The following is a 111,532-nucleotide window of genomic DNA, read 5'->3' on the forward strand; positions in this document are numbered from 1 at the left end:
CGAACTCCTGCTGCAGCAGGCAGTTCTCGGCATAGAACTTGTTCAGCTTGCCCATGACGATCTTCTCACGGACCTGCTCGGGCTTGGAGGCCATCTTGGGATCATTGGACATCTGGACCATCATGATCTTCTTTTCCTCGTCCAGGACGTCCTGGGTCACCTGGCTCTTGTCCCAGAAGCGGGGGTTCAGAGCGGCGATCTGCATGGCCACGTTCTTACCCACGGTCTCCACCTGCTCAGCGGAGAGGCTGGTCTCCAGGTTCACCAGCACGCCGATCTTGCCGCCCGCGTGGATGTAGGGCACGGACACGCCGTCGGTGAAGAAGGAGAAGCGGCGGACCTTGATGTTCTCGCCGATGACCAGGACCATCTCCTGCTGCTGCTGGGTGACGGTCAGGTCGGTGCCAACATACTTGCACTCCATCAGAGCGTCCATGTCGGCGGGCTTGTTGGCGGCCACAGTGGCGGCCACACCCTTGACGAAGTCCACGAACTTCTCGTTCTTGGCCACGAAGTCGGTCTCGGCGTTGACCTCGACCACAACGCCCATGCCGTCGATGACGGCGGCGTAAGCCATACCCTCGGCGGCGATGCGGCCAGCCTTCTTCTGGGAAGCGGCCAGGCCCTTCTCGCGCAGGATCTCAATGGCCTTGTCCATATTGCCCTCGGCCTCGGTCAGAGCCTTCTTGCAGTCCATCATGCCCACGCCGGTCATTTCGCGCAGCTTCTGTACGTCCTTAGCAGTGATTGCCATGATCACATACCTCCATTTTTTGTATAAAAGGAGCGCCCGCCCGCGCGGGCGGGCGCTCCCAATGTGTTTGTATCTCTGTAAAATTACTCGGCAGCCTCGGCGGTCTCCTCAGCGGGAGCGTCCTGGCCCTGCTTGCCCTCCTGGATGGCGTTGGCCATCACACCGGAGATCAGCTTGATGGCGCGGATGGCGTCATCGTTGCCGGGGATCACGTAGTCGATCTCGTCGGGATCGCAGTTGGTGTCGACGATGGCCACGATGGGGATGTGCAGCTTGCGGGCCTCGTTGATGGCGTTGCGCTCCTTGCGGGGATCCACGACGAACAGAGCGCCGGGGAGCTTCTTCATCTCAACGACGCCGCCCAGGTACTTCTCCAGCTTGGCGATCTCGCCCAGGTGCTTCATGACTTCCTTCTTGGGCAGCATGTCGAAGGTGCCGTCCTCCTGCATCTTCTTCAGCTGGTTCAGGCGCTCCACGCGGCCGCGCATGGTCTTGAAGTTGGTGAGCATGCCGCCCAGCCAGCGGGCGTTCACATAGTAACCGCCGCAACGGGTGGCCTCTTCCTTGATGGCCTCCTGGGCCTGCTTCTTGGTGCCGACGAAGAGCAGGGTCTGGCCGGACTCGCCCAGAGAACGGACGAAGTTGTAGGCCTCCTCCAGCTTCTTCACGGTCTTCTGCAGGTCGATGATGTAGATACCGTTGCGCTCAGTGTAGATGTAGGTGGCCATCTTGGGGTTCCACCGACGGGTCTGGTGACCGAAGTGGACACCGGCCTCCAGAAGCTGCTTCATAGAAACGACTGCCATGATTATTTCCTCCTTTTTGTTGTTACCGCCATCCGCCTCATCTTCCCTGCCCACCCTTGCGGGCACCGGACACAGAATCAGCAGATGTGTGTAATCATGCTCTGGTATTATATAATAGCTTTTCCCAAGATGCAAGTATTATTTTCCGAAAATCTGTTTTTATCCTTAACCTTGCCTTTTGTCCCCCTCTTTTTTATAATGTGGGTGTGCCGCCCTTTGGGAGAAAGGCACAAGTTTCAAATGAAACGGAGGAGAACTCCATGACATACGCCGAGCGGATGGCAGCCTATGCCGCCCGGGCGGCCGAGCTGGCGGCCCAGGACCCCACGCCCGCCCTGGAGCGGGCGGTCTCCCTGCTGGAAGGGGCCGGACACATCATCATCGGCGGTGCGGCCGGTCTCTCGGCCGCCGGCGGACTGGACTACCAGTCCGAGGAGGTCCTGCGCCGGGACTTTCCCGCTCTGCACGCCCTGGGCTACCACACCCTCTGGGAGGCCCTGTGGGACCCGTCGCGCACCTATCTGCAAAAGCAGGGCATGATCGCCGCCGAGGCTCTCTGGGCGCGGTACGATTTTCCGGTCATCCAGGCCTATCGGGACCTGCTGGCTCTGGTGGAGGGGCGCAATTATTTCGTCCTGAGCAGCAACATCGACGATCAGTTCCAGAAGGCCGGATTTGATCCGGACCGGATCTTCTGTCCTCAGAACAGCATCGCGGATTTTCAGTGTTCCGTCCCCTGCTGTGACGCCCTGTGGGACGGCGAGGCCATCTACCGCACCATCGTGGCCCATATGGACCCGGTCACCTATGCCTGCCGGGAGGAGGATCTCCCCCGCTGTCCCCACTGCGGCGCGCCCGCCGTGCGGAACATGCGCGGAAGGGACGTCTTTGTCCCCTGGAAGGTCATGGCCAACCGTGCCCCCTTTGAGCGCTTCTGGGCGGAGGCCGCCCAGGACGATACTGTCTTTCTGGAGTTGGGGGTGGGCTTCAACTCCCCCGGGCTCATCCGCCACCCGTTTCAGCGCATGACCGCCCTGTGGCCCCGCGCCTCCCTCATTCGGATGAACCGGGACTATCCCTCGGTGCCCGAGAAGATCCGCTCCCGCTCGGTGGAGCTGGGCGGCGACATGGCCCTGCACCTGCACCGCATGCGCCTCCTCGCCTCCCGCTAATCTGTCCTCCCTTTCGACCGCTCCGGCTCTTTCCCGGGGCGGTCTTTTGGCGCAATCGGCCATCCCCTTTTGTCCAGCCGGACACTGGCATACCTGGCTCCACCCCACTCCCACACCCACATCAGACAGAACAGCGGCGTTAAGTGAAATTGGCCTCCCGCCGTGAAGGGCACGGCGATTTCCACGCCTTCTCCCACCGGGCGGATGAGCGCCCCTGCCACCCCCTCCGCCGCCCGGCGGAGAAGGGGGTCTCCCAGACGGGCGGGCAAATCAGAGAGGCGTGTCCACCCGGTCGGGACGGGCTCTCCCCCGCCCGGTTTGCCCCGGGAAAAGGCCAGTACCGCCTCCGCACCCGTCACCGGCCAGACCCCCAGCTCGTTCAGCGTCTCCCGGGACACCACGCGCCGGAGACACAGCTTTTTCCCCTCCGGGAGAAAAGTGCCTGCCAGGTAGCTTCCTCCCCCGGCGCCCTGTATCCTTCCTTTATAGATTCCCTGTCCATCCTCCGGCAGTTCCCCGTACAGGTGGATCTTGCCCCCCTCTTCCTGTACCCTTAAAAAACCCCGCCCACCGGCCAGTGCGAACTGCATCTCCACGCGCTTCCACCTCATTTCTCCTGCAATCTCATCCCTCCTATTATTCCTATGTGACGGCCGGTCAGACCATGCGCTGTCACACCCAGACCGCCTTTCCGCCCCTGTTAAGAAGGTTTTGGGAAAAAGGAAAAAATTTCTCTTTTTTCTGTCTAAAATATACGGTTACATACTTGCACCTTTTCGTCGGATTCTGTATAATAGCAACAGTTGTTGTAACTTTTTTGTCCCACCAAAAGGAGGACCTCAGACGATGGTTTTGGATACCGAGGCCTGGAAGGCGCTCGTCAATCAGCTCCCAGGTGTGCTGGGCGCCGCATTTCATGTGGAGGAAGAGACCGTGCGCGAGGTCCATATTCTCTCCGATCAGTCCCGCAGTCCCAAACAGGTGGTCCGGGACGTTCAGTCCGCCCTGCTGGCCAAGTTTCAGCTGGAGCTGGACCACCGGATCATCAGCGTGGCTCAGATCCCTGCCCCGCTGAAGGAGGGTCCCCGCCGTCTGGTCTTTGAGCGTCTGGATATGGCCAGCAGCCGGGAGGGTGTCTCGGTCAAAGTCCATCTCCGTCTGGGCGACCGGCTCTATGAGGGAGAGTCCCGCTGCGCCCCTTCCTCGGGCACACGGACCCGCGCCATTGCTGCCGCCACGGTAGAAGCCATCAACTGTCTTTTGGCTTCCAACTGCCGGTTCTCGGTGGAGGCCGTGCGCACCACTGCGCTGGCGGAGCATCCGGTGGTGATGGTCGGTCTCTTCCTGAAGCTGGACGGAAAGACCGAATCCCTGCTGGGTGCCTGCTATGTGGGAGATGACGTCAATTTCTCCGTGATCCTGGCCACGCTGGATGCGGTCAACCGCCGTCTTTTGACCCTCCCCCCCTCTTCGGACTCTCTCCTGTAATTTTTCCCTTTTTCATATAGAGCGAAGCGAATACAGCCTGCCTATAGCGACACGGCAGAGTATCCGGTAAAGGAGCTGTATTCGATGAATAAGGCGAAAATCATGGTTGCTCTGACTTCCCTGGTTTCCCTGCTGGTCGCTGGCGGCGCTTACTTTAACTGGCGCTGAGCGATTCTTCGTGAGGCAGAAGCGGCTGGAATTTCTGGCCGCTTTTGCCTGTTCCCGCATATTCTGACGGTCCATACGGGTCTATTCGGAGGTTTTGACACTCATGCAGAAACACCAACCCTCTACCTGGTATATTGGCCTGGTCATCCTGCTGGGAATGGGCAGCGGAATCTATTCTGTCTGCCGCAGTCTCCAGGACGCCCCCTGGCAGGATCCCTATGTGCTGGGGGCACTGGTGATCCTGTGTGTGCTCTGCCGGTGTCTTCCGCTGTATATCCGTCCGGACTGCACCATTGATATGTCCTTTATCAGCATTCTGGCCACCGTTTTGCTCCTGGGGCCTGAGACCGCCACTGCCATCGTCTTTCTGACCAAACCGCTGGAGATCTATCCCCGGGAAAGCGGCGGCGGATACTGCCACATCTTCAATACCGCCCCTGTCAAAACCCTCTTCAATACCAGCAATCTCAACTTGTCCTTTACTCTGTCGGGGTTCCTCTATCACGCCGCGAATGGCGTGCCGGGAGATCTGTCTCTCCCCGGCGTGCTGCTCCCCTCCCTGCTCTTCGTGTTCTGTTCCATTGTGCTCAACAGCTTTATTCTGCTCTTCCTCTTCCTGCTGGAGGGCAAGGTCTCCTTTTATCCTACTATCCTTCAGATGTTTCTGGGGCTGCTGCCCAGTATCCTGTGTTCGGCTCCTATGGCCTATTTCCTGGCGATGCTGCTCCAGATGCCCGCAGGAGCCTGGCTGGCCTTCCTCTTCATGCTGCCGCTGCTGCTGGCCCGCTATTCCTTTAAGCTCTATCTGAGCAGTGTGCAGCAGCAGTACAGCATCCTGAAGGCGCTGACCGCCGCTCTGGACGCCAAGGACACCTATACAGAGGGTCACTCCTCCCGAGTCTCCCGCTTTGCCGTGCAGATCGCCGGGCGCATGGGGCTCTCCTCCAAGGCGATCCGGCAGCTTCAGACAGGGGCGGTGTTCCACGATATTGGAAAGATCGGCATCCCCGATTCCATTCTGCAAAAGCCGGGAAAACTGACCCCGGAGGAGCGGGCCGTCATTCAGCGGCATCCGGTCATCGGAGTGGACATTTTGAAGAACATCGACTCTTACCGGGAGATTCTGGACATGGTGCGCCATCATCACGAGCGCTATGACGGCGGCGGCTATCCGGACGGCACCCGGGGTGAGGAACTCTCTCTGGAGGTCTATATCCTGGCTGCGGCCGACGCCTATGACGCCATCACCAGCGACCGGCCCTATTGCAGCGGCCGCTCTCCCAAAGTAGCCGCCGAAATTCTGCGTGCCGAGGCAGGGCGGCAGTTTCACCCGGAGGTGGCCCGTGTGGCCGCCGACATGGCCGAGTCCGGTCTGCTCGATCCCCACTCGGAGGAAGAGGAGGGCCCGCCATGCTGACCGCCGCGGTGATCCTCAGCCTGCTGATCGGCTGGATGGGCGGCGGACGGCTCTCCCGCTGGGAGGAGGCCCGAATTCACTGGCTTCTTCTACCAATAGCAGCCCTTTTCATACAGCACATTGCCGTCTCCTGGGTCCCCTGGCCCAAGACTGGTTCCGGCTTCTGGGGTCCGGCCCTGCTGCTCCTCTCCTATCTGATGCTGGGCCTGTTCCTGCTGCGCAACCGCCGGCGGACACGCACGGCCCTGTGTGCCGGGGCTGGATTGCTGTGTAATCTGGTGGTTATTGCCGCCAACGGCTGGCGTATGCCGGTCAGTACCCAAGCCGCTCTCCGGCTCTCCTCCCAGGGACTGGAGGCCCTCTCCTCGGGTGCCATCCCTATGTACGCCCTGGCCGGTCCGGAGACCAAGCTTCTCTTTTTGGGCGATATTTTTTATCTTCCTATTCCCCTTCTGCGGGGCTTTGCCAGCGTAGGGGATTTTTGCCTGGCCGCGGGGGTCTTCTTCTGCTTTATGGCCATGATGAAGCCCACCCGTCTGCCCATATGGCTGCGAAATGGATAACGATAGAAAGAGGGACAGCCCCCCAGGGGCTGTCCCTCTTTTTCATCTTATCGGATGCTGTGATTTCCTCTCACCATCAGGGTAACTGCTCCGGAGGCCTTCACGCCCCGCCCCTCAATGGTGGCCAGGTAGAGGTGATTGGCAATCAATGCTCCTCCCGGCGCCAGGGTGCTCCCGGCCGTCATATCCACCAGGCCGGGCGAGGAGTCGGATACACAGACCGCCGTGCCGCTGCGCAGCAGGATCTCGCAGGAAGTGCCCGCGACCAGCTGCTGCCCCTGCTTCAGGGTCACCACCTGATAGACCGAGGCGTTCCCCCCGCTTCCGCCGGAACCCTGTACCTCCTGGGCGTAACCGTCCGCCACCTGCTGCAGCTGGGTCTTGAGGGCGCTCTCCCGCTGGGTGAGTTTGCTGTCCACCTGGGACAGAATGGAGGGAGTCGCCTTCTCATTGAGATAGCTCAGTGTCACCAGGGGATCGCTCTGGCTGCCCTGTGCGGCAGCCAGAGCCACTCCCATCAGGGACAGCGTCACCAATCCTCCGGCCAACAGGCGCGGCATCCACTTTGTTGCTTTCATGGGTGTCCTCCTATGTACGATTCCAAAACGGACGCCAGGCCGGCAAATGCTGCATATTGCTATGTAGCCTTTCGCCGGCCCGCGTCCCGTGTGTTCTGTCTCTGCCGCCTCAGCGGTCAGACCAGCTGCTGGGGATGGAGACCAAAGCTGACTGCAATGGCGGAATCCACCTGTTTCATCAGTGTACTGTCCAGCCTTCCCATATGCTCACGCAGCCGTTTCTTATCCAGAGTCCGGATCTGCTCCAGCAGGACCACCGAATCTTTTGGGAGCCCGTAGCTCCCGGCCGCAAACTCGATGTGGGTCGGCAGGCGCGCTTTGCCCGTCTGAGAGGTGATGGCCGCCGCGATGACAGTGGGACTGTGCTTGTTGCCCGTATCGTTCTGTACGATCAGAACCGGACGCACGCCCCCCTGCTCGCTGCCCACCACAGGACTCAGGTCGGCATAAAAAATGTCTCCACGTTTCACGCTGTTGTCCACAAAAGCTCACACTCCGCCGGAAGATAGTGGCCGGCGTCACCGGGGGTTTTCCCCCCTTCGCCAAGCTACTATGATTCTCCCACGGCACGGCGGGATTTATACACGGCGCCGGGAAATCCCCCGGAAGCTGTGTGCCCTCCGTCGGCCCGGCGATACTCTCCCCGGGTCATTTTATGCTCCGGCACAGGCAGCGGTTCCTTGCTCACTCCAGGTAGATCCGGGGCACCCGGCGGGAGACGGCGCAGAGCAATTCATAGGAGATGGTGCCCAGCAGGTCTGCATGCTCCTCCACCGGGAGTTCCTTTCCAAAGACCTCGGCCACATCGCCGGGGTGGACATTCTCCCCCGCGGGGACCATGCACAGGTCCATGCATACCCGGCCCAAAATGGGACGCCGCTCGCCTCCCAAAGAGACCACGCCCCGGTTGGACAGGCCCCGGAACAGGCCGTCGGCATATCCGATGGGGAGCACCGCCAGGCGGGTATCCTCCTCCAGCCGAGCCGTCCGGCCATAGCTCACGCAGGCACCGGCGGGCCGCTCTTCCACGGCGGCCACCCGTGTCTTGAGGGTCATCACCGGCTCCAGCGCACCGCCGTCCAGTCCCTCACACTCCGGCGCGGGATAGTGGCCATAGAGCGCGATCCCCGGCCGCACCATATCCAGATGGGTGCACGGAAAGCGCAGGGTGGCCGCGCTGGCGGCACAGTGCCGGATCGCAAAGGTGATCCCCATGTCCTTCAGCTTGTCGATCAGGTCCAGGAATCGGGTAAACTGGAGCATGGTAAACTCCTCGCTCCCATCGGCGTCCGAAAAATGGGTAAAGATGCCCTCATGGTTCAGCCCCGGGAGGGCGCAGATAGCCGCCATGGTCTCTGCCGTCTGCTCCAAATGGGATGCATCGCAGCACAGACCCAGCCGGGACATTCCGGTATCCGCCTTGAGGTGGATCTTCACCTCTCTGCCCTCGGCCTGGGCCGCCGCAGAGAGGGCCTTGGCGCTCTCCAGATCCCAGACGGTCTGAGTCAGACGCAGACGCACCACATCAGCCGCGAACTCCGTCGGAGTCTGCCCCAGGACCAGGATGGGGGCCGTGATCCCCGCTACCCGGAGCTCTGCGCCCTCATCCAGAGAGGCGACCGCCAGGTAGTCCGCGCCCAGCTGTTCCAGACGCCGGGCCACCGGGATGGCACCGTGGCCGTATGCGTTGGCCTTGACTACCCCCAAAAAGCGGCAGCCAGGGGACAGCATCCCCCGCAGCGCCCGGTAATTATGCTCCAGAGCGCCCAGGTCGATCTCGGCCCAGGTGCGCTTCTGCCTGCTCTCCATGTAACCTGCCTTCTTTCCCGTTCACCATAGACACCATTGATTTTCATGCGTGCAGACATTATCATAGCACAAACCGTACCTTCTCACAAGGGAAGCCGGGCAACTTCCGGGAATTTCCCCACGAACTGGCGTTTCCTGCGGGTTCTGGACTCTTTGCCGGTTCTTTCATCCGTTTTTAATCTTCCCTTTAAAGAAACTCAAAGACATTTTGCCCGGGTTCGGGTATAATATAGAGCATCGGAGGGAGAACATCTCCCGTCGTGACATCCAAACCAATCGCACATCCCAGGATCAATCTAATTCAGGAGGTGTCTCTCTATGTGGGATAAACTGACCGATACGCTGACCAATGTGGCCTATGCCGGTGTGGGCGCCGCCGCCATCGCAGCGGAAAAAGCCGGTGAACTGGGCAAAGTTCTGGTCGAAAAGGGCGAGATCGCCGCGGAACAGGGGCGGCAGATCAGTGAAGAGCTCCAGGAAAAGGGCAGACAGGCTGCCAAAGAGCGCCGGGAGCAGCAGTTCCAGGAGATGCTTGAGGCCATGACCGCCCAGGAGCGGGACGCGCTGCGCCGCCGTCTGGACGAGCTGGATGAGCTGGAGCGTCAGGCCGAGGAGGCCGCCCGGGAAGCGGCGGAAGCCGCTCCGGCCGACAATGTGACCGAGATTCCCTGTCCTCACTGCGACTGCTGCGAAGACGAACAGGACCAGTAATACCAAAAAGGAGCTGCCATCCGGCAGCTCCTTTCAGCGTGTCGAAAAACTTCGACACGCTTCTCAAAAATGCAAGCATTTTTTCGAGGGGATACAGGCCGCCGCATGCACTCGCTGACGCTCGCACACTTGCGGCCTGAGAGGAGCGTTTTCCGACGTACACGCCGCCGGAAAACACCATTTAATTTGATTCTGCCGTCTGCGGCCGGCAGAACTCTGCGAGGCTCTTGCCGCAAAAATTGCAGAAATACCCTTCCGCGACCGTCTGCAAAAAGGAGCTGCCATCCGGCAGCTCCTTTTCTTATTCTGAATTTATGTCATGGAGAATCCCGAAAGGACACATTGGACCACGGTAAAGCCGTCCTGGCTGATCTCTCCCCGCAGCATGGCATGGGTCGCAAGGTCAAACCAGATCTGAAGCTCGGTTCCGCTGCCCGCCTCTGCCTCCGGGTCCCGGATGGTGATGTGGAGGGTCTCCGGCTCTTCTCCGCCTCCCTCCAGCACACTCTCGGCCAAAAAGCCCTCCTGTATGCCGGTCAGCAAAACCGGAAGGGCGTTCATAGGACTCAGCCCCGCCTCGTTCAGGGGCCCGGTCTCCACCCGCACTCCCTCATATTCCAGCGTGGTCTCCCCCTCCCGGATATGGGCCATAATCCCCGCGATATGCTCCGGTTCGGTGATGGTGAGGGTCATTTCCTCCTCCCGCGCATAGGAGAGGTCCAGCCCGTAGGTATACACCCGCTGGCCATAATCTGCGGTCAGTTCCACGTGGGCGGCACAGCTCTGCATGGCCAGATATTCCGTCCGGATATCAAGCGCCAGCTGTTCGGCCTCATTACCTGTCTCCCCGCCGCAGGACGGCAGCAGCAGACACAGGGCTATCATCGGTGCACACATCCAGCGATGGCGCACACCCGTCCCTCCTTCTTTATTGGGGTCCCAGTTCCCGGATCTTTCCCTCGCACTCCCGCAGGACACGGGGGAGCCGTTCGATCAGATCTCCGGGGGTCATGCCGTATTCGCCGATCTCTTCGGCGCACAGGTCCCCCGCCCGGCCGTGGAGCCACACGGCCATGGGCACTGCCTCCCGGCAGGACATTCCCTGCCCCAGCAGGGCCAGAATGATGCCGCCCAGGACATCTCCGCTGCCGCCCTTGGCCATACCCGGATTTCCGGTGGTATTGACATAGGCCGAGCCGTCGGGGAACGCCGTGATCGTGCGGTGTCCCTTGAGTACCAGACAGCAGCCGTGCTCCTGTGCAAAGGAGCGGGCGGCGGCCAGCCGGTCCCCGCTGCTCAGATCTCCGCCCAGGCGGAGGAATTCCCCGTCATGGGGGGTCAGGATGGTGACCACGCCCCGCCGGGCCTCCAACACATCTATATGCCCTTCCAGCGCATTTATGCCGTCCGCATCCAGGATCACAGCAGTATGGGCCGAGCGCAGCAGATGCCGCACCACCGACGCCACGCCGTTCCCCCGGCCCAGCCCGGGTCCGATCAGGCAGACGTCACTGGAATTCATCCGGGCCAGGATCTGCTCCGTGGCCTCCAGCGAGAGCATTCCCGTTTTACCTGCAGGCAGCGGGCTGGGCATGGCCTCATCCAGCTTCATGGCCACCACAGGCCAGATGGGCTCCGGCACACCCACCGACACCAGGCCCGCGCCCGCGCGGACGGCGGCCCGGGCCGCCAGGACAGGGGCTCCGGTATAACCCACCGATCCGCCCAGGATATAGTCCCGCCCGAAATTCCCCTTGTAGGCGTCCCGCTCCCGGCGGGGCAGGTAGACGTCATTTTCACACACGGAGTAAAAATTGCTCTCCGTCCACAGCACCAGATCCAGCGGGATGCCGATCTCGGCCACCGTCAGCCGTCCGGTGCGCAGCCCGCCCTCTCCCAGGAAATGTCCGGCCTTGGGCAGAGAGAAGGTCACCGTCACATCGGCCTGGACGGCATCCCCCAGGACCCGTCCGGTATCGGCCTCCACACCGCTGGCGATGTCTGCGGACACCACCGGGATGTCGCAGGTGTTCATCATCTGCACCGCCATCAGGGGATCACCCCGCAGGGGGGTATTCAGCCCAATCCCAAACAGGGCATCCACCATCACGTCGGCCTCCAGGCACCAGCAGGCAAAGTCCGGGTCATCGGGGGTGAAATCCTCCAGAGAGCCACCCTTGGCCTCCAGACGGCGTTCCATCTCCCGGCAGTCAGAGGTCATCTTCTCCCGCCGGCCCACCAGGACCGCCCGGACCTCCATCCCCGCCTCCATCAGAAAGCGAGCCGCGGCCACGCCGTCCCCGCCATTGTTGCCCGCGCCGCAGAAGCAAACCGCCCGGCGGGGTCTTCCCGGACGCTCCGGCCGCGCCTCCGCCACGCTGACAGCGGCACGCGCCACTGCCCGGGCCGCATTTTCCATGAGCAAGGTGGACGCGATCCCCCGCTCCTGAATGGCCGCGCGGTCCATCTCCCGCATCTGTTGGGCTGTTGCGATCTTCATATACTCTCTTCCTCCGCTGAAACGGCTGCACGGTCGGCCTTCTCCGCTGTCCGCCCCCTCTCTCGACAGACGAGACAGCCCGGTCCGATCCATGCGCTGTGTGATTCAGCCCCTATTCTAGCACGTCCCCAGTCCTTTGTCTAAGCCTATTTTTTCGCTCCGGGACAGAAAGAACGGGAGCGCCCCGCCGCTCCATATGGAGTGCGCGCGCTCCCGCTTTCCCAGGCGGCTTTTCCGCCCTTAAATACAGGTAAATCCTCCGTCCACCAGCACGGTGCTCCCCGCCATAAAGCTGGCCGCGTCGCTGGCCAGGAATACGATCATGGCGGCGATCTCCTCCGGCTGGGCCAAGCGCTTGATGGGGAAGAGACTGGCGAAGTCGTCCAGGCTGCCGTTGCCTCGATCCCACACATCAGGGGCGTAAGGGTCCCTCCGGGGCAAACCGCGTTGACCAAAATCCCCTCCGCGGCATAATCCGCCGCCATGCTGCGGGTGAGCTGGATGACCGCCCCCTTGGTGGAGGCATAGGCGTCCAACCCAGGGGCTCCCACCGTGCCCGCGGTGGAGGCGATGTTGATGATGCGTCCCCCGCCTCGCTTGCGGATGGCCGGAATCAGATACTTGCTCATCAGGTAAACGCTGGTCACATTGACGGCAAAGATCTGGTTCCACTCCTCCAGAGACAGTGTCTCTACCGTTCCGTCAATGGACATGCCCGCGTTGTTGACCAGAATGTCGATCTCCGGATAGTCCCGCAGGATGGCATCACAGGTCTCTGCGATCTCCTCCGGGCAGGCCATATCACAGGGGTAGAAATGGCAATTCCCAAGCTGCTCCATCTCCGCGCCCCGCTCCCGGCTGCGGCCCAGGACTAGGACAGTGGCCCCCCGCTCCAGCAGCTTTTCTGCGGTGCTCCTTCCGATTCCGGAGGTTCCGCCGGTGATTACCGCGACCTTTCCGCTCATTTCCATGGCGTCCTTCTCCTTTCTGCTCTTGTATCAGCCCAGCTCATACTCATTGGGAACGTGGATGGTGCCGTCCACAATGGCCTGAATGGTCTCGTCCACCTTGTCCAGCACTTCCTGGGGGACCTCCTTTTTGAGCTCCTCGTTCCACTCGAAAGAAACCGACTCGTTGGACATATCGAGATACATGATCTCCGGTTCGCCCACCTGATCGTTCAGGATGGCCTCGGTGGCGTTGATAAAGGCCTTGGACCAGTCGCCCATGGTATTTGCAAGCACAGTCTCCGGGGCCTGGGGAATAAAATCTCCTAATGTTCCAAAAGCATAGACCCCTTCGCTTTCTGCCGCCGCCTTTATTGATCCTGACTGCGCTTCGTTGCTGTTGCTGTAAATAAAATCTGCACCCATCTTAATTTGATTCATGGTGACTTCGTATCCCTCTGTCGGATCTGTTGAACTGAGCACATTAAATAAAATTTTTACATCTGGATTAACACTCTTAGCCCCCAGCTCGAAGGCATTTGTCGTCTTTGTATATGCCGGATAATCTCCTCCCACTGAACAGCCAAGCATGTTGCTTTCTGTCATCATTCCCGCTACAACACCGGCCACATAAGTGCTCTGCTCCAGGCAGAGAGAAACTGGAAATTGGTTCTCTCTTACCTCGGTTCCTCCTGTTGTGACGAACCTGGCGTCCGGGTAATCCTTGCTGATCTCGGCCAGGGGTGTGGAGCACTGTCCCCCATGACCGAATACGATCTTGTAGCCCTCGGCGGCCATGGACTCGCCCTCGCTCTTGATGGCGTCTGCTGTGGCCGCCTCTACAACGGCTACTTCACAGCTAAACTGCTCCTCCAGCAGCGAGCCGGCCTCGGCCGCCTGCTGGGAGAAGCCGCCATCCGTGGGGGAACCGGGAATGAGGATGCCGATCTTGATCTCACTTTCTCCCTCCGGTGTTCCGGAAGAATCGGCGGGGGCGCCCTCTCCTCCCCCGCCGCACGCGGCCAGGCCGCCCATCAAAAGGGCGGAAGCGGTCCATAGGGAAATCTGCTTTCTGAGACATTCCTTCATATCTGTTTCCTCCTATCTCAAAATGGAGCCCCCGGCTCCAGGGATAACGGAAAACATATGGGTGTTTCGTATGGATGCAGTCTATGGCGCTGTGAAATCGTTGTATCTTATCTTCTGCGGACCAGGCGCAGCGGCAGGATGTCCTTGCAGAAGCAGGCGGTGCCGCGCAGGAGCTCCAGGCTGCCCACACCGTATCGGACATCGTCCATCCGGAGCAGCGGGGTCCCCTCTGCCACCTCTAGTTTGGAGGCCAGGGCGGCATCCGCCGTCTCTACCGTCTGCTCTGCCAGTGTGACCACCGGCTGCCGGATGCAGAAGAGCTCCAGAAATTCGTTCAGGGTAAGCTCGGCAAAATTCTTCCAGCTCTGATAGTCAAACTCCAAGTTGCTGCCCCGGAAATAGACCTTGCTGTGGATCATGGGAACGCCGTCCCCCAGGAACACGCGCTCCAGCATCAAAAGCCGCTCCTCCCCCTGGCCGATCTCCGCTCCAAGGGGCAGCTCCGCCTCTTCAGGCGAGATCCAGCGGTCCTCCAGAAGGCGCACTGCGGGTGTCATTCCCCGGGCGGCAAAGAGCTCCTGAAAGCTGAATTCCTCGTCGATGCGGGGCTGTGCGGTGCAGATCGGCGCATTGATGAGGGTGCCCCGGCCCCGCCAGCGGGTGAGATACCCCCTGGACTCCAGTTCGCTCAGCACATCCCGGATCACCACCCGGCTCACTCCGGCCAGCTTTGCCAGCTCTTCCTCGGACGGCAGCTTCTCCGTCCCCTCTTTGACCGACTGGGAGATGAGACGCAGAAGCGTCACCTTCCCCTGGGCATAGGGCTCATCCGGCGTCCGCATCGGTCGTGTCATCTTATCTCCCTCTCTTTCCGTACCACTATTTGTGATACATACCGTCTATTAGTATTACTATTCAAAGTATAGTATGACAAATCGGTTCTGTCAATCCCTTTTCGACACTGCACTGCCGGGTATGGCAAAATGCGCCGTTCTTCCCCCCGCTCCCCTTGTATAAGCATACAAAAATCCACCTCTGCACTTGCAAAGCGACAGAAGAGCCGATATAGTATAAGTATTCTTTCTTTGATAAGGGGGAACGGACGTGGATCGGATGCTGAACTGGAAGATTACCGCACATAAGCGCCTGTCTCAGGGTCCCAATGCGTCCAAAATAGCGGTTTGATTAGGAAGGGTATCCGTATAACGGATACCCTGATTTATTTTGTACCGACCTAACTTTTTGTTTGGTTCCATCTCCCTTCCCAAGATGAACGAGGAGGTCATTCCTGTGAAGAAAGTTGCCATCATCATGGGCTCCGACAGCGACTGGCCGGTGGTCAAGGCCGCCTGCACCCAGCTGGACGAGTTCCACATCCCCTACGAGGCCCATATCCTCAGCGCTCACCGTACCCCCGTCCAGGCGGCCGAGTTTGCCCGGGATGCCCGGAAGAACGGCTTCGGCGTGCTCATCTGTGCCGCCGGTATGGCCGCACATCTGGCGGGCGCCTTTGCCGGCAACTCCACCCTGCCCGTCATCGGCATCCCCATGAAGGGGGGCGCCATGGACGGTCTGGACGCCCTGCTGGCTACCGTCCAGATGCCCAGCGGCATCCCCGTCGCCACGGTGGCCATCAACGGCGCCAAAAATGCCGCCGTCCTGGCCGCTCAGATCCTGGCCGTCAGCGATGACGATCTGGCTGCCCGGCTGGATGAGGCCCGGGTCAAGATGGCCCGGCAGATCGCCGAGAAGGAAGCCAAGCTTCAGGCCGAGCTGGCCCAGTAAGCGTACCCGCTGCCCGATAAACTGATCTACTAATCTTTGTTCTGGAGGATGATCCACATGGAAAAGAAACTGGTTTACACCGGAAAGACCAAAGACGTGTTTGCCCTGGACAACGGCAACTACCTGCTGAAGTTCAAAGACGACTGCACCGGCAAGGACGGTGTGTTCGATCCCGGTGAAAACTCCGTGGGCCTGACCATCGACGGTGTGGGCGACGTGAACCTGCGCATGTCCATCTATTTCTTTGAGAAGATCAACGCCGCCGGGATCAAGACTCACTATGTCAGCGCCGACCTGGAGAACACCACCATGGAGGTCCTTCCCGCCAAGGTGTTCGGCCATGGTCTGGAGGTCATCTGCCGCCACAAGGCCGTGGGCAGCTTCCTGCGCCGGTACGGCGAGTACATCGAGGAGGGCGCTGATCTGCCCGCCTATGTGGAAACCACTTTCAAGAACGACGAGAAGGGCGACCCTCTGGTCACCAAGGACGGCCTGGTGGTGCTGGGCGTCATGACCGAGAAGCAGTACGACGACATGAAGGCCCAGACCCAGCAGATCACCCAGATCGTGGCGGACGAGCTCAAGGCCCGCGGCCTGGTCCTGTACGACATCAAGTTTGAGTTTGGTTACGATGCCGACGGCAACGTCATGCTCATCGACGAGGTGGCCTCCGGCAACATGCGGGTGTACAAGGACGGCAAGTATGTGGATCCCATGACCCTCTCCAAGCTTTTCTTCGCCCAGTAATCATCTCTGCTATCAATTGCTATCAATATCCTAATGTGTGCAAGGGGAATGTGAACTATGGAAAAAACAACGCAGCTCTATGAGGGCAAGGCCAAGAAGGTCTATGCCACCGAGGACCCCAATCTGGTCATCGTGTCCTATAAGGATGACGCCACCGCCTTCAACGGCCTCAAGAAGGGCACCATCACCGGCAAGGGCGCCATCAACAACCGCATGACCAACAACCTCATGCGCCGCCTGGAGGCCAAGGGGGTCCCCACCCACTTTGTGGAGGAGCTCAGCGACCGGGAGACCGTGGTCAAGAAGGTCTCCATCGTGCCCCTGGAGGTCATTGTCCGCAACATCTCCGCCGGCTCTTTCGCCAAGCGCTACGGCGTGGAGGAGGGCATCGTCTTTGACGAGCCCACCATCGAGTTCTCTTACAAGAACGACGACCTGGGTGATCCCCTGCTCAACTCCTACCACGCTCTGGCCCTGAAGCTGGCCACCCGGGAGGAGATCGAGCTCATCAAGAAGTACGCCTTCATGGTCAACGACCTGCTCAAGGGCTTCATGAAGGAGATCGGCATCGATCTGGTGGACTTCAAGCTGGAGTTCGGCAAGACCGCCGACGGCCAGATCGTTCTGGCCGACGAGATCTCCCCCGACACCTGCCGTCTGTGGGACGAGAAGACCCATGAGAAGCTAGACAAGGACCGCTTCCGCCGGGATCTGGGCGGCGCGGAGGAGGCCTATGAGGAGGTCATGCGCCGCCTCATGGGAGAGTAAACCTCTCCCGGTTTCCGTTATCATCTGACTTGGCGGACCGGCCCTGCGCCGGCCCGCCCCCACATTTCTATTGGAGGAAAGACTTTGGGCGGTTTCTTTGGTGCGGTCTCCAAGCGGGACTGCGTACTTGACATCTTTTTCGGCGTGGACTATCACTCCCACCTGGGCACCAGCCGGGGCGGCATGGTCATCTATGACCGGGACAAGGGGTTCCAGCGCCAGATCCACAACATCAAAAATACTCCCTTCCGGACCAAGTTCGAGAAGGACCTGTCCGATTTTGCCGGACACAGCGGCATCGGCTGCATCAGCGACACAGACCCCCAGCCCCTGCTGGTGCGCTCCCATCTGGGCCTCTTTGCCATCACCACCGTGGGCATCATCAACAACGCCGAGGAGCTGGTGAAGCAGTACTTTGACGCCGGCGTGGGCACCCAGTTCATGGCCATGAGCTCCGGCAAGGTCAACTCCACCGAACTCATCGCCGCCCTCATCAACCAGAAGGACAACCTGGTGGACGGCATCCGCCACGCTCAGGATGTGGTGGACGGCTCGGCTACCATCCTCATCCTCACCCCCGACAACGAGATCATCGCTGCCCGGGACAAGGTGGGCCGCCTCCCCGTTCTGGTGGGCCGGGACGAGGACGGCTGCTGCATCTCCTTCGAGTCCTTCGCCTACCACAAGCTGGGCTATCACGACTATTACGAACTGGGCCCCCGGGAGATCGTCCGGGTCACCACCGATGGGGTGGAGCAGCTCTCTGCCCCCGGCACCGAGATGAAGATCTGCGCCTTCCTGTGGACCTATTACGGCTACCCCAACTCCAACTATGAGGGCGTCAACGTGGAGGTCATGCGCTACCACAACGGCGAGATCATGGCCGACGCCGACCGGGAGCGGGGCATCGCCCAGGACGTGGATTATGTGGCGGGCGTTCCCGACTCGGGCATCCCCCATGCCATCGGTTACGCCAACCGCAGCGGCAAGCCCTTTGCCCGTCCCTTCGTCAAGTACACCCCCACCTGGCCCCGCTCCTTCATGCCTGACAACCAGAAGGTCCGCAACCAGGTGGCCAAGATGAAGCAGATCCCCGTGCCCGAGCTCATCCAGGGCAAGAAGCTGCTGATGATCGACGACTCCATCGTCCGCGGCACCCAGATGCGGGAGACCGTGGATTTCCTCTATGAGTCGGGCGCCAAAGAGGTCCACATCCGCTCGGCCTGTCCCCCCATCATGTACGGCTGCAAGTACCTGAACTTCTCCTCCAGCAAATCCGAGATGGAGCTCATCACCCGCCGCACTGTTCAGGAGCTGGAGGGCGAGGAGGGCGAGGCCCATCTGGATGAGTACGCCGATCCCACCACCGAGCGCGGCCAGTGCATGCTGGAGGCCATCTGCAAAAAGCTCCACTTCACTTCTCTGGGCTATCAGTCCCTGGAGGGCCTCATGAAGGCCATCGGACTGGAGCCCTGCAAGGTATGTACCTACTGCTGGACCGGCAAAGAGTAAGGCCGTTCCCCCACTATTTTTTTGGAGGTTCGTATGGAAAACTCTCATTCCGCTTCCTACGCCGCTGCCGGCGTGGACGTGACCGCCGGCTATGAGGCGGTCAAGCGTATCAAGCCCATGGTGGAATCCACCTACATCCCCGGCGTGCTGGGCACCCTGGGCGGCTTCGGCGGCATGTTCGCCCCCGACCTGGCTGGGATGAAGCGCCCTGTGCTGGTCTCCGGCACCGACGGCGTGGGCACCAAGCTCCGCCTGGCCCTGCTGCTGAACAAGCACGACACCATCGGTATCGACTGCGTGGCCATGTGCGTCAACGATATCATCTGCGGCGGCGCGTCCCCCCTCTTCTTCCTGGACTATATCGCCTGCGGCAAGAATGATCCCGTGCGCATCGCCGAGATCGTCGCCGGCATCACCGAGGGCTGCCGCCAGTCCGAGTGCGCCCTGGTGGGCGGCGAGACCGCTGAGCACCCCGGCGTCATGCCCGACGAGGACTATGACGTGGCCGGTTTCTCGGTGGGTATCGTGGACGAGGAGAAGATCATCGACGGCAAGCGCCTGAGCGAGGGCGACGCCCTCATCGGCCTCAGCTCCACCGGCGTTCACTCCAACGGCTTCTCCCTGGTGCGCAAGGTCTTTGATGTGGAGCACGCCGATCTGAACGCCCCCGTGGACGAGCTGGGCGGCAAGAGCCTGGGTGAGACCCTCCTCACCCCCACACGCATCTATGTCAAGGCGGTCAAGGCTCTCCTGAAGGCCGGTGTGGACATCCACGCCATCAGCCACATCACCGGCGGCGGCTTCTATGAGAACGTCCCCCGCATGATGACCGAGGGTCTCACCGCCCGCATCGAGCTCTCCTCCTTCCCCCGCCTGCCCATCTTCGACCTGATCCAGAAGAAGGGCAACATCCCCGAGCGGGATATGTACAACACCTTCAACATGGGCCTGGGCATGCTCCTGGCCGTCCCCGCCGGGGAGGCCGAGAAGGCTCTGGAGATCCTCCGCGCCGCCGGAGAGAGCGCCTACGCCGTGGGCTCCGTGGTCCGGGGCGACGCCGGCGTGGAGCTGGTGTAAGGCCATGGCGGAAAAGCGCATCGCCGTTCTGGTCTCGGGCGGCGGAACCAATCTTCAGGCCCTCATCGACGCCCAGGGCCGGGGAGAGCTGGGGGGCGGCGTGCTGGCCGCCGTCCTCTCCTCCCGGGCGGACGCCTACGCCCTGGAGCGGGCCGAAAAAGCCGGTATCCCCGGCTATGTGGTGGCCCGGAAGGATTACCCCTCCCCTCAGGCCATGACCATCGCTCTGGTGGAGAAGCTCAAGGCCCTCTCCATCGACCTGGTGGTGTTGGCCGGCTTCATGCACATCCTTACCGAAGAGATGGTGGAGGCCTTCCCCAACGCCATTTTGAACGTCCATCCGGCCCTCATCCCCTCTTTCTGTGGCAAGGGGGCCTACGGGCTCCACGTCCATGAGATGGCCCTCTCCTACGGCGTGAAGGTCACGGGCGCTACCGTCCACTTCGTCAATGAGGAGGCCGACGGCGGCCCCATCGTGCTCCAGAAGGCGGTGGAGATCCGGGAGGGCGACACCCCGGAGATCCTCCAGCGCCGGGTCATGGAGGAGGCCGAGTGGAAGCTCCTCCCCCAGGCCGTTTCGCTCTTCTGCCAGGACAAGCTGGCGGTGGAGGGCCGGCACGTGCACATTCTCCCCTAAATTCCCCGCCCTTCCGACAGGCGTCTTGACAAGGCCGCTGGGGATATGCTATCCTAAAAAAGCTGTATGACTGACGGAACCGTGGGCTTACCACATGGAGTACAGCTTTTGTTATGCCGACCGTCTGGGCGCACCTGTTTTTGGTGCGCCCATTTTCTTTTTTCATCCACTTCATCGTCAGGAGGAATCTTTCATGAACACCTTGAATCTCTGTGAGCTGCTCCAGTCCCATCCCTACCCCGGTCGGGGCATCCTGCTGGGCAAGTCTGCCGACGGCAGACACAGCGTCATCGCCTATTTCATCATGGGCCGCAGCGAGAACAGCCGCAACCGCATCTTCGAGGTCACCGAGGACGGCATCCGCACCAAGGCCTTTGACGAGAGCAAGATGACCGATCCCTCCCTCATCATCTACCATCCCGTCCGGGTGGTGGGCGACGACACCGTGGTCACCAACGGCGATCAGACCGACACCGTCCGGGGCGGCCTGCTGGAGGGCAAGGTCTTTGCCCAGTCCCTGCGCACCCGGGAGTTTGAGCCCGACGGCCCCAACTACACCCCCCGGATCTCCGGCCTGCTCCACAAGGACGGCAGCTATGCCCTCTCCATCCTGAAGAGCGCCGACGGCGATCCCTCCTCCTGCCGCCGCTACTTCTTCGGCTATGAGCACCCCCTGGCCGGACAGGGCCACTTCATCCACACCTATCAGGAGAACCGGGACCCCCTGCCCTCCTTTGAGGGAGAGCCCCGTCAGGTCGCCATCACCGCCCCCGACGCCCAGACCCTGGCCCGGGAGCTGTGGGAGAGCCTCAACGAGGACAACAAGGTCTCCCTCTTCGTCCGCTACACCGATCTGGAGAGCGGAAAGAGCGACACCGTCATTCTGAACAAGCATCAGTAATTTCACCACTACATACCAACAAACGGAGGCTCTCACATGACTGAACTGGAACTGAAATACGGCTGCAACCCCAACCAGAAGCCCGCCCGCATCTATATGGAGGAGGGAGAGCTCCCCCTCCAGGTCCTCAACGGCCGCCCCGGCTACATCAATTTCATGGACGCCCTCAACTCCTGGCAGCTGGTCAAGGCCCTGAAGAAGGCCACCGGCCTGCCCGCCGCCGCCTCCTTCAAGCACGTCTCCCCCGCCGGAGCTGCTCTGGGTCTCCCCCTCACCGAGGTGGAGCGGAAGATCTACTTCGCCCCCGAGGGAGAGCTCTCCCCCATCGCCTGCGCCTACATCCGGGCCCGGGGCGCGGACCGTCTGTGCTCCTTCGGCGACTGGGCCGCCCTCTCCGACGTGTGTGACGCTGACACCGCCCGCTTCCTGGCCGGTGAGGTCTCCGATGGCGTCATCGCCCCCGGCTATACCGACGAGGCTCTGGAGATCCTCAAGACCAAGCGCAAGGGCGGCTACAACGTGGTGGCCATCGATCCCGACTACACCCCTGCCCCCATCGAGCGGCGCAACATCTTCGGCATCACCTTTGAGCAGGGCTATAACGATCTGGACATCTCGGAGGAGATGCTCCAGAACATCGTTACCGCCAACAAAGAGCTCCCCCAGCAGGCCAAGCACGATATGCTCCTCTCCCTCATCACCCTCAAGTACACCCAGTCCAACTCGGTCTGCTATGTGAAAAATGGCATGACCATCGGCGTGGGCGCCGGACAGCAGAGCCGCATCCACTGCACCCGTCTGGCCGGCAACAAGGCGGACATCTGGTGGCTGCGCCAGCATCCCAAGGTCCTGGGTCTCCAGTTCGTGGAGGGCATCCGCCGTCCCGACCGGGACAATGCCATTGACCTGTACATCTCCGAGGAGCACGACGACGTGCTGGCCGAGGGCGTGTGGCAGACCATCTTCCAGGTCAAGCCTGAGGTTCTCACCGCCCAGGAGAAGCAGGAGTGGATCGCCCAGCTCTCCGACGTGACCGTGGGCTCCGACGCCTTCTTCCCCTTCGGGGACAACGTGGAGCGCGCCCATAAGTCCGGTGTGCATTACATCGTCCAGCCCGGCGGCTCCATCCGGGACGACCAGGTCATCGCCACTGCCGACAAGCACGGCATGGTCATGGCCTTCACCGGTGTGCGCCTGTTCCACCACTAAGCGGTGTCCGCCCTGGACCGGAGCGGCGGTCTCAGCGGGACTCAGCTCAAATATCTGGCCGCCCTCTTCATGGTCATCGACCATGTGGGGATGTTCTTTGAGCCCATGGCCCCCTTCTTCCCGCCCGACTCCCTGTGGTTTTATCTCTTTCGGTATGTGGGGCGGCTGGCCTTTCCCATCTTCGCCTTCTTCGTGGCGGAGGGCTGCCGGAAAACCAGGCACTATGCCGCTTATCTGCGGCGGCTCTTCTGCTTCGCCGCCCTCACCCAGATCCCCCTCTATTTTGTCATGCCGGAGGATGGGCGCAGCGTCATCACCACCTTTTTCCTCGCCTCTCTGGCCATCGGTCTCTACCGGCACTTTCAGGAAAAGGGCTATCCTGTTCTGGGAATCCTGCTGGGCGGTGTGTGCGTCTTTCTGGCCCAGCCCCTTCACGGGGATTACGGCTGGATCGGCTGCCTCACCGTGGTCATCCTCTATTTCTGCGGAGAGGACCGCGCCCGCCAGCTCCGGATGCTTGCCCTGTGCCTGCTGTGCTACTATCTGGCCGGCAGTCTCTGGGCCTACTGGGGCGTGCCCACTCTCTCCATCCTCCCCACCGAGGGGTGGGCACGGTTCCTGGTAGACATGGGAGGACGGCTCCCCTATTTCCAGCGCTTCTATCTGCCCTACTCCCTGCTGATGTCGGCCTTTGCCTGTCTCTCTCTGGTGCCCCTCTCCCGCTACAATGGGAAGCGGGGCAACGGGAGCCGCTGGTTCTTCTACTGGTTCTATCCGGGGCACCTGGTCCTGCTGGCCGGACTGAGCGCCCTGCTCTCCTGACTTTATTGTGATTTGGAGGTCATCTCTATGCATGTTTTAGTGGTTGGCGGCGGCGGCCGCGAGCACGCCATTGTCTGGGCCCTGTCCAAGAGCCCCAAGGTAACGAAACTCTCCTGCGCCCCCGGCAACGCCGGGATCGCTGCCCTGGCCCAGTGTGTCCCGGTGAAAGCCACCGACGTGGAGGGCATGGTGGCCTGGGCCTGGGAGAACGCTGTGGACTTCGTCATGGTCGCCCCCGATGATCCCCTGGCCCTGGGCATGGTGGATGCCCTGGAGGCCGCTGGCATCCCCGCCTTCGGTCCCCGGGCCAACGCCGCCGTCATCGAGGCCAGCAAGGCCTTCTCCAAGGATCTGATGGCCAAGTATCACATCCCCACCGCCCGCTATCAGACCTTCACCGAGCTGGAGGCCGCCCTCGCCTATGTCCGGGAGCAGGGCGCCCCCATCGTGGTCAAGGCCGACGGCCTGGCCCTGGGCAAGGGCGTCATCGTGGCCCAGAGCGTGGAGGAGGCCGAGGAGGCCGTCCGCGCCATGATGGCCGACAAAAAGTTCGGCGAGGCGGGCGCCAAGGTGGTCATCGAGGAGTGCATGACCGGTCCCGAGGTCACCGTACTGGCCTTCTGCGACGGGAAGCACCTGGTTCCCATGCCTGCCTCCCAGGACCACAAGCGGGCCTTTGACGGCAACCAGGGCCCCAACACCGGCGGCATGGGCTCCATCGCCCCGGTGGCCTGCTACACCCCCGATCTGGCCCAGGTGTGCATGGAGACCATCTTCCAGCCCACGGTGGATGCCATGGCCGCCGAGGGCCGTCCCTTCCAGGGCGTGCTCTACTTCGGCCTCATGCTCACCCCCCAGGGCCCCAAGGTGGTGGAGTACAACTCCCGCTTCGGCGACCCCGAGTGTCAGTCCGTCCTCTCCCTGCTGGAGAGCGACCTGATGGACATTCTCCTGGCCTGCCGCAATGGCACCCTGGATCAGACCGAGATCCGCTGGAAAGCGGGTGCGGCCTGCTGTCTGGTGCTGGCCTCCGGGGGTTATCCCAGCTCCTACCGGAAGGGACTGCCCATCACCGGTTTGGAGGAGGCCGGCAAGACCGCCGTGGTCTTCCACGCGGGCACGGCCCGGAACGACTCCGGCGAGCTGGTCACCGGCGGCGGCCGCGTACTGGGTGTCACCGCCGTGGGCGGGGATCTGGACGAGGCCATCCGGGGCGCATATGCCTCGGCCGAACACATCCATTTTGAGGGGATGCAGTTCCGCACCGACATCGGCCGGGCCTTCTAACTGAAATCTGTCACGGACGCAGAAAGGCCGTCCGGAGCAAATATGCTCCGGACGGCCTTTTTTCATACCTCTTTGACCAGCACCAGCTCGGTGATGCCCTTCTTGGCCGCGTCGGGCAGGCTTCCCAGCGTCCAATAGCCCCGCCCGGCGTAGAATTTCTGGGCGCCGGTGTTGAAGTCGCTGACCATCAGCGTCACGCGGGAGGCCCCGGATGCCCGGGCCATCTCCTCCAGCTGCTCCATGAGCCAGCTTCCCACCTGCTGCCCCCGGAAGGAGGCCTTGACACCCAGCAGGCTCAGATAGGGATACAGCCCGCAGAAGCCACGCAGGACCACCCGCATGGCTCCGGCGATCTCTCCCTGCTCGGTGACCGCCAGATAGAGCTCTCCCCGTCCGGCCGCCCCCCGCAGGGAGCGCTCCAGCCGGTCGTCTCCCCGGAAATAACGCTCATAGATGGCGCTGTCCAGAAAGACCGGAAGACAGGCCTCCACGTCCTGCTCCGTCCCTTTGCGCAATTCCAGCTTCATCGATGCTCCCCCTTTCCCGATCCACGGGGCGGAAGGGAGATTTTTCCCATGACCGCGGCCCGCTCCGCCCCGGTGACGCCGGGCAGGCTGTTGGCCTCTCCCATGGCGCACCGGTCGGCCAGTACCGCAAAGGCCACCGCCTCCTTGGCATCGCTGCTCCATCCCAGATCCTCCTGGGTCTGCACCGCGACACCATACTCGCCCAGACGACGGGAGAGGAAGGCCAACAGCGTGGGGTTATAGCTCCCACCGCCGCCCACCACCAGGCGGGAGGCCTGATAACGGGGCTGGACATACCGCCCGTAGGCGTCGGCAATGCTCCAGGCGGTCAGGTCAGTCACCGTGGCCACGATGTCCTGGGGTGAGAGGCCCAGCTCCCTGCCCCGCTCCAGCACACGCTCGGTGTACTGGGTGCCGAACTCCTCCCGCCCGGTGGTCTTGGGCAGGGGACGGCTGTAATAGGGCTCCTGCTGGAGCCAGGCCAGCAGGTCTGCATTGACCCGGCCCGCCGCCGCCATGGCCCCGTCCACGTCATAGGTCTGCTCCCTCCCGGTCAGGGCGGAGACCGCCGCGTCAATGATCATATTGCCCGGCCCGGTATCAAAGGCATAGACTTCCTCCGGTCCCGCTCCGGCGGGCAGGACGGTCATATTTCCGATCCCGCCGATGTTCTGGAGAAGAATGGTCTCCTCTTCCCTCCGGTAGAGGAGGTACTCGGTGAAGGGCACCAGGGGCGCGCCCTGTCCGCCCACCGCCATATCCGCCACCCGGAAGTCCGACACCGTGGGCACACCGGTGCGGGCAGCGATCACGGCTCCCTCCCCGATCTGCACGGTGTAATGGATGGGGAAGCCCTCCTCCCACACGGTCTGGGGGCTGTGCCAAATGGTCTGTCCGTGGGAACCGATGAGATCCACATCCTCCAGACGCAGTCCAGCCCCCTCCACCACCGAGCGGGCGCTGCGGGCATAGAGCTCTCCCAGCAAAACGTTCATTCGTCCCACCCGGTCCACCGTGGCCTGCTCCGGCTGAAAGAGGGTAAAGATCTCCTCCCGCACCGTCTCCGGATAGGGCCGGTTCTCAAAGGCCAGCAGCTTCACCTGACAGCGGTCGCCCGTGCCCCGGACCTCCACCAAAGCGGCGTCCACCCCGTCCACCGAGGTGCCCGACATCATGCCCACGATCCGGCGCACCGGCTTGTCCGTTCCGCTCCAGAGCATTACGCCCCGCCTCCTTCTTCCCTGGCCTGGCAAATGGCCCGGCCCAGATGGTCCTCACAGCGCGTCAGCAGCGCCTTGGCTTCCTCCCGGTCCAGACCGCTCTCCAGCATCAGGATGGCCAGCTTGGCGTGGCCGTCCGCCCGGGTCAGATATTCCGCCGCCGTATCCGGGTCGGTCCCGGTGGCGTGGACGATCAGGCGCTTGGCCCGGTCCTCCAGCTTGCGGTTGCTCACCTTCAGATCCACCATCAGATTGCCGTAGACCTTGCCCAGCTTGATCATGGAACAGGTGGTGAGCATATTGAGCACCATTTTCTGGGCCGTTCCCGACTTCATACGGGTGGACCCGGAGATCACCTCAGGCCCCACCTGAGGGGCGATGCACACCTGACAGACCCGCTCCAGCTTGGAGTTTGCATTGGTGCAAAGCCCGATCACCGCGGCGCCCAGCTCTCCCGCCCGGCGGACGGCCGCCAGTACGTAGGGGGCGCTGCCGCTGGCGGTGATGCCCACCACCGCGTCTTTGGGGCCTACCTTCAGCTCCTCCACCAGGCGGATGCCGTCCTCTTCCCGGTCCTCACAGCCCTCCACCGGGTGACGCAGCGCAGTGTCGCCTCCCGCGATGTAGCCCTGCACCATGTCCGGGTCCACGCCGAAGGTGGGCACGCACTCCGACGCGTCCAGCACTCCCAAACGCCCCGATGTCCCCGCGCCCAGATAGATGAGTCTCCCTCCTGCACGGAACCGCTCATAGATCAGATCCACCGCCGCGGCGATCTTGTCCGTCTCCTTGGCCACCGCCGCCGCCACCAGTGCGTCCTGTTGGTTGATGAGCCGCACCATCTCCTCTGTGGAACAGGTGTCGATCCGCCGGGTCTCCTCGTTGATCCCCTCTGTGCTCAGGCCTGCCAGATAGTCGTCCATGCGCACACCTCCTGTCTGTTTGCTTCTAGCCTACCGCATCCCTCTCACTCTGTCAACACAATATTATTTCATCTTTTTTGCAAGATTCATGAAATTATATTTCAAACCCTCTGGACTTGCCTCTCACGCTTTGCTATAATATCTACAAAAAGAGAGGAGGTTGTCGCCGTGGGATGCACACTTTTGATCAAAGAAGGCCTCGCCTCGCTGACAGAGACCGAACGGCGTCTTGCCGACTACCTTCTGTCCCACAGCGGGGAGGTCACCCGCATGAACGCCAAGGAGTTTGCCGCCGCCTGCGGCTCCTCCCCGGCGGCGGTGGTGCGCTTCTCCCAGAAGCTCGGTTTCAAAGGCTTTACCGAATTAAAGCTGGACCTGGCCAAAGAATCTGGTGCCGAGGCACTGGACGAGTTTCAGACTGTCATCCAGGAGCACGACGACCTGGACACCATTCTCCAGAAGGCGGAGCTCATCCATCTCAAGAACACCTCCCTGACCTATCGCATGGTCAATGTGTCGGTCCTCAACCAGGCGGTGGAGGAGATCTGTGCCGGACGGCGCATCCATCTCTTTGGTATCGGGGCCTCCGGCCTGCTGGCGATGGATTTCCTCTACAAATCCTCCCGCATCGGCATCCCCGCCTTCTATCACGCTGACGCCCACACCAATCTGGCCACCGCCGCTCTGCTGGATGAGAGCGACATTGTCATTGCCATCAGCTACAGCGGTGAGACCCGGGAGACTGTCCTGGCCGCCCGGGCCGCCAAGGAGCGGGGATGCAGAGTCATCGCCATCACTCAGGCCAACCACAACTCGCTCTCCCGCCTGGCCGACTATCCCCTCTACATCCCCAGCGAGGAGGGGGAGTTCCGCATGGGGGCCATGACCTCCCGGATCTCCGGCCTGCTCCTGCTGGACCTGCTCTATCTTGGGATCGCCAAGCACGACTTCGACCATACCCGGAAGAGCCTCTCCCAGACCAGGGAGCTCATACGCTCCCTTCAGCAGGACTGAGCGCTCTTCCTGCGTGAACCATATCATTTTCCAATGGAGGTGCGGCAGATGGAACTGTCACAGCTTGACACCATATTGGAGACCTACCGGCAGGAAGGGTATTACCCTTCCGCGGTCTGCCAGGTATTCAATGAGAAAGAGATCCTGTACCGCCGGGCCGTGGGCGGAGTGGAGCTCAGCGCCTGGTTTGACCTGGCCTCGGTCAGCAAACTGGTGTGTACCACGATGCTCCTCTCGCTTATGGAGGAGGGACGCTTCACCCCGGAGACACCCGTGCTCTCCCTCCTGCCCGCCCATGCCCCCGGCCCGGTCACCCGGCGGCGGTTGGAGAAGGTGACCGTGGGACAGCTCATGACCCACACCTCCGGTATCGTACCGTGGTATCCCTTCTACGCCGATGGGCGGGACTTCTACACGGTGCTGGAACACGTTCTGGCCACCACGGAGCCCGAGACCGGCATGGCATACAGCGATCTGAACTTCATGCTCCTGGGCCTGGTGGTGGAGGCGGTCTCCGGCCTTCCCCTCCGGCAGGCGCTGGAGCGCTATGTCAAAGCTCCCCTTGGTATCTCGGATATGGCCTATGGTCCCATCGATCCCGCTCTGGCTGTGCCCACCTGCTATGGAAATCAGATCGAGCAACGCATGTGCGCCCAGCGGGGCCTCTCCTTTGACGGCTGGCGGCCCAACGGCGTGGAGGTACGGGGCACCTGCAACGACGGGAACGCCTTCTATTACTGGAACGGCGCCAGCGGACATGCCGGGATCTTCGCTACGGCGGACGCCCTCTCTGCTCTGGGGCAGTTCTATCTCTCCACCGACCGCCCCTGGTTCCTCCGGGCCATGGAGACCTGTGTGGAGGAGCGGGGCCTGGGCTTTGACCGGTGTGACGTCTTCCCGGATGGTTGCGGACACAACGGTTTTACCGGCACCAGTCTGTGGATCAGCCGTGCCCATCACATAGGCGCGGTCATCCTCACCAACAAATTCTACCGTATGGAGGGGGAGCCGCCCGGATCCTCCAACGATTTCCGCCGGGCGGTCCACTATGCTCTGCTGGGACGAACACCCCCCGTTCCCGTCTGACCGGTATCCGCAGGCGCTGGCCTGTGACATACGAAATCTGAATGGAAAAGAGGTACTTACTGTGAAGAACGCAAAAAAGTGGCTATCCCTCTCCCTGGCCGGCGTCCTGCTTACGGGTCTGCTGGCCGGATGCGGCGGCGGGAATACGCCCCCCGCATCCTCCGCCCCCAGCGCTCCGGTCTCCACCACCCCGGTGGAGGGCGGCATCCTCAAGTACGGTACGGACTCCGAGCCCACCGGCTTTGATCCCCACACCGTCTCCGAGGAGGCCTCCCTCCGGATCATCAACCAGCTCTATGAGACTCTGGTTGCTACCAACGCCGACATGACCTACTATGGTCAGCTGGCCGAGAGCTGGGAGATCCCCGACGACGTGACCTACATCTTCTATCTCCGCAAGGGCGTGAAGTTCCACTCCGGCCGGGAGATGACTGCGGACGACGTGGTCTACTCCTTTGACCGTGTCCTGGGCAAGACCGAGGCCGGCGACATCGGCGCCCTGGGCAGCAAGGACAGCTACTATGGCGGCATCGAGAGCGTGGAGGCGGTGGACGATTACACCGTCAAGTTCACCCTCAAGGAGCCCAACGCCGCCTTCCTGGGCAACCTCACCAGCAACTATGGCGCCATCGTGGACAAGGATGTCATCGCGGAGAACGGCGACCTGATGCGTGCCGACGGCGGCACCGGTCCCTTCATGCTGGGCGAGTGGCTCCCCGACAACTACGTGGAGCTGCCCAAGTTTGAGGAGTACTGGGAGGCCGACCGGGTCAAGCTGGGCGGCATCACCTACTACCTCATCGGCGACGAGGCCGCCCGTCTGGCCGCCCTGCGCACCGGTGAGATCAACATCGCCAACCTCTCCTCCACCAACGTGACCGCCGCCGAGAAGGAGAGCAACCTGAGCGTTCTGGGTTACCAGACCAACGACTACATCGCCATGGGCTGCAACCTCTCCACCCCCGCGCTCCAGGATCAGAACGTCCGTCAGGCCATGAGCTACGCCCTGGACCGCCAGACCCTCATCAACGTGGTCTTTAACGGCCAGGCCCAGGTCAGCACCATGATGCCCCCCGCCATGGGTCACTGGTCTCTGGGCGCCGATTCCTTTGACCTCTACCAGTTCAACCTGGACAAGGCCAAGGAGCTGATGGAGGCCGCCGGGTACAGCGACAGCAACCGTCTGAGCCTGAAGCTGGCCGCCGGTCTGATGGACTCCCTCCGCCAGGCCGCCGTGGTCATCCAGCAGCAGCTCTCCGAGATCTACATCGACGTGGAGATCACCAACCTGGAGTCCGGCGAGTACGTGGACATCTGGGGCAAGATGAGCACCCCCGAGGCCGGCTTTGACCTGATGGTGGTCAGCGACGGCGCCGGCACCGATCCCAACCGTGCCATCTCCTTCTTCTTCGGCACCGGTTCCAGCGCCAACGTCTTTGGCTTCTCCAATGAGCGTGTGGACGAGCTGTGCGCCCTGGGCATCGCCACCACCGACGAGGCCAAGCGGGAGGAGTACTACAACGAGGCCCAGGAGATCTGCGTGGAGGACTCCACCAAGATCTGCATCGCAAGCCCCATGAAGTACTTCGTCTCCAGCACCAGCGTGCAGGGCTTCGCCCCCTCCGCCGCTGACGCCAGCGACTTCCGGGACACCTATCTGACCCAGTAAAATCGATCTTCCGCGGGGAGACGGGGGCAAAATTGCCCCCGCTCCCCCCGCGCTTCTCCTGATTGAGGACTGACCGCTCTCCGCCCCACTTCCCGGGCGGGTGGCGGTCAATCCTCAATCCAAGGCACCGTTCGAAAGGGAGTGTGACACGATGAAACAATACACCATTCGCCGCATCCTTCAGCTCATTCCGGTCTTGCTGGGCATCAGTATTCTGATCTTCGCCGTCATGAAGATGATCCCCGGCGACGTGATCTCGGGTATCCTGGGCGTGGAGGCCACGCCTGAGCTGCGGGCTCAGCTGGCCGCCAAATACGGCCTGGACCGCCCCTATATCGTACAGTACCTGGACTGGATCGGCGGCGTGCTCCGGGGCGATTTTGGGGAATCCATCCGCACAGCGGAGCCCATCCTGCCCCAGATCCTCACCCGCTTTCAGGTGACCGCTGAGCTCACCATCCTGGCCGCCGTTATCTCCTGGTTCGTGGCCATCCCTCTGGGCATCCTCGCCGCGGTCAAGCGCAACTCCATGGCCGACCGGCTGATCCGGGTCTTTGCCCTGCTGGGCGTCTCGGTCCCCGGCTTTGCCCTGTCCATCCTGCTGATCCTCTTCCTCTCCTTGGCCTTCGGTTACTTCTCCCCTCTGGGCTATGTAGGATTTTTTGAGGACCCCCTGCGCAACCTTCAGATCATGATCCTCCCGGCCTCGATCCTGGGCATCTCCATCTCGGGCTCGGTTATGCGTATGACCCGCTCGTCGGTGCTGGAGGTCCTGCGGCAGGACTTTGTCCGCACCGTCCGGGCCAAGGGCGCCAGTGAGCGGGTGGCCATCTTCAAGCACGTCCTGCGCAGCGCCCTCATCCCCATCGTCACACTGGTGGGCATGCAGATCGGCTCCCTGCTGGGAGGCGCGGTCATCGTGGAGCAGATCTTCTCCCTCCCCGGCCTGGGCCAGATGACTCTGACCGGCATCAACCAGCGGGATTACCCCGTGGTGCAGGGCTGCGTGCTCTTCATCGCCTTTGTGTACGTACTGGTCAATGTGGTGACCGACCTGCTGTACGCCTACATTGACCCCCGTATCTCTTACGACTGACGGCAGGAGGATTACCATGAAACGACTTGGACAGACGATCCGGGATCTGTGGAAGGATCCCATGGGGCGCATCGGCATGATCGGCATCCTGCTGGTCATCCTGGTGGCCATCTTTGCCCCCCTGGCGGCTCCCTTTGAGCCGGACAAGATGGTGGCCATGCCCAAATCCGCCCCCAGCGCCGACTATTGGTTCGGCACCGACAACTACGGCCGGGACATCTTCAGCCGCATCCTCTACGGCGCCCGGGTCTCTCTGGAGGTGGGCATCATCGCCGTGGGTATCGGCGCGGTGGCCGGCTACATCCTGGGCCTGCTGGCGGGCTATTTTGAGGGCTGGGTGGACCGGGTCATCATGTGTGTGATGGACATCCTCTTTGCCTTCCCCTCCATCCTGCTGGCCATCTTCATCTCGGCGGTGCTGGGACGGGGCCTGGTCAACACCATGATCGCCATCGGCATCGTCAACATTCCCGTCTTTGCCCGGACCGTACGGGCGGCGGTCATCTCGGCCAAGGGCCTGGAGTATGTCTCCAACGCCCGGAGCGTGGGCGTCCGGACGGGCGCCATCCTGGTGCGGCACATCTCCCCCAACGTGGTGGCGCCCTTTACGGTGCAGGCTACCCTGGCCCTCTCCAGCGCCATTCTCACCGAGGCCTCCATGAGCTTCCTGGGCCTGGGCATCCAGCCCCCCGATCCCTCCTGGGGCTCCATGCTCTCCGAGGCCCGCACCTTTATGGAGCAGGCCCCCTGGATGGCCATCTTCCCCGCACTCTTCATCATTGTGACCATCCTGCTCTTCAACATCCTGGGCGACAGCCTCCGCGACGTGCTGGACCCCAAGCTCAAAACCTGATGGGAGGACTGCCGACATGGATCATCTCTTGGAAATGCGCAATCTCTCCATCGACCTGTACCGGGGATGGCGGACGCCTCCGGTCAAGCTGGTGGAGGGAATTGACCTCAACATCGATAAAAAACAGAATTTCGGCATCGTGGGCGAGTCCGGCTGCGGGAAGAGCATCACCTGTTCCTCCATCATGGGACTGCTCTCCTTCCCTCTTTCCGTAGGTGCAGGGAGCAGCATCCGCTTCCAGCGGGAGAATGGGACCGATACCGAGTTGCTCTCCCTTCCGAAAAAGCAGATGCAGCAGCTGCGGGGCAAGGAGATCTCCATGATCTTTCAGGAGCCCATGACCGCCCTGGACCCCATGTATACCATCGAAGACCAGATTGTGGAGTCCCTCCGCTTCCACACCGATCTCAGCCGCTCCGCCATGCGGGAGGCCGCCCTGGAGATGCTCCGCAAGGTCAAGATCCCCCGGGCAGAGGAGATCCTGAAGGAGTATCCCCACCACCTCTCCGGCGGCATGCTCCAGCGGGTCATGATCGCCATTGCCCTCATCAACAATCCCCGGCTCCTCATCGCCGATGAGCCCACCACCGCCCTGGACGTGACCATTCAGGCCCAGATTCTGGATCTGATGAACGAACTGCGGGAGAGCTATGACACCTCGGTCATCATGATCACCCATGACCTGGGTGTCATCGCCGAGACCTGTGAACAGGTGGCGGTCTTTTATGCCGGCCAAGTGGTGGAGCAGGCCAGCGTGGACGACATCTTCCACCACACAGCCCACCCCTATACCAGCGGACTGCTGCGCTCGGTGACCTCTCTGGGCGGAGAGCAGAAGGAGCTCTATACCATCCGGGGCACCGTGCCCACCGCCGGGCAGTTCTCTTCCGGCTGTCGCTTTGCCGACCGGTGCGAACACTGCACGGCCCGCTGCCGGGAGGCGGTTCCGCCGCTGACCGAGGTGGCCCCCGGGCACCAGTGCCGCTGCTGGCTCCACGCCGGCGGCGCAGAGAAGGAGGCGGCACGATGAGTCAGGAAAACATTCTGCTGGACGTCCAGCATCTGAAAACCTACTTTCCCATCCGGGGCGGCGTGATGCGCAAGGCCGTAGGCCATGTCCACGCGGTGGAGGATGTCTCCTTCCAGATCCGGGAGCAGGAGACCTTCGGCCTGGTGGGCGAGTCTGGCTGCGGCAAGTCCACCACCGGCCGGAGTATCCTCCGCCTCATCGAGCCCACCGGCGGACAGGTTCTCTTTGACGGCACCGACCTGTGTACCCTGAGCCGGGAGCAGCTGCGGCTGAAGCGGCGGGACATGCAGCTCATCTTCCAGGACCCCTATGCCTCCCTCAACCCCCGCATGACGGTACATAAGCTGTTGGAGGAGCCGCTGCTCACCCATTTCCATCTCTCCCCCAAGGAGCGGGAGGAGCAGATCCAGTGGATCGCTCAGGCTGTGGGCATCACGGCGGAGCATCTGGAGCGCTATCCCCATCAGTTCTCCGGCGGACAGCGCCAGCGCATCGCCATCGCCCGGGCCCTCATCTGCAAGCCCCGCTTCGTGGTGGCTGACGAGCCGGTCTCCGCGCTGGACGTGTCCATCCAGTCCCAGATCCTCAACCTGCTCATGGGACTTCAGCAGGATCTGAAGCTCTCCTATCTTTTCATCTCCCACGATCTGAACGTGGTGCGCCACATCAGCAACCGGGTGGGTGTGATGTATCTGGGTCGTCTGGTGGAGACGGGCAGCACCGAAGATGTCTACCGCAATCCTCTCCACCCCTACACCAAGGCCCTTCTCTCCGCCATTCCCAAGCGGGACCCGTCGGAGGAAAAGGAGCGCATCCATCTGGAGGGCGATGTGCCCAGCCCGGCCGATCCCCCCAGCGGCTGTGCCTTCCACGACCGCTGCCCCCACTGCATGGGAATCTGCAAGGAGCAGCCGCCCCAGACCCGGGAGCTGGAGCCCGGCCACCGGGTGGCCTGCCATCTCTACAATCCATAGCACACCCAAACACTTACGTACATATGAAAAGAGCGGACCGGAAGATTTCCGGTCCGCTTTTCGTATTCAGATGATCTTATTTCGCGGCGTATTCGGCCCGGCCGCTGCGGAAGAGATTTCCGCCCGTGCTGTCGATGGCGACCGTCAGGGGGAAGTCCTCCACGGTCATCTTCTTCACCGACTCACAGCCCAGCTCGTCAAAGGCGATGACCTCGGCGGCCTTGATGCAGCGGGCGATCAGCGCCCCCGCGCCTCCCACCGCCGCGAAATAGCACGCCCCGTTGCGGACGATGGCGTCCACCACCTCCTGACTGCGCTCTCCCTTGCCGATCATGGCACCCAGGCCCAGGTCCAGCAGCCGGGGGGCAAAGGCGTCCATCCGGCTGGCCGTGGTGGGGCCGCAGGCTCCCACCGCCATGCCCTGCTGTCCCGGGGTGGGACCGGCATAATAGATCACCGCGTCCCGCAGCGGGAAGGGCAGGTCCTCTCCCCGGTCCAGGAGCTCAAAAAAGCGTTTGTGAGCCGCGTCCCGGGCGGTGTAGATGGTCCCGCTCAGGATCACCCGGTCTCCCGCCTTCAGCGCAGGAATGTGGCTGCGCAGGTCCTGTGTATGCAGACGGTATTCCATCTCTCCTCACTCCTCATCCAGCGGCAGAGGCTCGGGCATCCGGGGCCCGATGGCCTCCTCATAGGTCTCCAGCAGCAGCTTGAGCTCGGCGTCATGGTCACCGAACTCGGCGGTGAGTCCCTCCATGCTCTTGCGCACCCGGTCCAGCTCCCCGGCTGTGTGGGCGATGGTGGCCTCAATATCCGTGCGCATCCGGTCATAGCCGGCCTGCACTTTGTAGATCCACTGTTCCAGCTCCTGACGGGCCTTCTCCACCTGCTCCCGGGCGGCCGCCTCGATCCCCTGGGCACGGCAGTGGGCCTCCAGCTCGATGCCGGCCGTGCGGTCCTTGATGGCCTCGTAAGCTCTGGCCCCCTGCTCGCTTTTCTCCAGGCGCTCCTTCAGGTCGGAGAGCTGGTTCTGGAGGGCGCTTTGCTCCTCTGCCTGGAGCTCCCGCTCGCCCCGGCTCTGCTCCAGCGCGGCACCCCGCTCGGCCAGCTCGCCGGTGAGCTTCTGTACCTGGGCCGACAGCTCCACCAGACGCCCCTCGGCCTCTTCCACCCGCGCTTTGAGTTTGTCCCGCTCCTCCGTCATGGCGGAGAGCTCTTTCTGAAGTCCCTCCACCTTGGCGGCGTGGTCCTGATTGGCCTTCTCGATATAGTCCAGTACGTCCTGCTTACTGAACCCGCCCAATGCGGCGGTACGGAACTGAATGTCCGCTGCCTCCATCTACGTACACGCTCCTTCTCTCAGGGTATTGCTCGAATCAGGGGTATTTTATCACAATTTTGCGGGCAATACAATCCTATTCTATTTGACGCTGGCCGGGGCCAGGTGATATAATAACCTGATTGTACCATTTCCATCGCCCTGCGATGGATGAGATTGATAGATGGAGCGAATGCACTATGTGGATTTCCGACGCCTGGAAAGACTATGAACTGATTGACTGCGGCCGTGGGGAAAAACTGGAACGCTGGGGGAAGCATCTCCTGGTCCGCCCCGACCCCCAGGCCATCTGGAATACGCCCCGGAGACATCCCGGCTGGAAGAAGCACGAGGCCCGCTATGCCCGCTCCTCCACCGGCGGGGGCGCCTGGGAGAAGAAGGATCTGCCCGAACGCTGGACGGTGGACTACCGGGACCTCACCTTTAATATTAAACCCATGAATTTCAAGCACACCGGCCTCTTCCCTGAGCAGGCCGCCAACTGGGACTGGGCCCGGGAGCAGATCCGCCGAGCCAACCGTCCCATCCAGGTGCTCAACCTCTTTGCCTATACCGGCGGAGCTACCGTGGCCTGTGCCGCGGCGGGGGCTTCGGTCTGCCACGTGGACGCGGCCAAGGGCATGGTGAGCTGGGCCAGAGAGAATGCCCGCTCCTCCGGGCTGGAGGATGCCCCCATCCGCTGGATCATTGACGACTGCGGCAAGTTCGTGGAGCGGGAGATCCGCCGTGGCCGGCGGTATGACGCCATCATCATGGACCCTCCCTCCTATGGCCGGGGCCCCTCCGGTGAGATCTGGAAGCTGGAGGAGAACCTCTATCCCTTTGTGGAGCTGGTCTCGGGCGTCCTCTCGGACAACCCCCTCTTTGTCATCATCAACTCCTACACCACCGGCCTTGCCCCCTCGGTGCTCACTTACATCCTGGAGACCATCGTCTCCTCCAAACACGGAGGCCACACCGACAGCCAGGAGCTGGGCCTGCGGGTCCGTGAGACCGGGCTGGCCCTCCCCTGCGGCGCCACCGGACGCTGGCTGGCCGACCGCTGAGGGACCCACCCTTCTGAGATTTGAGGATATCGACTATGAGCAACGCCATCATTGAAATCAGAGATCTGCACTTTTCCTACACCGGGGCGGAGGGTGCCTCCCCCTCGGTGCTCAACGGAGTGAACCTCTCCATTGAGGAGGGCTCCTTCGTGGCGGTCCTGGGGCACAACGGTTCGGGCAAATCCACCCTGGCCAAGCACCTCAACGCCATCCTCCTCCCCAGCGGCGGGGCGGTCTATGTGGCGGGTATGGACACCGCTGACGAGTCCCTCCTGCTGGACATCCGCCGCACTGTGGGCATGGTCTTCCAGAATCCGGACAACCAGATTGTCGCCAATGTGGTGGAGGAAGACGTGGCCTTCGCCCCGGAAAACCTGGGGGTCCCCCCTGCTGAGATCCGCCGCCGGGTGGACGAGGCCCTCAAGGCCGTGGGTATGTATGAGTTCCGGGAGCACGCCCCCCACCTTCTCTCGGGCGGACAGAAGCAGCGAGTGGCCATCGCCGGCGTCATCGCCATGGCTCCCCGCTGCATCGTGCTGGACGAGCCCACCGCCATGCTGGACCCGGTGGGCCGCCGGGAGGTCCTGGAGACCATACAGAAGCTCAACCGCCTCTCCGGGGTCACTGTAGTCCTCATCACCCACCACATGGACGAGGCCGCCCTGGCCGACCGTCTGGTGGTCATGTCCAAGGGCCAGGTGGTGGCTGACGGCGCTCCCCGGGAGGTCTTTCAGCGGGTGGAGAAGCTCAAGGCCCTGGGCCTCACCGTCCCCGAGACCACCGAGCTGCTCTGGCAGCTCCGGCAGGACGGGCTGGACGTGCCCCTGGACGCCCTGAGCGACGAGGAGTGCGCTCAGGCCCTCTACCAACTCTTCCGCTGAGGCGCGAGAGCCTCCGCCACTTCTTCGGGCGTCATCCCTTCGGGGAGATGCACCACTTTCGCAAAGGAATGAAGTTATTTGGAACCCATTCTTCAGACACATCAGCTCTCTCACGTCTACTCCCAGGGCACGCCCTTTGAGCGGGCTGCCCTGCTGGACGTGGAGTTTGCCGCCTACCCCGGGGAGTACCTGGGAATCATCGGCCACACCGGGTCGGGAAAATCCACCCTCATCCAGCACCTCAACGGTCTGCTCAAGCCCACCGGCGGGCAGGTCCTCTTTGAGGGAAAGGACATCTGGGAGACCAAGGAGCGCACCCGTCAGACCCGCTTCCAGGTGGGTCTGGTGTTCCAGTATCCCGAGTACCAGCTCTTTGAGGAGACCATCTACAAGGACATCTCCTTCGGTCCCCGGAACATGGGACTGCCCGAGGAGGAGATCGACCGCCGGGTCCGGGAGGCCGCCCATTTCGTGGGTCTGCGGGATGAACTGCTGGAGCGCTCCCCCTTTGAACTCTCCGGCGGTCAGAAGCGCCGGGTGGCCATCGCCGGCGTCATCGCCATGGAGCCCAAGGTCCTCATTCTGGACGAGCCCACCGCCGGGCTGGACCCGGTGGGTGTGGAGCAGATCCTCCAGAACATCCGAGATTACCACGAGGCCAATAACGCCACCATCATTCTGGTCTCCCACTCTATGGAGGAGGTAGCCCGGACAGTGGACCGCCTGGTGGTGGTCAACGACGGGACCATTCCCTTTGAGGGTCCCCCCCGGGAGGTCTTCCGCCATGGGGAGGAGCTGGAGGCCATGGGTCTGGGCGTGCCCCAGATGACCCGGGTCTTCCACCGCCTGCGCTCCATGGGCGTGGACATCGACCCCTCGGTCTACACCATCGCCCAGGCACGCCAGGTCCTGCTGGATGCGCTCAAGAGAAAGGGGGCGGTCTGATATGGCTCTGAAAGACATCACCCTGGGACAGTACTTTCCCGGTCACACCATCCTCCACCGGATGGACCCCCGCACCAAGATCCTGCTGACCACCCTCTACATCGTGGCCCTCTTCCTGTGCAAGCAGGTGGTCTCCTATGCCCTGGTCATCGCCGTGCTGGCAGGGGCCGTGGCCATCTCCCACGTGGGTCTCAAATCCATCGTCCGCGGGATGCGTCCGGTGCTCATCATCGTCATCCTGACGGCGGTTCTCAACCTCTTCTATACCCCCGGGCAGGAGCTGTGGCGCTGGGGCTTCCTTCGAATCACCGTCGAGGGCATCTGGGCGGCCGTCTTTATGGTGCTGCGCATCACCCTGCTCATCACCTGCACCTTCCTGCTCACCTATACCACTTCCCCCATCCTGCTCACCGACGGACTGGAAAAGCTGCTCTCCCCCCTCAAGCACCTGCGCTTCCCCGTCCATGAGCTGGCCATGATGATGTCCATTGCCCTGCGCTTCATCCCCACCCTCATCGAGGAGACCGACAAAATCATGTCGGCCCAGCGGGCCAGAGGCGCCGACTTTGACTCGGGCAATCTGATCCAGAAGGCCCAGGCCCTGGTGCCTCTGCTGGTGCCCCTGTTCATCTCCGCCTTCCGGCGGGCCGATGAGCTGGCGGTGGCCATGGAGTGCCGCTGCTACCATGGCGGAGAGGGCCGCACCCGGATGCGTCAGCTCCATTTCCAGCGCGCCGACTGCGCCGCTCTGGTCCTGGGCGTCGCCCTGGTGGCCGCCGTGTCCGTCCTGCGGCACTTCGGCCTGTAATATTCCCAGGCCGGAGAATCCCATTCTCCGGCCTTATCAACTTTCAAGGTGAATGAGATCTGCTATGAGAAATATCGCGCTGCAACTGATGTATGTGGGCACCGCCTATCACGGCTGGCAGGTGCAGAAGACGGTCACCACCGTGGCTGAAACCCTGGAAAAGGCCCTGTCCACCGTGGTCTGCCACCCAGTCAAGTGTACCGGTGCCGGACGCACCGATGCCGGGGTCCACGCCGAGACCTATGTGGCCAATTTCCACACCACCTCTTCCATCCCCTGTGAACGGCTCCCCCTGGCGGTGAACACCCGCCTGCCCGACGACATCGTGGTGGTCCGGGCCGCCGAGGTGCCCGACTCCTTCAACGCCATCGGCTCCTGTCTGAAAAAGGAGTACACCTACCGCATCTATAACTCCCGCATCCGCAACGCCTTCTTCGTGGACCGGGCCTGGTTCTATCCCAAGCCCCTGGACGAGAAGGTGATGCAGGCGGCGGCCAGCCAGTTTGTGGGTACCCACGACTTTGCCGCCGTCCAGTCGGTGGGCACCGAGGTCCAGTCCACGGTGCGCACCATCCACTACTTCGACATCACCCGGGCGGGGGACCTCATCACCTGCCGGGTCTGCGCCAATGGCTTTCTCTACAATATGGTGCGGGCCCTGGTGGGCACCTGCGTCTACGCCGCCGAGGGGAAGCTCTCCCCCGACGACATCCCCCGTCTGTTGGAGTCCCGCAACCGCACGGCGGCGGGTCCCACTGTCCCGCCGGGCGGGCTCTACATGACCCGTCTCTGGTATCCGGAGGACACCCTGGGACAGGTCGTTCCCTTCCGCTGAGCCTAACAGGAGGCAATCTATGGAACTGCTGCAACCAAAGCCAACCCCACCCAAAAAACGCCCCAGCCGCCTGCTGCGTCTGCTGGCCTTTTTGGTGACTCTGGCCCTGATGGCCGGGGCGGTGGCCCTGGTGGCCAACCGGGACAAGCTGAATCTGGACGGGGTACGCCGCTGGTTCAACTACCGCTCTCTGGAGCGCAGTGACAGCGGCCAGGCCGAGTCCTTTTCCTACGACGGCGGAAGCGCCAGCAGCTTTGCCACCCTGGACGACGGGCTGCTGGTATGCTCTACCGCCTCCATCCGTCTCTATTCCGGCAGCGGAACCCTCTATGTGGACCAGACGATCTCCATGGAGCACCCGGTCATCCACAGCACCGAGCATAGCGCCGTGGTCTACGACGCGGGCGGACAGGATCTCTTTGTCTTTTCCGGAAAGGAGCAGGTCTTTTCCCTCTCCCTCAAGGAGGACGAGTCTCTTCTCTCGGCCCGCCTCAACCAGGAGGGCTCCCTGGTGGTAGTCGCCCAGGAGAGCGGATACAAGGGCACCGTGACGGTCTATGGGCAGGATTTTCAGCCCATCATGCGCATCAAGCTCTCCAGCCGCTTCGTGAGTGACGCGACCCTCTCTCCGGACGGCAAGTCGGTGGCTCTGGTCACCCTGGGCGTGAACGGGAGCACCTTTGAGAGCACGCTGGAGCTCTATCAGCTCTCCCGGACCGAAGAGGACGTCTCTCCCGATTACACCTGCTCTCTGGGCAATGACGTTCCCCTGGATCTGGCCTGGAAATCGGACGGAATCTGGGTCCTGGGACAGTCCTCCTTCACCCTGGTCTCTCCCAGTGGAGAGAATAAGGGGAGCTACGACTATTCCGGCCAGTACCTCAAGGGCTTTTCCCTGAACGGGGAAGGCTATGCCGTTCTCCTGCTGGGCAAGTACCGGGCCGGAAGCGCCGCCGACCTCATCGTGCTGGACCATACCGGCCTGGTCAAGGCATCCTCTTCCCTCCATGACCAGGTCTTTTCTCTCTCGGCCGCCGGCAATTACATTGCGGTGCTCTCGGCGGGACGGCTGGATCTGTACACCCCGGATCTCACCCTCTACCGGTCTCTGGAGACCACCCAGGGCGCCCGGCGGGTCATCCAGCGCTCCGACGGCTCTACCATGCTCATGAACGCCGACACGGCCCATCTCTATGTTCCCAACTGAGGAGGTTTTTTCCATGCCCTATCTGCTTGATCTGATCGTGGCAGCCGTCGCTGCCCTGTTTATCTGGAAGGGATGGCGCAAGGGTCTGGTCCTCTCCCTGTGCGGGCTGCTGGCGGTGCTGGTGGCCTTCGCCGGAGCGGGGATCGCTGCCCGCACCCTCTCTCCCGCCGTAGGCCAGGCGCTGGAGCCTAAGATCTCACAGCTCATCGAAGAGCGGCTGGAGGAAGGACTCTCCGCTCCCCCGCCGGCAGAGGAGGTATCCGCCGGCGAGGACCCCCTCTCCGACGTGCTCTCCGTCCTCAAGGATCTGGGGCTCTATGAGAATCTGGTGGACTCCCTCCAGCACACCGTGGAGGAGGGTATGAACGGGGCGGTCTCGGCCGCCGCCAGCGCAGGGGCCGCCATGGCCCAGTCCATCGCCTACCGCATCATCTTCCTGGTGTCCTTCACTCTGATCCTGGCCCTCTGGGGCTGGCTGAGCCGGGCACTCAATCTGGTGGCCCGCCTGCCGGGACTGCACTTTCTCAACAAGACCGGCGGCGCCGCCATCGGGCTGGTCAAGGCCCTGCTGGTGCTCTTTCTGGTCACCTGGCTGCTCCAGTCTCTTGGCCATTTTGTTCCGGAGGAGACGGTGGCCCAGACCACCCTCCTGCGCGCTCTGGTGGAGCACAATCCCCTTACTGCCCTGACGGATCTGGCGGTATGAGGCGCTTCACACCCATTGGGAGGTAAATCCGTATGAATGTACCAAATCTGCTCTCACTGCTCCGCCTAGCCATGGTGCCGGTCTTTGCGGCGGTCTTTTTCCTGCCCGACCCATCCGCCCGCAGCTGGGCTGCCGGAGTGTACGCCCTGGCCTTTGTTACCGATATCGCCGACGGCTGGATCGCCCGCCATTTCCACCAGGTCACCCGTCTGGGCCGTATCCTGGACCCTCTGGCGGACAAGCTGATGACCTTTACGGTCATTGTCTGTATCACCGCCGCGGGCATCATCCCCCTCTGGGCTGTGGTGGTCTTCTTCCTGAAGGAGGCCGCCATGGGCGTGGGAGCCCTGTCCATGTACCATAAGACAGAGGACGTGATCCCCTCCAACTGGCTGGGAAAGGTCTCCACCGGCGTGTTCTTTGTGGTGTGTGCCGCACTGGTCCTCTTCCCCGGCATTCCCTCCTCCTGGGCCACCGGCCTGATCACCCTGGCCCTGGTCCTGACCATCCTGGCCTTCGTGAGCTATCTCCTGCAATACCTCTCCCTCACCGGCCGGCGGAAGAGCTGATGCCCGGAACGGGACTTGTTTCTCCTACATTCATACGCAGTTCATAATTTCGGGCTAGAATCAATAAACTGGAGGGCGGCATTCTGTCCGCCCTCCCGCGCGCGGTCCAGCCGCGCCGGAAAAGGAGTTGAAATCATCCATGCAGCCGACACTCTGTTCCAGATGTCATAAAAATGTGGCCGTCGTCTTCATCCAGAAGATGGAGAACGGCGTGGCCAAGACAGAGGGCCTCTGTCTGAAATGCGCCAAGGAAATCGGCATTCAGCCGCTTCAGGATATGATGCAGAAAATGGGGATCACCGACGAGGATCTGGAGAGCCTCTCCAACGACATGATGACCGCCATGGGCTCCCCCGAGAGTCTGGCCGGTCTCATCCCATCGGAATCCGAGGAGGACGACGAGGAGGACGGCAAGACCGCCACCTTCCCCTTCCTCAATAAGCTCTTTGGCGCGGGCTCCAATCCCCGCTCGGAGGAAGAGCCGGGCGGTCCCTCCATGGACGGCCCCCGCCCCAACCGGGAGGAAAAGGGCAAGGGAGAGCGTCCCCCCAAGCGGAAGTTTTTGGAGAACTACTGCATCTCTCTGACCCAGAAGGCCGCCGAGGGCAAACTGGACAATATCATTGGCCGGGAGGAAGAGATCCAGCGCACCATCCAGATCCTCAACCGCCGGCAGAAGAACAACCCCTGCCTGATCGGTGAGCCCGGCGTGGGCAAGACCGCCATCGCCGAGGGCCTGGCCCAGCGCATCTACAACCGGCAGGTCCCCTATAAGCTCCTGGACAAGGAGGTCTATCTCCTGGATCTGACCGCTCTGGTGGCGGGCACCCAGTTCCGCGGCCAGTTCGAGAGCCGCATGAAGGGGCTCATCGAGGAGATCAAGAAGCTGGGCAACATCATCCTGGTCATCGACGAGGTCCATAACATCGTGGGCGCGGGCGATGCCGAGGGCTCCATGAACGCCGCCAACATCCTCAAGCCCGCCCTCTCCCGGGGCGAGATCCAGGTCATCGGCGCCACCACGCTCACCGAGTACCGCAAGCACATCGAGAAGGACACCGCGCTGGAGCGCCGCTTCCAGCCCGTCATCGTGGAGGAGCCCTCCATTGACGACGCGGTGAAGATCATCGAGGGCATCGCCCCCTACTATGAGAACTACCACTTTGTCTCCATCTCTCCCCAGATGTGCCGCCTGGCCGTCACCATGAGCGAGCGGTACATCACCGACCGCTTCCTCCCCGACAAGGCCATCGACCTCATTGACGAGGCCTGCTCCGACGTGAACCTCCACAACACCAATCTGGCCCGGGAGGCCCAGGTCCGCAAGGAGCTGGATGAGCTCTCCAAGGAGCGTGACCGGATGGTCAGCGAGTCCAACGACCGGGAGTACAAGCGCCAGAACAGCCTCAAGGCCAATGAGCAGAAGCAGGCCGAGCTCCGCCGCCAGCTGGGCAAGCTCAATGAGGAGCACGCCGCTCTTTCGGCCGCTCCCGACCAGGAGGCCGGCCTGCGGGACAACGAGCGGGAGGCCGCCCGCCTCCAACGGGAGCTCTCCGCCCTCAACAAGGACCACATCTCCCTCTCCACCGAGACCGACGGCAATCAGTATGAGCGCCTGGCCGAGATGAAGAGCCGCCAGCTCCAGCTGGAGGAGGAGCTCCACAAGCTGGAGGCCCAGAGCGCCCCGCCCCTCACGGTGGAGCATCTGGCCCGGGTCATCGAGCTGTGGACCAAGATCCCGGCCAGCCAGATCCAGGAGGCCGAGTATGAGCGTCTGGCCAAGCTGGAGGACCGCCTCAAGGAGCACATCATCGGCCAGGACGAGGCGGTAAAGGCTGTGGCCGCCGCCGTGCGCCGGGGCCGCGTGGGCATCGCCTCCAAGCGCAAGCCGGTCTCCTTCCTCTTCGTGGGCTCCACCGGTGTGGGCAAGACCGAACTGGTTAAGCGCCTGGCTATGGACATGTTCCACTCTCCTGAGTCTCTCATCCGCCTGGATATGTCCGAGTTCATGGAGAAGTTCGCGGTCAGCCGCATCATCGGCTCTCCCCCGGGCTATGTGGGCTACGACGAGGCCGGACAGCTCACCGAGAAGGTACGCCGCAAGCCCTATTGCGTGGTCCTCTTCGACGAGATCGAGAAGGCCCACCCCGACGTGCTCAACATCCTGCTCCAGATCCTGGACGACGGCCACATCACCGACGCCCAGGGCCGGAACGTGAACTTTGAGAACACCGTCATCGTCATGACCTCCAACGCGGGCAGCGACACCAAGTCGGCCGGCAGCGTGGGCTTTGGCCGCACCGCCAACGAGCAGGGCCGGGAGCGGGTCATGAAGGCGCTGGAGTCCTTCCTCCGCCCCGAGTTCATCAACCGCGTGGACGAGATCGTCTACTTCAACAAGCTCTCTGAGGAGAACTTCAAGGCCATTGCCAGCATCATGCTCACCGAGCTCCAGACCAACCTGCGGGAGAAGGGCATCACCTTCTCCTGGGACGAGTCCCTGCTGGATTACCTGGTGGAGAAGTCCTACTCCCTCACCTACGGTGCCCGCAACCTCCGCCGCCAGATCCAGCGGGATCTGGAGGACGGCATTGCCACCAAGCTCATCGAGAGCTATCTGCATCCTCTCTACGAGATCCGCGCCACCGCCCAGGACGGACAGATCCGCCTGGAAACTCAGTAAACGGTGTCGCAGGGCCCCGTGCCGCCAGTGGCGGCGCGGGGCCTTTCTCTCTTGACAATCCACACGGAAAGGGTCATAATAAACATGTATTATGTCTGAATTTGGTTTGTCTTTTTATATTGGAAATACATTCCGTATATCGGAATCAACGGCAGTTTGACCAGATCGGTTTGTCCCTGTAAGGTCCTTTCCGCCGGATTCGGTCAGACATTGTAATGACTAAGGAGGAATCGTCCATGGAAACCATTACCGACCTCATCAAAAATGTCCCCATTCCCAAGATGGTCAAGATCCGCGAGCGCTATGACGAGAGCCATATCCCCGCCGACAAGATCGCTGAGACCGTGACCGAGCAGCTCTCCCGGGATGTCATCGCCAGCCGCATCCAGCCCGGTATGCGCATCGCCATCACCTGCGGCAGCCGTGGCATCAACCACTATGCCGTCATGGCCCGGGCCATGGTGGACTTTGTCAAGTCCAAGGGCGCCGAGCCCTTCATCGTGGCCGCCATGGGCAGCCACGGCGGCGCCACCGCCGAGGGTCAGCGCCAGATCCTGGCCGACTACGGCATCACCGAGGAGAACATGGGCTGCCCCATCGTCAGCTGCATGGACACCGTGGAGATCGGTCTGTCCGGCGTGCGTCATCTGCCCGTGCGCATCGACAAGCACGCTGCCGCTGCCGACGGTATCCTTCTCTTCAACCGCATCAAGCCCCACACCTCCTTCCGCGGTAAGTACGAGAGCGGCCTGATGAAGATGATGGCCATCGGCCTGGGCAAGCAGCACGGCGCCGAGAACATCCACCACCAGAGCCCCGCCATCATGCACGAGCTGGTGGAGGAGTACGGCCTGACCATCCTGAAAAACTGCAACATCCTGGGCGGTATCGCCATCATCGAGAACGCCTATGACGAGACCTACCTCATCCAGGGCCTGAGCCCCGAGGAGATCATCACCGAGGAGCCCAAGCTCAAGGAGATCTCCTATCAGACCATCGCCCACCTCCTCTTTGACAAGTGCGACGTGCTGGTGGTGGACAAGATCGGCAAGAACATCTCCGGCGACGGCATGGACCCCAACGTCTCCGGCCGTTTCGTCCAGCCCAAGTACTGCTCCGGCGGCATCGAGGCCGAGAAGGTGGTCATCCTGGACCTGACCGACGAGACCCACGGCAACGCCCAGGGCATCGGTCTGGCTGAGGTCACCACCCGCCGTCTCTACAACAAGATGAAGCTGGAGATGACCTATCCCACCGGCGTGACCAACACCTTCCTCCACCTGATGAAGATCCCCATGATCATGGACAACGACCGGGAGGCCCTCCAGCTGGCCCTGTGCTGCTGCCCGGATGCGGAGGATCAGAACAACATGAAGATGATCCGCATTCCCAACACCGCCCACATCGAGTATATCGAGATCTCCGAGGGCCTGCTGCCCCAGGCCAAGGCCAACCCCAACATCGAGATTCTCTCCGAGCCCTATGATCTGGAGTTCGATGAGAACGGCAACCTGTTCTAATCTGTTTTGGGTCGCTCCGGGACTTGTCCCAAACGGAACTCCCGAAAAAACGTGAAAAACCCGGCGTCTTTTGAGCCCAATTGGCCCCAAAAGACGCCGGGTCTATATTTTTTCTCCGGGAGGCTGTTTCCAACGTTGGAGCGGTCCCTCTATCCTTCCGGCTCCTCCGGGTCCAGCAGGACCACTTTAAGCCCCTGCTTCATGGCGTAGGAGACGGTATACATGGTCCCCCCCAGCAGCCCGTCGTACACGGCGATGAGGCGGGAGGAGCGGTCCACCATGTAGCGGTTGCGCCGGAGCATGCATCCCTTGTCATAGTGCCGCTGCACCATGGTCTCCTTGTCGCAGTGCCCCACCAGGTCGAAATAGCGGTTTCTGGCCCCCTCGCTCCAGCGGGCGCACTGCTCTTCGCAGGGAATGGCGGCCTCTACCGTAACCCCTGCCCGCCGGTCCCGCAGGGCAAGGGCCGCCTCGCAGAAATAGAAGTCCGCTCCCTGGGCCATTCCGCAGATAAAGTGGCGGTATCCGTCCCGATACGCCGCCTCCAGTTCCCGGTCGATCCGGGCCTTGAGGGCGAGACAGCGGGGGTCCTCCTCCCGATTGCGCCAGGGCAGCTTCTCGGGCCGGTGCCCGGTAAAACAACACGTGGTGTCGCGGTCCATTCTTCTTCTCCCTTCTGCCGGACATCGGATGGATCGTCTCTTGTTCCCATCTCCATGCCTGTTATTTTAGTATATCCCCCTGCGGAAGTCAATTATTTATCGAACATTAGTTTCTTTTTCTTTCTCTCATTTTGGGGGTTGCATTTTCGAGATGTCCTGCTATAATAAAAACAGAACAACTGAATGTGATGTCTTCAGGGCAGGGTGAAATTCCCGATCGGCGGTATAGTCCGCGAGCGCGCTTGCGCAGACCCGGTGTAACTCCGGGACCGACAGTGACGTATCCTTTTGGATGCGAAGTCTGGATGAAAGAAGATGTGTCCGCTGGGAAGTGGTTCTCCACTTCCAAACACGCACCTCCTGTTTTGTGTTTGACACCTGAAAGACATAGGCTTTCAGGTGTTACTAGCAAAAAGGAGTGTTTTTTTATGTCCAATCCCCAGAACACCACCGCCGGCGTCTTTCCCCGCCGCAGCCTGACCCGCGTCCGCGCCCTCACCGTGACCGCGATGCTCTCGGCCATCGCCTTTGTGCTGATGTTCCTGGACTTCTCGGTCCCCCTGATCCCCAGCTTTGTAAAGATGGATATTTCTGAGCTGCCCGCTCTGCTGGCCGCTTTCGCCCTTGGCCCGGTCTACGGCACGGTGGTCTGCCTGGTGAAGAACCTGATCCACCTGATGATCACCTCCACCGCCGGTGCCGGTGAGCTGTGCAACTTCCTGCTGGGCGCCAGCTTCGTGATCCCCGCCGGACTCCTCTACCGCCGGATGAAGTCCCGCAAGGGCGCGCTCATCGGCGTGCTGATCGGCTCGGTCATCATGGCCCTCTTCTCCATCCCCCTCAACTACTATGTGACCTATCCCATCTACTCCAACTTCATGCCCATCGACGCCATCCTGGGGATGTACCAGGCCATCCGTCCCTCGGTCAACAGCCTGCTGGAGTGCCTGATCGTGTTCAACGCCCCCTTCACCCTGGTCAAGGGCCTCATCGACGCCGCCCTGTGCTTCCTGATCTACAAGTCCCTCTCCCCCATCCTGCACAAGGGTATGTAAGTTTCCATCCCGCCGTACCGCTGGTGCGGCGGGATTTTTTCGCCTTTTTTCGGAAAAGCGGGAAGTTCTCCTTGCAATTGAGCCCAAAACGTGCTATATATTATCTTACATGCAAAGAAGGGGAAAATAACGGTTTTCGACCCATCAGAGAGCGTCCGTCACCGGCTGAAAGCGGACGTTGGCGTCCCGCCGTTTGGTTCGCCCCGGAGCGGCCCTGGAGACAGGGACGGTTTCCCTCCGTTACCGGGGTCAGAGTGCCCGCGCAGTGCGCGGGAATGCGGGTGGTACCGCGGAAGGTTGGCCTTTCGTCCCATAACTTGGGGCGGAGGGCTTTTTTGCTGCCCTTCCCCTCACAGTCTACAAATGCTTAAAGGAGCGTACGATATGAAAGAGAAGCTGGAACAGATCCGCCAGGAGGCGCTCTCCGCCTTTGCCCAGGCCGGCAGCGCCCAGGACCTGGATGCCCTGCGGGTCAAGTACCTGGGAAAAAAGGGTGAGCTCACCAACGTGCTCAAGATGATGGGATCTCTCTCTGCCGAGGAGCGTCCTGTGGTGGGCCAGATGGCCAACGAGGTCCGTGAGGCCCTCACCGCCGCCCTGGAGGAGCGTCAGGCTGCCCTGGAGGAGGAGGCTCTCAACCAGCGTCTGGCCGCTGAGGCCCTGGATGTGACCATTCCCGGCAAGGCCCCCCATCTGGGCCACCGCCACCCCATGTATATCGCCCTGGACGAGCTCAAGGATATCTTTGTGGGCATGGGCTTCACCGTGCTGGACGGCCCCGAGGTGGAGCTGGCCGAGTACAACTTTGACAAGCTCAACGCCGAGGAGGGCCATCCCTCCCGCGACTGGTCGGACACCTTCTATTTTGACCAGGACAGCCGGGTGATGCTCCGCTCTCAGACCTCCCCCATGCAGGTGCGCGCCATGGAGACCATGGAGCTGCCCATCCGCATCATCGCCCCCGGCCGGGTGTACCGCAAGGACGAGGTGGACGCCACCCACTCCCCCATGTTCCACCAGGTGGAGGGCATGGTCATCGACAAGGGCGTTACCATGGCCGACCTGAAGGGCACCCTCAACACGGTAGTGGAGCAGCTCTACGGCAAGGGCACCAAGACCCGCTTCCGTCCCCACCACTTCCCCTTCACCGAGCCCTCCTGTGAGATGGACGTGCAGTGCCACAAGTGCGGCGGCGTGGGCTGCCCCACCTGTAAGGGCGAGGGCTGGATCGAGATGCTGGGCGCCGGTATGATCCACCCCAAGGTCCTGAAGATGGCCGGCATCGACCCGGAGGTCTACTCCGGCTGGGCCTTCGGCATCGGGCTGGAGCGCACCGCCATGCGCCGCTTCAAGATCGCCGACCTGCGCCTCATCTTCGAAAACGACGTGCGGTTCCTGGAGCAGTTCTAAGGCGGCCCTCCGCAGCCGCAGGGGCGGTCAGAGGCCGTCCCCACGATGAAAAGCCTGATGTGATAAGGGAGTTTTAAGATATGAATCTATCTCGTAAATGGCTCGGCGAGTTTGTCACCGTCGACGCCTCCGATCATGATTTTGCAGAGGCCATGACCCTGTCCGGCTCCAAGGTGGAGACCACCGAGAACCTGGGCGCAGAGATCTCCAATGTGATGGTGGGTAAAGTGCTGTCCATGGCCCGCCACGAAAACAGCGACCATATGTGGGTCTGCCAGATCAACGTGGGCGAGGCCGAGCCCGTTCAGATCGTCACCGGTGCCTGGAACGTCCATGTGGGCGACCTGGTCCCCGTGGCCCGGCACAAGTCCACCCTGCCCGGCGGCGTGAAGATCGAGAAGGGCAAGCTGCGCGGCGTGGTCTCCAACGGCATGCTCTGCGGACTGTCTGAGCTGGGTCTGGAGGAGCGGGACTTCCCCTATGCCGCCATCACCCCCGCTGCCCTCCTGAACGACTACCATCCCCTGGATGCGGACAAGCCCTCCATCCCGGCAGACATCCAGGCCGGCCACAAGGTCTTTGGCCCGGTGATCTGCGCCAAGGTGCAGGCGTGCGAGACCCAGCCGGACGGCAGCTTCCGCGTCTTTCTGGATCTGGGCGAGGGTACCGCCGACACCACGACGGCCTGCCCCAACCTCCACGAGGCGGATCTGGTGGCCTACAACACCAAGTCCGGCTCCATCTGCACGCTGGAGGATCTCCACGCGCAGCAGGCGGAGTTCCCCCACTGCATCCCCGACGGCATCTTCATCCTCCGGGAGGAGTGCAAGCCGGGCGACGATATCAAGGGTATCATCGGTCTGGACGACTCGGTGGTGGAGTTTGAGATCACCCCCAACCGCCCCGACTGCCTCAGCGTCATCGGCCTGGCCCGGGAGGTTGCCGCCACTTACGGCGCCCCCCTGCGCCTCCACACCCCCGTGGTGAAGGGCGGCGGCCCCGGCAATCTGATCGAGCTGCTGGATGTGGAGACCCCCGATCCCGACCTGTGCCCCCGCTACACCGCCCGGATGGTCCGCAACGTGAAGATCGGTCCCTCCCCCAAGTGGATGCGGGAGCGGCTGCGCGCCATGGGCGTGCGCCCCATCAACAACATCGTGGACATCACCAACTATGTGATGCTGGAGTACGGCCAGCCCATGCACGCCTTTGACTACCGCTATGTGAAGGGTGGCAAGATCATCGTCCGCCGGGCCAGCGAGGGCGAGGAGCTCACCACTCTGGACGGACAGGTCCGCAAGCTCAACGCCAATCACCTGGTCATCGCCGACGAGCATCGCGCCGTGGGCCTGGCCGGCATCATGGGCGGTGAGAACAGCGAGATCGTCTCCGACACGGTGGACGTGGTGTTCGAGTCGGCCAATTTCGACGGCACCTGCATCCGCAAGGGCGCTCTGGCCCTGGGCATGCGCACCGAGGCCAGCGCCAAGTTTGAAAAGGGCCTGGACCCCATGAACACCCTCCCCGCCGTGGACCGTGCCTGTGAGCTGGTGGAGCTGCTGGGGGCCGGCGAAGTGCTGGACGGAGTCATCGACATCCTCAACTATGTGCCCCACCCCCGTGTTCTCCCCCTGGAGCCCGACAAGATCAACGCCCTGCTGGGCACCGAGATCTCCGGCGAGGAGATGGTCTCCATCCTGAAGAAGCTGGACTTTGGAGTGGAGGACGGCATGGTCACTGTCCCCTCCTGGCGCGGCGATGTGGAGGCCATGGCCGATCTGGCCGAAGAGGTGGCCCGTTTCCACGGCTACAACAATATCCCCACCACCCTCATGCGGGGTCAGACCACCCGGGGCGGCTACTCCCCCGAGCAGGAGCTGGAGCGCTCTCTGGGCCAGACCTGCCGCAGCTTGGGCTATGACGAGATCATCACCTACTCCTTCATCAGCCCCACCTACTATGACAAGATCCGCTGGGCGCCCGACGATCCCCGCCGTGCCTCCATGCGCATCTGCAACCCCCTGGGCGAGGATACCTCCATCATGCGCACCACCATTCTCCCCTCCATGCTGGAGATCCTGACCCGCAACTACAACTACCGCAACAAGTCCGCCCGCCTGTATGAGCTGGGCCGGGTCTACTTCCAGCGGGAGGACGGCATGGCCGACGAGCCCAAGGTCCTCTCCCTGGGCGCCTACGGCGGCGGAATGGACTTCTACACCCTCAAGGGTGCGGTGGATTCCCTCCTCTCCTCGATCCGGGCCGAGCATGTGACCTATGAGGCCGTGTCGGATAACCCCTCCTACCATCCCGGACGCTGTGCCCGGGTCCTGGTGGACGGCCGCGAGGTGGGCGTGCTGGGTCAGATCCATCCCCTCACCGCCCGGAACTACGGGGTGGACGCCGAGCTCTACTGTGCGGAGCTCTCCTTCCCCGCTCTCTTTGCCGCCAAGGGGGCCGATCCCCAGTATGTGCCTCTGCCCAAGTTCCCCGCTGTCACCCGTGACATCGCCGTGGTGTGCGACGAGGCCGTCACCGTAGGCGCGCTGGAAGATTCCATCCGTCGGGGCGCCAAGGGTCTGCTCAAGGAGGTCACCCTCTTTGATATCTACCGCGGCAAGGGCGTAGACGAGGGCAAGAAATCGGTGGCCTTCAGCCTGGTCCTCCGTGCCGATGACCGCTCCCTCACCGCCGAGGAGGCCGACGCCGATGTGGCCGCCATCCTGAAGGCCCTGGAAACCGAGCTGGGCGCCGTGCTCCGCTGAACAGAATAAACCGCCTTCTATTCCACAAACTACTTCTTAATGTTTCGTGAATTTTGGTCTGGCCCCTTTACACTCCGCGTTTTTTCAGTTAAAATAGGGGACAGAAGCATAAGGAGGTGTGATTGTCATGCATACGGATTATACACGCAGATTCAGTCTCAATTATGAGAAGGATCAGGAGATCAAGGACATTCTGACCTCTGTCTATAATTCTCTGCAGGAAAAAGGGTATAACCCCATCAATCAGATCGTGGGTTACATCCTCTCGGAAGATCCCACTTATATCACCAACTATAACAATGCCCGTGCGCTGATCCGCAAGCTGGATCGGGACGAGCTTCTTCAGGAGCTGGTGAAGCAGTATCTCAATAGCTGAGCAGACGGAGGGTCCGGTTTTACCGGGCCCTCCGAGATTTTTATTTGCATTTTGCAGAAAAAAGGTATAAAATGGATGTATCCAAATGCGGCACTGCCGCTTCTGTCATGAGGTGATTGTATGGAATTCTTTGAAACTGTTGCCAAGCGTTACAGCCACCGGACGCCCTTTTTGGACCAGCCCGTGCCAGACGCCGATGTCCGCAAGATCGTAGAGGCCGGTATCCAGGCCCCCTCCGGTCAGAATTGCCAGACCACGTCCTTCGTGGTGGTCACCGATCCCGACCTGCGCAAGCGCATCTCCGAGGTCCTCTCCACCCCCGCCACCCAGACGGCTCCCGTCATCCTGGTGGTGCTGAGTGAGCACGTGGTGGCCCCCTGCGGTATGGCCTTCGAGGTGGAGGATTATGCCGCCTCCGTGGAGAATATGCTCCTGGCCGCCACCGCCCTGGGCTATGCCACCGTCTGGATGGACGGCATGACCAAGGCCCCCGCCGCCTGTGCGGCCATCGCTTCCCTCCTCCACGTTCCCGAGGGAAAAACGGTGCGTACCATTCTCCCCCTGGGCGTTCCCGCCGAGGTGGGCGAGCCCAAGCCCCGCAAGTCCTTTGAGGAGCGGGCCCACTACAACCAGTTCTAAGATCCAGACGCCGGTCCCCCTAAAAAGGGACCGGCGTCTCTTTTTTTGTTATAGAACATTCGTTTGACATAGGACACGGAATCTCTTATAATAGAATCCAGAACAACAAGGGGGGAGCGCCATGGACCGGGTCATTCTGCACTGTGATCTCAATAGCTTCTACGCCTCGGTGGAGCTTCTGGACCACCCGGAGCTCCGGGAAAAACCGGTGGCCGTCTGCGGCGATCCGGAGAGCCGCCACGGGATCATCCTGGCCAAAAATGAGCCCGCCAAGCGCTTCCAGGTCCGGACCGCCGAGACCATCTGGCAGGCCAGGCGCAAATGTCCCCAGCTCATCCTCCTCCCCGCCCACCGGGAAAAATACCGGCACTTTTCCCGGGCGGTCAACGCCATCTATGAGCGCTATACCGATCTGGTGGAACCCTTCAGCATTGACGAGAGCTGGCTGGACATGACGGGCTCCCTCCACCTCTTTGGCGGCGACGGAAAGGCGGTGGCCGATGAGATCCGCTCCGTGGTCCGCCGGGAGACCGGGCTCACCCTCTCGGCAGGGGTCTCCTTCAACAAGATCTTTGCCAAAATGGGGAGCGACTACCGGAAACCGGACGCCACCACCGTCATCTCCCCCGAAAATTTCCGCACGCTGCTCTGGCCCCTCCCGGTCACCGATCTCATCTTTGTGGGCCGGGCCGCCGCCCGGACCCTGGAGCAGTACGGCGTACACACCATCGGGGATCTGGCCCAATTTGACCGGGAGGCTCTGGTGCGGGTCCTGGGCCGTCAGGGCGTGACCCTTCACGCCTATGCCAGCGGCCGGGAGCACAGTCCCGTGGTCCCGCTGCGGGATATGCCGCCCCCCAAGTCGGTGGGCAACGGCATCACCTTCCCCCACAATCTGGTGGGCTGGGAGGAACTCCGCTCCGGACTGGCCCTCCTGTGCGACAGCGTGGCCGGACGGCTGCGGGAGGTGGGTCTCAAGTGTACCACCGTCCAGATCACGATCCGGGACCCCTCCTTCCGGGACATCTGCCGCCAGAGCCGGCTGAACGCCCCCACCTTTGTCACCCGGGAGCTGCTGGACGCCTCCTTTGCCCTGCTCCGGGGTGTCTGGCGGGCAGAGGCCCCGGTGCGGGCCCTCACGGTCACGGCCCAGCACCTGATCCCGGAGGACGAGGCCGCCGAACAGCTGGATTTTTTCTCCGCCGACTCTCTCCCCCGTCGGGACCGGCTGGAGCGGCTGGAGCGGGCAGTGGATCAGGTCCGCCGAAAATATGGACACGACGCCCTCTCCCTGGCCTCCTCCGTAACAGGAGAAACCCCACCCTCGGATCCCCAGGTTCCACTATGACAAAAACGCTTCCGGACTTTTGTCCGGAAGCGTTTTTCAATCGATTACAGTCCGCGGCCGTATTCGCTGCGCAGCAGCTCCTGGTCCTCCAGGGCCAGATCGATGGCCGCGAGCATGGCCTGCCGGTCCTCGGGCAGACCACCCTTGAGGGGCAGATAGTTGGAAGCGTGGTCACAGGTAAAGTGCAGCGGGTCCACGTCCAGGTGCTCCAGCAGGAGACGGGTCTCCTCCAGGGCCTGGGGCCCGGTGATGAGCTGGAACTCTCCCCGCTCCACCTGCTCCCCCATCTCGGTGCCCGGCTCAGGCATATAGGTGAGGGCCGAGAGATGGCGGGGCTTCATCTGGTTCATCATCTCCGCCGTGGCCAGGATGTGCCGGCGGGAGGGCTCCCCGGGACCGGCCAGTCCCAGCAGAACCATGACCCACAGGTCCAGGCCTGCCTCCCGCAGCCGGATGCCGGCCTCCAGCATCTCCTGCGCGCCCACACCCTTCTTGATGGTGTGAAGCAGCTCATCCGAGCCGGTCTCCACCCCCAGATAGACCCGGTACAGTCCGGCCTCCCGCAGGGCACGCAGCTCTTCCGGGGTCTTGGTCAGGGCCGAGCGGGGACCGGCGTAGGCGGTGACCCGCTCCAGTTCCGGGAAGGTATCATAGAGCTTTTTCAGGATGGCCAGCAGCTGCTCGGTCCGCATAATGACGGCGTCGCCGTCGCACAGAAAGACCCGCTTGACCGGCCGGCCCATCCGATTATAGTAGGCCCGGGCCATCTCGATGTCCTCAAAGATATCGGCCATGGGGCGGATGTGGAACTGCTTGTCCTTGTACATGCTGCAAAAGGTACACTTATTATGGGAGCACCCCACAGTGACCTGGAGCAGATAGCTCCGCCACTCTCCGGGGGGACGGTAGATATTTCCTTCGTAACGCAAGGGATTTCCTCCTTATTTCTGTGCTTTGTCACGGCCGAGTGTCTGACGCAGGACCTGGATCAGCTGCTCCATCTCCTCTTCGGTGCCGATGGTAATCCGCAGATAGTCCTCAATGCGGGGCTTGCCCCACCAGCGGACCAGGATGCCCTGTGCCCGCAGGGTGTCCAGCAGCTCCTTCCCTCCCCGCTCCGGATGGGAGACAAAGAGGAAGTTGGCCTGGGAGGGACAGACCCGGAAGCCCAGCTCCTCCAGAGCGGCGGCCGTCTTTTCCCGGGTGTCCATGATGCGGCGGCGGTTTTCCTGGAAATACGCCTCGTCCTCCACCGAGCCCTGGGCCGCCGCCAGGGCGATCCGGTCCAGGGTATAGGAGTTAAAGGAGTTTTTCACACAGTTGAGGGCCGCGATGAGATTGGGGCTGCCCACCGCATATCCCACCCGCATCCCTGCCAGAGAGCGGGATTTGGACATGGTGCGCACCACCAGCAGATTGGGATACCGGTCCAGCAGGGAGAGGGCCGACTCTGTCCCGAAGTCCACGTAGGCCTCGTCCACCACCACCGCGGCGGTGGGATTGCCTGCGGCCAGCCGCTCCACCTCCGCCAGAGGCAGAGCAATGCCGGTGGGGGCGTTGGGATTGGGCAGGATCACGCCGCCGTTGTTCCCCAAAAATTCCTCTACCGGGATGGTGAAGTCCTCCCGCAGGGGGATCTCCCGGTAAGGGATTCCAAAGAGTCCGGCGTAGACCGGGTAAAAGCTGTACGAGATATCCGGAAAGCAAATGGCCCGCGCCGGATCGAAGAGCCCCTGGAAGCAGAAGGCCAGCACCTCATCCGAGCCGTTGCCCACAAAAATCTGCTCCGCCTTCACCCCGTGATAGGCCGCCAGTGCGGCGCGCAGCTGCCCGGCCTCCGGATCGGGGTACAGGCGCAGCCCCTCCCCCACGGCATGCTTTGCCGCCTCCAGCGCCCGCGGCGCGGGCGGATAGGGATTTTCATTCGTGTTGAGCTTGATGAACGTCCGGTCCTTGGGCTGCTCCCCCGGCGTGTAGGGGACCATGTCCCGAATGCGGCTGCTCCAAAATTCTTTCATGTCTCCGGCCCCTCATTCCGCTTGATTTTTTTGATATTCTTCTCCGCCTTGCTGCGGGGGAGCATCAGTTCATGTCCGCAGCCGGCGCAGCGCAGCTTGAAATCCATGCCAACCCGCAGGACGAGCCATTCCCGGCTTCCACAGGGGTGCTGCTTCTTCAGCTCCAGCACATCGCCCACCCGTACATCCATGGCAGTTCATCCTCTCCATTTATTACTTTACTTCGCTGCATTATTATATCCCATGAGGCGGTCGGACGCAAGCCCCATTCTCGGGGCCTCCCGGCCACACAGCCGTAGGTATTATTATAAATTCCCCGTTCTTTTCTGTCAATTCCGGGTTGCGGGGCGCATATAGTGCTCTATAGACCCCTATTGGATATTGAAAGGATCTGGTCGTTTTGACACGCTTTTTCCTGCCTGAGGGCCATCGCCTGCACACGCCAGAGAACCGTGCCGCCTGTTCCTCGCCGGAGGGACTGCGCCGTGCCATGGAAACAAAAACCGTACTGGAAGGGACCGCACTGCTCTGTGACGCCGAACACAACCTGACGGTCGCCCTGGGAAACGGCCGCCTGGCCACCATCCCCCGGACCGAGGCCGCCCTGGGCATTGCGGAGGGGACCACCCGGGACATCGCCATCCTCTCCCGGGTCGGGCGGCCGGTGTCCTTCCTGGTGGATTCCATACCGGAGGCGGGCGGGCGGCCCATCCTCTCCCGGCGCAGAGCCCAGCGCATGGCCCTGGACCTGCTGCTCACCCAGGCCCGGCCGGGCATGGTACTTCCCGCAGTGGTGACCCACCTGGAGCCCTTCGGGGCCTTCGTAGACCTGGGCTGCGGGGTCACCTCCATGATCGGCATCGAAAATATCTCAGTCTCCCGCATCTCCCATCCGGGACAGCGCTTTACCATCGGACAGTCCATCTATGCGGTGGTACTGGACATAGACCCCCAGCGGGAGCGCATCTACCTCACCCACAAGGAGCTGCTGGGCACCTGGGCGGAAAATGTACGCCCCTTTCACCCGGGCATGACGGTACCAGGTATCGTGCGGGGGATCAAGGAGTACGGTGCCTTTATTGAGCTCACCCCCAACCTCTCCGGGCTGGCCGAGGCGCGGACCGACCTCACGGAGGGGGAGCGGGTGTCGGTCTTTCTCAAGTCCATTGCCCCCGACCGCATGAAGATCAAGCTTCTCATCATCGACCATCTGCCTCCGGAGCCACCCACACCCCTCCCCTATTTCATCACAGAGGGACGCATGGCCTACTGGCGCTATGCCCCGGCGGGCTGTACCCGTGTGGCGGCTGAGACGGTTTTTCTGGATTGAGCCATGACGCAAAAAGGACCCTGGCCCAGTGGGCCAGGGTCCTCATTTCTCAACACACAGTCACTTTTGAAAGACGCGCAGTTCGCCCGCCTCTATTACTCCAGAGCCAGCAGGTTGGCCTCGGTCTCGGGGTTGAAGAGGTGCAGCAGGTCATTGCGGAAAGTGAAGTGGACCTGGGTACCGTAGTTGATACCGCCACGATGCTCCTCGGGCAGGTCGGTGGTGGGAACACGCAGCACCACGTCCTTGCCGCTGGCATTGACGTGCAGGTGCACCTCGGAGCCCATCATCTCGGACACGTCCACCACGCCCTTGACGCTGGTCTCGGAGGGCTCGGACACGAAGGAGATGTGCTCGGGACGCACGCCCAGCGTAATGTCCATGGGAGCTACGTTCCGGGCCTTCAGACCGGCCTGGATCTTCTCACCGGGGGTGATCACAGCGCCCTGGCAGCGGACCACATACTGGTCGCCGTTCTTCTCCAGCTTGGCGTCGAAGAAGTTCATCTGAGGCATGCCGATGAAGCCGGCCACAAAGATGTTGGCGGGATGATCAAAGACCTCCTGAGGCGTGCCGATCTGCTGGATGAAGCCGTCCTTCATGATGACGATACGGTCGCCCAGAGTCATGGCCTCGGTCTGGTCATGGGTCACGTAGATAAAGGTGGTGTTGATGCGCTGACGGAGCTTGATGATCTCGGCACGCATCTGGTTGCGGAGCTTGGCGTCCAGGTTGGACAGCGGCTCGTCCATCAGGAAGACCTGGGGCTCACGCACGATGGCGCGGCCGATGGCCACGCGCTGGCGCTGGCCGCCGGAGAGGGCCTTGGGCTTGCGCTGGAGGTACTGGGTGATGTCCAGGATCTCGGCCGCCTCTTTCACCCGCTTGTCGATCTCAGCCTTGGGCAGCTTGCGCAGCTTCAGGGAGAAGGCCATGTTCTCATACACGGTCATGTGCGGATACAGGGCGTAGCTCTGGAAGACCATGGCGATATCGCGGTCCTTGGGCTCCACATCGTTCATGCGCTTGTCGCCGATGAGGAGATCGCCCTCGGAGATATCCTCCAGGCCGGCGATCATCCGCAGGGTGGTGGACTTACCGCAGCCGGAGGGGCCGACCAGGACGATAAACTCCTTGTCCGCAATCTCCAGGTTGAAGTCGTGCACCGCGGTGACCTTGTTGTCGTAGATCTTCTTGACATTCTTCAGGCTGACAGTTGCCATAGGTTGAGGACCGTAGGAGCGATGCCTCCGCAAGCACTCCCTCGTCCATGGAGAGCGAAACTCCAGGGACGTTACGGCAGGTCTCCACACTGCCGCACCGCCGGTCCGGCGGATTTCCTCCTTTTTTACCGCTCACCCTCCCCTATGGAAATGGAGTAGGAGAGGGTGGCTGGAATGGTGGCGCAGCCGCGCCGCTGTCTCTATTATGCCAGAGAATCAAGCCTTTTGCAAGGATATTTTTGTGCTTTTATACAGTTCCGTGGACCAATTCGCCCTTGAGGAAGACGGCCTTGAGCTCCAGATTTTCATCCAGCACGGCCAGGTTGGCCAGCTTGCCGTTCTCAATGCTGCCCACGCGGCTGTAGATGCCGATGGCCTTGGCGGGGTTCACCGCGGCGGCCCGGACCGCATCCTCCAGGGGGATCCCGAAGGAGACGGCGGTCTTCATGCAGTTCATCAGGTCGGTGACCGAGCCGGCCAGGGTGCCGTCCTCCAGCGTGGCGTACTTGCCCTTGACCTGGACCGGCTGACCGCCCAGGGTGTAGTCCCCGTCGGGCATACCGGCGGCCCGCATGGTGTCGCTGATGAGGATGACCCGCTTGGTCCCAAAGAGCTGGAACACGGCCCGCACCACGCTGGCGTGGATGTGGACGCCGTCGCAGATCAGCTCAGCCATGCACTCGGGGGTGTCGAAAGCCGCGCCCACCACGCCGGGTGCCCGGTGGGTAAAGGGCGGCATAGCGTTGAAGAGATGGGTGGCCTGCCGGGCGCCGGCGGCATAGGCCGCCATGGCGGTATCATAGTCGGCGGTGGTGTGGGCGATGGAGACCGTCACCTCGTCGGCGACTTCCTTGATGAACTCCAGCGCGCCGGGCTCCTCCGGGGCGACCGAGACCAGCTTCACCAGACCCTCGGAGGCCTCCTCCAGGCGGCGGAGCATGGCCACATCGGGCTCATGGAGCCAATCGCCGTTCTGGGCGCCCTTCTTGGCCCGGGAGAGGAAGGGCCCCTCCAGGTTCACGCCGCACAGCAGAGCGCCGCTCTTGCTGTTCTTCCGATGCTGGGCCGCGTTCTTGCAGACCTTGATGAGCTGCTCCTCCAGCAGGGTCATGCCGGCGGGGCAGATCTGAGTGACACCCCGGGAGAGCTCATAGTCGGCCATGACCTGGAGGCCCTCGGGATCCGCATCGCTGAAATCATGGCCCTTGGCGCCGTGGAAATGCACGTCGGTGAGACCGGGGATCAGATAGTACCCGGACAGGTCGGCGCTCTTCCCGTCGGAGCTGTGGTCGGCCAGCAGTTCTCCCTCAATGCACACATCCCGGGAAACAAAGCCGTTCTGGACGTCAAATACCTTTGCTCCGGTCAGCCGCATACGGGAACACCTGCCTCTACCAGTTTGCTCAGCGCTTCCTTATCGCCCACCAGGGTCACATCGGGGTGGAGCTGGAGGATGGAGGCGGGCACTTCCTTGGTGACCGGGCCGCAGAAGGCCTTGTACACGATGTCCGCCTTGGCCGCACCGCTGACCACGATCAGGATCCGGCGGGCCTGCATGATGTTCTTGATGCCCATGCTCAGCGCCTGACGGGGCACATCGTCCTTGCTCTCAAAGAAGCGCTTGTTGGCCTCGATGGTGCTCTCGGTCAGGTTGACCAGATGGGTCTCCAGACCGAAGTCGTCGCCGGGCTCGTTGAAGGCGATGTGGCCGTTGTGGCCCATGCCCAGCAGCTGCAGGTCGATGCCGCCCAGATCCCGGATGAGCTTATTGTACTCGGCGCACTCCACCGTGGGGCTCTTGGCCAGGCCGTTGAGCACGTGAGTGTTCTCGTACTTGATGTCGATATGGTCAAAGAGGTTGCTCTGCATGAAGTAACGGTAGCTCTGCTCATGACGGGGAGAGAGGCCGTAGTACTCGTCCAGGTTGACCGACTTGACTTCCGCAAAGCTCAGGTCGCCCTTCTTGTACCACTCCACCAGCTGCTGGTAGGCACCCACGGGGGTCCCGCCGGTGGCCAGGCCCAGCACGCTGTCGGGCTTGGTGATGACCTGGGCCGAGATGATGTTGGCGGCCCGACGGCTCATGGACTTATAATCTTCTGCCAGATAAATTCTCATGATAATCTCTTCCTTCCTGTTGTGCCCTCAGGCATCCCATCAGCAGTATTTGGCAATGGCCGCGTCGATCCGGGCCGTGCAGGCGTCCACAATGGCCAGATCGCTCTCCACCAGAGCGGGCAGAGGCTTGCGGACGGAGCCGCACTCCACGCCCTTCTTGGCCAGGATGGCCTTCATGGTGGCATAGAGGTTGCCGTGGGCGGAGCACATCTGATAGATGATGCGGCAGATCTCGTTCTGGATCTCACGGGCGGGCTCCATCTCGCCCTTCTGGAAGTGCTCACGCACCTTCAGGAAGAGCTCGGGCATGACGGCATAGGTGCCGCCGATGCCGGCGCAGGCGCCCATGGCCAGGCCGGAGATGAACTGCTCGTCGGGACCGTTGAAGACGATAACGCCCTCGTCACGCCACATCTGGATGTCCTGGGTGGGCATGGAGGAGTTCTTCACGCCGATCACGCGGGGATTTTTCTTCATCTCCTTCAGGAGAGAGGGAGTCAGAGCCACACCAGCCAGCTGGGGGATGTTATAGATGATGAAGTCAGTGTTGGGGGCGGCGGCGGAGATATCGTTCCAGTACTGGGCGATGCCGTACTCGGGCAGGTGGAAGTAGATGGGCGGGATGGAGGCGATGGCGTCCACGCCCAGACTCTCGGCATGGGCAGCCAGCTCCTGGCTGTCGGCGGTGTTGTTGCAGGCCACGTGGGCGATGACCACGACCTTGCCCTTGGCCTCAGCCATGACGTTCTCCAGCACCACCTTGCGCTCGGCCACGCTCTGGTAGATGCACTCACCGGAGGAGCCGCCCACATACAGGCCGTTGACGCCCTTGCTGATCAGGTGGCGGGTCAGGCCGCGCACACGCTCGGGAGAGATATTCCCCTCGTCGTCATAGCAGGCGTAGAAAGCGGGGATAACACCCTGGTACTTGTTCAGATCGCTCATTTTGATTCACTCCAATAAATTATGTGAGCCGGCAGGAAACAGGGCCCGCCCCGCTTTGCAGGGCGGGCCCTCCTGTCAGTTCCAGCACGTTGCGGATAACCGGATCAGACATCGTCTGAAAGGGACTCCAAACACAGTAATCTTAACCCTTTACCGCGCCCATGGCAATACCCTGTGTGAAGTATTTCTGGAACGCGATGAAGATTGCCACGATGGGGATAGCCGCCAGAGCAGCACCGGCCATGATGAGGCCGAAGTCGCTGGCCATCTCGCCCTGGAGTCTGGCGATACCGAGGGAGATGGTCCACTGGGTGCGGCTGTTGAGCATGATCAACTGCAGGAAGTAGTCGTTCCAGGAGTTGACGAAGGTAAAGATGGCCAGCGCACCCACGCCGGGCTTGATCATGGGGAATACCACGCTGAAGAAGGTACGCAGCTCGCCGGCGCCGTCCACCCGGGCAGCCTCCAGCATCTCGGTGGGGATGGTCTCGGAGAACTGCTTCATCAGGAACACACCGAAGGGCCAGCCTACGGTGGGCAGGATGACGGCCCAGAGGGTGTCATGCAGGTGCAGGAAGTTCATCTCCTGCAGCAGGGGGATGACGATGACCTGCTTAGGCAGAGCCATGGCGCACACCAGCAGGCTGAAGAGGATCTTGCGCCCATAGAAGCGCTTCTTAGCCAGGGCATAGCCGGCCAGAGCGGCAGTCAGGCAGGTCAGCACCATGGCGCCCACGGCCATGATCACCGTGTTGGCCAGCCACCGGAAGGCCGGCTGGCTGAAGAGCTTGGTGTAGTTCATCAGGGTGGGCTCCAGCGGGAACCACTGGGGCTGCTGGGCATTGATGGCCGCAGCGGTCTTGAAGGAACCGGTGATGATCCAGTACAGCGGGAAAATGAAGAAGACAGCCAGGAGGAAGAGGATGACAAAGGCGAATGCCCGATATCCCTTGGACTGTTTCATGGCAAGACTGTTGTTCATCTCTTCACCCCCTTAACCGTTGTCGGTCTTCGTGACCTTGAACTGCACGGCGGAGAACACCGCGATGATCAGGGCCAGAACGACGCCCATGGCGTTGGCATAGCCGAAGCGCTGATACTTATACGCCATATCAAAGATATAGTACATGATGGTATCGGTGGCGTGGTTGGGTCCGCCCGAAGTCAGCAGCTGGATGAGCGCGAAGCACTGGAAGCTGTTGATGGTGGTGATGACCAGGATGTACAGGGTGGTGGGCATGATCTGGGGCCACTTGATCTTCCAGAACACCTGGAGCTTGGTGGCGCCGTCCACCTGGGCCGCCTCGATGAGGGACTGGTCCACGTTGCCCAGGGCCGCCACGTAGAGCACGATGGGCTGGCCGATGGAGGTGGTGAACAGGATCATGATGATACACCAGATCGCGGTCTTGGGATTGCCCAGCCAGTTGAAGCCGGTGGTCCCCAGGATCTGATTGAGCAGACCGGTGTAGGGGTTGAACATCCACTTCCACACCACGGTGACCGCCACGGTACCAGTGACCACGGGCAGGTAGAACACGCAGCGGAAGAAAGAACGGGTGACCGCCTTCATGGGGCAGATGGCGGAGCTCACCCACAGCGAAAACGCGGTGACCGTAGGCACGGCTACGACCACGATGAGTACCGTATTCCAGAAGGCCCGGATAAAGACCTTATCCTGGAACATCTCGATGTAGTTGTTCAGACCGGCGAACCCTTCAAAGCCCGCCAGGCCGTAGTCCAGAAAGCTGTATACCACACAGATGATCATGGGGATCACAACGAACCCCACAAAGAAAATCAGGCTGGGCAGCAGAAAGAGGTAGGCGGAAATCGTTTCCCGGCGTACCAGAGCCTTGCTCATGCCGGAGAACTCAGAGCGCCGTTCCTTTTTGGGCTTTTTTGCCGCAGCCGGCACGGATTTTTGCTCCATAACGTATCGTTCCCCTTTGTCGTAAAATACGCTTCCTCTCCCCCGCTCTCCGCGGGTCAAAGCGAATGCGCCCGCCCCCTCTCAAATAGGGAGCGGGCGCATGATTGCGTGTAAAGAGGTCTTACTTGATGGCGGCGTTGCTGGCCTCCACGAAGTTGTCGGCCGCAGTCTGCACGTCCTCGCCGCTGACGAAGATCTGCTGCAGCATGTTGAACCAGTTGGTGCGCTGCTCGGTCCAACCGCCGATGACGTTGTAGTAGTCGCCCAGGTAAGGCATCATGACCTGGAACTCAGCCATACGGGCCTCGTCCTCAGTGCCGGCATAGACGTCGCCCTGAGAGGCACGCACGGGGAAGAAGCCGGAGAGGCGGACGCTCTCGGGACCCTGCTCGGCGTCGTCACAGACGAACTTGATGAAGGTCTTGGCAGCCTCGATCTTGGCCTCATCGCCGTTGTCGAAGATACCGAAGCCCCAGATGCCGCCGCACAGAGCGGGAGTCTCCTGATCGGTGGGGAAGGCCACCGCGTAGGGAGTGAAGGAGACCTGAGAGGCATACTGAGCCTGGTTGGAGGCGTTCCAGCAGAAGGTCATAGCAGCGGTGCCGTTGGCAAAGGCCTGCAGCTCGTCGGCAGCCTGGAAGCTGGCGTCGGCAGTCAGGTTGCCGGCCTTGACCTGCTCAGACAGAGTCTGGAGGGCCTTGACGTTCTCAGCGGAGTTGGCGGTGTACTCGGTGTGGTCGGCATTGGTGTAGGTGCCGCCGTACAGGTTGTTCACCAGCGCGCGGGTACCCTGGTCGCCGCCCTGGCCGCCGCAGTAGATGATACCGGGGGTGGCCACCTGACCGGAGGCCTTCACAGCAGCGATGGCCTTGAGGAAGTCCTCGGTGCTGTTCCAGGTGCGGGTCTCGTCGTTGATGTACTGCATAGCGTCGGCGGCCTCAAAGACCTCCTTGTTGATGGCCATGCAGTGAGTGGTCATGCACAGGGGGTACTCATAGTAAGTACCGTCGTTGCTCTTACAGGCGTTGACCACGGACTCGCTCACAGCGGCGATGTCGGCGGTAGCCTCCTCGGTCCACAGATCGCTCAGATCCACCATCTTACCGGCAGCGCCCCAGTTGGAGACCAGGCGCTCAGGACCCTCCATGATGATGTCGGGGGTATTGCCGGCGGTGATTGCGGAGGTGACCTGGGTGTCGCCGTTGGTGTAGTCCAGGAACTCCACGTTCACCTTGATGTCAGGATACTCGGCGTTGAAGGCGGCGATGATCTCGTCCACCTTGGCCTCGGTGCCGCCCCACTTGCCGATGGGGTAGGTCCACATGGTGATCTCGGTACCGGTAGCGGCACCGGAGCCGCTGGCCGCGGGAGCGGGCGTCCCGCTGGTCTTGGCGTCCCCGCCGCCACAGGCGGCCAGGCTCAGGGTCATGCCGGTTGCCAGTGCAAGAGCAACTGCTTTTTTCAGATTCATTGCTGATCTCCTCCTCATGATTTGAATAATTTCTCTCGAGTGCCAGAGATACCCGTTGTGTAGATTGTACAATCACAAACCCTTTTTGTCAATAGTTAACTGAAAATATTTTTCTTTTCAATTCAAACTGAAATTTTTTTCAAAACTTCTTCCTGTTTCGATCAGAGGTGTTTCTCCGAAAGAGCGTCGGCGATGCGCTCCCGACTCTCCTCCGCGCCCTTGGGGTCCCGCTGGTACATCTCATGGAAGAGCACGTCCAGCAGATAGAGCTGAGCCATCCGCGCCGCCACCGTTCCCAGCTGGAGGGGGCCCTCCTTGGAACCGCACTGGAGCACCAGATCGGCATACTGCGAGCCGGGCGACTTGGGAAAGCGGCTGATGAGGATGCACCTGGCCCCTCTCCCCTTTGCCTGGGCCAGCACCTCCACCAGATCCCGGGTGGCGCCGGAGTAGGAGAAGTAGAGCACCACATCTCCCGGCGCCAGCTGGGCTGTCCAGATAGCCTGCATGTGGGCGTCGCAGATGGGGTAGAAATTGGGCCGCACCGTGGAGAAGAGATGGGCCGCCTCCTGGGCCATGATCATGGAGCCGCCCTGTCCCATGCACAGGACCTTCCCCGCCCCCATCATCAGGTCCACCGCCCGGGCGATCTCCTCCGGGCGAATGAGCTTGCGTGTCTGGGCGATGGCGGCCACATCCGCGTTGTAAAGCCGCTGGCAGGGACTGATCTCCCCCTCCTCCAGATCCATCTCCTGGATGGGAGAGACCCGCTCCGGAATCACCGTAGAGTTGGCCACAGCCAGTTTGAAGGCGCTGTACCCCTTATACCCCATCCGGCGGCAGAAGCGGGAAATGGTGGCCTCGGCCACGCCGCACTCCTCGGCCAGCTCTGAGATGGACATATACTGGGTCTGTTTTTCGTGGCTGACCACATAGTCGGCCACCTTTTTTTCCGCACCGGTCAGCTGATAATACTCATTATCCAGCCGGGCGAACACATTGACCTGCGGCATGGGTCCTCACCTCCCTGCGCTTGCCGCGGGCAGAATCAGTCCCGGGCCAGAATCTGTCCCAGCATGTTGTCCACCATGGAGAGCATACGGGGCAGATGGAAGGGGCCCTTGAAGGTGGAACCCTTGGTGGAGGGCATGGTGGGCAGGCCGTCACGGCGCAGATAGCCGTACCACTCGCCATACTCCCGGTCGGAGAAGTGCTTCTTGCAGTAGTCCAGGGTCTGCTCGAACTTCTCCAGGTAGGACACGTCCCCGGTATCCCGGAAGATCATCATGGACGCGATCAGGATCTCGTCGTGGGGCCACCAGAGCTTCATATCGTGCTCGTAGGCCTCGGTGGGCTTGCCCAGGCAGTCGATGAAGTAGAGCAGTCCGCCGTACTCCTTGTCCCAGCCAGCCTCAAAGGCCTGGTCAAAGATCTTGACGGCGGTGGCGTGGGTCTCAGCGTCGTGGGCGTAGTTGGCCGCCTCCATCAGGAACCAGGAGCACTCGATGTCGTGGCCGGGGTTGACCACGCGGCCCTCGGTGACATCCAGACGGGGGGTCCCGTCGGGCGCCACGGACTCCAGAGTGCACTTGAGCTCGGGCTTGTAGTGGTACTGGAAGATGGTCTCCACACACTCCTGGGCTCGGGCGGCGTAGAGCTTCTGCCGCTCCGGATCCGTGTCCACCCGGCGAAGCACGGAGGTGATGTTCAGGTAGATCATGGGATCGGCCAGAGCGCGGCCGGTGCGGGTGGTGGGGATGGTCTTGGGACCCATGCCGGTGGGATCCTGGATGAGGCCGTTGTTGAGCTGGTAGATCAGCTCATAGGCAGCCCGGGCGCGCTCCAGGCAGGCGGCGTCGCCGGTGACGCCGTAGTACTCGGCGTTGGCGATGGCGTAGAAGCCCTCGGAGAAGCAGTAGCGGCGCTGGCGCAGGGGCTTGCCCTCCGCGGTAACGGTGAAGTACATCCGGTTGCCGGCCTCCCGATTGATGCAGTGGGCCTCCATAAAGTCCAGGCAGCTCTTGCTGGCCTGGAGCCACTCCTCCTTCACCCCGTACTGGTGGCACAGGTAGGCGAACATCCAGGCGCAGCGGCCCTGCATCCAGACGCTCTTATCGGTGGAATAGATCTCGCCCTTGCGGTCCAGGCAGGTGTATACGCCGCCGTTGACGTGGTCCATACCGTTTTTCAGCCAGAAGTTGACGCAGATGTCCAGCTCCTCCTTGATCCACTTCTGATGGGCCTCAAGGCGCTCTCTCATAGCAGTATCCATAACTTCGTTCCGCCTTCCTTTTGATACAAATTGCATAATGGACGGGGGCTTGAAACAGGCTTCCCTTTCCTTATCGCCTATATCATACCGTTGAAAGTAACTTTCAGTCAATAGCTTCTTTGAAAGTTTTTTCGATTTTTCTCGGAAATCCCTTGACAGATTGAAAAAAACTGATAGCCTATAAGTGGATAAATTTGATGGGCGGTACAAAAAATACCCCCAAATGATACATTCAAGGAGGAGGATACCGATGAAACACCTCGGCATTGACGTTTCCGTTCGTAATCTCCCTGAGCTGGACCCCAACTACATTCCGCTCTTCCCCTTTTATGAGTCCTTTCTGAAGGGCGCTTCCAAGCCCCTGGACATCGCGGTGGAGCGCTCTGCCGGTCAGGTCGCTGTCTACAAGACCTTCATTCACGGTACTCCCGAGATGGCTGAGGCCGACCTCTACTATGTGGACCGCATCATCAAGACCCTGCTGTGGCTCAAGGGCGGCTTCAAGGTCTATATCGCGGGCGACAAGGCCATCTATGAGGCCATTCACAAGGCCTACTCCAAGGAAGGCACCCGCGCCTTTGACGAGGACTTCATGGCTGGCGTCTATGAGCATCCCTTCGAAGTGGTCTACTGCGACGCCGTTCCCGCTGAGGTGAGCAAGTCCGAGGCCATCGGCCGCCATATGAACGGCTGCCGCATCGGCTTTGACGCCGGCGGAAGCGACCGCAAGGTCTCCGCTGTCATCGACGGTGAGCCCGTCTTCTCCGAAGAGGTGGTGTGGTTCCCCAAGACCAACTCCGACCCCGACTATCACTACCAGGGCATCGTGGACGCCATGAAGTCCGCCGCTGCCCATATGCCCCGCGTGGACGCCATCGGCGTGTCCTCCGCCGGTATCTACATCGACAACCGCACCATGGTGGCCTCCCTGTTCCTGAAGGTGGGCAAGAAAGACTTTGACGCCAAGGTGAAGGACATCTACATCCGCGCCGCCAAGGAGTTTGGCGATGTGCCCATCGTGGTGGCCAACGACGGCGACGTGTCCGCCCTGGCCGGCGCCATGAGCCTGGAGGAGAACAACGTCCTGGGTATCGCCATGGGCACCAGCGAGGCTGTTGGCTTCGTGGATGACAAGGGCAACATCACCGGCTGGCTCAACGAGCTGGCTTTCGTCCCCGTGGACGCCGCCCCCACCGCCATGGTGGACGAGTGGTCCGGCGACATCGGCTGCGGCGTGAAGTACTTCTCCCAGGATTCCGTCATCAAGCTGGCCCCCGCTGCCGGCATTGAGCTGGACGAGTCCCTCTCCCCCGCTGAGAAGCTCAAGGTGGTGCAGGGCCTCATGGAGAAGGACGACGACCGTGCCGCTGCTATCTACCGCTCCATCGGCGTGTATCTGGGCCATGCCCTGCGCCTGTACTATCACTTCTACGGCTTCAAGCACATCCTGCTGCTGGGCCGCGTGATGTCCGGCAAGGGCGGCGACATCGTGCTGGCCGAGGCCAAGCGTGTGCTGGCTGAGGAGTATGCCGACATCGCCTCCAAGATCAATCCCACCCTGCCCGACGAGAAGGCCCGCCGCGTGGGTCAGTCTGTGGCTGCCGCTTCCCTGCCCGAGTTTTAATCCGGTCACAGCATAGCAAAGCAAAAAACGTCCGGCTCTCCCTGTGGAGAGCCGGACGTTTTCCTATGTGCACAACGAGTCAGCGCAGATACCAGGGCCGCTCCGCCGGATCTTCCGGCAGCCCCTCCTCTGGAATGGTATAGGGGCGGAAGATCCGCTCCAGCAGCAGGGAGGCCGCCAGTCCAGCCAGGGCGGGCAGGATCATCAGCGGCACCAGATACCGCACCGACACCAGTCCCGCCGCCAGCAGCACTACCCCCAGTCCCAGGGTCGAGGGAAGATGCCCCAGCGCCAGCCGGAGAGCCAGGCCCAGAGCCCCCCAAACCCCCTGGCTGAATCGGGAGATTACCGGGAATACATAGCCCAGCACCCCTAGCAGTACCAGCGTCACCAGTGCATAGACCAGCAGCAGGGACATGGCCGCACGGTTGCCCGCCAGGGCCATCTGGTAGACCACGTACAGTCCTCCCAGCACCAGCTGTCCCGCCACCAGGCATACCAGTCCGGTCAGAAAGCTCACCTTGAAATTGCTCTTCAGGCACTCCAGAAAGTTCCGGAAGGGATAGGGCTCCCCCTTCCGGATGCACTTGACCAGCGTATAGTAAAGGGCTGTGGTGGCCGGGCCCGCCGTGACCACCGGAATACACAGCGCCACCCAGAGCAGGCTCAGGGCCGCCAGATTGAAAATCAGGTCAATGGTCTGAAAAAAACCGTTTTGGGGATCAAAGATACTGCGCCACACACCGATGTCCTCCTTGTGGTCCTCCGGGCATTCGTCCAGGCCCGGTCCATCTGTTGGAATGTATTCTATCCTATTTCCCGAAAAACGTCAAATACCGCGGGATGACCCGCGGCATTTTCCTCGCCTTTTCCTCACGCCCGCCCACGGCGGCGCGTCTCCCCTCGGGAGATAAAGTCATTATATGTCTTTTAGGGCGCGGTGTCAACCCGTTTTTCCCCCTATTTCTTCCATTGCTATTGTATTTTTCGATAAAGTCTCCTCCCTTCTTCCCTTTTTGCCCGGTTTCGACTAAGATAGTGTCTGCTGCACGGGCGGCAAATCAGAGACAGGAGCTGGACAGGCGGATGGATATGGAACAGAGAGATACATTGGGCGTGGTCATGGGCCGTTTTCAGGGACTGCACCTGGGGCATATGGAATATTTGCTGGCAGGGGCGCAGCGCTGCGAACATCTTCTGGTGGGCGTGACCCACTTCGACCCCTGGGAGCACGCCCCGGAGGAGCTCCGGGATCTGGGCCGCATGAACGCCTCGGCCAATCCCTTCACCTACTATGAGCGCCTGGCCATGCTCCGGGATGCACTCACCGAGGCCGGACTTCCCCGGGAGCGCTTTGATATTGTCCCCTTCCCCATTGAGCACCCGGAGCGCATCCCCGAGTTCATCCCCCGGGAGGCCGTGTGCTATGTGACCATCTACGACCAGTGGGGATACCACAAGCGCCAGGTCCTGACCGATCTGGGCTTTCCCACCCGGGTCCTCTGGGTGCGGGACGACAGCCAGCGCCTCACCAGCGGAACGGAGGTCCGCCGGCTGATCGCGGAGGGAAAGCCCTGGTCCCACCTGGTCCCGCCGGCGGTATCCCGGTATCTGCTGGAGCACGGCCTGACCCAGCGGCTGGCTGCCGGCATCCCGCCGGAGGACTCCAATCCTTCCTAATAACAGACAGAAAGAAGCCCCCGCAGAATAAAAATTCTGCGGGGGCTCTTGTTTTCCTAGTTACAGCGCGGCAAAGACCTCGTCCGCCGCAACGCGGGTGTGCTCCAACAGCTCCTCGGTGTGGGCTGCCGAGAGGAACATGGCCTCAAACTGGGCGGGAGCCAAGTAGACGCCCCGCTCCAGCATTCCGGCGAAATACCGGGCGTACATCCCCACATCGCTCCCCTTGGCATCCACAAAGGTGCTCACACTGCTGGGTGTGAAGAAGGGAGAGAGCAGGCTGCCGATCTGGTTGATGGAGACGGCTACCCCGTGCTTTTCCGCCAGTGCCCGGAACTCCCGGGCCAGCCAGATGGCTTTCTCCTCGATCATGGAATAGATCTCCGGATGGCTCTTCAGCCAGCTCAGCTGGGCCAGTCCCGCGGCCATAGCCACCGGGTTGCCGCTGAGGGTGCCCGCCTGATAGACCGGACCGCAGGGGGCCACCTCTTCCATCAGCTCCCGCCGTGCGCAGTAGGCCCCCACCGGCATGCCGCCGCCGATGATCTTTCCAAAGGTCACGATGTCGGCCCGCACGCCGAAATAGGCCTGGGCCCCGCCCAGTGCCAGCCGGAAGCCGGTGATGACCTCATCAAAGACCAGCAGAGCCCCATACTTGTCACACAGGGTCCGCAGACCGCTCAGGAAGCCGGGTGCGGGGTTCACAACGCCCATGTTGGCCGCCACGGGCTCCACAATGACGCAGGCCACCTCGCCCCGATTGGCCTCCAGCAGACGCTCCACGCTGTCCAGGTCGTTGAATTGGGCGGTCAGGGTGTGGCGCACCACGTCCTGGGGCACGCCCGCCGAGGTGGGATGTCCTCCCGCCAGGGCGGAGGAACCCGCTCCCACCAGCAGACAGTCGCTGTGCCCGTGGTAGCAGCCCTCAAACTTGATGATCTTATCCCGTCCAGTGGCTCCCCGGGCCAGACGGATGGCCGACATGACGGCCTCCGTTCCCGAGTTGACCATGCGCACCATGTCGATGTTGGGGACCAGCTCCACCATGAGCTGGGCGATCTCCACCTCCCGCTCAGTGGGAGCGCCGAAGCTGAGTCCGTCCTTGACGGCCCGCTCCACCGCCTCCCGGATGACCGGGTGGTTGTGCCCCAGGATCATGGGACCCCAGGAGCAGACATAGTCGATGTAGCCGCGCCCCTCCACGTCGTAGATGTACGGGCCGTTGGCGCGGGCAATGAAGCGGGGGGCCATGTCCACCGCACGGAAGGCCCGCACGGGAGAGTTGACGCCGCCGGGGAGCACCTTGAGGGCCTCCGCAAAGAGCTCCTGAGAGGTTTTATGCCGGTTCATCATCCGATCTCCCCCTTCCGCATGGCGTCGGCCAGCTCCTTGGCATAGTAGGTAATGAGCATATTGGCCCCTGCCCGGAAGATGGACACGGCGCTCTCACACATGACCCGGTGCTCGTCGATGAGCCCCTCCCGGGCCGCCGCCTTGATCATGGCGTACTCTCCCGACACCTGGTAGGCACACAGGGGCAGGCGGAAGGCATCGGCACACTCCCGGATCACATCCAGATAGGGGAGCGCGGGCTTGACCATCAGCAGGTCGGCCCCCTCCTCCACATCCAGCGCGCACTCCTTGAGGGCCTCTTTCCGGTTATGGGGGTCCATCTGGTATCCCTTCCGGTCCCCGAAGGAGGGGGCAGAACCGGCCGCCGCCCGGAAGGGACCGTAAAAGGCCGAGGCGTACTTGGCCGAGTAGGACAGGATGGGCACATTCTGGAACCCGTGCTCGTCCAGTCTGGCCCGGATGGCCGCCACACGGCCGTCCATCATGTCGGAGGGAGCCACCATATCGGCACCCGCCCGGGCGTGGGAGAGCGCGGTCTTGGCCAGCAGCTCCAGCGTGGCGTCGTTGTCCACGCTGTGGCCGCACAGAGCCCCGCAGTGGCCGTGGTCGGTGTACTCGCACATGCACACGTCGGTGATGACATAGAAGTCGGGATAGGACCGCTTGATGAGGCGCACCGCCTCCTGCACCACGCCGTGCTCATCCCAGGCGGAGGAGCCCGTGGCGTCCTTGTGCTCCGGCAGGCCAAAGAGGATGCACCGGCCCACCCCGTGCGCCAGACAGTCCTCCACCGCCTGTCCCACGCTGTCCAGCCCGTAGTGGAGCTGTCCCTCCAGCGAAGGGATGGGGCGGGTGCCCGTCAGGGTCTCGTCCACAAAGATGGGATAGATCAGGCTGTCGGGGGAGAGACGGGTCTCCCGGCACAGCTTCCGGATGCTCTCATTGCCCCGCAGGCGGCGGGGCCGAATGCTCAGGTCCATGGAAATGGCCTCCTTGTTTTTCTTGCTTGTCAGACGGGCTCACCCCCGGGCGCACTCCACCGCGCACTCGGTCAGGGCCTCCAGAGTGGCCGAACGGGCCACCCGGACGGGGATGCCGCTGCGCCGGGCCTCGGCGGCGGTCTGCTCCCCGATGCATATGCCGGTGATGCGGGAGAGGTCGGCCCCCTCCCCCACCGTGGCGAGAAATCCCTTCACCGTGGAGGCCGAGGTAAAGGTCACCAGATCCACCCGGCCCTCCTCCACCGCCTCCCGCAGAGCCTGGCTCCGGGGATTGCGGTAGCAGGTCTCATAGATAGCCACGTCGTTATATTCCAGTTTAGCGCGTTCCAGCGCCTGCGTCAAGGCGGGGGATCCCTCCCTGGCACGCAGGAGGAGGACCCTGCCCGCAGCCTGGGCGGCCAGCGCCTCGCCCAGGTGGGATGCGTCGTAGACATCCGGGACCAGGTCGGCCTTCAATCCATGCCCGGCCAGCGCACGGGCGGTCCCCGGCCCGATGGCAGCCAGGTGCACCCCGGCCAGCGCTCTGGCGTCCAGACCCATCCGCTCCAGAGCCGCCCAGAGGAATTCGGCCCCGGCTGGACTGGTGAGCGCCAGCCACTCATACCGCTCCAGGTGTCCCAGCGCCTCCTCCATCTCGGGACAGGGCGAAAGGGGGATGGTCTCGATGCAGGGGTACTCCCACACCTGGGCCCCCAGGGCACGCAGCCGTCCGGTCAGCGTCCCGGCGCGCTCCCGGGGCCGGGTGACCACCACCTGCTTGCCCCGCAGGGGGAGCCGGTCAAACCAGTCAAATTCCTCTGCCAGGGCACACACGCCCCCTACCACGATGACGGCGGGGCTGCGCACCTCCGCTGCGGCCGCCCGTGCGGGCAGCTCTTCCAGGGTGGCGGAGATCCGCCGCTGGTCAGGGGTGGTTCCCCGCTCCACCACGGCAGCCGGGGTGGAGCCGTCCATTCCGGCCGCCAGAAGCCCGGCGCAGATGTCCGGAAGGGCCGACACTCCCATCAGAAAGACCAGGGTACCCTTCGTGCGGCACAGTGCCTCGAAGTCGATATCCAGCTTCTCCCCCGCCCGGCGGTGGCCGGTGATGATGTGGAGGGAGGAGCAGAAATCCCGGTGGGTCACCGGGATGCCCGCGTAGGCCGGGGCGGCAATGGCCGAGGTGATGCCGGGCACCTCCTCAAAGGTAACGCCGTGCCGGGCCAGGAGCTCCAGCTCCTCCCCGCCCCGACCGAAGAGGAAGGGATCGCCCCCCTTGAGGCGGACCACCACCTGGTTCCCGCTCCCCTCCTCCAGGAGGATGCGGTTGATCTCCTCCTGGGGCACGGGGTGGCATCCGGCGTTCTTGCCCACGTCGATCCGCCGGGCCTTCGCCGGGATGAGGTCCAGAATGGCGGGGCTCACCAGGCGGTCATAGACCACCACGTCGGCCTGGGCCAAAGCCTCCCGCCCCTTGACGGTGAGCAGGCCCGGATCTCCGGGACCGGCTCCGACCAGAATCACCTTACCCATGGCATTTCTCCTCCTTGATCCGTGCGCCCAGGCGGCTGCCCAGGGCCTCGGCCTCCTGCCGGCTCCCCCGGATGGTCTGCCGCCGGCCGGTCTCATCCATACCGGTGAGGAGGAGCTCCTCCCCCTCGATCACGGCGTAGGCGGCCACCGGAGAGGAACATCCCCCGTCCAGTACCCGCACAAAGGCCCGCTCCGCCAGGGCACAGTCCCGGGCGTCCGGGTCGTTCAGGCCCTCCAGCCACGCCGGGGCGTCCCGCCGGGTCTGGACGGCCAGGATGCCCTGCCCGGCGGCGGGGAGCATCTCTTCCGTGGAAAAATACCGGGCGATACGCCCCTCCAATCCCAGGCGGCACAGTCCCGCGGATGCCAGGACCAGGGCGCCGTACTCCCCGCTGTCCAGCTTGCGCAGCCGGGTCTGCACATTCCCCCGGACCGGCCGGACTTCTACCCCGGGAAAGAGGCGCTCCAGCTGGAGCGCGCGCCGCCGGCTGGCACAGCCGATGGGCTTCGTTCGATCCAGCTCTGCCGCACCCTCGGGCAGTACCAGCACATCCCGGGGATCGGCCCGGCGTGGAAAGGCCACCACCGGCAGCTCCGGATGGGTCTCCATGGGCAGGTCCTTGAGGCTGTGGACGGTGATATCCACCCGCCCCTCCAGCAGGGCCGCGTCCAGCTCCCGGACAAACAGGCCCTTTCCGCCCACCTGGTCCAGCGTCCGGTCCAGGATCTTGTCCCCGGTGGTCTTCATGGTCACCAGCTCCAGCTCCACACCGGGACAGAGGGCGCGCATGGCCTCCATTACCAGCTCGGATTGCCGGACGGCCAGCAGGCTCTCCCGGCTTCCGATACGGATCACGCTCATTTCCACTCCTCCAATGTCCGGCGCACCGCCCGGGCCGCTCCGGCCACGGCCCGGTGGTCCCCATTGCGGGAGACCATGCCGGCGATCAGTTCTCCGCCCTCACAGATGGCGGGAAAGAAAAAGGTACACTCTCCGGGCGCGTCGGCCACGCTGACGGGGATGCCCAAGCTCCGGGCCTCCTCCCCCACCGCGGCGTTCACCTGGCGGTCATCGGTGGCGGCCACCGCCAGGTCCGCCCCGGTCAGATCTCCCGGGGCATAGGGGCGCAGCACATACTCCGCGCCCTCCAGCCGCTCTTTTACCTGAGGGGCCACCACCCGCACTCGGGCCCCAAAGCGCAGCAGCACACCGGTGCGCCGGGCGGCTACCGTTCCGCCGCCCACCACCACGGCTCGCTTGTCCCGCAGATCCACAAAGAGGGGAAACAGCATTCTGTTTGATTCCATGCCCTTCCTCCTCTCTATGCCCGGGTGTGGGCGCGGATCTTGCGGGCGCAGTGGGTCAGGTCCTCCGCGCTCAAACAGCCCTTCAGATTCCCGGCCAGCAGCTCCACCGCCCGGCTCACGGCCAGTTCGGCGGCCTCTTCCGGCTCCAGCTCCGCGCATCCGGCGGCCAGCACCCGCTCCAGCACCGCCGCCTTGACCTCTTCGATGGCCCCCAGGCTGGAGCGATAGCCCTCCCACTGGCGGAAGCGCTCCATGGCGGCGGTGAGGATGGCCTCCCCCTCCGGCGGGATCACCCGCTCCACGCCGCAGCCCAGGGTGTCGATGTTGTAGAGGGTCACGTCCGCCCGCTCCCCCACCTGGGGGGCGATGTCCCGGGGGATGGCCAGATCCACCAGCAGACGCGGGGGCCGGGAGAGGGCGTCGTACTCCTCTGCCCCCACCGTATAGTGGGGACTGGTAGTGGCCGAGAGGAGGAGATCCATTCCCTCCATGGCCTGGTAGCGCTCCTCATAGGGAGCCACGGCACACCCAGCGGGGACCACCGTCTCCCCATGGCGGTAGGTGCGCAGGGTCACGGTCACGGCGCACCCCGCCTCCCGCAGGAGCCGGGCCGAGAGCCGTCCCATCTCCCCGTTGCCGATGACGAGCGCCCGCTTGCCGGCCAAGCCCCCGGTCTCCGCCTGGAGGACCTCCACCGCCCGGGCCGCCGAGGAGGGGGACACGCCGCTCACACGGACCTTGCTCCGCAGCTCCTTCCCGGCCGACACCGCAATGCGGAAGAGGGTCTCCAGCACGCTGTCCGTACTCCCCGCCCGCCGGGCGATGGTCAGAGCCTCCCGCACCTGGGAAAGGATCTGATCCTCTCCCCAGATCCGGGAGCGCAGGCCGGCAGCCACCTCAAAGAGGTGGCGTCCCGCCTCCTCCCCCGACAGCGTCCGGAAGGCTCCGTCAAAGAGGGAGAGTTCCACCCCCGCGGCCTCGCAGAGGAGCTGGGGTCCGGGGGGCAGCTCCCCCTCCCAGGAGCAGTAGAGCTCGGTGCGGTTGCAGGTGGAGAGGAGGACACAGCCCCGGATGCCGGGCCGGCGGGCCAGCTGGGCGCAGACCTCCTCCACCCGTCCCTTGGTAAAGGAGAGCCGCTCCCGCAGGGCGATGGGGGCCCGCCGGTCGCTCAGGCCGCAGTAATAAATGCCCATCTCAGTCCCGGTCCTTTCCCGGCGCGAAGAGGACGGAGAAATAGCGGCTCTCCGGGTCCATGTCGGCCGCCCGGGGCCAGACCTGCTCCTCCTCCATGCCGCAGTTGGAGACCGCCATGGCCCCCTCCAGCCGTCCGTGCTGCTCCAGCGTCTCCAGGAGCCCGCCCAGACGCCGTCCGGCCTTCATGTAGATCTGATTGGCGGGGAAATCCACGCAGTCCTCCACGCTGTGGCTGGCCGGAACGATGAGGAGCCGCTCCTCTCCCTGGCACAGGCTGATGCCCAGCCGGGCCGCCACGGCGCAGAAGGAGGGCACGCCGGGGATCAGACGGGCCTCGTAGCCCCGCTCGGCCACCCGCTCATGGATGTAGAGATAGGTGGAGTAGACCGACGGGTCTCCCAGGGTGATGAAGGCCACGTTCTTCCCCTGGTCCAGCAGGGCGCACAGGGTGTCGGCGTTTGCCTCATAGCTCTGCGCCAGCACCTCCTTGTCCCGCACCATGGGGGTGGGACAGGAGAGGAGCTCCTTCCCCTCGATATAGGCCTGCACGATCTTGCGGGCGGTCTGTTCGCCGCTGCCCTTGTCGGGCATGGCCACCACGTCGGCCTCCCGCAGAATGCGCACCGCCTTCAGGGTGAGCAGCTCCGGGTCCCCAGGACCCACCCCCACACCGTACAGTATTCCTCGCTTCATCTCATTTCCTCCTTGTTGAGCAGCTCTAATATGGCCCGGCGGACCGCTCCAATGGTGGCGGCCGAGCGGGGCAGATCCATCCCGTCCTCCCGGGCCAGGACCTCCATCAGATGGGCCATCCGGGGCAGACGCAGGTGGTTTTCTCGCAGGAGTCCGGGCTGGCAGACCAGCTCCTCCGCCGTTCCCTCCCCCGCCACGCGCCCTCCGCTGAGTACATAGGCGTAGTCGCAGTAGAGGGGCACGATGTCCATATCGTGGGTGGCCAGCAGAATGGTCATCTCCAGCTGGTCCCGCAGGGCGGTGAGCAGGCGCATCAGCTCGCTCACCCCCTGGGGATCCAGTCCCGCGGTGGGCTCATCCAAAATCATCACGCTGGGCTCCATCACCAAAACCCCGGCGATGGCCACCCGCTTCTTCTGTCCGTAGGAGAGGGCATGGGTGGGCTTGTCCCGCAGGGCGGTCACCCCCGTGCGCTCCATGGCCAGCTCCACCCGCCGGCGCACCTCCTCCGGAGGCAGGCCCAGGTTCACCGCTCCGAAGGAGATGTCCCGGTACACGTCGGCGGAGAAGAGCTGGTCGTCCGGGTCCTGAAAGACGATGCCCACCTTCCGGCGCAGCTCGGGCAGATCCCGACGGGCATAGGATACCTCCTTCCCGTCCAGCAGCACCTGCCCCCCGGAGGGAGTGAGCACCCCGTTCAGGTTGAGAAAGAGGGTGGACTTACCTGCGCCGTTGGCCCCCAGAATCCCTGTGACCGCCCCCCGGGCAGCCCGGATGGAGATGGCGTCCAGGGCCCGGGTGCCGTCCTCATAGGTATAGCACAATTCCCTTGTCTCGATGGCGTAGTTCATCCCAGCAAGCTCCTTTCCAGCGCCAGCGCGCCCAGCTGCGCCGCGCTCACTCCGGCCAGCACGGCATAGAGCCACTTCCCCGGCACGGCGTCGGCGGGCAGGGTGTCCAGACGCCCCTTATAGCCCCGGGATTCCAGGGCGGTGAAGGAGCGCTCCCCCTGCCGCCAGGCCCGGAGGAAGAGCATGGAGACCAGCGTCCCCATGCTCTCCAGACTCCTGCGCCAGCCCTGGTAGCCCAGCCGGGATTCCTGGGCCACCCGGATGCGTCCGGCGGTGTCCGTGAGGACAAAGATGAAGCGGTAGATCAGCTCCATCAGCTCCACCAGGAGCTTGGGCACCCGCAGCCGCTCCAGGGCCAGGGTCACGTCGGTGACGGGGGTATTCAGGGAGAGGAAATACATGGCCGACACCGCTCCCATGGCCTTACACAGCACCATGAGACTCAGATCCCGGTATTCCGCCGTGATCCCCCAGCGGAAGCGGCCCAGAAGCTCCACCGCCCACAGTGCGCCTTCCTCCGGTGAGAGGGGACGCACCAGGATGGTGAGACAGCCCACGGCCAGAAAGGCCAGCGGGACCTTGAGAAAACGGAGGACCGTCCTCAGCCTCTGCCCGCCCAGCCACACATTGAGTCCCCCCATCAGAAGCAGGGTAGCCACTCCCACGGCGGCGCTGTCACAGCACACGCACAGGAGCAGGGGGATCAGCGACAGCCACAGCTTGGGGATGGCGTCCACCCGCCGCAGGCGGGAGGCATAGGCATAGCGATCGGTCCCCATGTGGTCACGCGTCCTTGTTGTCCGGTTTCCGGGCGGTGATGCGGCCCAGGATAAAGCACACCACGCCGGACCCCACCGCCGCCTGGAGGGCGAAGAGCAGGGATTCGATCTCGCCGCTGGCCGGCTCCAGGATGGGCTCAAACCAGGGTTCAAACCCGGGCACGCTCTCCTCCACCAGCTCGGCGGCCATGCCGTCGGCTCCGCCGAATTCGGCCTCCCGGCACAGCCACAGAGGGGCCGCCGCCAACAGGATCACCAGCAAAATGAGGATGGTATTTTTCTGCCAGACTTTCATGTTCCGTCCCTCCTTACAGCACCGAGAGCTCCAGCAGCTCATCCCGGGCATATTTCTCCAGCACGTTGAAGACCACCACCGTCAGCAGACCCTCGGCCACGGCCAGGGGGAGCTGGGTGACGGCAAAGATGGTCAGATACTCCCCGATGTTTCCGTAGACCACGCCCAGCTGCACCGAGGTGGTCACATAGGTCACCAGGTCCCCCAGCGCGGCGGCGCAGAAGACCGCCACGGCGGGACGGGCCTTCAGCTTCTTGAGCAGCAGGTACACCCCCCAGGAGACAAAGGGTCCCACGATGGCCATGGAAAAGACATTGGCCCCCAGGGTGGTAATGCCGCCGTGGGCCAGCAGAAGAGCCTGGAACAGCAGCACGATGAGCCCCAGCACCGTGGTGGCGGTGGGCCCGAAGAGGATGGCGCCCAGTCCCACACCGGTGGGGTGCGAGCAGGAGCCGGTGGCCGAGGGGAGCTTGAGGGCCGAGAGCACAAAGGCGAAGGCGCCGCACATGGCCAGCAGCACCTTGGCCCGGGGGTAGTCCCGCACCCTCTTCTGAATAGAGCGCATACCGGCGGCCACAAAGGGCACGCACACGGCCATCCAGCCAAAGGCCCAGGGCCGGGGGAGATAGCCCTCGGCGATGTGCATGGCCGAGGCGCTCACGGTGAGCACGCCCAGCGCCATGCACAGGGCGGCGGCCAGGCGGACACAGGAATCCAATCGTTTCATGGTACATTCATCCTTTCCCAATTTGCACTTTGGTCAAAGGTCCCGCCCCAGCGGGACCGGTCCTGCGCCCGGGCTCACCCGGTACCGGCTTTTGAGTTCCACTGCTTCTTCACGGGAAACACACCTCCTATCATCCGTAGCGGTATGGTTTGCCGGCATGGCCGGCGCGGTCTGCGGCAGGTCTTCCGACTCTGGCCTCATGGCGCGCCCGTGTCTTCCCAGCCCGAAGGGGCCAGTGACTTGTATGCGGGTTTGCTCTTCCATCACGGCAGCGGGACTGTGCGGGATTCTCACCCGTCTTCCCTTTTGAAACCGCCCCGCAGGGCGGTTACCGCAGACCGTCTCTTCTATCCCCGGAGCACGCTCCGGTGAGAAAGCGTCCCGGCGCTCAGTCCGGGCGCTTGTCTCCCTCTTCTTCCCCCTGGGCCGCCAGGGCGTGGCCGGCAAAGAGAGCGCGGAAGGCCGGGTATTCCCCCAGGCCCCGCAGCACACACTCCACCGTATAGCCCTCCCGCTCCAGGCGGCTCTTCCAGGAGTCCTCCTCCTCGCCCGCCATGTCGTTGGCGGCGTGGTCCCCCGCCACCACCATGAAAGGCTGGAGTCGTACCCGGCGCACGCCGCTGCACTCCCGCAGGCGGCGCAGGACCTGGTCCAGGGTGGGGTATCCCTCCACCGTCCCCAGAAAAGCCCGGTCCCAGCCCCGGTCGTGGAGGGCATACTCCAGCAGGGCATAGGCGGAATTGGCAAAATGCTCGCTGCCGTGGCCCATAAAGACCAGGGCCTCATCTGCCTCCGGAGCGGGGATGGATTCCATCACCGCATCGGCTGCGGCCAGATAGTCCTCCGCCGTGGTGAGCAGGGGTTTGCCCACCACAAAGCGGGCAAAGCGCCCCCGCCAGGGCTGTGCCTGGGCACAGAGCTTGTCATATTCCTCTCCATTGAGGATGTGGGTGGGCTGGAGGAGCACATCCTCATAGCCCTCCCGGGCCAGGCGCTCCAGAGCCTGGTCCACATTGTCGATCTGTACGCCGTCCCGCCGCGCCAGCTTGCGCAGGATCATGCCGCTGGTAAAGGCCCGGAACAGCGTCCGGTCCGGCAGGGCGGCGGCCACAGCCGCCTCGATACGGCTGATATTCTTCTCCAGCGTCTCGGGATAGCTGGTCCCGAAGGAGACCATCAGAAGTGCTTTCCCCATGGTATCTCACCTCACGTATTACTCTCTCCGGTCGCCGGAGGCCAGGTAGAGCAGGGCGTTGCAGATGGCTGCGGCGATGTTGCTCCCCCCCTTGCGGCCCCGGGCCACGATGTGCTCCCCCGCCATGGAGAGGAGCAGTTCCTTGGACTCCACCACGTTGACAAAGCCCACCGGCACACCGATGACCAGTTCAGGCCGGAGCCGTCCCTCCTCCATCAGCTGGCAGGCCCGCACCAGAGCGGTGGGGGCGTTGCCCAGAGCCAGGATCACAGGCCCTCCCAGCCCGGCGGCCCGCTCCATGGAGACGGTGGCGCGGGTCTCCCCCCGCTCCCTGGCCTCGGTGGCCACATCCGGGTCGGACATAAAGCACACCACGCGGCCGCCAAAGCCCTCCAGCACCCGCTTGTTGATGCCCGCCCGGGCCATCTGGGTGTCGGTGACGATGGTGCAGCCCTTCCGCAGGGCCTCCACCCCCCGCTCCACCGCATGGGGAGAAAAGACCAGATTGTCGGCATAGTCAAAGTCGGCGCTGGTGTGGATACACCGCTTCACCACGGCCAGCTGCGGGGCCGGGATGTCCCGCTCCCCCAGCTCGGAGGCGATGATCTCCATACTCCTGGCCTCGATCTCAGCGGGGGCCACCCGCTGCAAGTGGATCTCTCTCATGTCCTATTCCTCCCGGTTGAGAATGCGGTAGACCCGCTCCATATCCAGCCCCGCACGCACCGCGTCGGCCAGAATGTCATACTGGCGCTCCTTGTAGTCCGTCCAGTCCAAGACAGCCTCCTGCTCGCCCAGCCCTCTGGCCTGGCGCAGGCAGTTGACCAGCGCTCCGGCGCAGCCGCCCTGATCGAAAAGGCCGTGGACATAGCTGCCCCACACATTGCCCCGGGCCAGACCGTCGGCCTTCTCCACGCCATCCAGGGTGTGGAGGCGGGCGCAGCTCCCGGCAGCATCGCCCCGGGCGGTCTCGCCCATGTGGATCTCATAGCCCTCGAACTCCACGCCGTTCATGCCCGCAAAGATCCCCTCCAGGCCGTGAAAGACGCCCTGGACCCGGGTGCGGGTCTTTTCTCCCCGGAACACGGTGCGCCCGGGCAGCAGACCCAGGCCGGGCAGGCTTCCGCCCCCCTCCACGCCGTCGGGGTCGGAGACCTCCTCCCCCAGCATCTGGTATCCGCCGCAGATGCCGATCACCGCGCCGCCCCGGGCGGCGTGTTTGCGGATGGCGCTCTCCAGGCCGCTGGCGCGCAGCCAGCGCAGGTCGTCCAGGGTGTTCTTGGTGCCGGGGAGCAGGATGAGGTCGGGCTCCCGCAGCTGGGCGGGGCTGGACACATACCGGAGGGAGACCTCGGGGATGCGCTCCAGGGGGTTGAAGTCGGTGAAATTGGAGAGTTTGGGCAGCCGGATCACCGCCAGGTCGATGAGGCCCACCCCGCCGCCGTTCCCCAGCCGCTGGGAGAGGGAGTCCTCGTCGTCCAGGTCCACGTTCACCATGGGCACCACGCCGGTCACGGGGATACCGGTACGCTCCTCCAGCATGGAGAGGCCGGGGCGGAGGATCTCCACGTCTCCCCGGAATTTATTGATGACAAATCCCTTGAGCCGTGCCCGCTCCTCCGGTTCCAGCAGAGCCGCCGTGCCGTAGAGGGAGGCAAACACCCCGCCCCGGTCGATGTCGCCGCACAGGAGGACCGGGGCGTCCACCATGGCGGCCAGGCCCATGTTCACGATGTCCCCGTCCTTCAGGTTGATCTCAGCAGGGCTTCCCGCCCCTTCAATGACGATCACGTCATATTCCCGTGCCAGGCTCTCATAGGCCTCCAGGATCTCCGGGATGAGCTCCCGCTTGTAGGCGAAATAGTCCCGGGCCTTCCAGTTGCCCCGGGGCACGCCGTTGACGATGAGCTGGGAGCCCACGTCGCTCACCGGCTTGAGCAAAATGGGGTTCATCCGCACGGAGGGCTCGATCCCCGCCGCCTCGGCCTGCATGACCTGGGCCCGGCCCATCTCCAGTCCCTCCCGGGTGATGAAGGAGTTGAGGGCCATGTTCTGGGATTTGAAGGGGGCTGCCCGGAGCCCGTCCTGCCGGAAGATCCGGCAGAGGGCGGCGCACAGGAAGCTCTTCCCCGCGTTGGACATGGTCCCCTGTACCATGATGCACTTTGCCATCAGTCCAGTACCTCCTTCAAGGCGTTGAGCAGAATGTCGTTTTCCTCCGGAAGCCGAACGGCGATGCGGTAGTCGCACGCCCCCAGTCCGGGGTAGTTGGCGCAGGCGCGGATGAGCACCCCTCGTTCCAGCAGGCGCTCCTTGAGGTCGCTCCGCCCGGGCGCGGAAAAGAGCAGGTAGTTGGTCTCGCTCTCCCACACGGTCAGGCCCAGGGCCCGCAGAGCCGCCGTCAACCGGGCGCGCTGGGGGCGGATGACCTGCTCCATGGCCGTCTCCGGCCAGCTGGGACAGGCGCAGGCGGCGATGCCGGCGGCCTGGGCGGGGGCTGAGACGCTCCAGGGCTGCCCCACCCGGTAGAGCCGCTCGGGCAGCTCCGGATGGGCGGTCAGACAGTACCCCAGGCGCAGCCCGGGCATGGCGTAGCACTTGGTGAAGGCCCGCAGGAGCACCAGCCGCGGAAACTCCGAGAGCCGGGCGGCCAGCCCCTCTCCCCCTCCGTCGCAGAGGTGGAGGAAGCACTCATCCACCACCAGCCAGACCTTCTCCTCCTCTGCCCGCCGGAGGATGGCCTCCAGTACGGGCTGGGCCACCCTCCGTCCGGTGGGGTTGTTGGGGCTGCACAGGAAGGCCAGCTCCACCCCATCCGAAAAGGCGGCGGCAAAGCCCTCATCCACTGCAAAGCCATTCTCCCGGGCCAGGGGATAGCGGACCACCTCTCCCCCGGCCGCCTCTACGGCCTGGGCATATTCAGAGAAGGTGGGGGCGGTCACCAGTGCCCGGCGGGGCCGCAGAGCCAGGCACAGCCGGAAGATCACATCGGCCGCGCCGTTTCCGCAGCAGATCCACTCGGCCGGGACGCCGTCCCGCCGGGAAATGGCCCGGCGCAGCTCCCGGCACAGACTGTCCGGGTAGCGCTGGGCGTCCACGACGGCCGCCTGGGCCGCCTCCGCCACGGCAGGAGGCATCCCCAGCGGGTTCTGATTGGCGGAAAAGTCCAGCACCGGTCCGGACTGGGCGTAAATGTCTCCGCCATGGGTATAGATGGGCATGGGATGACTCCCTCCTTTTGGGATTTAAAAGGGAAAGCGCAGGACCATCAGCGGCACCCCGCACAGCAGGAGTAGGGACAAAAAGGCCGTGCCGTACATCAGCCGGTTGGCCCGCAGGATGTCCAGGGCCTCCACCGGGTGGATGGGGTCGCCCAGGGTGGGCTTCTCCACCCTACGGCCAAAGTACACAGCCGGACCGGCCAGCTGCACCCGCAGGGCTCCGGCACAGGCGGCCTCGGTGTGAGCCGAATTGGGAGAGGCGTGGTTCTTCCGGTCCCGCCGGAAAATGCGTATCGCCCCCGGTCCGTCAAATCCGGTGAGAAAGGCGCTCAGGCACATGAGCCCCCCCGCCAGCCGGGCGGGCAGGAAGTTGAGGACGTCGTCCAGCCGGGCCGCAGTCCGCCCGAAGTAGAGATAGCGCTCATTCTTGTAGCCCACCATGGAGTCCATGGTGTTGACCGCCTTGTAGGCCATTCCGGCCAGCGGGCCGCCCAGGGCCAGGTAGAAGAGGGGGGCCACCACGCCGTCCGAGGCGTTCTCGGCCACCGTCTCCACCGCCGCCTTGGCCACACCGGTCTCGTCCAGATTTTCGGTGTCCCGGCCCACGATCATGCTCACCGCCCGGCGGGCTCCCGGAAGGTCTCCATCCCGGAGGGCGCGGTAGACCTTCCCGCTCTCATCCCGCAGGGACCGGGCTGCCAGCAGCTGATAGCACAAAAGGGTCCGCACCCCGAAGTCCAGGGCCGGGTGGAGTCTGGCGCACAGGGCGAGCACCAGTCCGGTCACCCCCACGGAGAAAAAGAGCACCAGGACCACCAGCGCCGTACCGCCGGCCCGCTCTCCTCCCGGGGTTTTGGGAAAGACGCGGCGCAGGGGCCCCTCCAGCCCCGCGATGAGCTGTCCCACGGCCCGGACCGGGTGGGGGGCCCAGTGGGGGTCCCCCAGCAGCAGATCCAGGCAAAACCCCAGAAGCAGGGCGGTCAGGTTGGTCTGAAAAAAGGATTGTATCATGTCAGCGGCTGGTAAGCCTCCACCTCGATCTCATCAAATGTGGCCATCTCCCGGTAGACCGCCAGGGCCATGTCCAGCAGAGGCATGACCGCCGCCGTACCGGTACCCTCCCCCAGACACATTCTGGCCCGCAGGAAGGGGGTCAGGCCCAGGGCCTCCAGCAGCAGTTCCCCGGCGGGCTCCGCTGAGACGTGGCTGGCCAGCAGGTAATCCCCCGCCGCCGGGCAAAGCCGCACGGCGCACAGGGCAGCCGCCGCCGAGATGAACCCGTCCACCAGCACGGGTACCCGGCAGGCCGCGCCGCCCAGGAAAACACCGGCCAGACCGGCCAGATCCAGTCCTCCCACCTTGGAGAGCACGTCCACCGGGTCGGATGGATCGGGCTGGTTCACCGCCACGGCCCGGCGGATGGCGTCCACCTTGCGCACCAGCCCCTCTGAGGAGAGGCCCGCGCCCCGGCCGGTGACCGTCTCCGGCTCCACGCCCAGGAGCACCGAGACCACGGCGGAAGAGGCCGTGGTGTTGCCGATCCCCATCTCTCCGGTACCCAGGAGCTTTACGCCGGAAGCACAGAGCTCCTGCGCGATCTGGATGCCGGTCTCGATGGCCCGGACACAGGTCTCCCGGTCCATGGCCGGCTCCCGGGTCATATTGCGGGTCCCCCGCATGAGGTTGCGCTGAAGGATGCGCGCCCCCTCCACCGGACGGGCCACGCCGATGTCCACCGGAACCAGCTCGGCGCCGGCCACCCGGGCCATACAGCAGACGCTGGTATCCCCCTTGGACATATTCTCTGTGACGATGGCGGTGACCTCCTGTCCTGTCTGGGTCACCCCCTCGGCCACCACGCCGTGGTCGGCGCACATGGCCACAATGGCCCGGCGGCTCAGGTCCACGTCGGGGCTTCCGCCCATGGCCGCGATGCGTACCACCGCATCCTCCAGAAGGCCCAGGCTGTGCAGCGGCTTGGCAATGGAATCCCACCGGCGGCGGGCGGCCTGCGCGGCCCGCTCATCGGCAGGCGTGATCTCTCGTACGGTCTTCTCCAACAGTCCCATGTTCATCCCTCATTTTCCCCATGATATCTGGCACAGGCGGCCACAAATCGCTCCGCCGCCTGTTGACAGCCGCAAAAATGTACATGCGGAAATCCCGCATAGAGGGTGGGCGTATGCCAGGCGCAGTCCCACCCCCGCTTGCTCCTGGGCTTCTGGGCGTGGAAATCTGCTCCCGGCCGGTCGCTCTCCCAGTAGTGGAACTCGTGGGCCGGCAGGCTCTCCCCCGCCCCGCAGAGCAGGCCCTCCGTCCGGGCCGTCAGCGTGATATAGCCAAAGCGCCCCAGCTTTCCCTGGTTCCAGGCTGCGGCGGGCAGGGCTCCCGCCAGGGGGCGGTCCACCCCGTCCGCGTCGGAGAGGGTCCGGTGGAGGTAGAGAAAGCCTCCGCACTCGGCCACGGTGGGCATCCCGCGATTCACTGCAAGGCGCACTGCCCGGCGCATGGCGGTATTGTTGGCCAGCGCCGCTCCGTAGAGCTCGGGATAGCCGCCCCCCAGATAGAGCCCGGCGCATCCCTCCGGAAGTTCCTCGTCCCGCAGCGGGGAGAAGGGGACCAGCGCGGCCCCCAGTTTCTCCAACAGCTCCAGGGCGTCGGCGTAGTAGAAGCAGAATGCCTCGTCCCGGGCCACGGCGATGCGGGGCCGGGCCGGATGGGAGGCGGCGATGTTCTCCTCTTCCGGCGGCAGGTCGGGGGCGGACCGGGCCAGGGCCAGAAGGCCGTCCAGGTCTATGCTCTTCTCGGCATGGGCAGCCAGGGCAGAGAGCTTTCCCCGCAGGTCGGACACCTCTGCGGCCGTGATGAGGCCCAGATGGCGGCTCTCTAGGGAGGCGTCGGGGAGAACCGGAAGGTAGCCGTAAACCGGGATGCCGGTCTCCTCCTCCACGCAGTCCTTCAGGGCGGGGTAGAACATGGGGGAGACCCGGTTGAAGAGCACCCCGCGGATGCCGTGTTCCTCCTCCAGGGCACAGAAGCCCTTCACCACCGCCGCCAGAGAGCGGGCCGCGCCCCGTCCGTCCACCACCAGTACCGCCGGCGTGGCAGTCCGGCGGGCCAGGTCCCAGGCGCTGAGTTCGCTGGAGAGGGCCGCACCGTCATAGTAGCCCATGGCCCCCTCCAGGATGGCGGGTCCATGGCCGGCGCAGTTCTGACGCAGAGAGCGGCGCACCGCCTGCTCCCCCATCAGGAAGAGGTCCAGGTTGCGGGAGGGCACCCCCAGTACCTCCGCGTGGAACATGGGGTCGATGTAGTCCGGCCCCGATTTGAAGGCCACCGGGTCCAGTCCCCGGTTTACCAGGGCCTGGAGCACGGCGCAGGTCACCGTGGTTTTACCGCACCCGCTGGCGGGGGCGGCAAAGAGCAGACGGGGAGGATTCATTCCGCTCCCCCCGTTCCGCTGATGAGCCACACCGGATTCTGGGCCTCCATCATGTGGTAGCTTCCCGCCTTCCTGGTCCGAGTGACCGCCACCTGGACCAGGTCCACATCCTGAAAATGCAGTTCCTCAAAGGCCGACACCGCCTCCTGGAGGGTCTCCAAAGTCACGGCCGACACCACCGCCCGGAGGCCGGGGCGCTTGTCCAGGGCGGCGGCCAGAATGGCCCGCAGGGCACCCCCGCTTCCCCCCACAAAGACCCGGTCGGGGGGCGGCAGCTCCGCCAGGGCCTCAGGGGCGGTCCCGGACACCGGGATCACGTTGGAGGCGCCTAGGGCCGCGGCGTTCTGAGCGATGAGCTCCAGGCCCTCACTCCGCCGCTCCACCGCGTAGACCACTCCGGCCGGGGCGGCCAGAGCGCACTCCACCGACACCGAGCCGGTACCCGCCCCCACGTCCCAGATCACGCTCTCCCGCTCCGGACGGAGCTTGGAGACCACGAGGGCGCGGACCTCCTCCTTGGTCATGGGCACCTTTCCCCGCTGAAAGGCACTGTCGGGCAGACCGGGCGCGGTAGCGGATCGCTCCACCGGGTGGGGATGCTCGGCCAGCAGCACGGCGAGATCGGCAAACTCCTCCCCCGCCAGGGACTGGGCCGTCCCGGCACAGATGCGCTCCTCCGGGTAGGAGAGCCGCTCCCCAACCCAGATCCGCACATCACCCAGGCCCCGGCTGCACAGCTGCGCACACAGGTCCTGGGCCCGGGTCTCACCTCCCGTGAGAACAAAGGTGCGCCGGTGGCTCTGAATCTCCCCCACCGCGTTGTGGGTACGTCCATGGGCGCTCACCCAGTGGACATCCTGCCAGGTGGTGTTGAGCCGGGCACAGAAGTAAGCGAGAGAGGAGATGCCCGGGATGGTATGTACCTCGTACCCCTCCAGCAGGGGCCAGAGCGCCTTTGCCCCGCTGTAAAAGCCCGTGTCTCCGGAGAGGAGGACGGCCGCCGGGCCGTCGCTTTCCCCTTCCAGGGCGGCGAGGATCTCCCGCGGGCGGATGAGGGGATGAGCGGGTTTCTCCCCGCTCCAGGGCTCCAGCAGCCGGGGGGCGCCCAGGAGCACCCGGCTCTCCTCGATGGCCCTCCGGGCCTCCCCGGTGAGGGTGTCCGGATTTCCCATGCCCACGCCGATCAGATAGACTTTCATGGCCGCTGCGCCTCCCAGTTCCTTTGAAATTCCGCCAGCGTCTCCCCCCGCTCCCGGGTGGGACGCTCCACCACGATCAGCCGGCAGCCCGTGTCCCGGGCCGCCGCGCACTTCTCTTCAAATCCTCCGGCCGCACCGCTCTCCTTGGTCACCAGCACGGAGATATACAGCTGCCGGATCACGGCCCGGTTGAGCTCCGCCGAAAAGGGCCCCTGCATGGCGATGATCTGTTTCGGAGGAAACCCCGCTGCCTGACAGGCCTCCAGAGAGGACACGCTGGGCAGCACCCGGGGATAGCACCGCTCCCGCAGCCCCGGCTGGGCGAAGGGAGCGAGCTCCTTGCTGCCCGTGGTGAGCAGGATGTTCCCCGGCAGTTCCCGGCACAGCTTAGCGGCGTCGGTCAGGCTGGCGCAGCGCAGGAAGTCCCCCGCCCCCTCTTCCGCCCGAACGATCCGCCGGTAGGGCAGGTCCAGCTTCTCACAGCAGGCGCGGATCTGGGCGGTGACCTGTACAGCATAGGGGTGGGTGGCGTCGGCCACGCAGCAGAAGGGACGGCTTTTCATCAGCTCCTCCATCCCTGCCTCGTCCAGCCGTCCGGTGTGGACCGCGATCCCCTCCCCCTCGGGCAGGAGAGTGGCCCCGTAGTCGGTGGCCACACAGACGGTCACCCGGCAGTCCCGCCGGGCCAGCCACAGGGCCAGCTCCCGGCCCTCCGTGGTGCCGCCAAAGAGCAGGACCTCCATCTCACATCCCCCGCTGGAGGTAGCCCCGGGGGGTGACCATCTTTCCGCCGATGAGGCAGGTCTGCCGGTTGCCCACAAAGACCGTGGTAAACATGTCCACCTGGGTCTCCCGCAGCTGGGCGAGGGTGCAGGTATGGGCCTCCTCCCCGGCGCGGCCGATGTTGCGGACATAGCCGCACACGGTATCCGGGCTCTTTTCCTCCAGCAGGATGTCACAGGCCCGCTGGAGATAGTCGGCCCGGCTCCGGCTGGAGGGATTGTAGAGGCAGAGCACAAAATCAGCCCGGGCCGCCAGGCGCAGGCGATTTTCGATGGTCTCCCAGGGAGTCATCAGGTCGGAGAGGGAGACCACCGCAAAGTCGTGGGTCAGGGGCGCGCCCAGTACGGCGGCTCCCCCACAGGCGGCGGTGATACCGGGGACCACCTCGATCTCGATGGGCGGATAGTCCCGGGATACCTCGTACACCAGGGCCGCCATACCGTACACCCCCGAGTCGCCGGAGCAGACCAGGGCCACATCCCGGCCGGCCGCTGCCTCCTCCACCGCCATACGGCAGCGGTCCACCTCCCGGCGCATACCGGTGGAGCGGCGCTCCTTGTCGGGGAACTGCCCCTCCAGCAGGGCAATATAGGCGGTGTAGCCCACGATCAGGTCGCAGCGCTCCAGCGCCTCCACGGCCCGCCCGGTCAAATCGGCCCCGGCGCCGGGGCCCAGTCCTATCACGGTCACTCGCATGGTGTTTCCTCGCTTCCTTCTTCAAATGAGACGGCCCATGGCCGCCGGGCCACCGCAACGGTGACCCCGTCTGCCGCCTGCTTGGGGACCAACAGCGCTCCCCCCGCCCGCACGGCGGCACGCTCGCAGACATTGTCCACCCCGGTCACCGAGCGGACAAAGGCGGAGGGGGTAAAGGCTCCCGGTGTCCCGGCCAGCTCCTCCGCCGTCCAGACCCACAGGGGCAGCCCTTGGGTCCGGCAGAACTCCAGCAGCCCTGGCTCCCCCTGTTTCAGATCAATGGTGCTTACCTGGAACACCGCGCGCGGATGGAGCCGGAAGGCCTTCAGGGTCTCCTCCACCGCCCGGGCGATGGTCTCGGAGCTGGTTCCCTTCCGGCAGCCGATGCCAAGAGTAAGCACCGGTGGGACAAGACGCAGGGTCACCGGGTAGGGCGCCTTTTCCGCGTCCGCAGTCAGGACGATCCCCACCTCAGACGGCCCCGACGAGAGGCCCTCCGGTCGCTCTCCCTGTATAGGAAAATCACTTTGCAGCCCTACGGAATCCCCCGCCAGAAGGGCAGCGGACACCCGTTTGGCCGCCATTTTACTGTCAATGTATAAACCTTTACACTTTGCCCAGCTGTCCACCGCGAAACGCCCGTTCACATCGGTGGCAGTGGAGATGGCCGCCGTACCGTCCGTGAGCCGGGCCACCCGGCGGGCCAGGTCGTTGGCCCCGCCCACATGGCCGGAGAGGAGTGGGACCACCCAGGCCCCTCCCTCGTCCACACTGACCACGGCGGGGTCGGTATACTTGTCCCTCACCCAGGGGGCGATGGCCCGGACCGCGATGCCGCAGGCCCCCACGAAGAGGAGCCCCTCGCAGTCGGCAAAGCGCGCTCCCGTCCAGTCGGCCAGCCGCTCATAGGAGGCTGTCCCCAGTTCCTGGGCCAGCCGTGCCGGGAGGGCCAGCTTCACTTCCTCCCCCTGTTCCTCCAGTGCCCGGGCCAGGGAGCAGGCCAGACCATATCCCCGGCGGGTGAAGGCGGTGAGGGCCAGTCTCATACCTCGGTCCCCTTCCGGCAGCCGTGGGTAAAGGTAGGGTCATAGAGCTTGGAGCGCTCATAGTCCTCTCCCAGGAACCGCCCCACGGTGATGAGGGCGGTATTGGTGACGCCGTTGGTACGGGCGGTCTCTGCCAGGGTGGAGACCGTACAGCGGAACACCCGCTCCTCCGGCCAGGTGGCCTTGTAGACGATGGCCGCCGGGGTGTCGGGGGCATATCCCCCCGCCATCAGCTCCCGCTCCACCTCTTCCAGCAGGCCCGTGGAGAGGAAGAGCACCATGGTGCAGCCGTGGCTGGCCATCTTGCGCAGGGCCTCTCCCTCGGGTACCGGCGTCCGTCCCGCCATACGGGTGATGATGACGCTCTGGGAGACATCAGGCAGGGTGTACTCGGCCTGAAGGGCGGCCGCCGCGCCGGAGAAGGAGGAGACGCCCGGCGTCACATCGTAGGAGATCCCATCCACGTCCAGGGCGTCCATCTGCTCCCGGATGGCCCCGTAGAGGGAGGGGTCCCCTGTGTGGAGCCGGACGGTGGTCTTGCCGGCCGCCTCGGTCTCCCGCATGACGTCCAGAACCTCCTCCAGGGTCATGGAGGCGCTGTCATAGACCTGACAGCCCTCTTTGCGGTACTCCAGCAGGGCCGGATTGACCAGGCTCCCCGCGTAGATGATCACGTCGGCCTCCCCCAGAAGGCGGGCCCCCCGCACCGTGATCAGGTCGGCCGCGCCCGGTCCGGCGCCAATAAAATGGATCATAAGGATTCTCCTTCCCCGCGCCTGTGGCGCGCCAGCAGTTCACTGGCCCCCGGGGTCTGCCCCAGCAGGCCAAAGCGGTTGGAAAAGACCACCGCCTGAATTTCCATCTCCTCCCCCGCCCGATGGCGGAGGTTCTCATAGAGCGCCCTGGTCAAAGAGGCCATCACGTCCTCCCGCAGCCCCGCCTCCTCCAGAAGCTCCAGGGCCGCGTCGGTGGTGGCCGCTTCAAAGACTCGTTCCACCAGCCCCCGGGGCGCGCCGCACAGGGCAGCGTGGGCGGCCATGGTCTCCCGGCGGCCGTCCGCCGTCCGGGAGTGGGTGTTCATGGCGCCGCCGGCCACCTTCACCAGCTTGCCCAGATGCCCCACCAGCAGGAAACTGGAAAAGCCCAGCCCCGCCGCGTGATCGATGGCGGCGCCCAGGTAATTGCTGCAGGAGATGCAGCCCTCCGTCTCCAGCCCCAGGTGGTCCCGGGCGTAGTCCTCCCCATAGTTGCCCGGCGTGACCAGCAGGTGCTGTACTCCGGCGGCATAGGCCATGTCCAGCTCCAGCGTGATGGAGTCCACCAGAGCCGCCTCGCTCATGGGGCGGACGATCCCGCTGGTCCCCAGGATGGAGATCCCACCCTGGATCCCCAGCCGTGGGTTGAAGGTCTTGCGGGCCAGCGCCTCTCCCCCGGGGACGGAGATGACCGCCTCCAGCCCGCCGTGGTCCCCTGCCTCCCGCAGGGCGGCCGCGAGCTGCTCGGCGATCATCCGGCGGGGGGTGGAATTGATGGCCGCCGCGCCGGGGGGCTGGTCCAGCCCAGGTCGGGTCACCCGGCCCACGCCTTCTCCCCCGTCCACCCGCAGTGTGCCGTCGCTCCGCCGGGAAACTCTGGCATAGATCCGCATGCCATCGGTCACGTCCGGGTCATCCCCGCCGTCCTTTTCCACGGCACACATGGCCCAGTCCGCTCCGGCGGACCAGTCCAGCAGCTCCACCTGCACCCGCACGCCGGCGGGGGTGTCGATCTCCACTCCGGCCGGGCGAATACCAGTCAGCAAGGCCTGCGCCGCGCCCCGTGCCGCCGCCGCGGCACAGGTGCCGGTGGTATAGCCGCAGCGCAGCCGCTGCCGCCCCACCGGGATATAGTATTCCAGCTTCGGCATGCTCCACCTCCCCACAGAAAAAGCCCGCCTCCAGAGGAGACGGGCCGCAGATCTGCACAGGCAAACAGCGGCGCTCTCCACCTAAGAGCGACGTCGGCCAAAAGGCAGGTCTCCTGGCTTGCGCTTCTTCCGCCGGCGTCCCTTCTCGGCAGAGCCAATGGGTCTGACGCCTTTGTCCGCGCTTACAGTAGAGGTAAGACTGCGCCGGATTTTCACCGGCTTCCCTTTTCAGCGGCGAGCCCTCGCCGCACCGTTTGGCAGTTACTAGACATTAGTATAACCATATCCCCGCAGAAAGTAAAGTGGATTGTCTATTTTGTACACATCTTTTCCCAGAGAAATGCCCTGCGGACGGGGACATCCTCCCATCCGCAGGGCATTTGGCTTATACTGACTCCGTCCCTTCCGGAAGGGAGGGCTGGACACACGGGAATTCCACCTCCACGGTGAAGAGGTCGGCGTCGGTCCGCAGCCGGAAGGTTCCGCCGCAGGCCTCGGTAAAGCTCTTGGCGATGGCCAGACCAAGCCCGCTCCCGCCGTCACTGCGGCTCTCGTCTCCCCGGACAAAGCGCTCGGTGAAGTCCTTCTCCCGGGACAGCTCCTCCCGGGAGATGTTCTGGACGCACACCCGCCCGCTCTCCCCGTTGGTCTCCAGGGTGAGGTAGGCCCGGGAGCCCTCCAGACTGTACTGGAGCACATTCTGAATCAGGTTTTGAAAGACCCGGTAGAGCCGGTCGCCGTCCGCCCGGATGAGGACCGGCTCCGCCGGAAGCCGGGTGCGCAGATCCAGACCGCTTGCGGCGATGGGCTCGGCCTGGTCGGCCAGGGTCTGCCGCAGCAGCTTGGCCAGGTCCAGCTCCTCCCAGTGGAGATTCAGATTTCCGGAGGCCGCCTTGCTCACGTCAAAGACCTCCTGTACCATGTTCTTCAGGCGCTGGGCCTTGTCGTTGAGGATGGTCACGTAGTCCCGCACATGGTCAGGCAGTTCCTCCTCTTCCAGAAGGGCCGCATAGCTCAGGATAGAGGTCAGCGGGGTCTTGAGGTCGTGGGAGACGTTGGTGATGAGCTCTACCTTCATCCGCTCGCTGCGCAGCCGTTCCTCCACCGCCTGCTGAAGGCCGCTGTCGATGTCGGCTACCGCCTGGGAGAGCCCGGCCAGAGGTCGCTCCGCCGCCAGCATGGTCCCCTGCTGTTTCCTGCGCACCGCCTCGATCTGATCGGAGAGAGCCCCCAGGTCTTCGATCATCGCCCGCTCCTCCTTCCAGTGGAGAAAGACGATCCCCAGCAGCACCAGCCCCACCAATCCGATCAGGAATGGGACCCAGATCCGGATGGAGCCGCTGCGCCAGGCCGACAGAAATAACCCCAAGTCAAAGGCCGCGGCCCCCAGGGCCAGAATCACCACGGCCATCAGGTGGACCACTCCGCTCCGCATGGCCCGTCGCTGGAGGGGCAGGTCCAACCCGTCTCCCCGCAGCTTTCCCGCCAGCCAGCCGCAGAAGCTCACCCGGCACAGACGGCCCCGATTGCAGAGGAAGTCGTTGAGGTAAAACACCATCACCCAGCACAGGCCGATGGCAAAGGCCAGGAAAATGGGCTCGTAGGCATAGGACAGGGACACCATCAGCGGTCCCACCAGGAGCGCCAGGAGGAGCAGCTTGATCTCCAGCCAGATCTTCCCCGTGAGGCGTCCGGCCGCCCGGAAGGTCAGAGCCATCCAGCGCCGCCACAGGAGGCTCCACACCACCAGCGCCACACCCAGCAGGAAGCAGCCTGCCACGATACATACCGCAAGGCGCATGGTGTACAGGGTATCAGCTACATCATAAAGCCCCATGGAGTAGTAAAAATACACCGGTGTCTGGGCGGCAGCCAGACGGATGGTCACGCCGTCCCACGGCTCCCCGGTGTCAGCGGCAGGCTCCTCCCCGCCAGTCTCCCCAGGGACCGCTGTCGCCATGGGTGTGGCCGCCCCAGTGATGCTGGAGAGGTCAAAGCCCCGACCGCTATCGGTCCAACCTCCGCCCACAAAGAGCTCGGTGTCCAGATTGCGGTAGCCGGGCAGCTCCCACTGCTCCCACTGGTCCCGGTAGACTTCGTCTCCATAGACATCCACCTCAGCGCCGTCCTTCCAGATCTGCACCTTGCCGTCCCGGTACTCCAGGTAGAAATTATAGCCCGGTTCCTGATGTCCCGTCAGATTTCCCGTGATGCCGTTGAGGTTGCCGGCCAACAGTTTCTCATCCTGCCAAATCCCCCAGCGGAGGTTCTCATCCTGGAAGCAGGATGTCTCTTCCCCGGTCAGCACAAACTCCAGCATGGCACGCAGGTCATAGCTGATCTCCCTGCGGAAGCGCCGGGTATCCTGATAGTCGCTGCGGAAGCTGTCCGCCACATCACCCAGTTCCAGACTACTGGCGCCCAACAGTCCGATACCTCCAAAAATGGCCATGAGCGTTAGTCCGATCAGGAGGAACAGCACACTCAAAATACCTTTACTTTTTTTCCATTTTGTATCCAATGCCCCACACCACCTTTAAATACTCCGGTTCCTTTGGATTGAGTTCGATCTTTTCCCGGATATGCCGGATATGGACCATGACCGTGTTTTCCGAGGCATAGGCCTCCTCCCCATCCCACACCCGGCGGTAGATCTCCTCAGCCGGAAAGATCCGTCCCAGATTGCGCATCAACAGATCCACGATGCGGGTCTCAGTAGCGGTGAGTCGGACCGGTTCTCCATCCACCCGAAGCTCCAGCGCCTCCGGCAAATAGGTAAGACGGCCGTTGACGATCTCTCCGCTCCGCTCTTCCGCATGGACGTCCCCCAGCCGGGTATACCGCCGCAGCTGACTGCGGACCCGGGCCAGCAGCTCTTGGGGATTGTAAGGCTTGGACACATAGTCGTCGGCCCCCATGGAGAGTCCCAGGATCTTGTCGCTGTCCTCACTCTTGGCGGAGAGCACGATGATGGGCAGGTTCCGTTTCTCCCGGATCTTCATCAGGGCGGAAAGCCCGTCCAGCCTGGGCATCATCACGTCCAGCAGGATGAGCTGTACCGAGCGCTCACAGGCCAGCTCCAGCGCCTCCAGGCCGTTGTAGGCCCGCAGCACCCGGTATCCCTCCTTCTCCAGCAGCAGGGCAATAGCCTGGACGATCTCCCGGTCGTCATCCACTACCAGTACACACGCTTCCATCTAGACATCTCCTCCACCGTTTGAACTTCCCCGATCGGTCCCGATCTCCTTCCGGCAAGGATAGGATAACAGGCGCTTCTTATGGTTTTCCAGGGGCATTTCTTAGCAATTTCTTAACGTTATCCCATCATAGCATTTGATCCGTCCGCCGTCAAAGGGCATAAAAAAACGTGCGTGCCCCGATTGGGACACGCACGTTACAGTACAGCAAGAGAAACTCTTACTTCAGCTCGACCTTGGCGCCGGCCTCCTCGAGCTTCTTCTTCATCTCCTCGGCCTCGTCCTTGGAGACACCCTCCTTCAGAGCCTTGGGAGCGCCCTCGACCAGGCCCTTGGCGTCAGCCAGGCCCAGGCCGGTGATCTCGCGGACAACCTTGATGACCTTGATCTTAGCAGCAGCGTCGAAGCCGGCCAGAACCACGTCGAACTCGGTCTTCTCAGCAGCAGCCTCGCCGCCGGCAGCGCCGCCAGCAGCGGGAGCGGCCATAGCAGCAGCGGAAACGCCGAACTCCTCCTCCAGAGCGTGCACCAGCTCGGACAGCTCCAGAACAGTCAGGCCCTTAACCTCTTCAATCAAAGCAGTGATCTTCTCGCTAGCCATGATAAGATACCTCCTAAATTCAATCATTTAAAAAATAAGTTTGAGTCTCCCCAGTGCGGGGATGCGGGGAACAGAACCGCTGTCAGGCGGGTACTGACGTACCAACCTTACTCGGCAGCGGGAGCCTCCTCGGCGGGAGCAGCCTCGACGAAGCCGCCCTTCTCCTCGGCGATCGCCTTGAGGACGATAGCCAGGCTGGTGATGGGAGCCAGCATGGTGCCCAGAACCTGAGCCTGCAGGACTTCCTTGGATGGCAGGTCGGACAGAGCCTTGATCTCGTCCAGAGACAGCACCTTGCCGTCCATGAAACCGGCCTTGATGGTGAACTTCTCGCCGTTGAACTGCTTGGCGAACTTCGCGATCACACGCATGGGAGCGATGGGGTCACCATGGCTCAGGGCCAGAGAAGTGGTACCATTCAGAACGGAATCCATCTCCTCCAGACCCACGTTGTTGATGGCGAAACGAACCAGGGTGTTCTTCACAACAGCGTAGTCCAGCTCGTTCTTGCGGCACTCGGCACGCAGGGCGGTATCCTCGGCAACGGTGATACCCTTATAGTCCACCAGAACACCGCTGGCAGCGGTCTTCAGCTTCTCAGTCAGGTCGGCGACAATGGCCTGCTTCTCACTCAGAACCTTTGCGTTAGGCATGTGGGATTCACCTCCATGAAATAAAAAATGCTATTCTCATGCTCAAAGCACGAAAACAGCACAAAGAAAGCTTCTTCACTTGCTGCATTCTCGGCGGGGCTTATGGCTGCCCGCTGTCTTTGAACACGCGAATTATTATATCACCCCGGACAGGCTATGTCAAGCATAACCTGTCCGGAAATGATCTTTTTTGTGGGGCTGCGCCGGATGGCACATCTCCCCGGCTTGTCACGCTACGGCTCGCGCACGATCGGGTCGCCAAGTCACGCTCCGCGAAAAATGCCGCCGGCCTGCGGCCGACCTGTTTTTTCGCCTGCGCCGTTCCTTGGCTCCCCTGTTCGCGGCCTTCGCGCTTCTTACACCAGCTTGGCGCCGTTGATCTTCACACCGGGGCCCATGGTGGTGGCGGTGACACAGCTCTTGATATACTGACCCTTGGCGGCAGCAGGCTTAGCCTTGATGATGGCGCCCATGAGAGCGGTGAAGTTCTCGGTCAGCTTCTCAGCGCCGAAGGACACCTTGCCGATGGGGCAGTGGATGATGTTGGTCTTGTCCAGACGGTACTCGACCTTACCGGCCTTGATCTCCTTGACAGCCTTGGCCACGTCGGGGGTGACGGTGCCGGCCTTGGGGGAGGGCATCAGGCCCTTGGGGCCCAGGACCTTACCGAGGCGGCCAACCACGCCCATCATGTCGGGAGAGGCGACGACCACATCATAGTCGAACCAGTTCTCGGACTGGATCTTCTGCACCAGGTCCATCTCGCCGACGAAATCAGCGCCGGCCTCCTTGGCGGCCTCAGCCTTGTCGCCCTTGGCGAAGACCAGCACGCGCTGGGTCTTGCCGGTGCCGTGGGGCAGGACGATGGCGCCGCGGACCTGCTGGTCCGCATGGCGGGAGTCAACGCCCAGCTTGACGTGCAGCTCGACGGTCTCGTCGAACTTGGCGGTGGCGGTCTTCACGACCAGGTCCATAGCCTCAGCGGCATCATAGAGAGTGCCCTTCTCGATCTTCTTGGCGCTCTCGACGTACTTCTTACCTCTAAACATTGCTTCTCCCTCCTTCGCCTTAGTCGCCCACGACAACGCCCATGGAGCGGGCGGTGCCGGCGATCATGCTCATGGCGGACTCGATGCTGGCCGCATTCAGGTCGGGCATCTTGGTCTCCGCGATCTTGCGGACGTCCTCCTTGCTGATGGTGGCAACCTTGGTCTTGTTGGGCACACCGGAACCAGACTCGATGTTGCAGGCCTTCTTGATGAGCACGGCGGCGGGAGGAGTCTTGGTGATGAAGGTGAAGGAGCGGTCGGCATACACGGTGATGACGACGGGGATGATCATGCCCACGTCATTCTTGGTGCGCTCGTTGAACTCCTTGGTGAAAGCGGCGATATTCACGCCATGCTGGCCGAGGGCGGGGCCCACAGGGGGGGCGGGAGTCGCCTTGCCGGCAGGAATCTGCAGTTTGACGTAACCAGTAACTTTCTGTGCCATTTGAAACAGCACCTCCTACTTAAATGTGGTTGAGACGGAATTGATACAATTCCTCCCACGTGCGGGGGATACGGGGTCTTTCACCCGTTTAGTCGTCGACCCGCTCCACCTGATCGAGCTCCAGCTCGACAGGGGTCTCACGGCCGAACATCTCGACCACGACGCGCACTTTGCTGCGCTCCAGGTCGATCTCTTCCACGGCGCCCAGGAAGGACTCCAGCGCGCCTTCGGTGATCTTGACGCGGTCGCCCACTTCATAGCCGACCACGACTTCCTTCTTCTCCACACCCATGGAGGCAACCTCCTCCTCGGTGAGGGGAATGGGCTTGCTGCCCGAACCCACAAAACCAGTCACGCCGCGCACGTTGCGCACCAGGTGCCAGGTCTCGTCGGTCATGACCATCTTCACCAGCACATAGCCGGGGAAGACCTTGCGGTCCACGGTCTTAGGCCCGTTTTCGGTGATCTCGGTAACCGTCTCCATGGGGATGTTTACCTCATGGATGAGATCGCGCATCCCGCGGTTTTCCACCGCCTTCTCAATGGAAGCAGCTACGGTGTTCTCGTAACCAGAATAGGTGTGCGCGACATACCACTTCGCGTTATCTGCCATACTCGCCGCTCCTTAACCCTTAAACAGATTCATGAGCGCGGCGAAGACGGACTGCGCCAGCCAGTCAAACGCCCAGATGCAGATGCCAATGACGATACAGCACACGATGACGACGACGGTGTTGTTGATCGTCTGCTTTTTCGTGGGCCACTGGACCTTCTTGAGTTCGACCTTCATCTCGCGGAACCACTTGCCAATGCGGGCGAAAAAGCCAGGCTTGGACTTCTTGACATCCTTCTTGGACTTGTCCGCCTTGGCGGCAGCGGCCTGCTCGTTCTTCTCGTAATCAGGCATTCCGTACACCCTTCTTTCTCAATGAGAGATACATTCTCATTACTTGGTCTCGTTGTGAACCGTATGCTTTCTGCAGAAGGGGCAGTACTTGTTCAGCTCCAGACGGTCGGGAGTGTTCTTCTTATTCTTGTTGGTGTTGTAGTTTCTCTGCTTGCACTCGGAGCAGCGGAGGGTGATCTTCACCCGGGAACCTGCCTTTGCCATGTGTTCGGCACCTCCTTCAATAGTTGAGCGGTACACCGGCATAAAAAAACGCCGGATACAGCCCTTGGCCGAATCCAGCGACGTGGGCGCACTGCGCCTATCGTCACGGTGCGGACTCGGCATGTCTGCCTCCCTATGTCCTCGCCTGGAGGGAAGGGTTTCATGCCCGTCACACCGTAGAAACGCGCACAAAAGAAAAGCCCTCTTTCATAGGTGTTTCCAGAATAGCACACCCTCCACCGAAAGTCAAGCTTCTTTTGAAATAAAAATTGACTTTTTCCTTCTCTGCCCGGATAATAGAACCAGACACGAAGGAGGAATGAAACCATGCGCATTATGGCCATCGACTACGGCGATGCCCGCACCGGGATCGCCATATCGGACGCCACCGGTCTTCTGGCCGGCTTTACCACTGTCATCCACAGCCGAAAGAGCGAGGTGGTCGCGGAGGAGATCGAAAAGCTGATCGCCGCCCACGGGGTGGAGGAGCTTGTCATGGGCTTCCCCCGCAATATGGACGGCACAGAGGGCCCCCGGGCCGAGCTCTACCGGGCGTTCGCCGGACAGCTGGAGGAGCGTACCGGCCTCACCCCGGTGCTCTGGGACGAGCGGCGCACCACCGTGGAGGCCCACAGCATCCTCCACGCCAGCGGCAAGAAGATGAAGCAGCACAAAAAGACGGTGGACGCCGTGGCCGCCACGCTGATCCTGGAGGGCTATCTCACCCTCCGCCGGAACCGCCCCTGATCCCATCTCCTCCGGCGTGCATCCCCGCACATCATGTTTTGGAAAGGAGTCTTTTCTCATGCATATCGTGCTCAATGTGACCTACACCCTCCACCCCGGCGCCCGGGAGGCCTTCCTGGCCGCCCTTCAGCAGAATCAGCTTCTGGAACAGGTCCGCGGAGAGGCGGGCTGTCTCCAGTATGAGCTCTTTGCCGCCGTGGAGTCTCCCGACCGGCTGGTGCTGCTGGAGCACTGGGACAGCCAGGCCCATCTGGACGCCCATATGGCGGGCGCTCCCTTCCAGGCCATCCACCAGGTGGAACAGGCCCACGTGGCCCAGGTGGATGTCCGCCGCTTTGATGTGAGCGCCGGAGAGAAGGGTTAACGGGGCCGGGCGAAGAGCTCCCGCACCCCTACCACCAGCAGGAAGCCCCCAAAGCACCGGTGGAGCAGCTCCACCTCCAGCCCTGTGGCCACCCAGGCCGCCAGTGCGGTGCCCGCCAGTCCGGCCAGGATGGCGGGCACCGCTGTTTTTTTGTCTACATACCCGTTGCGCACATGGGAAACGAGGGCGGTGGACGCCGTGGGCAGAAAATAGAGCAGGTTGATCCCCTGGGCCAGGTGCTGGGGGATTCCGGCGACCGCGGTGAGATAGAGGAGCAGAAGAGTCCCCCCGCCCACGCCGAACCCGGAGAGGATGCCGGTCAGCCCGCCCACCAGCACCGCCCCCCACCAGGCTACCATCCCAGCAGCGCCTTCCCCCCGCCGTAGAGAAGGAACGCGCCAAAAATCCGGCGCAGCCACAGGATATTGACCCCCCGGAAGAGCTTTCCGCCCAAGAATCCTCCTGCCAGTCCCCCCACCAGATAGGGCAGCGCCAGGGACAGATCCAGTCCGCCCCGGAGCCAGTAGATCCCGGCCGAGAGCATGCACAGGGGCAGGATCACCGCCACCGATGTGGCGAAGGCCCGGCGGGGCTCCAGCTGACAGCGACCCAGGAGCATAGGCACCAGGATCATCCCCCCTCCCCCGCCGAAAAAGCCGTTTGCCAGCCCCGCCAATCCACCTGCAACCAGGGCGGCCAGGGGCAGCCGCTGTTTTTTTCCATTCTGATTCATCAAAAAGCATCCCTCCATTGGTCTCAGTCTGCCAATGGAGGGATGCTTTTATTCCAGATTCCGTTCTATGCCTGGTTCCGTCCGGCAAGTGTCATGATCACATCGCCGGCCATCATTAGCCCCGCGCAGGAGGGCACCCAGGACACGCTGGCGGGCACGCTGCGGCGTCCCGGCGGCGGGGCCTCCCCGCTCTGGTCCGTGACGGCGGGCAGCTCGGGAGACCAGACCACCCGGTGGTGATGGATCCCCCGATTGCGCAGTTCCTTGCGCACCACCCGGGCCAGGGGACAGCCCTCTGTTTTGGAGATGTCGCTGATGCGGAACTGGCTGGGATCCAGCTTGTTGCCCGTGCCTAGTGCCGAGATCATGGGGATCCCCCGTTCCAGCGCGGTCTGGATCAGATCCAGCTTGCAGGAGACCAGGTCGATGGCGTCCACCACAAAATCATAGCGCTCGCCGAAAAACTCCTCCCGGCAAGCTCCCTCATACCGTTTCACCACCGGTGTCACCCGACAATCCGGGCTGATATCTCTCACCCGGGCGGCCAGTGCCTCTGCCTTGGGCATCCCCAGGGTGGAGTGGAGGGCCCCCAGCTGCCGGTTCAGGTTAGTCATTCCCACCTCGTCATGGTCCACCAGGGTCAGCGCGCCGATCCCGGCCCGGGCCAGGGCCTCCACGGCCCAGCTTCCCACGCCGCCCAGACCGAACACGGCCACATGGCTGTTCCACAGCCGCTCCATGGCGGCCTCCCCCAGCATCATCTCCGTACGCAAAAAGGCTTCCTGTCCCACTGTGTTCACTCCTTCCGCCCGATAAAACAGGGGCGGGGCAATGCCCCGCCCCCTCAGGCTGTCAAATTCAAATGGTCTCGTGCAGATCAGCCGATATACTGGATACCGGAGCCGTCCACAGCCTCATAGCCCTCCTGCAGGCCCTCCAGCCAGGTCTGGACGTCGGCATCCCGCAGATCGTTCTCCGCAGTGTACTTCCACAGAGGATCGCCCACGCTGTCCAGATACATCACATGCCAGCCCTGCTGTCCGGACTGGGTATTCTCCACCAGACCGGTGTCGCCCACCTTGCGGCCATCGGCAAAGATCCAGTTCAGGAAATCGGCAAAGAAGCTGGTGTCCCGGGTCACATCCTCATAGAGGCCGCCGTTGTCCTTGGAGCCGGGGTCCTCGGAGTTGGCCTTGGCCAGCTCGGCAAAGGAGTCGGCGCTCTGATCGCCCGCCTTGAACTGATCCAGGATCTCCTGGGCCTTATCCTCGGCGGCCTGCATGGCCTCCTCGGTGGGCTCCTCCGCCCCCTCGGCCACCTCAGCCTTCACCAGGATGTGGCGGATATTGGCGGTGCCGAAGTCGTCCTCATTGCGGAAGCGCTCCACAAACTGCACCACATAGTAGCCGGAGCCCTCGGACTCGACCACCGTGATGTCGCCGGCCTTACGGCTGCTGTCGCTGAGCCACTCCTGATAGGGGCCGGCCAAGGCGCTGCCCACATGGCTCATCTCTCCCTCATAGGTGAGGTCCTCGTCCTCCGCCTTGGCCGCCTCGGCCGCCGTGGCAAAGTCAGACTTCTCCACTTCGCTCCGGAAGGCGTCGGCCTTGGCCTTGGCCGCCTCCATCGCAGCGGTCTGCTCCTCTTCCGTGGGCTCCACGGTGTTGCCCTCTTCATCGGTGGTGCTCTCCGCGGTGCCGCTGAAGAAGATGGTGTGATAGCGGAAGGTATCCAGGTCCGCGGCGTTCTCGGTGTAATACTCCTCCAGCGCGGCGTCATCATAGGTCAGGCTGTCGGAATAAGCGGTCTGGTACTGAGAGGCCAGAAGGCTCTCCTCCAGGCAGCTGCGCAGGACCTTTTCATTCATATAAGAACCAAAGTAGGCCTTGAGGAAGCTGTTCAGGCTGGGGTAGCCGTTCTGGCTGGCGCCGCTGCGGTAGCTCTCCAGGGCGGTCTCCAGCTGCTCCTGGCTCTCCTCGGTCAGAGTCACGCCCTCTTCCCGGGCCGCATCGGCCAGGGCGGCCTCCTTGATCATGGTAGCCTTCGCCTGCTCCATAAAGAGATCATAGAAGGTCTTGCCGCTCTCCTCGTCCACCACCTGGTCCCGGTCGGACTTGGTGGAGTCATAGCCCATCATGGACAGATAATAGCCGTAGCTCTGCTTGGTCTGACCATAGTAGTAGGAGACCTCAGCGGGGCTGTAATCCCGTCCGTTGATGGTCATAGCGACGGTACGGCTCTGGAAGAAGCCGGAATTCCAAACCAGCAGGGCCACCACCAGGACGGCCACCACCACGCCGATGACCGTATAGATCACCGTATTCCGCTTCTTGATGGCAGCTTCCTTGCGCTCCTTGATCTGCTTCTGGGTGAGCCCCTGGTTGGGGTCATCCTGGCGCTGCTTCTTTTCTCTGGATGCGCTCATTTTGTTCAGTCCTCTCGTAGTAATTCCCGCGAAGGGTAGTCTTCGCATAAACAACTTGACATTATACAGGAAAAGCCGTTTTCTTTCAAGTCCCAAGGCGGCTTCTCCGCCCGCTGCATCCAGTTTTTACGGTTTATTCACACTTGTCCCACCAGGCTTCGATGGCCGCCCGGCCGGCGGTGACACTGCCCTGGACCATCCCGGCCGAGCCGCCGCCCCGTCCCTCCAGGGCGGCATTCATCTCCCGGACCAGCGGCCGGAGATCCCGTCCCGCGGAGCCCAGAATATAGCGGAAGCGTCCCTCCTCCGGGGCAAAGGCGGCGCACAGTCCGATCCCCCGCTCCAAGGCGGCGTTGACCAGCGCCCGGAGCCCGTCGGTGTCCAACTCTTCAAAAACCAGTACCCGCTCGGTCTCCCGGGGCAGAAGCTCCGCCTTGGCGCAGGCCAGTGCCCGCCCCAGCCGGGCAGCGCGGAGTTTGGTCTGTTCCAGCTCCCCGCTCATTCGGCGGGCGGCCTCCGCCACGTCCTCCTGCTTGGCCGAGAGCAGATTGGAAATGGCCGTGATGCTCTCCTGCTTGCGCATCACATCCTCCACCGCCCGGCTGCCGCAGAGCATGCGCAGGCGCACGCCCCCCTTCCAGTTCTGCATGGAGAGCAGGTGGATGAGTCCCACCTCCCCCGTCCGCCCCACATGGGGCGCGCAGCAGGCACACCGGTCATACCCGGAAATGGTGACGATGCGCACGTGCTCCTTCAGATCCAGCTTGCTGCGGTATTCCAGGTGCTCCAGCTCCTCCGGCGCGGGGTAGGCGCACACCACGGAGACATTCTCCGCCACTGCCCGGTTGGCCCGGCGCTCTACCTCCTGGACGTCCGCCCAGGTCACTGGCCCGCTCAGGTCGATGGTGACTTCCTCATCTCCCAGATGAAAGCCCACGTTCTCCAGTCCGTAGAGGGTGTGGAAGAGCCCGGAGACGATGTGCTCTCCGGTGTGGCACTGCATCCGAGAAAAACGCACCTCCCAGTCGATCTCCCCCCGCACGCGGGTACCCACCGGCAGAGGACGGTCCGTGTGGTGCCAGATCGTGCCCTCCGCCTCCTGGGTGTCGGTGACGGACAGGGGCTCTCCCTCCGTCGGGTACAGGCTTCCCACATCGCCGAACTGTCCGCCTCCCTCTGGAAAGAAACAGGTCCGGTCCAGGGCGATCCGCCATCCGCCCTTCCGCTCCTCACAGGCCAGAACCGTGGCCTCCACCGAGCGGATATAACTGTCCAGATCATACACGCGCTCTGTCATCATAGTACGTATTTCTCCTTTTCAACCCTTGGAAAACAAGTCTTTTGTCAAAAGCGGGGACCCGCGGCGCGGGTCCCCGTCTTTTCGATGGCTTACCTTATTTGGCGTAGTAGTTGATGAGGCATCCGGCCAGGATGATCTCCCGCTCTTCCTGGGTGATGCCGGGCAGCTTGAGGGTCACCGGACGCTCCGCTCCGTTCTGGATCAGGACGGCCTGGATGCTCTCCTCGCCCCGCTCCAGCGCGGCACGAATCCCGGGCAGATAGAGCCGATCGCCGGGCTGGATGTTCCATTCCTTCACGTCCTCGGCGATGAAGGGGAGCATGCCCCAGTTCACCACATTGGAGCGGTAGCGCTTGGTGGCAAACTCCGCGCACAGGTTGGCGCAGCCGCCCAGCACCCGCTGGCAGGAAGCCGCCTGCTCCCGGGCGGAGCCGTCGCCGGGCTTGAGGGCCATGACGAAGGAACCCAGGCCGGTAGTCTTGGGGTCTCGTCCCATGAGGGCGTCGGTGGCCTCTCCGGCGCGGCGCTTGCGCTCCTCCGCCAGGATGGCCTTGGCGCGGGGCACATACTGGGGATCCTTCCGGGACAGGGCAAACTCGCTCAGCCGCAGGGGGTTGGAGCGATAGGAGGAGGTCTCACCGGAGGGGATCAGCTCATCGGTGGTGGTCACCGGATCGTAGATGGCCGCCGCCGCCGTGAGGAGCAGGTTCTCCGGCAGGGGGATCTGCTCGGGCCAGTCGGCGATGTTGGGGCCGTAGACCAGCTCGGTCTCGGGCTTTGCCTTCCCCACGCCGAAATAGACCCGGGAGCGGTAGGCCGAATCGTCATAGATCCAGCTCTCGTCCTTCTGATCGGCCGGGCAGTCGGGCAGCTCGTCCGCCCCGGTGAGCACGCCGCCGTTGCGGGCGGTGGCCGCAATGGAGCGGGCGTCCATCAGGGCCACATAGGAGATCTGGCCCTCGCCGGGCTTAGAGCCCTCCCGGTTGGGGAAGTTGCGGGTGGAGTGGCGGATGGAGAAGGCGCCGTTGGCGGGCACGTCTCCCGCGCCGAAGCAGGGGCCGCAGAAACAGGAGCGGATGGAGGCACCCGCCGCCATCAGGTCGGCGATGTAGCCCTGCCGGGTCAGCTCCAGATTGATGGGCATGGAGCCGGGGTAGCAGGAGAGCCAGAACTCATCCGGTCCGATGGCGCTCCCCTTCAGGATCTGGGCGGCGCGCACCAGGTTCTGATAAGTACCGCCCGAGCAGCCGGCGATGACGCCCTGATCCACCCGGAACTGTCCGTTCACCAGCTTGTCGGTGAGGGGCGCGGCGCCCTTGATCCCCAGCTGTTCGGCCGCGTCGGCCTCCACCTGGCGGAGCAGCTCCCGGGCGTTGGCCTTGAACTCCCGGATGGTATAGGCGTTGGAGGGATGGAAGGGCAGGGCGATCATGGGCTCCACCGTGGACAGGTCCACCTCCAGAAGGCCGTCATACCAGGCTCCGTCCGCAGGGGCCTGGGCCTTGAACTCCTCGCCCCGGCCCAGGGCAGTCAGATGCGCGCGGGTCGTCTCGTCGGTGCTCCACACCGAGGACAGGCAGGCAGTCTCGGTGGTCATAACGTCGATGCCGGAGCGGTAGTCCATGGACAGGCTCCCCACGCCGGGTCCAAAGAACTCCATGACGGCGTTCTTCACCACGCCCTCCCGGAAGGTGGCCCCGATGATGGCAAGGGCCACATCCTGGGGACCCACGCCGGGCCGGGGCGCACCGGTGAGATGGATGCCGATGACCTTGGGATAGGCGATGTCATAGGTCTTGCGCAGGAGCTGACGGGCCAGCTCCGGTCCGCCCTCGCCGATGGCCATGGTACCGTAGGCGCCATACCGGGTGTGGGAGTCGGAACCCAGGATCATCTTGCCCGGCGCGGCATACCGCTCCCGCATATAGGAGTGGATGACCGCCTGATGGGCAGGTACAAACTCACCGCCGTACTTCTTGGCGGCCGAGAGGCCGAAGACATGGTCATCCTCGTTGATGGTGCCGCCCACCGCGCACAGGGAGTTGTGGCAGTTGGTGAGCACATAGGGCAGCGGGAATTCCGTCAGCCCGGAGGCCCGGGCGGTCTGGATGATGCCCACATAGGTGATGTCATGGGAGGCCATGGCATCGAACCGGATGGCCAGACGGTCCATGGTGTCCAGGGTGTTGTGGGCCTTGAGGATGCCGTAGGCCATAGTGCCCTCTCTGGCCTGGGCGGGGGCAGGCAGACCGGCGGTCCGGCCCTCCTCCTCCGAGAGGAAGGCGCCGGAACGGTAGTAGACGCCGGAACGTGTGATTCGAATCATGTGGTTTCCCTCCAAACGGTGTCGCTCTCATTTAGCGATTTAGTTTATTGTATCAAGAAGCGGCAGAGAGCGCAACCCTTCCAAGCCCCTTCTTTCCCGATTTTGCACAAGTTCTTTCGAAATTTATGTCAACTATTTTTCCTGGATTCGGTTGACGGATTTGCTCCTTTCCGGTAAAATTATGTCTGCAATTCTCAGAAAAGGAGTCCGTCATGAAAAAAACTTTCCTATGTCTCCTCGCCATGCTCTGTCTGCTGGCCGGCTTTCTCACCGCCCAGGCGGCCGGACCGGCGGGAACGTTGAGCGTCTCTTTTTACAGTGAGAGCGCCAAGCGCTATGACGCCCCTGTCCAGACCGATCTGGTTCAGCTCCAGCTGGACGGCACGGCCCTTACCCCGCCTGACGTCCCGGCCCTCATCCAGTACATCGGCGGCGCAGGGCGGACTCTGGTCCCGGTGCGTCTGGTCTCGGAAGCCCTGGGTGCCGATGTGCTCTGGGTCAACGACACCCGTCAGGTCATCATCCAGAATGAGAGTCAGACCATCGTGCTCACCCTGGGCTCCTCCAAGGCAACGGTCAACGGCACGATTACCGATCTGCCCGGCGGCGTTCCGGCCGGTGCCGTCAAATACAACGGAAAAGAGAGCACCATGGTCCCCCTCCGGTTTGTCTCCGAGACCCTGGGTGCGGAGGTCCTCTGGGATAATGACACCTTTACTGCCGATATCCGTACCGGTGCAGTTACTCCGACTCCCACCCCCACGCCGACCCCTACTCCTACTCCTACTCCTACTCCTACTCCTACGCCTACGCCCACACCGACTCCCACTCCCACG

At 63.1% G+C, this 111,532-nt stretch carries 112 protein-coding genes, 1 pseudogene and 4 riboswitches (2 of these 117 cut by a window edge); of the genes and pseudogenes, 44 read left to right on the top strand and 69 right to left on the bottom strand.

Annotated elements, in window-relative coordinates; all coding sequences use genetic code 11:
• Positions 1-754 carry the 5' portion of a translation elongation factor Ts gene (gene tsf / locus I2C21_RS00655; protein ID WP_195278252.1) on the bottom strand. It extends 164 nt beyond the left edge of the window, so only the first 754 of its 918 coding nucleotides appear in the window; it begins with the start codon at positions 752-754; the stop codon falls past the left edge of the window.
• 83 nt (positions 755-837) lie between these two features.
• Entirely contained in the window at positions 838-1,560 is a 723-nt protein-coding gene (rpsB, locus tag I2C21_RS00660; protein WP_101693372.1) for a 30S ribosomal protein S2, read from the bottom strand.
• A 260-nt stretch (positions 1,561-1,820) separates the two neighbouring features.
• Here rpsB and I2C21_RS00665 point away from each other — a divergent pair, with 260 nt between their 5' ends.
• Complete coding sequence (locus I2C21_RS00665) at positions 1,821-2,732, top strand: SIR2 family NAD-dependent protein deacylase (protein WP_195278253.1); 912 nt, start codon at positions 1,821-1,823, stop codon at positions 2,730-2,732.
• Here I2C21_RS00665 and I2C21_RS00670 read toward each other — a convergent pair.
• Positions 2,729-3,343, bottom strand: a complete 615-nt coding sequence (locus I2C21_RS00670) for a hypothetical protein (RefSeq protein ID WP_195278254.1) — start codon at positions 3,341-3,343, stop codon at positions 2,729-2,731. The genes I2C21_RS00665 and I2C21_RS00670 overlap by 4 nt on opposite strands.
• Positions 3,344-3,578: 235 nt before the next feature.
• Here I2C21_RS00670 and I2C21_RS00675 point away from each other — a divergent pair, with 235 nt between their 5' ends.
• The 3 genes from I2C21_RS00675 to I2C21_RS00685 all read left to right on the top strand — a co-directional run bounded on the left by I2C21_RS00675 (position 3,579) and on the right by I2C21_RS00685 (position 6,368).
• Positions 3,579-4,220, top strand: coding sequence for a hypothetical protein (locus I2C21_RS00675; RefSeq protein WP_193537497.1), 642 nt, complete (start codon positions 3,579-3,581; stop codon positions 4,218-4,220).
• Positions 4,221-4,491: 271 nt separating this feature from the next.
• On the top strand, positions 4,492-5,805 hold the full coding sequence (locus tag I2C21_RS00680) for an HD-GYP domain-containing protein (RefSeq protein ID WP_193537499.1): 1,314 nt from the start codon (positions 4,492-4,494) through the stop codon (positions 5,803-5,805).
• Positions 5,799-6,368 carry a DUF5317 family protein gene (locus tag I2C21_RS00685; RefSeq protein WP_186962738.1) on the top strand — a complete coding sequence of 190 codons (570 nt, stop codon included), beginning with the start codon at positions 5,799-5,801 and terminating at the stop codon, positions 6,366-6,368. Before I2C21_RS00680 ends, I2C21_RS00685 begins: the two co-directional genes overlap by 7 nt.
• A gap of 47 nt (positions 6,369-6,415) precedes the next feature.
• On the opposite strand, the gene I2C21_RS00690 is transcribed toward I2C21_RS00685, so the two are convergent.
• From I2C21_RS00690 to alr, 3 genes are all read right to left on the bottom strand, one after another.
• Complete coding sequence (locus I2C21_RS00690; RefSeq protein ID WP_195278255.1) at positions 6,416-6,946, bottom strand: hypothetical protein; 531 nt, start codon at positions 6,944-6,946, stop codon at positions 6,416-6,418.
• A 116-nt stretch (positions 6,947-7,062) separates the two neighbouring features.
• Positions 7,063-7,428: a type II toxin-antitoxin system PemK/MazF family toxin gene (locus I2C21_RS00695; RefSeq protein ID WP_101693379.1), complete on the bottom strand. Its 366-nt coding sequence runs from the start codon at positions 7,426-7,428 to the stop codon at positions 7,063-7,065.
• A 202-nt stretch (positions 7,429-7,630) separates the two neighbouring features.
• Entirely contained in the window at positions 7,631-8,755 is a 1,125-nt protein-coding gene (alr, locus tag I2C21_RS00700) for an alanine racemase (RefSeq protein ID WP_195278256.1), read from the bottom strand.
• 318 nt (positions 8,756-9,073) lie between these two features.
• Here alr and I2C21_RS00705 point away from each other — a divergent pair, with 318 nt between their 5' ends.
• A complete protein-coding gene (locus tag I2C21_RS00705; protein WP_186962741.1) occupies positions 9,074-9,466 on the top strand; it encodes a hypothetical protein in 393 nt (130 codons plus the stop codon).
• 312 nt (positions 9,467-9,778) lie between these two features.
• On the opposite strand, the gene I2C21_RS00710 is transcribed toward I2C21_RS00705, so the two are convergent.
• The 5 genes and pseudogenes from I2C21_RS00710 to I2C21_RS00735 all read right to left on the bottom strand — a co-directional run bounded on the left by I2C21_RS00710 (position 9,779) and on the right by I2C21_RS00735 (position 14,856).
• The gene (locus I2C21_RS00710; protein WP_353654755.1) at positions 9,779-10,378 is read right to left on the bottom strand and encodes a hypothetical protein; all 600 of its coding nucleotides are present in this window, start codon (positions 10,376-10,378) and stop codon (positions 9,779-9,781) included.
• Positions 10,379-10,394: 16 nt separating this feature from the next.
• Entirely contained in the window at positions 10,395-11,966 is a 1,572-nt protein-coding gene (locus I2C21_RS00715) for an NAD(P)H-hydrate dehydratase (RefSeq protein WP_193537507.1), read from the bottom strand.
• 240 nt (positions 11,967-12,206) lie between these two features.
• A pseudogene (locus I2C21_RS00725) lies at positions 12,207-12,937 on the bottom strand (SDR family NAD(P)-dependent oxidoreductase).
• Positions 12,938-12,964: 27 nt separating this feature from the next.
• Entirely contained in the window at positions 12,965-14,002 is a 1,038-nt protein-coding gene (locus I2C21_RS00730) for a BMP family lipoprotein (RefSeq protein ID WP_195278259.1), read from the bottom strand.
• Between the two features lie 107 nt (positions 14,003-14,109).
• Positions 14,110-14,856, bottom strand: coding sequence for a GntR family transcriptional regulator (locus I2C21_RS00735; protein ID WP_195278260.1), 747 nt, complete (start codon positions 14,854-14,856; stop codon positions 14,110-14,112).
• Between the two features lie 415 nt (positions 14,857-15,271).
• Between I2C21_RS00735 and purE the strand changes: the two genes are divergently transcribed.
• The 10 genes from purE to purD all read left to right on the top strand — a co-directional run bounded on the left by purE (position 15,272) and on the right by purD (position 24,747).
• Positions 15,272-15,787, top strand: coding sequence for a 5-(carboxyamino)imidazole ribonucleotide mutase (gene purE / locus I2C21_RS00740; protein ID WP_101693998.1), 516 nt, complete (start codon positions 15,272-15,274; stop codon positions 15,785-15,787).
• Positions 15,788-15,844: 57 nt separating this feature from the next.
• Entirely contained in the window at positions 15,845-16,534 is a 690-nt protein-coding gene (locus tag I2C21_RS00745) for a phosphoribosylaminoimidazolesuccinocarboxamide synthase (RefSeq protein WP_101693387.1), read from the top strand.
• 57 nt (positions 16,535-16,591) lie between these two features.
• Positions 16,592-17,302: a phosphoribosylaminoimidazolesuccinocarboxamide synthase gene (gene purC / locus I2C21_RS00750; protein WP_101693388.1), complete on the top strand. Its 711-nt coding sequence runs from the start codon at positions 16,592-16,594 to the stop codon at positions 17,300-17,302.
• Positions 17,303-17,386: 84 nt separating this feature from the next.
• A complete protein-coding gene (locus I2C21_RS00755; RefSeq protein WP_101693389.1) occupies positions 17,387-18,814 on the top strand; it encodes an amidophosphoribosyltransferase in 1,428 nt (475 codons plus the stop codon).
• Positions 18,815-18,847: 33 nt separating this feature from the next.
• Positions 18,848-19,891: a phosphoribosylformylglycinamidine cyclo-ligase gene (purM, locus tag I2C21_RS00760; protein ID WP_195278261.1), complete on the top strand. Its 1,044-nt coding sequence runs from the start codon at positions 18,848-18,850 to the stop codon at positions 19,889-19,891.
• Positions 19,892-19,895: 4 nt separating this feature from the next.
• A complete protein-coding gene (gene purN / locus I2C21_RS00765; RefSeq protein WP_101693391.1) occupies positions 19,896-20,528 on the top strand; it encodes a phosphoribosylglycinamide formyltransferase in 633 nt (210 codons plus the stop codon).
• A gap of 56 nt (positions 20,529-20,584) precedes the next feature.
• Positions 20,585-20,665: riboswitch (ZMP/ZTP riboswitch) on the top strand.
• Positions 20,666-20,721: 56 nt separating this feature from the next.
• The gene (locus I2C21_RS00770) at positions 20,722-21,429 is read left to right on the top strand and encodes an IMP cyclohydrolase (protein WP_193537513.1); all 708 of its coding nucleotides are present in this window, start codon (positions 20,722-20,724) and stop codon (positions 21,427-21,429) included.
• Positions 21,430-21,465: 36 nt separating this feature from the next.
• Positions 21,466-22,638, top strand: coding sequence for a phosphoribosylaminoimidazolecarboxamide formyltransferase (locus I2C21_RS00775; protein WP_193537515.1), 1,173 nt, complete (start codon positions 21,466-21,468; stop codon positions 22,636-22,638).
• Between the two features lie 3 nt (positions 22,639-22,641).
• Entirely contained in the window at positions 22,642-23,460 is an 819-nt protein-coding gene (locus I2C21_RS00780; RefSeq protein ID WP_195278262.1) for a TraX family protein, read from the top strand.
• A 27-nt stretch (positions 23,461-23,487) separates the two neighbouring features.
• Positions 23,488-24,747 (top strand): phosphoribosylamine--glycine ligase, encoded by a 1,260-nt coding sequence (purD, locus tag I2C21_RS00785; RefSeq protein ID WP_195278263.1) that lies wholly within the window; start codon positions 23,488-23,490, stop codon positions 24,745-24,747.
• 62 nt (positions 24,748-24,809) lie between these two features.
• Here the strand turns inward: purD and I2C21_RS00790 are convergent, their stop codons facing one another.
• The 3 genes from I2C21_RS00790 to murQ are packed head-to-tail and all read right to left on the bottom strand — an operon-like array spanning position 24,810 to position 27,417.
• Entirely contained in the window at positions 24,810-25,274 is a 465-nt protein-coding gene (locus I2C21_RS00790) for a GNAT family N-acetyltransferase (protein ID WP_186962751.1), read from the bottom strand.
• Complete coding sequence (locus I2C21_RS00795) at positions 25,271-26,494, bottom strand: anhydro-N-acetylmuramic acid kinase (protein ID WP_195278264.1); 1,224 nt, start codon at positions 26,492-26,494, stop codon at positions 25,271-25,273. The genes I2C21_RS00790 and I2C21_RS00795 overlap by 4 nt, the downstream gene beginning before the upstream one ends.
• Positions 26,494-27,417, bottom strand: a complete 924-nt coding sequence (murQ, locus tag I2C21_RS00800) for an N-acetylmuramic acid 6-phosphate etherase (protein ID WP_195278265.1) — start codon at positions 27,415-27,417, stop codon at positions 26,494-26,496. Before murQ ends, I2C21_RS00795 begins: the two co-directional genes overlap by 1 nt.
• A 168-nt stretch (positions 27,418-27,585) precedes the next feature.
• Here murQ and I2C21_RS00805 point away from each other — a divergent pair, with 168 nt between their 5' ends.
• From I2C21_RS00805 to I2C21_RS00835, 7 genes are all read left to right on the top strand, one after another.
• A complete protein-coding gene (locus tag I2C21_RS00805) occupies positions 27,586-28,431 on the top strand; it encodes an SIS domain-containing protein (protein WP_180956879.1) in 846 nt (281 codons plus the stop codon).
• 48 nt (positions 28,432-28,479) lie between these two features.
• Positions 28,480-29,517: a serine hydrolase domain-containing protein gene (locus I2C21_RS00810; protein ID WP_193537530.1), complete on the top strand. Its 1,038-nt coding sequence runs from the start codon at positions 28,480-28,482 to the stop codon at positions 29,515-29,517.
• Between the two features lie 61 nt (positions 29,518-29,578).
• Positions 29,579-31,186, top strand: a complete 1,608-nt coding sequence (locus I2C21_RS00815; RefSeq protein ID WP_195278266.1) for an ABC transporter substrate-binding protein — start codon at positions 29,579-29,581, stop codon at positions 31,184-31,186.
• Between the two features lie 151 nt (positions 31,187-31,337).
• Positions 31,338-32,282: an ABC transporter permease gene (locus I2C21_RS00820; RefSeq protein WP_101693401.1), complete on the top strand. Its 945-nt coding sequence runs from the start codon at positions 31,338-31,340 to the stop codon at positions 32,280-32,282.
• Between the two features lie 16 nt (positions 32,283-32,298).
• Positions 32,299-33,135, top strand: a complete 837-nt coding sequence (locus tag I2C21_RS00825) for an ABC transporter permease (RefSeq protein ID WP_101693402.1) — start codon at positions 32,299-32,301, stop codon at positions 33,133-33,135.
• Positions 33,136-33,151: 16 nt separating this feature from the next.
• Positions 33,152-34,165 carry an ABC transporter ATP-binding protein gene (locus tag I2C21_RS00830; protein ID WP_195278267.1) on the top strand — a complete coding sequence of 338 codons (1,014 nt, stop codon included), beginning with the start codon at positions 33,152-33,154 and terminating at the stop codon, positions 34,163-34,165.
• A complete protein-coding gene (locus I2C21_RS00835) occupies positions 34,162-35,139 on the top strand; it encodes an ABC transporter ATP-binding protein (RefSeq protein WP_101693404.1) in 978 nt (325 codons plus the stop codon). Before I2C21_RS00830 ends, I2C21_RS00835 begins: the two co-directional genes overlap by 4 nt.
• Positions 35,140-35,215: 76 nt before the next feature.
• On the opposite strand, the gene I2C21_RS00840 is transcribed toward I2C21_RS00835, so the two are convergent.
• Positions 35,216-35,767 (bottom strand): Fe-S-containing hydro-lyase, encoded by a 552-nt coding sequence (locus I2C21_RS00840; RefSeq protein ID WP_186962756.1) that lies wholly within the window; start codon positions 35,765-35,767, stop codon positions 35,216-35,218.
• A gap of 6 nt (positions 35,768-35,773) precedes the next feature.
• Positions 35,774-36,475 carry a coiled-coil domain-containing protein gene (locus I2C21_RS00845; RefSeq protein WP_101693406.1) on the bottom strand — a complete coding sequence of 234 codons (702 nt, stop codon included), beginning with the start codon at positions 36,473-36,475 and terminating at the stop codon, positions 35,774-35,776.
• A gap of 179 nt (positions 36,476-36,654) precedes the next feature.
• Here I2C21_RS00845 and I2C21_RS00850 point away from each other — a divergent pair, with 179 nt between their 5' ends.
• The 10 genes from I2C21_RS00850 (at position 36,655) to I2C21_RS00895 (ending at position 47,675) form a co-directional block, all read left to right on the top strand.
• Entirely contained in the window at positions 36,655-37,521 is an 867-nt protein-coding gene (locus tag I2C21_RS00850) for a class I SAM-dependent methyltransferase (RefSeq protein ID WP_193537538.1), read from the top strand.
• A gap of 35 nt (positions 37,522-37,556) precedes the next feature.
• Positions 37,557-38,402: an energy-coupling factor transporter ATPase gene (locus tag I2C21_RS00855; RefSeq protein ID WP_195278268.1), complete on the top strand. Its 846-nt coding sequence runs from the start codon at positions 37,557-37,559 to the stop codon at positions 38,400-38,402.
• Between the two features lie 78 nt (positions 38,403-38,480).
• Complete coding sequence (locus I2C21_RS00860; protein WP_186962759.1) at positions 38,481-39,347, top strand: energy-coupling factor transporter ATPase; 867 nt, start codon at positions 38,481-38,483, stop codon at positions 39,345-39,347.
• Position 39,348: 1 nt separating this feature from the next.
• Complete coding sequence (locus I2C21_RS00865) at positions 39,349-40,155, top strand: energy-coupling factor transporter transmembrane component T family protein (protein WP_101693410.1); 807 nt, start codon at positions 39,349-39,351, stop codon at positions 40,153-40,155.
• A 64-nt stretch (positions 40,156-40,219) separates the two neighbouring features.
• The gene (gene truA, locus I2C21_RS00870) at positions 40,220-40,990 is read left to right on the top strand and encodes a tRNA pseudouridine(38-40) synthase TruA (RefSeq protein ID WP_101693411.1); all 771 of its coding nucleotides are present in this window, start codon (positions 40,220-40,222) and stop codon (positions 40,988-40,990) included.
• A gap of 19 nt (positions 40,991-41,009) precedes the next feature.
• Positions 41,010-42,197 (top strand): DUF5711 family protein, encoded by a 1,188-nt coding sequence (locus I2C21_RS00875; protein WP_195278269.1) that lies wholly within the window; start codon positions 41,010-41,012, stop codon positions 42,195-42,197.
• Positions 42,198-42,210: 13 nt separating this feature from the next.
• On the top strand, positions 42,211-42,903 hold the full coding sequence (locus I2C21_RS00880; RefSeq protein ID WP_101693413.1) for a CvpA family protein: 693 nt from the start codon (positions 42,211-42,213) through the stop codon (positions 42,901-42,903).
• Between the two features lie 32 nt (positions 42,904-42,935).
• Entirely contained in the window at positions 42,936-43,472 is a 537-nt protein-coding gene (gene pgsA, locus I2C21_RS00885) for a CDP-diacylglycerol--glycerol-3-phosphate 3-phosphatidyltransferase (RefSeq protein ID WP_101693414.1), read from the top strand.
• Between the two features lie 139 nt (positions 43,473-43,611).
• Complete coding sequence (locus I2C21_RS00890; RefSeq protein ID WP_101693415.1) at positions 43,612-46,155, top strand: ATP-dependent Clp protease ATP-binding subunit; 2,544 nt, start codon at positions 43,612-43,614, stop codon at positions 46,153-46,155.
• Positions 46,156-46,391: 236 nt separating this feature from the next.
• Positions 46,392-47,675, top strand: a complete 1,284-nt coding sequence (locus tag I2C21_RS00895) for a nickel pincer cofactor-dependent isomerase, group 22 (protein WP_101693416.1) — start codon at positions 46,392-46,394, stop codon at positions 47,673-47,675.
• 149 nt (positions 47,676-47,824) lie between these two features.
• Here I2C21_RS00895 and I2C21_RS00900 read toward each other — a convergent pair whose 3' ends face one another.
• Positions 47,825-48,337: an SLOG family protein gene (locus I2C21_RS00900; RefSeq protein ID WP_101693417.1), complete on the bottom strand. Its 513-nt coding sequence runs from the start codon at positions 48,335-48,337 to the stop codon at positions 47,825-47,827.
• Positions 48,338-48,523: 186 nt separating this feature from the next.
• Positions 48,524-48,658, top strand: a riboswitch (FMN riboswitch).
• Positions 48,659-48,765: 107 nt separating this feature from the next.
• On the opposite strand from I2C21_RS00900, the gene I2C21_RS00905 reads away from it, so the two are divergent.
• From I2C21_RS00905 to dinB, 6 genes are all read left to right on the top strand, one after another.
• The gene (locus I2C21_RS00905; RefSeq protein WP_101693418.1) at positions 48,766-49,392 is read left to right on the top strand and encodes an ECF transporter S component; all 627 of its coding nucleotides are present in this window, start codon (positions 48,766-48,768) and stop codon (positions 49,390-49,392) included.
• 384 nt (positions 49,393-49,776) lie between these two features.
• Entirely contained in the window at positions 49,777-50,802 is a 1,026-nt protein-coding gene (pheS, locus tag I2C21_RS00910; protein WP_193537542.1) for a phenylalanine--tRNA ligase subunit alpha, read from the top strand.
• 80 nt (positions 50,803-50,882) lie between these two features.
• On the top strand, positions 50,883-53,567 hold the full coding sequence (pheT, locus tag I2C21_RS00915; protein ID WP_195278270.1) for a phenylalanine--tRNA ligase subunit beta: 2,685 nt from the start codon (positions 50,883-50,885) through the stop codon (positions 53,565-53,567).
• 127 nt (positions 53,568-53,694) lie between these two features.
• On the top strand, positions 53,695-53,943 hold the full coding sequence (locus I2C21_RS00920; RefSeq protein ID WP_101693421.1) for an IreB family regulatory phosphoprotein: 249 nt from the start codon (positions 53,695-53,697) through the stop codon (positions 53,941-53,943).
• 120 nt (positions 53,944-54,063) lie between these two features.
• Positions 54,064-54,582 carry a nitroreductase family protein gene (locus tag I2C21_RS00925; protein ID WP_195278271.1) on the top strand — a complete coding sequence of 173 codons (519 nt, stop codon included), beginning with the start codon at positions 54,064-54,066 and terminating at the stop codon, positions 54,580-54,582.
• Between the two features lie 121 nt (positions 54,583-54,703).
• Positions 54,704-55,930, top strand: a complete 1,227-nt coding sequence (gene dinB, locus I2C21_RS00930; RefSeq protein WP_101693423.1) for a DNA polymerase IV — start codon at positions 54,704-54,706, stop codon at positions 55,928-55,930.
• A 44-nt stretch (positions 55,931-55,974) separates the two neighbouring features.
• Here dinB and I2C21_RS00935 read toward each other — a convergent pair whose 3' ends face one another.
• Genes I2C21_RS00935 through I2C21_RS00945 form a run of 3 tightly spaced genes read right to left on the bottom strand, consistent with a single transcriptional unit; the run spans position 55,975 to position 58,139 of the window.
• The gene (locus I2C21_RS00935; RefSeq protein ID WP_195278272.1) at positions 55,975-56,859 is read right to left on the bottom strand and encodes a radical SAM protein; all 885 of its coding nucleotides are present in this window, start codon (positions 56,857-56,859) and stop codon (positions 55,975-55,977) included.
• Positions 56,860-56,871: 12 nt separating this feature from the next.
• Positions 56,872-57,948, bottom strand: coding sequence for a histidinol-phosphate transaminase (gene hisC, locus I2C21_RS00940; protein WP_195278273.1), 1,077 nt, complete (start codon positions 57,946-57,948; stop codon positions 56,872-56,874).
• Positions 57,945-58,139 (bottom strand): DUF951 domain-containing protein, encoded by a 195-nt coding sequence (locus tag I2C21_RS00945; protein ID WP_101693426.1) that lies wholly within the window; start codon positions 58,137-58,139, stop codon positions 57,945-57,947. Before I2C21_RS00945 ends, hisC begins: the two co-directional genes overlap by 4 nt.
• Positions 58,140-58,348: 209 nt before the next feature.
• Between I2C21_RS00945 and I2C21_RS00950 the strand changes: the two genes are divergently transcribed.
• Positions 58,349-59,278, top strand: a complete 930-nt coding sequence (locus I2C21_RS00950) for a S1 RNA-binding domain-containing protein (protein WP_286167177.1) — start codon at positions 58,349-58,351, stop codon at positions 59,276-59,278.
• A gap of 95 nt (positions 59,279-59,373) precedes the next feature.
• On the opposite strand, the gene I2C21_RS00955 is transcribed toward I2C21_RS00950, so the two are convergent.
• The 9 genes from I2C21_RS00955 to I2C21_RS00995 all read right to left on the bottom strand — a co-directional run bounded on the left by I2C21_RS00955 (position 59,374) and on the right by I2C21_RS00995 (position 69,228).
• Complete coding sequence (locus tag I2C21_RS00955) at positions 59,374-60,501, bottom strand: ABC transporter ATP-binding protein (protein WP_101693428.1); 1,128 nt, start codon at positions 60,499-60,501, stop codon at positions 59,374-59,376.
• Between the two features lie 247 nt (positions 60,502-60,748).
• The gene (gene nagA, locus I2C21_RS00960) at positions 60,749-61,876 is read right to left on the bottom strand and encodes an N-acetylglucosamine-6-phosphate deacetylase (RefSeq protein WP_195278274.1); all 1,128 of its coding nucleotides are present in this window, start codon (positions 61,874-61,876) and stop codon (positions 60,749-60,751) included.
• Positions 61,867-62,619, bottom strand: coding sequence for a glucosamine-6-phosphate deaminase (gene nagB / locus I2C21_RS00965; RefSeq protein WP_101693430.1), 753 nt, complete (start codon positions 62,617-62,619; stop codon positions 61,867-61,869). The genes nagA and nagB overlap by 10 nt, the downstream gene beginning before the upstream one ends.
• A gap of 39 nt (positions 62,620-62,658) precedes the next feature.
• Positions 62,659-63,564 carry a dihydrodipicolinate synthase family protein gene (locus tag I2C21_RS00970; protein ID WP_195278275.1) on the bottom strand — a complete coding sequence of 302 codons (906 nt, stop codon included), beginning with the start codon at positions 63,562-63,564 and terminating at the stop codon, positions 62,659-62,661.
• A gap of 142 nt (positions 63,565-63,706) precedes the next feature.
• Entirely contained in the window at positions 63,707-64,528 is an 822-nt protein-coding gene (locus I2C21_RS00975; RefSeq protein WP_286167178.1) for a carbohydrate ABC transporter permease, read from the bottom strand.
• Between the two features lie 30 nt (positions 64,529-64,558).
• A complete protein-coding gene (locus I2C21_RS00980) occupies positions 64,559-65,497 on the bottom strand; it encodes a carbohydrate ABC transporter permease (protein ID WP_101693433.1) in 939 nt (312 codons plus the stop codon).
• Between the two features lie 121 nt (positions 65,498-65,618).
• On the bottom strand, positions 65,619-66,968 hold the full coding sequence (locus I2C21_RS00985) for an ABC transporter substrate-binding protein (RefSeq protein WP_186962766.1): 1,350 nt from the start codon (positions 66,966-66,968) through the stop codon (positions 65,619-65,621).
• A 161-nt stretch (positions 66,969-67,129) separates the two neighbouring features.
• Positions 67,130-67,981, bottom strand: coding sequence for a MurR/RpiR family transcriptional regulator (locus tag I2C21_RS00990; protein WP_101693435.1), 852 nt, complete (start codon positions 67,979-67,981; stop codon positions 67,130-67,132).
• 35 nt (positions 67,982-68,016) lie between these two features.
• Positions 68,017-69,228, bottom strand: a complete 1,212-nt coding sequence (locus tag I2C21_RS00995) for an AGE family epimerase/isomerase (RefSeq protein ID WP_243207863.1) — start codon at positions 69,226-69,228, stop codon at positions 68,017-68,019.
• A 262-nt stretch (positions 69,229-69,490) separates the two neighbouring features.
• On the opposite strand from I2C21_RS00995, the gene I2C21_RS01000 reads away from it, so the two are divergent.
• A complete protein-coding gene (locus I2C21_RS01000) occupies positions 69,491-70,864 on the top strand; it encodes an ROK family protein (protein WP_101693437.1) in 1,374 nt (457 codons plus the stop codon).
• Positions 70,865-70,943: 79 nt separating this feature from the next.
• On the opposite strand, the gene I2C21_RS01005 is transcribed toward I2C21_RS01000, so the two are convergent.
• Complete coding sequence (locus tag I2C21_RS01005) at positions 70,944-71,606, bottom strand: DUF624 domain-containing protein (protein WP_101693438.1); 663 nt, start codon at positions 71,604-71,606, stop codon at positions 70,944-70,946.
• Between the two features lie 350 nt (positions 71,607-71,956).
• On the opposite strand from I2C21_RS01005, the gene I2C21_RS01010 reads away from it, so the two are divergent.
• Entirely contained in the window at positions 71,957-72,544 is a 588-nt protein-coding gene (locus I2C21_RS01010; protein ID WP_207730463.1) for an adenylyltransferase/cytidyltransferase family protein, read from the top strand.
• Positions 72,545-72,604: 60 nt separating this feature from the next.
• On the opposite strand, the gene hemL is transcribed toward I2C21_RS01010, so the two are convergent.
• From hemL to rpmG, 33 genes are all read right to left on the bottom strand, one after another.
• Positions 72,605-73,894, bottom strand: a complete 1,290-nt coding sequence (gene hemL, locus I2C21_RS01015; RefSeq protein WP_195278276.1) for a glutamate-1-semialdehyde 2,1-aminomutase — start codon at positions 73,892-73,894, stop codon at positions 72,605-72,607.
• Entirely contained in the window at positions 73,894-74,877 is a 984-nt protein-coding gene (gene hemB / locus I2C21_RS01020) for a porphobilinogen synthase (protein WP_101693441.1), read from the bottom strand. The genes hemL and hemB overlap by 1 nt, the downstream gene beginning before the upstream one ends.
• Positions 74,878-74,916: 39 nt before the next feature.
• Positions 74,917-76,410 carry a uroporphyrinogen-III C-methyltransferase gene (cobA, locus tag I2C21_RS01025; RefSeq protein WP_195278277.1) on the bottom strand — a complete coding sequence of 498 codons (1,494 nt, stop codon included), beginning with the start codon at positions 76,408-76,410 and terminating at the stop codon, positions 74,917-74,919.
• The gene (gene hemC, locus I2C21_RS01030; RefSeq protein ID WP_195278278.1) at positions 76,403-77,272 is read right to left on the bottom strand and encodes a hydroxymethylbilane synthase; all 870 of its coding nucleotides are present in this window, start codon (positions 77,270-77,272) and stop codon (positions 76,403-76,405) included. Before hemC ends, cobA begins: the two co-directional genes overlap by 8 nt.
• Positions 77,269-77,718, bottom strand: a complete 450-nt coding sequence (locus tag I2C21_RS17480; RefSeq protein WP_235964257.1) for a precorrin-2 dehydrogenase/sirohydrochlorin ferrochelatase family protein — start codon at positions 77,716-77,718, stop codon at positions 77,269-77,271. Before I2C21_RS17480 ends, hemC begins: the two co-directional genes overlap by 4 nt.
• 14 nt (positions 77,719-77,732) lie before the next feature.
• Positions 77,733-78,911: a glutamyl-tRNA reductase gene (hemA, locus tag I2C21_RS01035; protein ID WP_243207865.1), complete on the bottom strand. Its 1,179-nt coding sequence runs from the start codon at positions 78,909-78,911 to the stop codon at positions 77,733-77,735.
• 1 nt (position 78,912) lies between these two features.
• Positions 78,913-79,605, bottom strand: a complete 693-nt coding sequence (cobI, locus tag I2C21_RS01040; protein WP_186962771.1) for a precorrin-2 C(20)-methyltransferase — start codon at positions 79,603-79,605, stop codon at positions 78,913-78,915.
• A complete protein-coding gene (locus I2C21_RS01045) occupies positions 79,602-80,456 on the bottom strand; it encodes an ATP-binding cassette domain-containing protein (RefSeq protein ID WP_186962772.1) in 855 nt (284 codons plus the stop codon). Before I2C21_RS01045 ends, cobI begins: the two co-directional genes overlap by 4 nt.
• Positions 80,453-81,235: a cobalt ECF transporter T component CbiQ gene (gene cbiQ / locus I2C21_RS01050; protein ID WP_101693446.1), complete on the bottom strand. Its 783-nt coding sequence runs from the start codon at positions 81,233-81,235 to the stop codon at positions 80,453-80,455. Before cbiQ ends, I2C21_RS01045 begins: the two co-directional genes overlap by 4 nt.
• A gap of 4 nt (positions 81,236-81,239) precedes the next feature.
• On the bottom strand, positions 81,240-81,530 hold the full coding sequence (locus tag I2C21_RS01055) for an energy-coupling factor ABC transporter substrate-binding protein (protein WP_101693447.1): 291 nt from the start codon (positions 81,528-81,530) through the stop codon (positions 81,240-81,242).
• Between the two features lie 13 nt (positions 81,531-81,543).
• Complete coding sequence (locus I2C21_RS01060; RefSeq protein ID WP_193537572.1) at positions 81,544-82,257, bottom strand: energy-coupling factor ABC transporter permease; 714 nt, start codon at positions 82,255-82,257, stop codon at positions 81,544-81,546.
• A 158-nt stretch (positions 82,258-82,415) separates the two neighbouring features.
• A riboswitch (cobalamin riboswitch) is annotated at positions 82,416-82,608 on the bottom strand.
• Between the two features lie 37 nt (positions 82,609-82,645).
• Positions 82,646-83,452, bottom strand: coding sequence for a sirohydrochlorin cobaltochelatase (locus I2C21_RS01065; protein WP_101693449.1), 807 nt, complete (start codon positions 83,450-83,452; stop codon positions 82,646-82,648).
• An 18-nt stretch (positions 83,453-83,470) separates the two neighbouring features.
• On the bottom strand, positions 83,471-84,118 hold the full coding sequence (locus I2C21_RS01070; protein WP_195278279.1) for a precorrin-8X methylmutase: 648 nt from the start codon (positions 84,116-84,118) through the stop codon (positions 83,471-83,473).
• Between the two features lie 3 nt (positions 84,119-84,121).
• Complete coding sequence (locus tag I2C21_RS01075) at positions 84,122-85,624, bottom strand: cobyric acid synthase (protein WP_195278280.1); 1,503 nt, start codon at positions 85,622-85,624, stop codon at positions 84,122-84,124.
• A complete protein-coding gene (cobD, locus tag I2C21_RS01080) occupies positions 85,624-86,673 on the bottom strand; it encodes a threonine-phosphate decarboxylase CobD (RefSeq protein ID WP_195278281.1) in 1,050 nt (349 codons plus the stop codon). Before cobD ends, I2C21_RS01075 begins: the two co-directional genes overlap by 1 nt.
• Positions 86,674-86,697: 24 nt before the next feature.
• A complete protein-coding gene (gene cbiB, locus I2C21_RS01085) occupies positions 86,698-87,684 on the bottom strand; it encodes an adenosylcobinamide-phosphate synthase CbiB (RefSeq protein ID WP_195278282.1) in 987 nt (328 codons plus the stop codon).
• A complete protein-coding gene (gene cobT, locus I2C21_RS01090) occupies positions 87,681-88,742 on the bottom strand; it encodes a nicotinate-nucleotide--dimethylbenzimidazole phosphoribosyltransferase (protein WP_195278283.1) in 1,062 nt (353 codons plus the stop codon). Before cobT ends, cbiB begins: the two co-directional genes overlap by 4 nt.
• Positions 88,743-88,744: 2 nt before the next feature.
• Positions 88,745-90,115 (bottom strand): cobyrinic acid a,c-diamide synthase CobB, encoded by a 1,371-nt coding sequence (locus I2C21_RS01095; protein ID WP_195278284.1) that lies wholly within the window; start codon positions 90,113-90,115, stop codon positions 88,745-88,747.
• Positions 90,112-91,314 carry a precorrin-6y C5,15-methyltransferase (decarboxylating) subunit CbiE gene (cbiE, locus tag I2C21_RS01100; RefSeq protein ID WP_193537582.1) on the bottom strand — a complete coding sequence of 401 codons (1,203 nt, stop codon included), beginning with the start codon at positions 91,312-91,314 and terminating at the stop codon, positions 90,112-90,114. Before cbiE ends, I2C21_RS01095 begins: the two co-directional genes overlap by 4 nt.
• A complete protein-coding gene (cobK, locus tag I2C21_RS01105; protein WP_195278285.1) occupies positions 91,311-92,057 on the bottom strand; it encodes a precorrin-6A reductase in 747 nt (248 codons plus the stop codon). Before cobK ends, cbiE begins: the two co-directional genes overlap by 4 nt.
• Position 92,058: 1 nt before the next feature.
• Positions 92,059-92,793, bottom strand: a complete 735-nt coding sequence (cobJ, locus tag I2C21_RS01110) for a precorrin-3B C(17)-methyltransferase (RefSeq protein ID WP_101693458.1) — start codon at positions 92,791-92,793, stop codon at positions 92,059-92,061.
• Positions 92,784-93,839, bottom strand: coding sequence for a cobalt-precorrin 5A hydrolase (locus I2C21_RS01115; protein WP_195278286.1), 1,056 nt, complete (start codon positions 93,837-93,839; stop codon positions 92,784-92,786). Before I2C21_RS01115 ends, cobJ begins: the two co-directional genes overlap by 10 nt.
• Entirely contained in the window at positions 93,836-94,594 is a 759-nt protein-coding gene (cobM, locus tag I2C21_RS01120) for a precorrin-4 C(11)-methyltransferase (protein ID WP_195278287.1), read from the bottom strand. Before cobM ends, I2C21_RS01115 begins: the two co-directional genes overlap by 4 nt.
• The gene (cbiD, locus tag I2C21_RS01125) at positions 94,591-95,745 is read right to left on the bottom strand and encodes a cobalt-precorrin-5B (C(1))-methyltransferase CbiD (protein WP_195278288.1); all 1,155 of its coding nucleotides are present in this window, start codon (positions 95,743-95,745) and stop codon (positions 94,591-94,593) included. Before cbiD ends, cobM begins: the two co-directional genes overlap by 4 nt.
• An 86-nt stretch (positions 95,746-95,831) precedes the next feature.
• A riboswitch (cobalamin riboswitch) is annotated at positions 95,832-96,015 on the bottom strand.
• A 115-nt stretch (positions 96,016-96,130) separates the two neighbouring features.
• Positions 96,131-98,227, bottom strand: coding sequence for a sensor histidine kinase (locus I2C21_RS01130; protein ID WP_353654769.1), 2,097 nt, complete (start codon positions 98,225-98,227; stop codon positions 96,131-96,133).
• 13 nt (positions 98,228-98,240) lie between these two features.
• Positions 98,241-98,942, bottom strand: a complete 702-nt coding sequence (locus I2C21_RS01135) for a response regulator transcription factor (RefSeq protein WP_101693463.1) — start codon at positions 98,940-98,942, stop codon at positions 98,241-98,243.
• 220 nt (positions 98,943-99,162) lie between these two features.
• Positions 99,163-99,543 carry a 50S ribosomal protein L7/L12 gene (gene rplL / locus I2C21_RS01140; RefSeq protein ID WP_101693464.1) on the bottom strand — a complete coding sequence of 127 codons (381 nt, stop codon included), beginning with the start codon at positions 99,541-99,543 and terminating at the stop codon, positions 99,163-99,165.
• Positions 99,544-99,650: 107 nt separating this feature from the next.
• Positions 99,651-100,196, bottom strand: a complete 546-nt coding sequence (gene rplJ / locus I2C21_RS01145; protein WP_101693465.1) for a 50S ribosomal protein L10 — start codon at positions 100,194-100,196, stop codon at positions 99,651-99,653.
• Between the two features lie 356 nt (positions 100,197-100,552).
• The gene (gene rplA, locus I2C21_RS01150; RefSeq protein WP_101693466.1) at positions 100,553-101,245 is read right to left on the bottom strand and encodes a 50S ribosomal protein L1; all 693 of its coding nucleotides are present in this window, start codon (positions 101,243-101,245) and stop codon (positions 100,553-100,555) included.
• Between the two features lie 19 nt (positions 101,246-101,264).
• Positions 101,265-101,690: a 50S ribosomal protein L11 gene (gene rplK, locus I2C21_RS01155; RefSeq protein ID WP_101693467.1), complete on the bottom strand. Its 426-nt coding sequence runs from the start codon at positions 101,688-101,690 to the stop codon at positions 101,265-101,267.
• A gap of 88 nt (positions 101,691-101,778) precedes the next feature.
• Complete coding sequence (nusG, locus tag I2C21_RS01160; RefSeq protein WP_101693468.1) at positions 101,779-102,303, bottom strand: transcription termination/antitermination protein NusG; 525 nt, start codon at positions 102,301-102,303, stop codon at positions 101,779-101,781.
• A gap of 12 nt (positions 102,304-102,315) precedes the next feature.
• A complete protein-coding gene (gene secE / locus I2C21_RS01165; RefSeq protein WP_101693469.1) occupies positions 102,316-102,597 on the bottom strand; it encodes a preprotein translocase subunit SecE in 282 nt (93 codons plus the stop codon).
• A gap of 39 nt (positions 102,598-102,636) precedes the next feature.
• Positions 102,637-102,801, bottom strand: coding sequence for a 50S ribosomal protein L33 (gene rpmG, locus I2C21_RS01170; protein ID WP_087262704.1), 165 nt, complete (start codon positions 102,799-102,801; stop codon positions 102,637-102,639).
• Positions 102,802-103,128: 327 nt separating this feature from the next.
• On the opposite strand from rpmG, the gene ruvX reads away from it, so the two are divergent.
• Together ruvX and I2C21_RS01180 are read left to right on the top strand one after the other, a co-directional pair.
• A complete protein-coding gene (gene ruvX, locus I2C21_RS01175; RefSeq protein ID WP_101693470.1) occupies positions 103,129-103,548 on the top strand; it encodes a Holliday junction resolvase RuvX in 420 nt (139 codons plus the stop codon).
• A gap of 58 nt (positions 103,549-103,606) precedes the next feature.
• Complete coding sequence (locus tag I2C21_RS01180) at positions 103,607-103,912, top strand: putative quinol monooxygenase (RefSeq protein WP_101693471.1); 306 nt, start codon at positions 103,607-103,609, stop codon at positions 103,910-103,912.
• Here I2C21_RS01180 and I2C21_RS01185 read toward each other — a convergent pair.
• From I2C21_RS01185 to I2C21_RS01210, 6 genes are all read right to left on the bottom strand, one after another.
• Positions 103,909-104,271, bottom strand: coding sequence for a sulfite exporter TauE/SafE family protein (locus I2C21_RS01185; protein ID WP_186962782.1), 363 nt, complete (start codon positions 104,269-104,271; stop codon positions 103,909-103,911). The genes I2C21_RS01180 and I2C21_RS01185 overlap by 4 nt on opposite strands.
• Positions 104,265-104,645 (bottom strand): TSUP family transporter, encoded by a 381-nt coding sequence (locus I2C21_RS01190; protein WP_235964270.1) that lies wholly within the window; start codon positions 104,643-104,645, stop codon positions 104,265-104,267. The genes I2C21_RS01185 and I2C21_RS01190 overlap by 7 nt, the downstream gene beginning before the upstream one ends.
• Before the next feature lie 65 nt (positions 104,646-104,710).
• Positions 104,711-105,406 (bottom strand): tRNA threonylcarbamoyladenosine dehydratase, encoded by a 696-nt coding sequence (locus I2C21_RS01195; protein WP_101694000.1) that lies wholly within the window; start codon positions 105,404-105,406, stop codon positions 104,711-104,713.
• A 116-nt stretch (positions 105,407-105,522) separates the two neighbouring features.
• Complete coding sequence (locus I2C21_RS01200; protein ID WP_195278290.1) at positions 105,523-107,070, bottom strand: peptidylprolyl isomerase; 1,548 nt, start codon at positions 107,068-107,070, stop codon at positions 105,523-105,525.
• Positions 107,071-107,203: 133 nt separating this feature from the next.
• Positions 107,204-108,370 carry an alanyl-tRNA editing protein gene (locus tag I2C21_RS01205; RefSeq protein WP_195278291.1) on the bottom strand — a complete coding sequence of 389 codons (1,167 nt, stop codon included), beginning with the start codon at positions 108,368-108,370 and terminating at the stop codon, positions 107,204-107,206.
• 94 nt (positions 108,371-108,464) lie between these two features.
• The gene (locus I2C21_RS01210) at positions 108,465-110,696 is read right to left on the bottom strand and encodes a hydratase (RefSeq protein ID WP_195278292.1); all 2,232 of its coding nucleotides are present in this window, start codon (positions 110,694-110,696) and stop codon (positions 108,465-108,467) included.
• Positions 110,697-110,908: 212 nt separating this feature from the next.
• Between I2C21_RS01210 and I2C21_RS01215 the strand changes: the two genes are divergently transcribed.
• Positions 110,909-111,532: the 5' portion of an N-acetylmuramoyl-L-alanine amidase family protein gene (locus tag I2C21_RS01215; RefSeq protein ID WP_195278293.1), read on the top strand. The gene runs 960 nt beyond the window's last position; the window shows 624 of its 1,584 coding nt (coding positions 1-624); it begins with the start codon at positions 110,909-110,911; its stop codon lies beyond the right edge, outside the window.

The organism is Clostridium sp. J1101437_171009_A5 (assembly GCF_015547905.1).
GTDB classification, from domain to species: domain Bacteria; phylum Bacillota; class Clostridia; order Oscillospirales; family Oscillospiraceae; genus Pseudoflavonifractor_A; species Pseudoflavonifractor_A gallinarum.

Excerpts from the sequence above, each read along its gene's own strand:
- I2C21_RS00795 (WP_195278264.1), bottom strand. The coding sequence starts at position 26,494 with ATGCTCTGGAGCGGAACGGACAAGCCGGTGCGCCGGATCGTGGGCATG.
- cobD (WP_195278281.1), bottom strand. The coding sequence starts at position 86,673 with ATGCCCATCTATACCCATGGCGGAGACATTTACGCCCAGTCCGGACCG.
- I2C21_RS01210 (WP_195278292.1), bottom strand. The coding sequence starts at position 110,696 with ATGATTCGAATCACACGTTCCGGCGTCTACTACCGTTCCGGCGCCTTC.
- purC (WP_101693388.1), top strand. The coding sequence starts at position 16,592 with ATGGAAAAAACAACGCAGCTCTATGAGGGCAAGGCCAAGAAGGTCTAT.
- ruvX (WP_101693470.1), top strand. The coding sequence starts at position 103,129 with ATGCGCATTATGGCCATCGACTACGGCGATGCCCGCACCGGGATCGCC.
- nagB (WP_101693430.1), bottom strand. The coding sequence starts at position 62,619 with ATGAGAATTTATCTGGCAGAAGATTATAAGTCCATGAGCCGTCGGGCC.
- I2C21_RS01065 (WP_101693449.1), bottom strand. The coding sequence starts at position 83,452 with ATGGGGAAAGCACTTCTGATGGTCTCCTTCGGGACCAGCTATCCCGAG.
- hisC (WP_195278273.1), bottom strand. The coding sequence starts at position 57,948 with ATGAAAGAATTTTGGAGCAGCCGCATTCGGGACATGGTCCCCTACACG.
- I2C21_RS00690 (WP_195278255.1), bottom strand. The coding sequence starts at position 6,946 with ATGAAAGCAACAAAGTGGATGCCGCGCCTGTTGGCCGGAGGATTGGTG.
- I2C21_RS00945 (WP_101693426.1), bottom strand. The coding sequence starts at position 58,139 with ATGGATGTACGGGTGGGCGATGTGCTGGAGCTGAAGAAGCAGCACCCC.
- I2C21_RS00770 (WP_193537513.1), top strand. The coding sequence starts at position 20,722 with ATGAACACCTTGAATCTCTGTGAGCTGCTCCAGTCCCATCCCTACCCC.
- I2C21_RS01060 (WP_193537572.1), bottom strand. The coding sequence starts at position 82,257 with ATGAAACGATTGGATTCCTGTGTCCGCCTGGCCGCCGCCCTGTGCATG.
- I2C21_RS00675 (WP_193537497.1), top strand. The coding sequence starts at position 3,579 with ATGGTTTTGGATACCGAGGCCTGGAAGGCGCTCGTCAATCAGCTCCCA.
- I2C21_RS00980 (WP_101693433.1), bottom strand. The coding sequence starts at position 65,497 with ATGGAGCAAAAATCCGTGCCGGCTGCGGCAAAAAAGCCCAAAAAGGAA.
- I2C21_RS00665 (WP_195278253.1), top strand. The coding sequence starts at position 1,821 with ATGACATACGCCGAGCGGATGGCAGCCTATGCCGCCCGGGCGGCCGAG.
- I2C21_RS00735 (WP_195278260.1), bottom strand. The coding sequence starts at position 14,856 with ATGACACGACCGATGCGGACGCCGGATGAGCCCTATGCCCAGGGGAAG.
- I2C21_RS00925 (WP_195278271.1), top strand. The coding sequence starts at position 54,064 with ATGGAATTCTTTGAAACTGTTGCCAAGCGTTACAGCCACCGGACGCCC.
- cobM (WP_195278287.1), bottom strand. The coding sequence starts at position 94,594 with ATGATCCATTTTATTGGCGCCGGACCGGGCGCGGCCGACCTGATCACG.
- nusG (WP_101693468.1), bottom strand. The coding sequence starts at position 102,303 with ATGGCAGATAACGCGAAGTGGTATGTCGCGCACACCTATTCTGGTTAC.
- cbiQ (WP_101693446.1), bottom strand. The coding sequence starts at position 81,235 with ATGGGGACCGATCGCTATGCCTATGCCTCCCGCCTGCGGCGGGTGGAC.
- I2C21_RS00685 (WP_186962738.1), top strand. The coding sequence starts at position 5,799 with ATGCTGACCGCCGCGGTGATCCTCAGCCTGCTGATCGGCTGGATGGGC.
- I2C21_RS01055 (WP_101693447.1), bottom strand. The coding sequence starts at position 81,530 with ATGAAAGTCTGGCAGAAAAATACCATCCTCATTTTGCTGGTGATCCTG.
- I2C21_RS00840 (WP_186962756.1), bottom strand. The coding sequence starts at position 35,767 with ATGGAATACCGTCTGCATACACAGGACCTGCGCAGCCACATTCCTGCG.
- I2C21_RS01180 (WP_101693471.1), top strand. The coding sequence starts at position 103,607 with ATGCATATCGTGCTCAATGTGACCTACACCCTCCACCCCGGCGCCCGG.
- I2C21_RS01095 (WP_195278284.1), bottom strand. The coding sequence starts at position 90,115 with ATGAATCCTCCCCGTCTGCTCTTTGCCGCCCCCGCCAGCGGGTGCGGT.
- purN (WP_101693391.1), top strand. The coding sequence starts at position 19,896 with ATGGCGGAAAAGCGCATCGCCGTTCTGGTCTCGGGCGGCGGAACCAAT.
- pheT (WP_195278270.1), top strand. The coding sequence starts at position 50,883 with ATGAATCTATCTCGTAAATGGCTCGGCGAGTTTGTCACCGTCGACGCC.
- I2C21_RS00865 (WP_101693410.1), top strand. The coding sequence starts at position 39,349 with ATGGCTCTGAAAGACATCACCCTGGGACAGTACTTTCCCGGTCACACC.
- hemB (WP_101693441.1), bottom strand. The coding sequence starts at position 74,877 with ATGGACCTGAGCATTCGGCCCCGCCGCCTGCGGGGCAATGAGAGCATC.
- I2C21_RS01115 (WP_195278286.1), bottom strand. The coding sequence starts at position 93,839 with ATGAGACTGGCCCTCACCGCCTTCACCCGCCGGGGATATGGTCTGGCC.
- I2C21_RS00905 (WP_101693418.1), top strand. The coding sequence starts at position 48,766 with ATGTCCAATCCCCAGAACACCACCGCCGGCGTCTTTCCCCGCCGCAGC.
- hemC (WP_195278278.1), bottom strand. The coding sequence starts at position 77,272 with ATGAGCGTGATCCGTATCGGAAGCCGGGAGAGCCTGCTGGCCGTCCGG.
- I2C21_RS00830 (WP_195278267.1), top strand. The coding sequence starts at position 33,152 with ATGGATCATCTCTTGGAAATGCGCAATCTCTCCATCGACCTGTACCGG.
- I2C21_RS01135 (WP_101693463.1), bottom strand. The coding sequence starts at position 98,942 with ATGGAAGCGTGTGTACTGGTAGTGGATGACGACCGGGAGATCGTCCAG.
- rpmG (WP_087262704.1), bottom strand. The coding sequence starts at position 102,801 with ATGGCAAAGGCAGGTTCCCGGGTGAAGATCACCCTCCGCTGCTCCGAG.
- I2C21_RS00835 (WP_101693404.1), top strand. The coding sequence starts at position 34,162 with ATGAGTCAGGAAAACATTCTGCTGGACGTCCAGCATCTGAAAACCTAC.
- I2C21_RS00810 (WP_193537530.1), top strand. The coding sequence starts at position 28,480 with ATGGAACTGTCACAGCTTGACACCATATTGGAGACCTACCGGCAGGAA.
- I2C21_RS01010 (WP_207730463.1), top strand. The coding sequence starts at position 71,957 with ATGGAACAGAGAGATACATTGGGCGTGGTCATGGGCCGTTTTCAGGGA.
- I2C21_RS00955 (WP_101693428.1), bottom strand. The coding sequence starts at position 60,501 with ATGGCAACTGTCAGCCTGAAGAATGTCAAGAAGATCTACGACAACAAG.
- I2C21_RS00820 (WP_101693401.1), top strand. The coding sequence starts at position 31,338 with ATGAAACAATACACCATTCGCCGCATCCTTCAGCTCATTCCGGTCTTG.
- purM (WP_195278261.1), top strand. The coding sequence starts at position 18,848 with ATGGAAAACTCTCATTCCGCTTCCTACGCCGCTGCCGGCGTGGACGTG.
- I2C21_RS01205 (WP_195278291.1), bottom strand. The coding sequence starts at position 108,370 with ATGATGACAGAGCGCGTGTATGATCTGGACAGTTATATCCGCTCGGTG.
- secE (WP_101693469.1), bottom strand. The coding sequence starts at position 102,597 with ATGCCTGATTACGAGAAGAACGAGCAGGCCGCTGCCGCCAAGGCGGAC.
- cobI (WP_186962771.1), bottom strand. The coding sequence starts at position 79,605 with ATGAAGCGAGGAATACTGTACGGTGTGGGGGTGGGTCCTGGGGACCCG.
- rplJ (WP_101693465.1), bottom strand. The coding sequence starts at position 100,196 with ATGCCTAACGCAAAGGTTCTGAGTGAGAAGCAGGCCATTGTCGCCGAC.
- I2C21_RS01045 (WP_186962772.1), bottom strand. The coding sequence starts at position 80,456 with ATGAACTACGCCATCGAGACAAGGGAATTGTGCTATACCTATGAGGAC.
- I2C21_RS00850 (WP_193537538.1), top strand. The coding sequence starts at position 36,655 with ATGTGGATTTCCGACGCCTGGAAAGACTATGAACTGATTGACTGCGGC.
- cobK (WP_195278285.1), bottom strand. The coding sequence starts at position 92,057 with ATGGAGGTCCTGCTCTTTGGCGGCACCACGGAGGGCCGGGAGCTGGCC.
- cobJ (WP_101693458.1), bottom strand. The coding sequence starts at position 92,793 with ATGCGAGTGACCGTGATAGGACTGGGCCCCGGCGCCGGGGCCGATTTG.
- I2C21_RS00900 (WP_101693417.1), bottom strand. The coding sequence starts at position 48,337 with ATGGACCGCGACACCACGTGTTGTTTTACCGGGCACCGGCCCGAGAAG.
- purE (WP_101693998.1), top strand. The coding sequence starts at position 15,272 with ATGAACGAGGAGGTCATTCCTGTGAAGAAAGTTGCCATCATCATGGGC.
- I2C21_RS00730 (WP_195278259.1), bottom strand. The coding sequence starts at position 14,002 with ATGAAGGAATGTCTCAGAAAGCAGATTTCCCTATGGACCGCTTCCGCC.
- pgsA (WP_101693414.1), top strand. The coding sequence starts at position 42,936 with ATGAATGTACCAAATCTGCTCTCACTGCTCCGCCTAGCCATGGTGCCG.
- I2C21_RS01195 (WP_101694000.1), bottom strand. The coding sequence starts at position 105,406 with ATGATGCTGGGGGAGGCCGCCATGGAGCGGCTGTGGAACAGCCATGTG.
- I2C21_RS01200 (WP_195278290.1), bottom strand. The coding sequence starts at position 107,070 with ATGAGCGCATCCAGAGAAAAGAAGCAGCGCCAGGATGACCCCAACCAG.
- cobT (WP_195278283.1), bottom strand. The coding sequence starts at position 88,742 with ATGGGACTGTTGGAGAAGACCGTACGAGAGATCACGCCTGCCGATGAG.
- rpsB (WP_101693372.1), bottom strand. The coding sequence starts at position 1,560 with ATGGCAGTCGTTTCTATGAAGCAGCTTCTGGAGGCCGGTGTCCACTTC.
- I2C21_RS00895 (WP_101693416.1), top strand. The coding sequence starts at position 46,392 with ATGGAAACCATTACCGACCTCATCAAAAATGTCCCCATTCCCAAGATG.
- cbiD (WP_195278288.1), bottom strand. The coding sequence starts at position 95,745 with ATGCCGAAGCTGGAATACTATATCCCGGTGGGGCGGCAGCGGCTGCGC.
- I2C21_RS00875 (WP_195278269.1), top strand. The coding sequence starts at position 41,010 with ATGGAACTGCTGCAACCAAAGCCAACCCCACCCAAAAAACGCCCCAGC.
- dinB (WP_101693423.1), top strand. The coding sequence starts at position 54,704 with ATGGACCGGGTCATTCTGCACTGTGATCTCAATAGCTTCTACGCCTCG.
- rplL (WP_101693464.1), bottom strand. The coding sequence starts at position 99,543 with ATGGCTAGCGAGAAGATCACTGCTTTGATTGAAGAGGTTAAGGGCCTG.
- purD (WP_195278263.1), top strand. The coding sequence starts at position 23,488 with ATGCATGTTTTAGTGGTTGGCGGCGGCGGCCGCGAGCACGCCATTGTC.
- I2C21_RS00715 (WP_193537507.1), bottom strand. The coding sequence starts at position 11,966 with ATGAAGATCGCAACAGCCCAACAGATGCGGGAGATGGACCGCGCGGCC.
- I2C21_RS00975 (WP_286167178.1), bottom strand. The coding sequence starts at position 64,528 with ATGAAACAGTCCAAGGGATATCGGGCATTCGCCTTTGTCATCCTCTTC.
- truA (WP_101693411.1), top strand. The coding sequence starts at position 40,220 with ATGAGAAATATCGCGCTGCAACTGATGTATGTGGGCACCGCCTATCAC.
- rplK (WP_101693467.1), bottom strand. The coding sequence starts at position 101,690 with ATGGCACAGAAAGTTACTGGTTACGTCAAACTGCAGATTCCTGCCGGC.
- hemL (WP_195278276.1), bottom strand. The coding sequence starts at position 73,894 with ATGAACCGGCATAAAACCTCTCAGGAGCTCTTTGCGGAGGCCCTCAAG.
- cbiB (WP_195278282.1), bottom strand. The coding sequence starts at position 87,684 with ATGATACAATCCTTTTTTCAGACCAACCTGACCGCCCTGCTTCTGGGG.
- I2C21_RS00855 (WP_195278268.1), top strand. The coding sequence starts at position 37,557 with ATGAGCAACGCCATCATTGAAATCAGAGATCTGCACTTTTCCTACACC.
- I2C21_RS00970 (WP_195278275.1), bottom strand. The coding sequence starts at position 63,564 with ATGAGCGATCTGAACAAGTACCAGGGTGTTATCCCCGCTTTCTACGCC.
- I2C21_RS00790 (WP_186962751.1), bottom strand. The coding sequence starts at position 25,274 with ATGAAGCTGGAATTGCGCAAAGGGACGGAGCAGGACGTGGAGGCCTGT.
- I2C21_RS00680 (WP_193537499.1), top strand. The coding sequence starts at position 4,492 with ATGCAGAAACACCAACCCTCTACCTGGTATATTGGCCTGGTCATCCTG.
- I2C21_RS01075 (WP_195278280.1), bottom strand. The coding sequence starts at position 85,624 with ATGGCAAAGTGCATCATGGTACAGGGGACCATGTCCAACGCGGGGAAG.
- I2C21_RS01190 (WP_235964270.1), bottom strand. The coding sequence starts at position 104,645 with ATGAATCAGAATGGAAAAAAACAGCGGCTGCCCCTGGCCGCCCTGGTT.
- I2C21_RS00920 (WP_101693421.1), top strand. The coding sequence starts at position 53,695 with ATGCATACGGATTATACACGCAGATTCAGTCTCAATTATGAGAAGGAT.
- alr (WP_195278256.1), bottom strand. The coding sequence starts at position 8,755 with ATGGAGAGCAGGCAGAAGCGCACCTGGGCCGAGATCGACCTGGGCGCT.
- I2C21_RS00825 (WP_101693402.1), top strand. The coding sequence starts at position 32,299 with ATGAAACGACTTGGACAGACGATCCGGGATCTGTGGAAGGATCCCATG.
- I2C21_RS01070 (WP_195278279.1), bottom strand. The coding sequence starts at position 84,118 with ATGAGAGAGATCCACTTGCAGCGGGTGGCCCCCGCTGAGATCGAGGCC.
- I2C21_RS01185 (WP_186962782.1), bottom strand. The coding sequence starts at position 104,271 with ATGGTAGCCTGGTGGGGGGCGGTGCTGGTGGGCGGGCTGACCGGCATC.
- I2C21_RS00880 (WP_101693413.1), top strand. The coding sequence starts at position 42,211 with ATGCCCTATCTGCTTGATCTGATCGTGGCAGCCGTCGCTGCCCTGTTT.
- I2C21_RS00890 (WP_101693415.1), top strand. The coding sequence starts at position 43,612 with ATGCAGCCGACACTCTGTTCCAGATGTCATAAAAATGTGGCCGTCGTC.
- I2C21_RS00985 (WP_186962766.1), bottom strand. The coding sequence starts at position 66,968 with ATGAATCTGAAAAAAGCAGTTGCTCTTGCACTGGCAACCGGCATGACC.
- rplA (WP_101693466.1), bottom strand. The coding sequence starts at position 101,245 with ATGTTTAGAGGTAAGAAGTACGTCGAGAGCGCCAAGAAGATCGAGAAG.
- I2C21_RS00705 (WP_186962741.1), top strand. The coding sequence starts at position 9,074 with ATGTGGGATAAACTGACCGATACGCTGACCAATGTGGCCTATGCCGGT.
- pheS (WP_193537542.1), top strand. The coding sequence starts at position 49,777 with ATGAAAGAGAAGCTGGAACAGATCCGCCAGGAGGCGCTCTCCGCCTTT.
- I2C21_RS00745 (WP_101693387.1), top strand. The coding sequence starts at position 15,845 with ATGGAAAAGAAACTGGTTTACACCGGAAAGACCAAAGACGTGTTTGCC.
- I2C21_RS00670 (WP_195278254.1), bottom strand. The coding sequence starts at position 3,343 with ATGAGGTGGAAGCGCGTGGAGATGCAGTTCGCACTGGCCGGTGGGCGG.
- I2C21_RS00990 (WP_101693435.1), bottom strand. The coding sequence starts at position 67,981 with ATGCCGCAGGTCAATGTGTTCGCCCGGCTGGATAATGAGTATTATCAG.
- I2C21_RS17480 (WP_235964257.1), bottom strand. The coding sequence starts at position 77,718 with ATGGAATCAAACAGAATGCTGTTTCCCCTCTTTGTGGATCTGCGGGAC.
- nagA (WP_195278274.1), bottom strand. The coding sequence starts at position 61,876 with ATGCGGCTGACCGGAGCAAAGGTATTTGACGTCCAGAACGGCTTTGTT.
- murQ (WP_195278265.1), bottom strand. The coding sequence starts at position 27,417 with ATGGACGACTATCTGGCAGGCCTGAGCACAGAGGGGATCAACGAGGAG.
- hemA (WP_243207865.1), bottom strand. The coding sequence starts at position 78,911 with ATGGGCATTTATTACTGCGGCCTGAGCGACCGGCGGGCCCCCATCGCC.
- cbiE (WP_193537582.1), bottom strand. The coding sequence starts at position 91,314 with ATGAAAGTCTATCTGATCGGCGTGGGCATGGGAAATCCGGACACCCTC.
- I2C21_RS00845 (WP_101693406.1), bottom strand. The coding sequence starts at position 36,475 with ATGGAGGCAGCGGACATTCAGTTCCGTACCGCCGCATTGGGCGGGTTC.
- I2C21_RS01000 (WP_101693437.1), top strand. The coding sequence starts at position 69,491 with ATGAAACACCTCGGCATTGACGTTTCCGTTCGTAATCTCCCTGAGCTG.
- I2C21_RS00775 (WP_193537515.1), top strand. The coding sequence starts at position 21,466 with ATGACTGAACTGGAACTGAAATACGGCTGCAACCCCAACCAGAAGCCC.
- cobA (WP_195278277.1), bottom strand. The coding sequence starts at position 76,410 with ATGGGTAAGGTGATTCTGGTCGGAGCCGGTCCCGGAGATCCGGGCCTG.
- I2C21_RS00995 (WP_243207863.1), bottom strand. The coding sequence starts at position 69,228 with ATGAGAGAGCGCCTTGAGGCCCATCAGAAGTGGATCAAGGAGGAGCTG.